The 114,109-nt window shown below is 53.3% G+C and carries 107 protein-coding genes, 2 tRNA genes and 1 pseudogene; 32 read left to right on the forward strand and 78 right to left on the reverse strand.

Translation table 11 applies throughout. The features are described 5' to 3' along the window. Positions 1-279 precede the first annotated feature (279 nt). Genes BMY01_RS12265 through BMY01_RS12285 form a run of 5 tightly spaced genes read right to left on the reverse strand, consistent with a single transcriptional unit; the run spans position 280 to position 4,461 of the window. Positions 280-1,131 carry a formate/nitrite transporter family protein gene (locus tag BMY01_RS12265; RefSeq protein ID WP_074747729.1) on the reverse strand — a complete coding sequence of 284 codons (852 nt, stop codon included), beginning with the start codon at positions 1,129-1,131 and terminating at the stop codon, positions 280-282. Between the two features lie 37 nt (positions 1,132-1,168). Continuing rightward, positions 1,169-1,792, reverse strand: a complete 624-nt coding sequence (locus BMY01_RS12270) for a hypothetical protein (RefSeq protein ID WP_074747732.1) — start codon at positions 1,790-1,792, stop codon at positions 1,169-1,171. Continuing rightward, positions 1,789-2,403, reverse strand: a complete 615-nt coding sequence (locus BMY01_RS12275) for an SCO family protein (protein WP_074747735.1) — start codon at positions 2,401-2,403, stop codon at positions 1,789-1,791. Before BMY01_RS12275 ends, BMY01_RS12270 begins: the two co-directional genes overlap by 4 nt. Before the next feature lie 30 nt (positions 2,404-2,433). Beyond that, positions 2,434-3,921 carry a cbb3-type cytochrome c oxidase subunit I gene (locus BMY01_RS12280; RefSeq protein WP_074747738.1) on the reverse strand — a complete coding sequence of 496 codons (1,488 nt, stop codon included), beginning with the start codon at positions 3,919-3,921 and terminating at the stop codon, positions 2,434-2,436. Positions 3,922-3,933: 12 nt separating this feature from the next. Further along, complete coding sequence (locus tag BMY01_RS12285; protein WP_081353914.1) at positions 3,934-4,461, reverse strand: cupredoxin domain-containing protein; 528 nt, start codon at positions 4,459-4,461, stop codon at positions 3,934-3,936. 49 nt (positions 4,462-4,510) lie between these two features. Here BMY01_RS12285 and BMY01_RS17490 point away from each other — a divergent pair, with 49 nt between their 5' ends. Further along, positions 4,511-4,900 (forward strand): hypothetical protein, encoded by a 390-nt coding sequence (locus tag BMY01_RS17490; protein ID WP_139176911.1) that lies wholly within the window; start codon positions 4,511-4,513, stop codon positions 4,898-4,900. A 206-nt stretch (positions 4,901-5,106) separates the two neighbouring features. Here the strand turns inward: BMY01_RS17490 and BMY01_RS12290 are convergent, their stop codons facing one another. After that, positions 5,107-5,418 carry a hypothetical protein gene (locus BMY01_RS12290; RefSeq protein WP_368086242.1) on the reverse strand — a complete coding sequence of 104 codons (312 nt, stop codon included), beginning with the start codon at positions 5,416-5,418 and terminating at the stop codon, positions 5,107-5,109. A gap of 10 nt (positions 5,419-5,428) precedes the next feature. On the opposite strand from BMY01_RS12290, the gene BMY01_RS12295 reads away from it, so the two are divergent. Continuing rightward, positions 5,429-5,635, forward strand: coding sequence for a hypothetical protein (locus tag BMY01_RS12295; RefSeq protein ID WP_074747747.1), 207 nt, complete (start codon positions 5,429-5,431; stop codon positions 5,633-5,635). A gap of 110 nt (positions 5,636-5,745) precedes the next feature. Here the strand turns inward: BMY01_RS12295 and BMY01_RS12300 are convergent, their stop codons facing one another. The 10 genes from BMY01_RS12300 to BMY01_RS12345 all read right to left on the reverse strand — a co-directional run bounded on the left by BMY01_RS12300 (position 5,746) and on the right by BMY01_RS12345 (position 18,542). Then, positions 5,746-7,635 carry an asparagine synthetase B family protein gene (locus BMY01_RS12300; protein ID WP_074747750.1) on the reverse strand — a complete coding sequence of 630 codons (1,890 nt, stop codon included), beginning with the start codon at positions 7,633-7,635 and terminating at the stop codon, positions 5,746-5,748. Between the two features lie 129 nt (positions 7,636-7,764). Beyond that, positions 7,765-8,997 carry a pyridoxal-dependent decarboxylase, exosortase A system-associated gene (locus tag BMY01_RS12305; protein ID WP_074747753.1) on the reverse strand — a complete coding sequence of 411 codons (1,233 nt, stop codon included), beginning with the start codon at positions 8,995-8,997 and terminating at the stop codon, positions 7,765-7,767. Further along, entirely contained in the window at positions 8,994-10,589 is a 1,596-nt protein-coding gene (locus BMY01_RS12310) for an acyl-CoA ligase (AMP-forming), exosortase A system-associated (protein WP_074747756.1), read from the reverse strand. The genes BMY01_RS12305 and BMY01_RS12310 overlap by 4 nt, the downstream gene beginning before the upstream one ends. Before the next feature lie 54 nt (positions 10,590-10,643). Beyond that, the gene (gene prsR / locus BMY01_RS12315; RefSeq protein ID WP_074747759.1) at positions 10,644-11,993 is read right to left on the reverse strand and encodes a PEP-CTERM-box response regulator transcription factor; all 1,350 of its coding nucleotides are present in this window, start codon (positions 11,991-11,993) and stop codon (positions 10,644-10,646) included. A gap of 45 nt (positions 11,994-12,038) precedes the next feature. After that, entirely contained in the window at positions 12,039-14,120 is a 2,082-nt protein-coding gene (gene prsK, locus BMY01_RS12320) for an XrtA/PEP-CTERM system histidine kinase PrsK (RefSeq protein WP_074747762.1), read from the reverse strand. Positions 14,121-14,142: 22 nt separating this feature from the next. After that, positions 14,143-15,552, reverse strand: coding sequence for a TIGR03013 family XrtA/PEP-CTERM system glycosyltransferase (locus tag BMY01_RS12325; RefSeq protein ID WP_074747765.1), 1,410 nt, complete (start codon positions 15,550-15,552; stop codon positions 14,143-14,145). A gap of 589 nt (positions 15,553-16,141) precedes the next feature. After that, the gene (locus tag BMY01_RS12330) at positions 16,142-16,807 is read right to left on the reverse strand and encodes a LuxR C-terminal-related transcriptional regulator (protein WP_254772733.1); all 666 of its coding nucleotides are present in this window, start codon (positions 16,805-16,807) and stop codon (positions 16,142-16,144) included. Between the two features lie 27 nt (positions 16,808-16,834). Next, positions 16,835-17,320 carry an ANTAR domain-containing protein gene (locus BMY01_RS12335; protein WP_074747768.1) on the reverse strand — a complete coding sequence of 162 codons (486 nt, stop codon included), beginning with the start codon at positions 17,318-17,320 and terminating at the stop codon, positions 16,835-16,837. Between the two features lie 78 nt (positions 17,321-17,398). Continuing rightward, positions 17,399-18,199, reverse strand: a complete 801-nt coding sequence (locus BMY01_RS12340) for a S1 family peptidase (protein ID WP_074747771.1) — start codon at positions 18,197-18,199, stop codon at positions 17,399-17,401. Positions 18,200-18,284: 85 nt separating this feature from the next. Next, on the reverse strand, positions 18,285-18,542 hold the full coding sequence (locus tag BMY01_RS12345) for a DUF2024 family protein (protein ID WP_074747774.1): 258 nt from the start codon (positions 18,540-18,542) through the stop codon (positions 18,285-18,287). A 331-nt stretch (positions 18,543-18,873) separates the two neighbouring features. Between BMY01_RS12345 and BMY01_RS12350 the strand changes: the two genes are divergently transcribed. Then, positions 18,874-20,553 carry an OprO/OprP family phosphate-selective porin gene (locus tag BMY01_RS12350; RefSeq protein WP_074747777.1) on the forward strand — a complete coding sequence of 560 codons (1,680 nt, stop codon included), beginning with the start codon at positions 18,874-18,876 and terminating at the stop codon, positions 20,551-20,553. A gap of 95 nt (positions 20,554-20,648) precedes the next feature. Here the strand turns inward: BMY01_RS12350 and BMY01_RS12355 are convergent, their stop codons facing one another. Further along, positions 20,649-23,846 carry a DUF748 domain-containing protein gene (locus BMY01_RS12355; RefSeq protein WP_074747780.1) on the reverse strand — a complete coding sequence of 1,066 codons (3,198 nt, stop codon included), beginning with the start codon at positions 23,844-23,846 and terminating at the stop codon, positions 20,649-20,651. Positions 23,847-23,987: 141 nt separating this feature from the next. Then, the gene (locus BMY01_RS12360; protein ID WP_074747783.1) at positions 23,988-24,359 is read right to left on the reverse strand and encodes a DUF2784 domain-containing protein; all 372 of its coding nucleotides are present in this window, start codon (positions 24,357-24,359) and stop codon (positions 23,988-23,990) included. A gap of 131 nt (positions 24,360-24,490) precedes the next feature. On the opposite strand from BMY01_RS12360, the gene BMY01_RS12365 reads away from it, so the two are divergent. After that, a complete protein-coding gene (locus BMY01_RS12365) occupies positions 24,491-25,468 on the forward strand; it encodes a sulfite exporter TauE/SafE family protein (RefSeq protein ID WP_074747786.1) in 978 nt (325 codons plus the stop codon). A 69-nt stretch (positions 25,469-25,537) separates the two neighbouring features. On the opposite strand, the gene BMY01_RS12370 is transcribed toward BMY01_RS12365, so the two are convergent. The 4 genes from BMY01_RS12370 to BMY01_RS12385 form a co-directional block, all read right to left on the reverse strand. Further along, positions 25,538-26,089, reverse strand: a complete 552-nt coding sequence (locus BMY01_RS12370) for a TlpA disulfide reductase family protein (RefSeq protein WP_074747789.1) — start codon at positions 26,087-26,089, stop codon at positions 25,538-25,540. Positions 26,090-26,199: 110 nt separating this feature from the next. Then, positions 26,200-28,164, reverse strand: a complete 1,965-nt coding sequence (gene dsbD, locus BMY01_RS12375; protein WP_074747793.1) for a protein-disulfide reductase DsbD — start codon at positions 28,162-28,164, stop codon at positions 26,200-26,202. A gap of 16 nt (positions 28,165-28,180) precedes the next feature. Further along, positions 28,181-28,546 carry a divalent-cation tolerance protein CutA gene (cutA, locus tag BMY01_RS12380; protein ID WP_074747797.1) on the reverse strand — a complete coding sequence of 122 codons (366 nt, stop codon included), beginning with the start codon at positions 28,544-28,546 and terminating at the stop codon, positions 28,181-28,183. Positions 28,547-28,593: 47 nt separating this feature from the next. Further along, positions 28,594-29,487, reverse strand: coding sequence for an SDR family oxidoreductase (locus tag BMY01_RS12385; protein ID WP_074747799.1), 894 nt, complete (start codon positions 29,485-29,487; stop codon positions 28,594-28,596). A gap of 56 nt (positions 29,488-29,543) precedes the next feature. Between BMY01_RS12385 and BMY01_RS12390 the strand changes: the two genes are divergently transcribed. Then, on the forward strand, positions 29,544-30,593 hold the full coding sequence (locus BMY01_RS12390) for a CDP-6-deoxy-delta-3,4-glucoseen reductase (protein WP_074747802.1): 1,050 nt from the start codon (positions 29,544-29,546) through the stop codon (positions 30,591-30,593). Between the two features lie 79 nt (positions 30,594-30,672). Here the strand turns inward: BMY01_RS12390 and BMY01_RS12395 are convergent, their stop codons facing one another. The 4 genes from BMY01_RS12395 to hemC all read right to left on the reverse strand — a co-directional run bounded on the left by BMY01_RS12395 (position 30,673) and on the right by hemC (position 34,764). Continuing rightward, positions 30,673-31,899, reverse strand: a complete 1,227-nt coding sequence (locus tag BMY01_RS12395) for a heme biosynthesis HemY N-terminal domain-containing protein (protein WP_074747805.1) — start codon at positions 31,897-31,899, stop codon at positions 30,673-30,675. Beyond that, positions 31,896-32,945: a uroporphyrinogen-III C-methyltransferase gene (locus BMY01_RS12400; RefSeq protein ID WP_074747808.1), complete on the reverse strand. Its 1,050-nt coding sequence runs from the start codon at positions 32,943-32,945 to the stop codon at positions 31,896-31,898. Before BMY01_RS12400 ends, BMY01_RS12395 begins: the two co-directional genes overlap by 4 nt. Before the next feature lie 74 nt (positions 32,946-33,019). After that, positions 33,020-33,802 carry a uroporphyrinogen-III synthase gene (locus BMY01_RS12405; RefSeq protein ID WP_074747811.1) on the reverse strand — a complete coding sequence of 261 codons (783 nt, stop codon included), beginning with the start codon at positions 33,800-33,802 and terminating at the stop codon, positions 33,020-33,022. Beyond that, positions 33,799-34,764, reverse strand: coding sequence for a hydroxymethylbilane synthase (gene hemC / locus BMY01_RS12410; RefSeq protein WP_074747998.1), 966 nt, complete (start codon positions 34,762-34,764; stop codon positions 33,799-33,801). The genes BMY01_RS12405 and hemC overlap by 4 nt, the downstream gene beginning before the upstream one ends. A 147-nt stretch (positions 34,765-34,911) precedes the next feature. Between hemC and ppc the strand changes: the two genes are divergently transcribed. Next, positions 34,912-37,725, forward strand: coding sequence for a phosphoenolpyruvate carboxylase (gene ppc / locus BMY01_RS12415; protein WP_074747814.1), 2,814 nt, complete (start codon positions 34,912-34,914; stop codon positions 37,723-37,725). Positions 37,726-37,813: 88 nt separating this feature from the next. Further along, complete coding sequence (gene miaB / locus BMY01_RS12420) at positions 37,814-39,166, forward strand: tRNA (N6-isopentenyl adenosine(37)-C2)-methylthiotransferase MiaB (RefSeq protein ID WP_074747817.1); 1,353 nt, start codon at positions 37,814-37,816, stop codon at positions 39,164-39,166. 272 nt (positions 39,167-39,438) lie between these two features. On the opposite strand, the gene BMY01_RS12425 is transcribed toward miaB, so the two are convergent. Both BMY01_RS12425 and BMY01_RS18810 read right to left on the reverse strand, forming a co-directional pair. Beyond that, positions 39,439-40,761, reverse strand: a complete 1,323-nt coding sequence (locus BMY01_RS12425; RefSeq protein ID WP_368086243.1) for a patatin-like phospholipase domain-containing protein — start codon at positions 40,759-40,761, stop codon at positions 39,439-39,441. Positions 40,762-41,061: 300 nt separating this feature from the next. Beyond that, a pseudogene (locus BMY01_RS18810) lies at positions 41,062-41,430 on the reverse strand (patatin-like phospholipase family protein); the annotation flags it as partial. Positions 41,431-41,820: 390 nt separating this feature from the next. On the opposite strand from BMY01_RS18810, the gene BMY01_RS12430 reads away from it, so the two are divergent. Then, positions 41,821-43,014: a PGAP1-like alpha/beta domain-containing protein gene (locus BMY01_RS12430; protein ID WP_217638666.1), complete on the forward strand. Its 1,194-nt coding sequence runs from the start codon at positions 41,821-41,823 to the stop codon at positions 43,012-43,014. Further along, positions 42,998-43,405: a hypothetical protein gene (locus BMY01_RS18120; protein ID WP_217638667.1), complete on the forward strand. Its 408-nt coding sequence runs from the start codon at positions 42,998-43,000 to the stop codon at positions 43,403-43,405. Before BMY01_RS12430 ends, BMY01_RS18120 begins: the two co-directional genes overlap by 17 nt. 93 nt (positions 43,406-43,498) lie before the next feature. On the opposite strand, the gene BMY01_RS12435 is transcribed toward BMY01_RS18120, so the two are convergent. Continuing rightward, positions 43,499-44,407 (reverse strand): GGDEF domain-containing response regulator, encoded by a 909-nt coding sequence (locus tag BMY01_RS12435; RefSeq protein WP_074747823.1) that lies wholly within the window; start codon positions 44,405-44,407, stop codon positions 43,499-43,501. After that, a complete protein-coding gene (locus BMY01_RS12440; protein ID WP_074747827.1) occupies positions 44,404-47,760 on the reverse strand; it encodes a response regulator in 3,357 nt (1,118 codons plus the stop codon). Before BMY01_RS12440 ends, BMY01_RS12435 begins: the two co-directional genes overlap by 4 nt. A gap of 889 nt (positions 47,761-48,649) precedes the next feature. Between BMY01_RS12440 and BMY01_RS12450 the strand changes: the two genes are divergently transcribed. The 7 genes from BMY01_RS12450 to BMY01_RS12480 all read left to right on the forward strand — a co-directional run bounded on the left by BMY01_RS12450 (position 48,650) and on the right by BMY01_RS12480 (position 54,455). Next, positions 48,650-49,621, forward strand: coding sequence for a PhoH family protein (locus tag BMY01_RS12450; RefSeq protein ID WP_074748001.1), 972 nt, complete (start codon positions 48,650-48,652; stop codon positions 49,619-49,621). Beyond that, positions 49,605-50,174, forward strand: a complete 570-nt coding sequence (ybeY, locus tag BMY01_RS12455; protein ID WP_074747833.1) for an rRNA maturation RNase YbeY — start codon at positions 49,605-49,607, stop codon at positions 50,172-50,174. The genes BMY01_RS12450 and ybeY overlap by 17 nt, the downstream gene beginning before the upstream one ends. 72 nt (positions 50,175-50,246) lie before the next feature. Beyond that, complete coding sequence (locus BMY01_RS12460; protein WP_074747836.1) at positions 50,247-51,083, forward strand: HlyC/CorC family transporter; 837 nt, start codon at positions 50,247-50,249, stop codon at positions 51,081-51,083. 22 nt (positions 51,084-51,105) lie between these two features. Next, positions 51,106-51,669, forward strand: a complete 564-nt coding sequence (locus tag BMY01_RS12465) for an inorganic diphosphatase (protein ID WP_081353921.1) — start codon at positions 51,106-51,108, stop codon at positions 51,667-51,669. 89 nt (positions 51,670-51,758) lie between these two features. After that, positions 51,759-53,681, forward strand: a complete 1,923-nt coding sequence (locus BMY01_RS12470; protein ID WP_074747839.1) for an ATP-binding cassette domain-containing protein — start codon at positions 51,759-51,761, stop codon at positions 53,679-53,681. 89 nt (positions 53,682-53,770) lie between these two features. Then, complete coding sequence (locus tag BMY01_RS12475) at positions 53,771-54,100, forward strand: c-type cytochrome (RefSeq protein ID WP_011381980.1); 330 nt, start codon at positions 53,771-53,773, stop codon at positions 54,098-54,100. Positions 54,101-54,128: 28 nt separating this feature from the next. Then, positions 54,129-54,455, forward strand: a complete 327-nt coding sequence (locus BMY01_RS12480; RefSeq protein ID WP_074747842.1) for a c-type cytochrome — start codon at positions 54,129-54,131, stop codon at positions 54,453-54,455. Positions 54,456-54,638: 183 nt separating this feature from the next. On the opposite strand, the gene BMY01_RS12490 is transcribed toward BMY01_RS12480, so the two are convergent. The 4 genes from BMY01_RS12490 to BMY01_RS12505 are packed head-to-tail and all read right to left on the reverse strand — an operon-like array spanning position 54,639 to position 57,531. Beyond that, on the reverse strand, positions 54,639-55,067 hold the full coding sequence (locus BMY01_RS12490) for a DUF1841 family protein (RefSeq protein WP_074748008.1): 429 nt from the start codon (positions 55,065-55,067) through the stop codon (positions 54,639-54,641). Between the two features lie 8 nt (positions 55,068-55,075). Continuing rightward, positions 55,076-55,723, reverse strand: coding sequence for an endonuclease III (gene nth / locus BMY01_RS12495; RefSeq protein WP_074747849.1), 648 nt, complete (start codon positions 55,721-55,723; stop codon positions 55,076-55,078). Positions 55,724-55,726: 3 nt separating this feature from the next. Then, entirely contained in the window at positions 55,727-56,488 is a 762-nt protein-coding gene (locus tag BMY01_RS12500) for an RnfABCDGE type electron transport complex subunit B (RefSeq protein WP_074747853.1), read from the reverse strand. Then, positions 56,485-57,531: a quinone-dependent dihydroorotate dehydrogenase gene (locus BMY01_RS12505; protein WP_074747856.1), complete on the reverse strand. Its 1,047-nt coding sequence runs from the start codon at positions 57,529-57,531 to the stop codon at positions 56,485-56,487. Before BMY01_RS12505 ends, BMY01_RS12500 begins: the two co-directional genes overlap by 4 nt. 168 nt (positions 57,532-57,699) lie before the next feature. Between BMY01_RS12505 and BMY01_RS12510 the strand changes: the two genes are divergently transcribed. Beyond that, positions 57,700-58,635 carry a tetratricopeptide repeat protein gene (locus BMY01_RS12510; protein ID WP_074747859.1) on the forward strand — a complete coding sequence of 312 codons (936 nt, stop codon included), beginning with the start codon at positions 57,700-57,702 and terminating at the stop codon, positions 58,633-58,635. A gap of 35 nt (positions 58,636-58,670) precedes the next feature. Here the strand turns inward: BMY01_RS12510 and BMY01_RS12515 are convergent, their stop codons facing one another. The 16 genes from BMY01_RS12515 to thiO all read right to left on the reverse strand — a co-directional run bounded on the left by BMY01_RS12515 (position 58,671) and on the right by thiO (position 71,733). Continuing rightward, a complete protein-coding gene (locus BMY01_RS12515; RefSeq protein WP_074747862.1) occupies positions 58,671-59,426 on the reverse strand; it encodes an arginyltransferase in 756 nt (251 codons plus the stop codon). Then, positions 59,410-60,108 (reverse strand): leucyl/phenylalanyl-tRNA--protein transferase, encoded by a 699-nt coding sequence (gene aat, locus BMY01_RS12520; protein WP_074747865.1) that lies wholly within the window; start codon positions 60,106-60,108, stop codon positions 59,410-59,412. The genes BMY01_RS12515 and aat overlap by 17 nt, the downstream gene beginning before the upstream one ends. A 35-nt stretch (positions 60,109-60,143) precedes the next feature. Beyond that, entirely contained in the window at positions 60,144-60,842 is a 699-nt protein-coding gene (queC, locus tag BMY01_RS12525) for a 7-cyano-7-deazaguanine synthase QueC (protein ID WP_074747868.1), read from the reverse strand. A gap of 53 nt (positions 60,843-60,895) precedes the next feature. After that, positions 60,896-61,600, reverse strand: a complete 705-nt coding sequence (gene queE / locus BMY01_RS12530; RefSeq protein ID WP_254772735.1) for a 7-carboxy-7-deazaguanine synthase QueE — start codon at positions 61,598-61,600, stop codon at positions 60,896-60,898. Between the two features lie 48 nt (positions 61,601-61,648). Beyond that, positions 61,649-62,563: a tol-pal system protein YbgF gene (gene ybgF, locus BMY01_RS12535; RefSeq protein WP_074747872.1), complete on the reverse strand. Its 915-nt coding sequence runs from the start codon at positions 62,561-62,563 to the stop codon at positions 61,649-61,651. A gap of 2 nt (positions 62,564-62,565) precedes the next feature. Next, a complete protein-coding gene (gene pal / locus BMY01_RS12540) occupies positions 62,566-63,093 on the reverse strand; it encodes a peptidoglycan-associated lipoprotein Pal (protein WP_074747874.1) in 528 nt (175 codons plus the stop codon). Between the two features lie 38 nt (positions 63,094-63,131). Further along, positions 63,132-64,457, reverse strand: a complete 1,326-nt coding sequence (gene tolB / locus BMY01_RS12545) for a Tol-Pal system beta propeller repeat protein TolB (protein WP_139176913.1) — start codon at positions 64,455-64,457, stop codon at positions 63,132-63,134. A 31-nt stretch (positions 64,458-64,488) separates the two neighbouring features. Next, entirely contained in the window at positions 64,489-65,568 is a 1,080-nt protein-coding gene (tolA, locus tag BMY01_RS12550; RefSeq protein ID WP_074747877.1) for a cell envelope integrity protein TolA, read from the reverse strand. Between the two features lie 199 nt (positions 65,569-65,767). Further along, positions 65,768-66,154 carry a protein TolR gene (gene tolR, locus BMY01_RS12555; RefSeq protein ID WP_074747880.1) on the reverse strand — a complete coding sequence of 129 codons (387 nt, stop codon included), beginning with the start codon at positions 66,152-66,154 and terminating at the stop codon, positions 65,768-65,770. A gap of 65 nt (positions 66,155-66,219) precedes the next feature. Beyond that, on the reverse strand, positions 66,220-66,906 hold the full coding sequence (gene tolQ / locus BMY01_RS12560) for a protein TolQ (protein WP_011381996.1): 687 nt from the start codon (positions 66,904-66,906) through the stop codon (positions 66,220-66,222). Further along, positions 66,903-67,325 (reverse strand): tol-pal system-associated acyl-CoA thioesterase, encoded by a 423-nt coding sequence (gene ybgC / locus BMY01_RS12565; protein WP_074747883.1) that lies wholly within the window; start codon positions 67,323-67,325, stop codon positions 66,903-66,905. The genes tolQ and ybgC overlap by 4 nt, the downstream gene beginning before the upstream one ends. An 80-nt stretch (positions 67,326-67,405) precedes the next feature. Next, complete coding sequence (gene ruvB, locus BMY01_RS12570) at positions 67,406-68,449, reverse strand: Holliday junction branch migration DNA helicase RuvB (RefSeq protein ID WP_074747886.1); 1,044 nt, start codon at positions 68,447-68,449, stop codon at positions 67,406-67,408. Between the two features lie 136 nt (positions 68,450-68,585). After that, positions 68,586-69,179: a Holliday junction branch migration protein RuvA gene (gene ruvA / locus BMY01_RS12575; protein WP_074747889.1), complete on the reverse strand. Its 594-nt coding sequence runs from the start codon at positions 69,177-69,179 to the stop codon at positions 68,586-68,588. Then, positions 69,176-69,694, reverse strand: a complete 519-nt coding sequence (ruvC, locus tag BMY01_RS12580) for a crossover junction endodeoxyribonuclease RuvC (protein ID WP_074747891.1) — start codon at positions 69,692-69,694, stop codon at positions 69,176-69,178. Before ruvC ends, ruvA begins: the two co-directional genes overlap by 4 nt. Before the next feature lie 39 nt (positions 69,695-69,733). Next, a complete protein-coding gene (locus BMY01_RS12585) occupies positions 69,734-70,456 on the reverse strand; it encodes a YebC/PmpR family DNA-binding transcriptional regulator (protein WP_074747894.1) in 723 nt (240 codons plus the stop codon). Positions 70,457-70,605: 149 nt separating this feature from the next. Further along, positions 70,606-71,733 (reverse strand): glycine oxidase ThiO, encoded by a 1,128-nt coding sequence (gene thiO, locus BMY01_RS12590; RefSeq protein WP_074747897.1) that lies wholly within the window; start codon positions 71,731-71,733, stop codon positions 70,606-70,608. Between the two features lie 161 nt (positions 71,734-71,894). Here thiO and BMY01_RS12595 point away from each other — a divergent pair. Next, a tRNA-Lys gene (locus tag BMY01_RS12595) sits at positions 71,895-71,970 on the forward strand. A 336-nt stretch (positions 71,971-72,306) separates the two neighbouring features. On the opposite strand, the gene BMY01_RS12600 is transcribed toward BMY01_RS12595, so the two are convergent. The 3 genes from BMY01_RS12600 to BMY01_RS12610 are packed head-to-tail and all read right to left on the reverse strand — an operon-like array spanning position 72,307 to position 74,072. Beyond that, on the reverse strand, positions 72,307-72,954 hold the full coding sequence (locus BMY01_RS12600) for a GNA1162 family protein (RefSeq protein WP_074747900.1): 648 nt from the start codon (positions 72,952-72,954) through the stop codon (positions 72,307-72,309). After that, positions 72,951-73,391: a DUF4810 domain-containing protein gene (locus BMY01_RS12605; RefSeq protein ID WP_074747903.1), complete on the reverse strand. Its 441-nt coding sequence runs from the start codon at positions 73,389-73,391 to the stop codon at positions 72,951-72,953. The genes BMY01_RS12600 and BMY01_RS12605 overlap by 4 nt, the downstream gene beginning before the upstream one ends. Before the next feature lie 6 nt (positions 73,392-73,397). After that, positions 73,398-74,072, reverse strand: a complete 675-nt coding sequence (locus BMY01_RS12610) for a CsgG/HfaB family protein (protein WP_074748017.1) — start codon at positions 74,070-74,072, stop codon at positions 73,398-73,400. Positions 74,073-75,001: 929 nt separating this feature from the next. Between BMY01_RS12610 and BMY01_RS12620 the strand changes: the two genes are divergently transcribed. Further along, positions 75,002-75,559: an SRPBCC family protein gene (locus tag BMY01_RS12620; RefSeq protein WP_074748020.1), complete on the forward strand. Its 558-nt coding sequence runs from the start codon at positions 75,002-75,004 to the stop codon at positions 75,557-75,559. A 606-nt stretch (positions 75,560-76,165) separates the two neighbouring features. Here BMY01_RS12620 and BMY01_RS12625 read toward each other — a convergent pair. After that, positions 76,166-76,495, reverse strand: a complete 330-nt coding sequence (locus tag BMY01_RS12625) for a hypothetical protein (protein ID WP_074747909.1) — start codon at positions 76,493-76,495, stop codon at positions 76,166-76,168. 421 nt (positions 76,496-76,916) lie between these two features. Between BMY01_RS12625 and BMY01_RS12630 the strand changes: the two genes are divergently transcribed. The 3 genes from BMY01_RS12630 (at position 76,917) to BMY01_RS12640 (ending at position 82,556) form a co-directional block, all read left to right on the forward strand. Then, on the forward strand, positions 76,917-77,915 hold the full coding sequence (locus BMY01_RS12630; RefSeq protein WP_175463262.1) for a YheT family hydrolase: 999 nt from the start codon (positions 76,917-76,919) through the stop codon (positions 77,913-77,915). A 231-nt stretch (positions 77,916-78,146) separates the two neighbouring features. Next, on the forward strand, positions 78,147-81,671 hold the full coding sequence (dnaE, locus tag BMY01_RS12635) for a DNA polymerase III subunit alpha (protein ID WP_074748026.1): 3,525 nt from the start codon (positions 78,147-78,149) through the stop codon (positions 81,669-81,671). 150 nt (positions 81,672-81,821) lie between these two features. Continuing rightward, a complete protein-coding gene (locus tag BMY01_RS12640) occupies positions 81,822-82,556 on the forward strand; it encodes a YggS family pyridoxal phosphate-dependent enzyme (protein WP_074747912.1) in 735 nt (244 codons plus the stop codon). A gap of 216 nt (positions 82,557-82,772) precedes the next feature. On the opposite strand, the gene BMY01_RS12645 is transcribed toward BMY01_RS12640, so the two are convergent. From BMY01_RS12645 to BMY01_RS12665, 5 genes are all read right to left on the reverse strand, one after another. Beyond that, the gene (locus tag BMY01_RS12645) at positions 82,773-83,033 is read right to left on the reverse strand and encodes a YfhL family 4Fe-4S dicluster ferredoxin (RefSeq protein ID WP_074708947.1); all 261 of its coding nucleotides are present in this window, start codon (positions 83,031-83,033) and stop codon (positions 82,773-82,775) included. Between the two features lie 2 nt (positions 83,034-83,035). Then, positions 83,036-83,533 carry a pantetheine-phosphate adenylyltransferase gene (coaD, locus tag BMY01_RS12650; protein ID WP_074747915.1) on the reverse strand — a complete coding sequence of 166 codons (498 nt, stop codon included), beginning with the start codon at positions 83,531-83,533 and terminating at the stop codon, positions 83,036-83,038. Then, positions 83,534-84,073 (reverse strand): 16S rRNA (guanine(966)-N(2))-methyltransferase RsmD, encoded by a 540-nt coding sequence (gene rsmD / locus BMY01_RS12655; protein WP_074747918.1) that lies wholly within the window; start codon positions 84,071-84,073, stop codon positions 83,534-83,536. 62 nt (positions 84,074-84,135) lie between these two features. After that, a complete protein-coding gene (locus BMY01_RS12660; protein ID WP_074747921.1) occupies positions 84,136-85,446 on the reverse strand; it encodes a M16 family metallopeptidase in 1,311 nt (436 codons plus the stop codon). A gap of 16 nt (positions 85,447-85,462) precedes the next feature. Continuing rightward, positions 85,463-86,860: a M16 family metallopeptidase gene (locus tag BMY01_RS12665; RefSeq protein ID WP_074747924.1), complete on the reverse strand. Its 1,398-nt coding sequence runs from the start codon at positions 86,858-86,860 to the stop codon at positions 85,463-85,465. A 103-nt stretch (positions 86,861-86,963) separates the two neighbouring features. Here BMY01_RS12665 and ftsY point away from each other — a divergent pair, with 103 nt between their 5' ends. The 4 genes from ftsY (at position 86,964) to rpoH (ending at position 90,531) form a co-directional block, all read left to right on the forward strand. Further along, a complete protein-coding gene (gene ftsY / locus BMY01_RS12670; RefSeq protein WP_074747927.1) occupies positions 86,964-87,950 on the forward strand; it encodes a signal recognition particle-docking protein FtsY in 987 nt (328 codons plus the stop codon). Positions 87,951-88,013: 63 nt separating this feature from the next. Next, positions 88,014-88,667 (forward strand): cell division ATP-binding protein FtsE, encoded by a 654-nt coding sequence (ftsE, locus tag BMY01_RS12675; protein WP_011382018.1) that lies wholly within the window; start codon positions 88,014-88,016, stop codon positions 88,665-88,667. Next, positions 88,664-89,572, forward strand: coding sequence for a permease-like cell division protein FtsX (gene ftsX, locus BMY01_RS12680; RefSeq protein WP_074747929.1), 909 nt, complete (start codon positions 88,664-88,666; stop codon positions 89,570-89,572). Before ftsE ends, ftsX begins: the two co-directional genes overlap by 4 nt. A gap of 113 nt (positions 89,573-89,685) precedes the next feature. After that, positions 89,686-90,531, forward strand: a complete 846-nt coding sequence (gene rpoH, locus BMY01_RS12685; protein WP_074747933.1) for an RNA polymerase sigma factor RpoH — start codon at positions 89,686-89,688, stop codon at positions 90,529-90,531. Between the two features lie 71 nt (positions 90,532-90,602). Here rpoH and BMY01_RS12690 read toward each other — a convergent pair whose 3' ends face one another. The 13 genes from BMY01_RS12690 to aroQ all read right to left on the reverse strand — a co-directional run bounded on the left by BMY01_RS12690 (position 90,603) and on the right by aroQ (position 100,626). Continuing rightward, entirely contained in the window at positions 90,603-90,854 is a 252-nt protein-coding gene (locus BMY01_RS12690; protein ID WP_074747935.1) for a BolA family protein, read from the reverse strand. Positions 90,855-90,949: 95 nt separating this feature from the next. Continuing rightward, positions 90,950-91,705, reverse strand: coding sequence for an ABC transporter permease (locus BMY01_RS12695; protein ID WP_074747938.1), 756 nt, complete (start codon positions 91,703-91,705; stop codon positions 90,950-90,952). Further along, complete coding sequence (locus BMY01_RS12700) at positions 91,702-92,631, reverse strand: ABC transporter ATP-binding protein (RefSeq protein WP_074748029.1); 930 nt, start codon at positions 92,629-92,631, stop codon at positions 91,702-91,704. The genes BMY01_RS12695 and BMY01_RS12700 overlap by 4 nt, the downstream gene beginning before the upstream one ends. Before the next feature lie 139 nt (positions 92,632-92,770). Next, the gene (locus BMY01_RS12705) at positions 92,771-93,064 is read right to left on the reverse strand and encodes an STAS domain-containing protein (protein ID WP_074747941.1); all 294 of its coding nucleotides are present in this window, start codon (positions 93,062-93,064) and stop codon (positions 92,771-92,773) included. Between the two features lie 3 nt (positions 93,065-93,067). Next, complete coding sequence (locus BMY01_RS12710) at positions 93,068-93,721, reverse strand: MlaC/ttg2D family ABC transporter substrate-binding protein (RefSeq protein ID WP_074747945.1); 654 nt, start codon at positions 93,719-93,721, stop codon at positions 93,068-93,070. Positions 93,722-93,868: 147 nt separating this feature from the next. Continuing rightward, positions 93,869-94,354, reverse strand: coding sequence for an outer membrane lipid asymmetry maintenance protein MlaD (gene mlaD / locus BMY01_RS12715; protein WP_074708961.1), 486 nt, complete (start codon positions 94,352-94,354; stop codon positions 93,869-93,871). Continuing rightward, positions 94,354-95,151: a lipid asymmetry maintenance ABC transporter permease subunit MlaE gene (gene mlaE / locus BMY01_RS12720; RefSeq protein WP_074747948.1), complete on the reverse strand. Its 798-nt coding sequence runs from the start codon at positions 95,149-95,151 to the stop codon at positions 94,354-94,356. Before mlaE ends, mlaD begins: the two co-directional genes overlap by 1 nt. After that, on the reverse strand, positions 95,144-95,962 hold the full coding sequence (locus BMY01_RS12725) for an ABC transporter ATP-binding protein (protein WP_254772736.1): 819 nt from the start codon (positions 95,960-95,962) through the stop codon (positions 95,144-95,146). Before BMY01_RS12725 ends, mlaE begins: the two co-directional genes overlap by 8 nt. Before the next feature lie 99 nt (positions 95,963-96,061). Then, entirely contained in the window at positions 96,062-96,943 is an 882-nt protein-coding gene (locus BMY01_RS12730; protein WP_074747950.1) for a DUF3426 domain-containing protein, read from the reverse strand. 27 nt (positions 96,944-96,970) lie between these two features. Beyond that, positions 96,971-97,885: a 50S ribosomal protein L11 methyltransferase gene (gene prmA / locus BMY01_RS12735; RefSeq protein ID WP_074747953.1), complete on the reverse strand. Its 915-nt coding sequence runs from the start codon at positions 97,883-97,885 to the stop codon at positions 96,971-96,973. Positions 97,886-98,028: 143 nt separating this feature from the next. Then, positions 98,029-99,387: an acetyl-CoA carboxylase biotin carboxylase subunit gene (gene accC / locus BMY01_RS12740; RefSeq protein WP_074747956.1), complete on the reverse strand. Its 1,359-nt coding sequence runs from the start codon at positions 99,385-99,387 to the stop codon at positions 98,029-98,031. 99 nt (positions 99,388-99,486) lie between these two features. Beyond that, a complete protein-coding gene (gene accB, locus BMY01_RS12745; protein ID WP_074747959.1) occupies positions 99,487-99,948 on the reverse strand; it encodes an acetyl-CoA carboxylase biotin carboxyl carrier protein in 462 nt (153 codons plus the stop codon). Between the two features lie 222 nt (positions 99,949-100,170). After that, positions 100,171-100,626 carry a type II 3-dehydroquinate dehydratase gene (gene aroQ / locus BMY01_RS12750; protein ID WP_074747962.1) on the reverse strand — a complete coding sequence of 152 codons (456 nt, stop codon included), beginning with the start codon at positions 100,624-100,626 and terminating at the stop codon, positions 100,171-100,173. A 380-nt stretch (positions 100,627-101,006) separates the two neighbouring features. Between aroQ and BMY01_RS12760 the strand changes: the two genes are divergently transcribed. From BMY01_RS12760 to BMY01_RS12770, 3 genes are all read left to right on the forward strand, one after another. After that, positions 101,007-101,082 (forward strand) — tRNA-Thr (locus BMY01_RS12760). A gap of 198 nt (positions 101,083-101,280) precedes the next feature. Continuing rightward, a complete protein-coding gene (locus BMY01_RS12765; RefSeq protein ID WP_074747968.1) occupies positions 101,281-105,069 on the forward strand; it encodes a tetratricopeptide repeat protein in 3,789 nt (1,262 codons plus the stop codon). Between the two features lie 107 nt (positions 105,070-105,176). After that, positions 105,177-105,491 carry a hypothetical protein gene (locus BMY01_RS12770; RefSeq protein WP_074747971.1) on the forward strand — a complete coding sequence of 105 codons (315 nt, stop codon included), beginning with the start codon at positions 105,177-105,179 and terminating at the stop codon, positions 105,489-105,491. Between the two features lie 87 nt (positions 105,492-105,578). Here BMY01_RS12770 and BMY01_RS12775 read toward each other — a convergent pair whose 3' ends face one another. Beyond that, positions 105,579-107,519: a replication endonuclease gene (locus tag BMY01_RS12775; protein ID WP_074747974.1), complete on the reverse strand. Its 1,941-nt coding sequence runs from the start codon at positions 107,517-107,519 to the stop codon at positions 105,579-105,581. After that, positions 107,516-107,719, reverse strand: a complete 204-nt coding sequence (locus BMY01_RS12780; protein WP_074747977.1) for a helix-turn-helix transcriptional regulator — start codon at positions 107,717-107,719, stop codon at positions 107,516-107,518. Before BMY01_RS12780 ends, BMY01_RS12775 begins: the two co-directional genes overlap by 4 nt. Positions 107,720-108,109: 390 nt before the next feature. On the opposite strand from BMY01_RS12780, the gene BMY01_RS18125 reads away from it, so the two are divergent. Beyond that, on the forward strand, positions 108,110-108,415 hold the full coding sequence (locus BMY01_RS18125) for a DUF8087 domain-containing protein (RefSeq protein WP_217638668.1): 306 nt from the start codon (positions 108,110-108,112) through the stop codon (positions 108,413-108,415). A gap of 131 nt (positions 108,416-108,546) precedes the next feature. On the opposite strand, the gene BMY01_RS12790 is transcribed toward BMY01_RS18125, so the two are convergent. The 3 genes from BMY01_RS12790 to BMY01_RS17840 all read right to left on the reverse strand — a co-directional run bounded on the left by BMY01_RS12790 (position 108,547) and on the right by BMY01_RS17840 (position 111,177). Then, positions 108,547-109,485 carry a hypothetical protein gene (locus tag BMY01_RS12790; protein WP_074747983.1) on the reverse strand — a complete coding sequence of 313 codons (939 nt, stop codon included), beginning with the start codon at positions 109,483-109,485 and terminating at the stop codon, positions 108,547-108,549. Between the two features lie 400 nt (positions 109,486-109,885). Continuing rightward, positions 109,886-110,548 (reverse strand): tyrosine-type recombinase/integrase, encoded by a 663-nt coding sequence (locus BMY01_RS12795; RefSeq protein WP_254772737.1) that lies wholly within the window; start codon positions 110,546-110,548, stop codon positions 109,886-109,888. Between the two features lie 344 nt (positions 110,549-110,892). Then, complete coding sequence (locus BMY01_RS17840) at positions 110,893-111,177, reverse strand: hypothetical protein (RefSeq protein ID WP_175463260.1); 285 nt, start codon at positions 111,175-111,177, stop codon at positions 110,893-110,895. Between the two features lie 169 nt (positions 111,178-111,346). On the opposite strand from BMY01_RS17840, the gene BMY01_RS12800 reads away from it, so the two are divergent. Beyond that, positions 111,347-111,625: a hypothetical protein gene (locus tag BMY01_RS12800; RefSeq protein ID WP_074747986.1), complete on the forward strand. Its 279-nt coding sequence runs from the start codon at positions 111,347-111,349 to the stop codon at positions 111,623-111,625. A 174-nt stretch (positions 111,626-111,799) separates the two neighbouring features. Continuing rightward, the gene (locus BMY01_RS12805; RefSeq protein WP_254772738.1) at positions 111,800-113,134 is read left to right on the forward strand and encodes an MFS transporter; all 1,335 of its coding nucleotides are present in this window, start codon (positions 111,800-111,802) and stop codon (positions 113,132-113,134) included. A gap of 157 nt (positions 113,135-113,291) precedes the next feature. On the opposite strand, the gene BMY01_RS12810 is transcribed toward BMY01_RS12805, so the two are convergent. Next, positions 113,292-113,846 carry a hypothetical protein gene (locus BMY01_RS12810; RefSeq protein WP_074747992.1) on the reverse strand — a complete coding sequence of 185 codons (555 nt, stop codon included), beginning with the start codon at positions 113,844-113,846 and terminating at the stop codon, positions 113,292-113,294. Between the last annotated feature and the right edge of the window lie 263 nt (positions 113,847-114,109).

Here is a 114,109-nt window from a genome sequence, read left to right on the forward strand (position 1 = left end):
ACAGCACCCCACACGCAAGCGTAACCAGCCTCAGCCAAGGCTTCATTAACATCTGCTTCTCTCCTTTACTCCGTAATGATGTTGTTGTGTCTGGATACCGCGTCACCGCATCCATTCCGATACGGCCTTCCCTCGCTACACATATCCATGTCTCAGTCAAAATCCCGCGCAATTCCCGGGCCAGACTAAAACAGCGCGTAGCCTAACTGGACAGATACCCTGTGTCAAGGAAATTGAGCATCGCGACGCCAGGCGCCGCGACGTTTCAGAGATATTTCTTTAAGGCGCCGTGCGCGTCGCGCCGCTCACCGGCTTTTCTTCTGTGGTGGCAGGATAAGGAGCAGACTTGTTGACATAATGCAACACCATGCCTGTCAATACTGCACCCCCCACGATATTACCGAGCGTTACCGGAATCTGGTTCCAGAACAGCCATTGCCCGACAGTGATGTCAGCGCCCAGGAGAATGGCCGTGGGCATGACAAACATGTTTACGATGGAGTGCTCGAAGGCCAAGGCAAAAAAGGTTGAAACCGGCAACCAGATAGCGACCACCTTGCCAGTAGCGGAGGTGGAAATCATGCCCAGGATGGTACCCATCGCCACCATCCAGTTGCACAATATGCCTTTGACGAAGGCGGTCACCCAGCCGTTCGCGCCCGCGTGCTCATATACCAATGTTTTGGATTTGGCTACGGCGATGATCTTTTCCCCAAGTGCACCATGCCCCTCGACAAACGCTTCGGTTAAGGCGATAGCGAGCAGAAACCCGACAAAGACGCAGCCGAAAAAATTCCCGATATATACCCAGGTCCAGTTACGGAACAGTTTATCGAGTGTGGTTTTACCCCGCAGCACGCCGACGGGCAGCACTGCAAAATTACCTGTGGCAAGCTCCATGCCGAGCAATATGATCATGGCAAAACCGACCGGGAAGACGGCGCCGGAAACGAGTGCACCAACGTTTTCAGGAAGACCGGCGGAAACCTTGAACGCAAGGGCAGTGCCATACGCCAGAAGCGCGCCCGACATGAAGCCTTTGACCAACATCGTGCCCACGTCCAGTCCCGCCTTTTTCTTGCTGGCAGCTTCCACCTCTTCCATGAGTTTCAATGGCGGATGATAGTCCATACTTTTCTCTCAATTCTCCTAACGGAAAGTTTACGATTTATGCGAATGTTCGGCCTGACCCGCTTTGATCGGGTTTATCCGGGCCCACACCGCCACCTACTAGCAAAGTCCCGAGCCACCAAAAGAAAAGCAGCACCGAAGCTATGACCATATACCACCCGGCATTCTCCTGATCATTCACCAGGTAACTGTTGCAGACACGCACAGGTGCAACAATATATAACCATCCGAGTACCGCCAGCATACTGAAAAAATTGGTCCAGACAAAGCCCCGGCCAATAAGGGTGAGGCGCCTCCAGGCCAAAACCAGAGGAAAGCCAACGAGAAATGGTAGGCTTAGAAATTTTGCCGCTTCGGCCCATGGATCTGTCAATGCCGCATCCAGTGCCCGAGGAAGCATCCAGTAACTTGAAGCAAACAAGGCCGCTATTACACAAGGCCAAGCGCCACCGAGCCGGATCAGGAGAGAGTCCTGCATACGCCCAGGTACCAGGCGGGCAGCAATGATTCCGATTACTACAAGCAAAGGCATCTGCACCAGCATATGCCTGCTCATGGAGGCTTCCAGCCAGTCTCGTGCAATAGGTGTGGCAAGGAGCAGGTAGAACACTCCAAGCGCAAGCGCGCTTCTGCCGGAATAATGAGATAGGGTTCCAATCATAGCAACGCTACGACTTGCTCGGCGAATGGGACCGCTTTATCGATATCGCTGATCAGCCTGAGTCTTCCATCCCGCCCAACGAGATGGAGAGCGGTGTTATGCTCGAATCCGCCAAACTGGTCTGGTATCACGATAATGCCAAACGCATCCAGCAGCGATTGAAGCTCCGCCTTATTCCGTACTCTTGCGATACGCCAGATCTCGCCGTCGGCCCCATAGGCTTCGCCATACTTCTTCAAATTGGCGGGAGCGTCGTGCTCAGGATCAAAGCTGATGCTAAGCAGGGCAAAATCGCGCCCCAACGACTCCTCTGGTATCAGGTCCCGAATCTGCTTGAAGATCATGCCCATGCTCCGACACAAGGTGGTGCAGCGCGTGAAGATGAAGTCTACCGCAAGCAACTTGCCCTGGTAATCTTTCAGGTGAAAGATTTTTCCGTTCTGATCTTCAAGTGTAACATCTGGCAGCGCACGCGGAGAGCGAAGTATTTCCACGCGCCTTGCCGTTTCGGCCGTAAATGCCGTGAACCCGTCAGTACCCCACCAAAAAACCCATGTGCCCAGCGAAGTCACCAGCGCTGAAATAAGTACGCTGCGTTTTGCCAGGCTCATGGGTTATGTCACGCCCTTACCATGTAGATGTCATGTAGCCATACTTCGCGCAAGAGAGGCACGTTGATAATCGCGACTTGCCAGCCCCAACCGCGTAAGAAAGCGGAAAATGAATACTAGCACAGAAGCGATCAGCAGCATTGCGAAATATGAAGCAATTTTGTCGTAAGGCACCCATTCCGGAAGATGCTCGGCGTAGCGGCGCGCCGCGCTGATTTTCCCGGAATAGAGGAAGCTCATCGTGAAACCCATCGTGCCGATAACGAATCCCCAGAAAGCAGCGACGTCAAGGGCGCTATCCGGCGCATTCTCGTTCGGCTTGCCAAGGTAATACATGAACCCGAAGACCATCGCAACCATGCCGAGCAACAGATAGGTATGGAAGTGTCCCGGCACCCACAACGTGTTGTGCATGACATAGTTGACCGTGATGGTGCCGTCGATGAACGCGGGCATGGCGCCGACTGCCCAACCGAAGAGCGACACGAACAGCAGTCGTGAGCACATATCCCAGCGAATACCCGAGCGGTACACGATCATCATGGCGCCATAACCCGTCACGATCAGGATCGGGAAGGTATTGAGATAGCCGATGATGTGACCCATGATCAGGAACCACTTGGGATAGGCATAATCCATCAACAGGTGGTGCGGGAAGATGAACATGACCATTATTGTGGAAGCGGTCCAGGAGGCAAGAAACACCTTGTTCGACTTCCAGGGACGTTGCGTATAGCGCGGCAGAATTTCATAGACCGCGATCACAGCCATGTAGATAACGGCATTGATGAATACGTGTCCGAAGAAGTAGATCATGCCCTTGGCCAGCAGCGCATCGATTTCGAAAGTCGGAACGTAAACATTGATCAGCATCATCACCAGGATGCTGGCGCCTACCACCAGGCCAATCAGATTAACGATAGTGACCATGGTGCTGGCAACCACAGCCGGCGGCGGCGCGTTACCGTCATCAGGACCGAAAAGCTGTGGCCAGCCAAGTCCGCGACCCAGACCACCGTAGCGGCTGATGATGGCGCGAGCGATATCCAGATGCAGCAGCACGAAACCAACGCCGATGACCAGCAATCCTCCCATGAACAGCGCAGCGGCTCCCGGACTCCACATGCCCATGGAAGTGGTTGGCAATGGGAAGAGGAAGGTCCAGGCGGCGTGGAAATCGCCAAGCAGGACACTCGCCAAGATCATGACGACACCTGTCAGAAACAGGATCAGGTTGGCCATGAATATACCTGTCGACAGATCGACATACTGGCGCAGAAAATGCCACATGATGGCCGCCCCGGCCAGCGCGACGATACCCACCATTCCGGCACCGTGCAACGTCATGATTTTATAAAACCAGAGTGCCCCGATGGAGATCATTTGCGCCTGCTCCATCCTCATAAGCAGGCCGAAAAGCATCATCAGTAGCAATACTACACAGGAGATGACCAGATAGGCCAGCACCCCCGCCTTGGCTCCCTGATCGGGAACCGGGGTATAAGTATAAGTTGCCATGCTTATTCCTTTTTAAGATTTGCCAACTTTGATTTCGGTCATCATATTGTGATGAGCAACACCGCAATACTCCATGCACAATACCCGGTAGGTACCCTCCTTGGGGAAGGTGATGTGGATTACGTTGGTGTAGCCGGGCATTGCCTGGGCTTGCGCAATCAGACGCAAGTCAGAATCATAAATGCCGAAGCCATGGTTCACGTCGGCGCTGGTGACACGTATGTCGACCGGCTGGTTGGGCTCGACCTGGTCGCGGTCCATTTCCCAGTACCACATATGACCGGTAACATTGATAACCTGGGCAGGACCGCTACTGGCCACGGCCTTGGGACTGTAAGGCAAGCCCATCAGGTTGTAGATCATCGCCGGGAAGAAGACCAGCGCGACCGCCCAGAACAATTTGGTGCGAAAACTGTATGCACGCTTCACCAGCGGCCCATATTCTTCTTCGCGCTTTCCAGAATTGATGGCGACGAACACGACACCAAACGTGATCATCAGCATCAATACAAGGGAAACCTGCCACGCGGTTTCTTGCATTATATTCTCCTTCTTTCTGTATATTTCATCTTTAATGCCCAGTTAAATCATGGAATATCGGCCGACAGGGAGCCCGGGTGCATACGATGATCTTGGCGCGATTGAAAATGTGCTCTTTTCAGATGATTTTCCAGATTGCATGAGAATCCGTTCAGGAACACAGACAATCCCGCTGAAACGTTCACACAGCCACGATGCATCCGAAACTATTCATACTCACTTTATTCCGATTAGGAATCGACGTATTTGGCATTCATCAGAATATTCTACCGGTCGATACCGTCAGAAAAAAGATAAAGAAAATTATCGAATAGCTGAGCCTGCAATCTCCACGCCTTTTACCTCTGACCCCGCACTTTTTACCTCTTGTCGTGGCCTATCATGCGGTTGTATGCAGGCGAAAAAAGCAGTATTTCCAAACTTCTTTCGCGACCATTGAACAGCTGACTTGAACCGTTCCACCCCTCTTGCCGGAAATAATCCTTTCCGATCCCACACCAACAATATCATACCTGCAATACCCATACTTGCTACGCTGGTATGCATATTGATTACTGCGTGAGGGCTGGAGTATGCTGGATGAAGAGTTCGATGTCAAGCGCGACATATAGACGGTCCAAATCCGTAACCATAGGAAATGTAGGGTTAAATTCTCTCGAAAGAGGCCATGGGCAATGCGATTTCAATCGCTGCAAGAGTCTTTTCCGGGCCTTGACGCGACCCCTTTCCATCTTTCAGCCGCCCCCAGGTATGGTACTTTTCCACTCGATACAGCAGATGGAAAGGCAAGTGAGGGCGTCTCCATTCACTTGCCGCATGTTTGCCGGCCTCCGGCCAGGTCGGATAAGTATGAATGGTGCCCAGTATCCTGTTAAACCCAGACCACTGTTTCATTGCCAGCACGAATTCCGCCAGCAGGTCGCCGGCGCGTCCGGATACGATCATTACGCCCAGGATATGATCTTACATGATAGCCATCATTTGCCTGCCGGGTACAGGGATTTTGGCTGGAAATCTGGTTGATGCGGGTGAAGGGATGTTCGAGGAGATAGAGATCGAAGCGAGGCACAATGCGATATCCCGCGGAGCAAGCCGTCAGGGCAGGGAGTATTCAGGAGTGCGTGCTCTCTTATTCCGCACTTCTTGTGCCTGCAATCCTCCTGTCTGCGAATAGTGCTGGTGAAAGTTCGCAATCTCAGGCATCCAGACTATGATCGGAAGACGTACAGGAGAAGCGTTTCGTGCCTGGAAACGCAGCTGATCGTCTGTTACTTATCCCGGTTCTTATGCCTGAGAATGTATTGCACTTCGAGAGCTCTGTCGCTGCCTGTACCATTGCTCCAGCATCATCAGCACCCATACCATGGTGCCGTGATATCCGGCATGCTCCTCCAGGTGCTGCTGCAGCAGCTTCTCGATAAAGTCACCGCGGATGATATTTCTCGATTTGAGATCGCTCAGGCTATCCCATGCCAAGTCCTGCAGGTTTTTGTGGGTTTGAAGCCACACTCCGAAAGGTAACCCGAAACCATGTTTTTGCTTGGCAATAATATCGTCCGGCAAAAATCCTCGTAGGGCTTCCTTGAAGAAGTAGCGCAACTTCGTCCCCTTGAGCTTCAGGTGAGGTTCGAGCCGCAGGGAAAAAGCAACGATCTCATCGCTGATAAGCGGAAACGCAACGTCCATTCCCGCCAACTCGCATGCCTTGGCGACCTTGGGCAAGTCATTATCGGCGAGCGTGAATTTGCGATCAAATGCAAGCATTTGATTAATCAAGCTTTTAGCATCATTCTCATGATAGGTCTCGTCCAGCAGACGGGCCGGATAACCCGGATTTACCGCCTCGAGAAATTCAGGGGTAAAGATAGCGCCACGTCCGTAACGTTCAAGAAGATTGTAGGTCTCGGTGCGCGCGGGCATGGGGATGGAGGCCTGCTCGACATAACTGCGCGCTTTCCGTATCAAGGGAAACGTCCCTACACCCGGAAGACCAAAAACAACCGGTTCGATGAGTCCCTTGCGCAATAACAAAGGAGTCTGCTCATACAGCGAGAAAATGTGTTGTTTGGCATAACGTACGTTACCGCCAAAAAGCTCATCACCCCCATCTCCGCCGAGCATTCTGCTGAGGCCGTCGGACTTTGCCATCTGCGCGCAGTAGTAGGCGGGTAACGCGGAAGAGTTGCCGAAGGGCTGATCGAATACCGCTGCAACCTGGGGAATGGCGGAGACGATATCCTCCGGTGTAACGTAGTACTCCTGATGACGGGTGCCAAAATGCCTGGCTGCGATCCGGGCATATCCCATTTCATCATAACCCATTGCATCGAAACCAATGGAATAGGTGCGTGCCGGTTGTCCGCTCACCTCACCCAATATCCCGGCAATCGTCGAACTGTCGGTTCCGCCACTGAGAAAAGCCCCTGTTTCGTCATCGCCAATAGCGGTCCGCACACTGGAATGCAATACTTCCAGAAACTCCTGCTTGAGTTCCTGGAAAGGGCGTCTTTCATCTTCCCGAAACCGCATCTCCCAGTATTTTTCAGTCTTGATGCCGCCCTTACTGTAGACGAGATATTCGCCCGGCAGAAGGCGTTTCTGCCCCTGATAAATGGTGTCAGGACTAGGCACCATATGAAAGTAGATGTAGTTATACAGACTCTGGGGGTCGATTTCCGACCTGATCGAAGGATGCAGGCGGATGGCATCTGATGAAGAGGCAAATACCAAGCCTCCAGCCAGAGCCTGATAGGAGAGTGGGTAAGTGCCCATGCGATCTGTCGCCAGAACGACCTCATTCGCATTTTCATCGACAATACAGCATGCAAACGCACCGTTCAGGCTCTCGAAAATCTTTGCGCCTCTTCCGTCTCCTCCACTCCTTCCCCGCCAATTTTCAGCCAGCGTTTTCGCTATGCCTTCGCGTTGCGCCTGTTCATCCAGGCGGGGTTCCAGAAAATTTCCCCGCCCCCACAACGCCGCAAGAAGCCCATCCCTCTGATAAATGTGAGCGCGTCCCTCCGGAGCGGCGGTTGCTAAAGCACTATTCCCGCTCGCACACGCGTGCAACTTACAACTGTCAAACCGTACGAGCGGGCCCGCCATTTGCCGAACCAGCACCAGGTTTTCAGTAACAGAATGGCCATATCCCAGCCAGCCGCCTAGTCCACTCACAGGAATTCTCCACGTTTTCTTGGCATTGTGCTTCTCGTTATCTGATGAATTCTTTGTGGATTATTTGCTTTTTGCCGTCCTCTTGGTCAAAAGGCATAACGATCCTCATGCATGGCAGTGCTGAATCTGCTAGACCAGCACTTCCATGGGTGGCGGATGACTAAGAAACGCGGTAGGACTGGCGGTCAAGCCGTATGCGCCGGATTGGAACACGACGATAAGATCGCCTGCTTCCGCCCTGCTCATCTCCATGCGATCGGCCAGAAGATCCAGCGGTGTGCAAAGCGGTCCCACCACCGAAACAACTTCTCTGTCGGTTCCCTGTACCCGATTTCCCACTACGACCGGGTAATTCTTGCGTATCACCTGACCGAAATTGCCGGAAGCCGCCAGATGATGATGCAATCCTCCATCCGTGATCAGGAATATCTGCCCTCTGGATTCCTTGCGTTCGAGCACCCGACAAACGTAGATACCCGCCTCTGCCACGAGGTATCGACCGAGCTCGATGACGATGCGCGCCTCCGGTAGCGCCTCTCTCACTCCGGGTATGAGGCGCCGCAGATTCTCGCCAACCGCCGCCAGATCCAACGCTTCATCCCCGGGAAAATAAGGCGTACCGAAACCGCCGCCTATGTTCAGCATGCGGACGGGAGCGGGAGCATGTTTCGCGAGCGCAATGCCCAACTGGAAGGTCTTTTCATGCGCTTCCTGCAGGGCGGTCACTCTCAGGTTCTGAGAGCCGCTGAAAATATGAAATCCTTCGAAATCGAGCCCCAGTCTTCCCAGTCGGGCCAGCATGGCAGGAACGCGTTCGGCATCCACTCCAAACTGCTTGGGACCACCGCCCATTTTCATGCTGGATGATTTAAGTTCAAAATCCGGATTGACGCGAACAGCCACTTTTGGGCGAACCCCAAGATAATCACCCAGGGTGGCGATTCGCTCCATTTCCTGTTCGGATTCCATGTTGAGAACGATGCCGGCGGCAATGGCGCAGGAAAGTTCGCTGTCGCTCTTGCCCGGGCCGGCGAAGCTGATTTCACCGGGTGGCATAGGGGTATCGAGCGCAACCTTCATTTCTCCCGCAGAAGCGACGTCCAATCCATCCACCAACCGAGCCATATGCTGCACGACAGCCGGCATAGGATTGGCTTTCATCGCATAGTGCAAGTGAATTTCCGCAGGCAGATGCTGGCGCAGGAACGCCACGCGATCCGTCAGCCTTTGCCGGTCATACGCGTAGAAAGGTGTCTTTCCCGCGCGCTGCACCAGGCGTGTGAGAGACAGCCCTCCGATCTCGAGGCAATCATCGTTTATGGAAAATTGAATGGGGGCGTGTCTTGGCCGAGAATCCGTCATGCGCCAGGTTCCATGAAAATATCGTGCAATTCCTGAGCGAGCCGCTTGCGATCGATCTTGCCATTGGGGTTGCGCGGCAAACTGCCCTCTCTGTACTCGATCCGGCTGGGCAGCATGAAGGCGGGGAGATGAGTCTTGCACGCAGCGAGCAACGCATCGTCGGCAGCCTTCAAACCCGCCCTGGGGGTCGCAATCAGGACAATAGCATGACCCAGCACAGGGTGGGGCACTCCCACCGCGGCGACTTCTCCCACCAGTTCCGTGCCATAAACGACTTCTTCGACCTCTGTCGGACTGACACGATAACCGGATGTCTTGATCATTTCATCGCGACGACCGATAAAATAAAGAAAGCCTGCTTCATCCATACGAACCGTATCTCCCGACCATACTGCCAGTTCGGGGATAGTCAGACCCGGCTCCCGGCAAGGAACGGGCTTGAAGCGCTCACCGGTTTTTTCCTTGTCATTCCAATACCCCATGGAAACAAGAGGACCTCTATGCACCAGTTCGCCCGGTTCGCCGGGAGCGCAAGGCGACCCGTCCTCCCGTACCACCAGCACCTCAGCGTTAGGGATGGCTTTGCCGATGGAGTCCGGACGGGTATCGACTTCTTCAGGCGGAAGAAAGGTGGAGCGGAAGGCTTCGGTAAGCCCATACATGAGAAACACGGCGGCATTGGGTAACACATTGCGCAGCAGATCAAGCGTCGCCCGCGGCATCGCCCCGCCAGAATTGGTGATATAACGTAACGGAATATCCTTCGGCCAGCTTAATTGCGCCAGTTGAATCCACAGAGGCGGAACCGCCGCCAGCCCGGTAATCTTTTCTTCCTTCAATGCATCGATGATATCGCGCGGGAGCAGATAGTTCATCAGAACACCAGTCGCTCCGACGCGAAACGCGGTAGTAAGCTGGCTCAGTCCGTAATCGAAACTGAGCGGCAACACGGACAGAATACGGTCGTCCGGACTGTTCTTCAGATATTGAGATACGCTTGCCGCGCCGGCTACGAGATTACGATGGGAAAGAACGACTCCTTTCGGCTTGCCCGTGCTTCCTGAGGTGTAGAGGATAGCAGCCATGTCAGCATCGGTGGCATGGTGCAGAACTGCCCGCCCATCGGGTTTGCCGGCGGTGACAACTTCATTCCAGGATACGACAGTCAGACCGGGAACAGACGTAGCGGCTTCTGCCCGATCGGTTACGATCACCGCATGGAGGTCATGACACTGAGGCAGCACTTCGACCAGCAACTTCAACCGCTCGGCTGAAGTCACGAGAATTCTTACGTTACAGTCGCGCAGGATGTAGACCACCTGTTCCGGTTTCAGAAGCGGATTGACTGGCACGAAGGCGCCTCCCGCAGCCGCTGCACCAAACAGACTCGTCACTGCCTCTATGCGTTTCTCCAGGTAGACGGCGACACGCTCGCCTCGATCCAACCCCAGTGCCAGCAGACACTCTCGCACCAAGCCGATTTCGCGCGCAAGATCAGCGTAGCTCAGTCTGTTTCGCTGGTAAACCAGCGCTTCCTTATCTGAAAAACGATTGGCAGATTCGAAAACGAGATCCTGGATAAGGTGCGTCATTGGAAGCAAGCCTGTTGACTGTAATTTTGATATGAAATACGCGTCTGCATGGTATTACTTCAAACCGTGGCGATTCATCAGATCATAAATGGTGGGACGGCTGACGCCCAGTAATTCAGCCGCCTTCACCACGTTCCCATCCACTCTCGCCAATGCTTTCATCAGCGCATTGCATTCTGCCTTGTCCCTTATCTGGCGAAGATTGATAGGCTCAGCTGCGCTTGTGCCGTATAGGCCGAGATCATCCGCGCCGATTACCGAGCCCTCTGCCATGATGACTGCGCGCCTGATACAGTTCTCCATTTCACGCACGTTGCCCGGCCACGAATGACTTTCAATGGCAGCCAGCGCTTCCTGGCTGAAATTCAGAGAGGAACGTTTCTCCTGCATGCAAAACTTGTTCTTGAAATGATGGGCAAGCAGCGCGGCATCCCCCACCCGCTGTCGCAAGGGAGGAATGGTTATCACGATTTCACTCAAGCGGTAATACAAATCTTCGCGAAAACGTCCATCCTCGATCAGTTTCTTGAGATTCTGATGAGTGGCGCATACCACGCGCACGTCCACGGGTATTTCCTTCCGACCCCCTATTCGCTCGATCACCCTTTCCTGCAAAAAACGGAGAAGCTTTGCCTGCAAGGGCATGGGCAGATCGCCCACTTCGTCAAGAAAAAAAGTGCCTTCGTGCGCGAGCTCGATTTTTCCGGGCGTCTGCTTGACGGCTCCCGTATAAGCACCCTTTTCATAGCCGAATAATTCACTTTCCAGCAACGACTCCGGGATGGCTGCACAATTAATGGCCATGAAGCGTTTCTCCCGCCTGGCGCTCAACTGATGCAGCGCCCGCGCCAGAATTTCCTTGCCGGTACCACTCTCACCCAGCAGTATAACTGTAGCATCCGAGGGTGCGACTTTTTCTACGTTGCGGCATACCTTGCTCAAAACGGGATCGCGGGTTATGAGGCCGCTGATGGGAGAGTTCATCTGGGCCTGCAACAGCTTGCGATTCTCCTGCTGCAGAGCATAGAGATAGTATGCCCGTTCTATCACCAAGCTCAGGATATTGGGATCAAAAGGCTTCTGATGAAAGTCGTAAGCCCCCGCAGCGATGGCCTTAAGCGCATTTCCATGGTCCTGATTCCCGGTGAGGACAATCACCTTCGTATCCGGCACGAGTTCAAGTATCTGTTCCAACGTAGCCAGGCCTTCCGAAGCACCATCCACATCGGGAGGAAGCCCCAGGTCCATGGTAACAACGGCGGGCTCATGCCGTCTGACCAGAGCAAGCGCGCTTTCGCGGTCGCTTGCCACCAACACCTCATAAGCATCGAAGCTCCAGCGCAATTGGCGTTGCAATCCGGGATCATCCTCGATTACCAACAGACTCTTCTTATCCTGACTCATTCAGTCCTCTTATTACCGGCATTACGGTCCCTCGAATTCATTAAATCAGCCGGCCTTCTGAATGCCCCCAGTCCGCACTCCATAAAGAGGCAGAATGATCCGGAAAATCGTACCATTCGAGGCGCTGCTGCTGACTTCCACCTCTCCGCCCAATTCGGAAACGTACTCCCTGCTTTCAAAAACACCTATTCCCATGCCTGCCGACTTGGTGGATTCAAAAGGTTTGAACAGCTTTTCACGAATGAATTTCTCGCTCATGCCATGTCCTGTGTCTTTTATTTCTATTACGGCAAAATCATTCTTTCGCATTAGCCGAACCCATACTTGTCCATTGCGTGCAGTGGCTTCAATTGCATTTTGAATGAGATGGCCAACTACGCGCTCCAGGCGTGCAGCGTTTGCATATACGGAAAGATCGGGATCCAGTATCTCGAGAACAGGTTTGAGCTCGGTAATGGATTTGCTTTTCACCACCTCCTGCAGCAACTCGGCAATAACGAGGGGAGCGGGCTTCTCCGGCGAATCACCACTGCTCAATTTTTCCAGGAGACGCCTCATCTTTTGCACTGAGAGATATACGGTTTCTATCATGTCCTGTTGAAATTCAGGATTTTTCCTGTGCTTTTCGGCATTCGAGAGCAAGAGGGACAACTGCGAAACGAGATTCTTCAGATCATGCACGACGAAAGTCGACATCCGGTTGAAAGACTCGAATTGGCGCGCAACCATCAGGGCATTCGCGGCCTCGTGCTGCGCCAGATAGCTTGCTGCCTGCTTCCCGGCGACCTTGAGCAGATCGCTTACTTCCCAGTTCAGCTTGACCTTGCTCCGCGGTTGGACCAGCACTACGAAGCCGAACAATTTTCGATGCTGAATCAGCGGCACGACCAGCCATGCCTTGGAAATTGCGTGCAGCCATTGGGGCAGAGGAATTGCGTACTTTTCGGGACCTGCTGCGTATTCTCCCAGATCGATTACCCACTCCTTGTTTTCCAGAAATTGACAGAAGGGGCTGCTTGAGGACTCCACCCCGCCTACCGGCGGTATATTCAAATGCGCCACGGGTTCAAAGCTCCCCGATTCCTTTCGGATCCACAAGCTTCCGCCCGGGCTTTCCACCAGTTGCGCCAGAGCCTGGATTACGCGCTCCTCCAGCCCCTGCTCGCCTTCAGCGAGAGTGCGGGTAAAATGCAGCCATTCTTCCCGATAGTCATAGTTGTAACTGAAAAAATGCTTACTGATGAAGACCCTGAGCCAGGAGCGCAGCGTTCCGGAGAATAGCACCGCCAGAAGAAGAACGATTGCGCCAAACAGGAAACTGACCTGCATGACCGTACCCCAGCTTCCTCCGAAAAATCGAAGGTAGTAGCCGGTGGCCGCCATTGCCAGCAAATAAGCGGCAGCGCCGAACAGCGCAGCTGAATAGAAGAGAATTCGGCGGGACACGGCGATCCCCAGCGACCAGTCGGGATTGCGCGCTGCAGAAACTGCGATAAGCGGAACGACCAGAGCATTGATTATTCCACGTGCTGCCCATATCTCGGGATTGATCTGCTTGAGAAGCAAAGCATCGCTGTAGAGATAAAAATCGTAAGCAAAGATACCGCCGATGCCGAGACACGCAAACTTTATGCCCCATCGTTGTCGCAGAGGGGTGTTACGATAAACCTGCTCGACGAGAATCATACCCAGTATGGCCATGGCAAGACTTCCGACCATATTGCTCGTGAAGTCAGCCGTTGCGTGGAACGCATGGTCATCCTTCCCGTGCGAATACGCCGTTACAAACAGACAACCGGTGTATAGCAACGCAATGGCCGTAAGAGCCGGGGAAGTTTTTGCACCGGAGGAATTTTTTTCCTGCTGATGAAGTCCCAGCAGCACGATCAGAAAACCTGTCCATCCAGCATTTCTCAGAATCTCCAGCACATCCAATGAAAGGGAAAGAGGAGCATTCTGGTTTGCCTGATAAGCAAAGAAGGCAGCCCACAGTACCGAAAGCAGGCACGCGACAAGGAGCATCATGCCATGCAGCCGCCCTCGCCAGCTTGTAAGCAGGAGCGCGGCCAAGACCAGATGCGCCATTCCAGCCATTGCATAGCTGGCGGTGGCTATCGTCGCCAGCATCTCGGACTAGAGTTCCTCAAAATCATCTTCCACCCTTGCCTAACAGGACAACCTCGATGGTTTCTATCAGGATAATGACATCAAGGAACAAACTGTGGTTCTTCACATAGTAGAGATCGTACTGAAGCTTTTCGATCGCGTCTTCCACTGAGGCCCCATATTGATAGCGAACTTGCGCCCATCCCGTTATTCCCGGTTTTACGCTGTGCCTGACGTTGTAATAGGGAATTTCCGCAATCAACTGGTTCACGAAATAAGGTCTCTCCGGACGTGGCCCGACGAAGCTCATATCCCCGTTAAGCACGTTGAATATCTGGGGAAGCTCATCAATCCTCAGTTTGCGGATAATTCTACCGACACGTGTCACTCGCGGATCATTTGTCAGCGCCCACTGCGGCTTTCCTCCCTTCTCGGCATCATTCCGCATGCTGCGAAATTTGGCGACCATAAAGGTCTTACCGCCCTTTCCTACCCTTTCCTGGCGGTAAAAAATCGGACTGCCATCCTCCAGAAGAATACAAAGCGCAGTGACGACCATGACGGGTAACGTAATAATCAACAGTATGCTGCTCGCAACCACATCGAAAACACGCTTGATGGCGGTTCGGAGAAGGCTCTGATCGAATCCTCCGCCAAAAATCAGCCAACTTGGGTAAAGGGAATTCACGCGGATCTTGCCTTGCTCACGCTCGAAAAAAGCGGCTGAATCGGTAACCTTGACACCGTTCAGCTTGCATTCCAGCAAATCCTGTATCGGGAAGCATCCCCCTCTCCGTTCCTGGATCGCGATGATGATCTCCCTCACCTTGAGACGATTCACCAGGGACATCAGGGAATCCACTCTGGGCAATACCGAGGAGGCCGGGACCTGCAGTTCTTCATCGGCCAGGGGAACGAAACCGACGATCTTCAGGCTCCTGTGTCTGGAACCATCTTTCGCCCGATCGACAAACTCTCTGGCCCTTCCGCCTATTCCCAGCACAACGGCCTGGGATTCGAGAAGCCGCAGGCTCGACCATTTAAGAAAAGCGGCGCGCGTCATGAGAATGCCGGAAAAGGCAAGGAGCATTACCAGTCCCAATATGCCTCGCCCGAGATAGAGATCGGGCAGCAGATAGAATATCAGGGTCATGATCCCGAATCCGGCCAGTAAGGATGGCATCAGGCGGAACAGGGTATCCTTCATATCCAGTCGCGAATCGAGCTGATACAGTCCCATCGCGGCCATACACAGGATCATGACAAAAGCAAAGGTGCCAGCTTCCGCAAAGATGCCAGCTTCCGGAAGCAGGGAAGAGAGAGAAAATGGCTCAACGTAGTTAAAAAAACGAAGGCCTGTTCCAAGATATACTACGAACATCAGTACGAATACTTCCGCACCGATGAGCAGGACTACTGTTCTTGATATGTAATGATTAGAAATACGAAACAATTTTTACCCCTCATCCTGTGCCGCAATGGGCAAGACAGCTCGCGCTGCCTCTTTCAGCCGTCTCTTTCCTTTTGTCGAACCGAAATCTGGCAGAGAGATTTCAGGTCCGACACGTGCGAAAAATTTTCTGCCGAATTAAACGCACTGCTTAAAGTACTGCTGGGCCGCCCATTCAATTCTCCAATGCCAGTAGCGGCGCATGGCGCCATTCCTGCCCTCACAAGTACCTAACTTCCTAGATTATATGAGACATTCTTCGAATGAGTATCCGTTTTCCGAACTGGATCGCTACATCATATCAATTTCTACAGCAGGGACAATTGGACTTTAGTACGTCGAGAGCCGGATAGGAACGTCGTAGGGCACTGCGCAGTCATTCCGCATCAAACACTGCGAAAACATGGAAAGGAGAAGTGGAAGAGAAACCAGCAGGAACCAGAGGTGAAAAAGGATATTGGGGTTGAAGTATTGGACGGATTATTGGCTATTGAACGAAATCGTATTTTGAATACGCTAGCGAACCTTCCAGGGTTTCATGCTGAAGAAGGTTGGGTAATGTCAGGGAAGCCCGGCCGCAGATGCGAAACACTCAATGGCTCATTTTCGAGGAATCCCCGGGGTAGATGGATCCTTTGACAATCAAAGCCAACTTGAGCCGGTCCGCAATATCCAGCTTGCGAAAGACTTCCGTCAGGTGAGCTTTTACCGTGCGCTCCGTAATATCCAACCGGCGGGCAATCTGCTTGTTCGATTCACCGTTTCCCACAAGCGTTGCAATTTCATATTCACGTTGAGTCAAATTGGCAAGCAGCTCTCCAACCGCCTGTTTGATTTTGGTCTTTTCCTGGGTGATCGTAACAAGCTCATTCAGCAGATGCCAGCTGAGTGTTCTTCGGATCCAGAGTTCGCCGCGCTGCACCGCTGTCACCACACTGTGTAGCTGCTCTCCATCGATATCGCGCCGGCAAACTCCCTTGACACCGGTTCTGAACAACGCCCACTCAGCCTCGTCCGGAAGGGAGTGACTCAAGACTATCACTTTAGCCTCCGGGTGCAATTTTATAAGCGCCGAAATTCCACTTGGGACATTCAATTGCGGCAAGTCATAATCCAGCAGCAGAACTGAAGGCTTTAAACGAGCCAGTTCAACCTTGAGAGATTCAAGATTGGTCGAGCAGAATATCGGAGACAGGGTGCGCACCCCCTGCTCCCAATGATACAGATCGTCCTGAGAAGCGCTAGCCAGCAGGATCAAGGAGTTCTCCCGGAAAAAAACGAGTCATCAGTGCAGCACTCTATCCATTATTTTGCCCAGCATCTGCCGTGTCACCCAGATTTCGCCACGATCCACGACACGAACAGCCTTCAAAAAATAAAAAGGATCAGCCTCGTGGCTCAGACAACCGCGCGCCCCATTCGCCAGGGCCTGGATGATCTGCTCCTCCTGAACTGATTTATCGGTCAGCAGCAACACGAGCGTTTCGGGGCATGTCCGGTGTAAAGTTTCCAGCAGCGCGCATTCCCTTTCAATGGATAAATCGAGATTGACAAAAAGAATACGCGGTTTGAGTTGGGTAATCCTGGCAACTACATCTTCAGTTGATACAGGGTTTTTATGAGGCTCAGGCTCATGGGCTGCAGGAATGCCATCCCGGTCGGACATCACATCTGTCAACACCTCGATACCCGACCCTTCCTGCAAAGACTGTTCCAATTTCGAACGCCTGCCGGCGTCAGTGTCCGCTATTGCCACGGTAACGGTTTGCATTGTTTCTCCTTCCAATTACTTCTCAATATCCAAAAATCAGTCGAGATTGCGGGTATGAGCAGGTTTTCAATCACGTCTTTACTCCGGTTCGATGCGACGCAGCAGTTCCTGGATATAGGTCGCAGGGATAGCATAAGTTATGCCGCTCGGATTGCTGAGCGCCGCCTCCTTCTTCCCCTTTACGAATACCATGTTGATTACCCCGTAGACTACCCCGGACTCGGGATCATAAAGCGGACTCCCGCTATTGCCCGGATAAGCAGTGCCGTCGAGCTGAAAAACCGCATAAATGGGCTTTTGTAACTGGTTGATCATCTTGGCGTCGAGTTGCCGCGAATTATGGGCGGGCAAAATAATCGGCGTGATGGATGAAACCATGGCACGATGGGTAACCGGGTAAAACCCAAGGACCATCCCGATCGGGAAACCGGTGAAAGCCAAGTTCTGCCCTTCACGCACCTTGCGCGCATCTCCCAGTTCCATGGCTGGCAGAGCCTCGCCGGAAATTCTGAGTACCGCCAGATCGTGCTCCTTGTCGATTGCAGCAATATTGGCAGACCTGAGTTCGCCCTGTCTTCCCTTGCCGGTAATGACGGTATATGACTCATGATTGGCAACATCCAGCCCCTCGGGAACAACATGAGCATTCGTAACCACATGGAGGCCATCATTCAATACAAAACCGGTTCCGAGGAAATTCAGAGCGGGCGAACGTGTTTTCTGGAAAGTACCCACCCCTACGATCGAGGGCTTGACACGTTCAATGGTTTTGACAAGATCGCTACCCCAGAGCGGGGTAACGAACATGAGCGCCAAAACGCTGAGGTATTGAACAGAGCCGATGTGGAGAACCAGCAAGGCTTTGCGGATGCGTATCATCCCTCGAATTCATTTACAACTTCAACCGATCCCCTGAGACCTCCTCCAATTTCTTCCTGGATTATTCGCGCAGCAGCCCGCAGGCTCACCTGCATCCTTCCATCTTGTAGATGAAGTAACCATCCTTGTTGATTGCTTCCTCAACATTGGCAGGAGCCTTTTCGCTGTGGCAGAACCTGCACTCCCTGCTGCTAACCGTTGCATCGCCTTCGCCAACAGAAGTCAGCCACTGCTTCGCATACTCGATCGCTTTCTTATCGTCTCTCGTGTTTGTGAACACGTCAAAGTGCATCGTGCGGCCATCCTTGGCTTTCACCCAAGTATCATATACATGCATTTCCATAAGCTTTCCTCTTCGATGGTTTCAAGTCTTACCTGAGTTGGTAATTCAATAACAGCACATAGACTATCACGGCAAAAGAAAAAGTGAAATGTAGCGCATGCCGAGCCATTGCTTTTCTATGTCAATTCATTATGTTGCCCCTGTCTGCGACCGCCCTCCGGTTCAAAGCAATGCACGATTGACATAACGTCAAACACTTTTCGGGCGCGTCGACCTAGGCCGAAATCATCAAGTTTGTCATAAAACTGTGACAAAACTGCAATGAAACGGACATCTGCCGGAATTATTCTCCCCTCGGTTTTTATCAAACATCCGAAAAGAGAATAGACCGATGAAATTACGCAAGCTTACACTGGCACTCGCTACCGCCCTGGGTTCAAGCTTATCGTCCGCAGCTTTCGCCCTTGATCTTTATGTCGATACCAAAACCGAGCAAATTTATGCGAAACCTGCACCCGGACGTGTGCATATCGGTTCTTTTGTGAGAGAAGGGGATTCTCCGTCTAAAACTGTGGACAAAGCTGATAAAACCGTTGAAGCATCAAAGGACCGATCAGATGGCCAGACAGCAGAAAGGGCAGCCGAAAAAACAGATCCGGCAGAACTGATGGCGGCCCGTAGAGACATCGAAATGAAGGCGAAGATGCGGGAAGCGCGTCTCGTCAGCGACATGGCATCACTGGAAGAGCGGGTCAAGCAAACTGAAAAAACCAAGATGAAGTATGGACCTGGATTGCATTTTGAAAGTGCTGATGGCAACTTTACTGCCGCGATCGATGGACGCCTGCAAGCCGACTCGCAATACAACATTACCAATGACGTCCTACCGCCCGCGCCCAATGATCGTCCCTATGAACTGAACAGTGGTGCCAATATCCGGCGTGCACGTCTCGGTGTTGAAGGTACTGTTTTCAAAAAGTGGGATTATAAATTCGAGTACGATTTCAGCCGCGGAAACGGAGCAGTGACGTCAGGCATAACCGATGCCTTTATCCGTTATAACTTCGATAATCCCCTGTCAATCAAAGTCGGTTCATTCAAGGAGCCATTCAGCCTGGAAGAAGCCACCAGTAACCGGTTTCTGACGTTCATCGAACGGAACATGGCCGTGAACACATTTGTCGACAATCCCAACGTCTACAAGACCGGGATAGGCGTCAACTATGCCGTCCCCCGTTGGCAAACCGGGATCTCCTTCCAGACCGAGCCGGTGGGCAGTTGGTCGAGCGCCTCCACGTCGATCAATCCCAATGGCAATAATAGCCGTAATAACGGTTCGGGCGACACCAGTTGGGAAGGGGTAGGCCGAATTTCCGGCAGGCCCTGGATGGAAAGCGAGACCAAGTTCTGGCATGTAGGAGCGTCAGCAGCATACACCAGGGTCAACACGCAGTACGAAGGAGACGGTGACTTCGCCAACGGGGGGATGAGCTTCGGGTCTTTCCCCGCTGCCAACGTTGACCGAACCAACGTGCTGAACACGAGCAACCTGAGCATCGGCAACAAGAACGACCCAGCCTCACGCCGGATAGAAAGCTTCAATCGGTGGGGTGCGGAAACTGCCTTGGTCTATGGCCCGTTCTCCGCGCAGGGAGAGTACCTGCGAACCGATATAAACGGTCATGGTTATAGCGGAGAATCCCTGTTCGGCTTCTACGGTTACTTAAGCTACTTCCTGACCGGCGAATCCCGTGTTTACCACGTCAAGAATGGAGCATGGAACAGAATAAAACCGCTCCAGACTTTTCAGCTCAATGGCCCGGGTTGGGGAGCCTGGGAAATTGCCGCAGGGTACGATTACATGAATATGAACGACGGAGTCATCAGGGGTGGAAAAGCCGATCTCATCAAGTTCGGTCTGAACTGGTATCCTCACTCACATGTTCGCGTCATGACCAATTATGTTCACGTCCTAGATGTAAATACGGCGGGAGTGACGGATCGCCGCAGTGCCGGCTTTAACAATGCCAATCTCGATATGTGGTTGACACGCTTTCAGGTAGATTTTTAACGCTACCGGGAGATACGGTGGCTTAAAAGCGCACGGCAGATTGCGAACATTTCCACTCCGATGGGGCGGAAATGTTCGCTGCTGCCGAGCAGTGGTTACCTCAGCGAGAACTCCACGCGGTTACCCGGCTTCTCACGGTTCGTGCCTGCTTCAACTTTCGGCGAAAGTACGAAAATTCGAGCGTCAGGGATTCCCCCATGCTCGATCAACCAGTCCCGTGCGCTCATCGCCCGGCTTTCGGCAAGCCCCTCTAGTTCTGCATCCCCCGCGTCGATGTTGGCAAGCATCAGCTTCTCCATCTCTTCCGTAGGCAGGCTTTTTGACAGACCGATGAAGTTTTTCGGCTTCTCGAACTTGGCATCCTTGTAAATCTGCTCCAGGTATTTTTCATATTCCTCCGGTGTCAGTGTTACATCTTCCAGAGAATCGTAAGATTTTCCTTTTTTGATATCCACTGACAATTTCTCCGCCTTGATTTTGCGTTCAAGTACACCCCGCTTCAAAGGCTCCGGATCACTTGAAGCATCGGCATGCCCGATGATCTCGAGATTGAGCGCTGGCCGATCTGTCAGTGCCTGGGCTAACTTCTGGAGTCTTTCTTCTGCTTCTGGCGGAATCTTTACCTCACCTGCGGGAAAATTGATCTCCGATAATTCTTCTCCCCCGAAAAGCGATCCGAGCACCGTGAAAGGCGCCGTGGCTGCTTTGGTCAGCAAGTTGAGGATTGCTTTGACAATTATGCCTCCCAGGCTGAATTTCGGATCGTTGATGGAACCGCTTATAGGGAGACGAATATCTATTTCTCCGCGTCGGTTTTTTAGCAGCGCCAATGCGAGGTTGACCGGAATCGATAGTGCATCCGGACTTTCAATTTTCTCACCGAAAGTCAATTGATCCAGGAAGATGCTGTTTTCCGCTGTTAACTCGCCGTGTTCAACATGATAGTGGACGTCGACCGATAGCTTGCCTTTCTCGATTTCGTATCCGATATATTTCCCCGAATAGGGGCTGAACGTAGGCATATCGATACCCTTGGCCGAGGCCGTAATATCAAGATAGAGTTCTCTGCCGAAGGCATCGACCGACCCGCTGATTTTCAATGGGGCCGTTTTATCTACCGCGCCGCGAATATCCACTTCCCCGGTTTTCCGGGGATTGAGCGGTCCTATGCGTCCCGCCAGGTCGGTCAAGTAGGCGCGATAGTTGGGCTGGATGAACTGGTCCTGAAAATTGACGTGTCCTCCCTGCATCACGATACGTCCTATGCGGACGGGTAGATTCTTGCGCGGAGGGGGCTGTGAAGGAACAGGCGCAGCTCGTGATATTTCAGAAGATGTGCTCGCCGGTTCCGGCTCGGGCGTCGTTGCCGGCGCGGCAGCAGCCTGTGAGGGAGAAACCGCTGTTTCCTCCTGCCGCACGATATATTTGAGATTCAACTCGCCTTGGGGAGTAACGACGACATGAGCAAAAAAGTCGGTAAGGGTGATCGAAGCGGCGTTGATGCTGAGAGGTTCATTGGCAAACTCGATACCCTTGATATCGACACTTCGCCAACGCATGAGGTTGGTGGCGTCCGCCTTGTCCAGCATGTTGAAATTAGTGAGCCTTCCATCTCCGCGCACCGCCACTTTTAACGGCGATGCCTTTTCTCCCCGCACCCGCTCAGCTCGCTCCTGCCCCTTGCCCCCATCCGCTTTGATCTTGCCGCGGAAGGATAACGCCCCGCGCGAGAACAGCACATTCAACCGGTCTCCAGCCCAGCCTTGCAATGCAACAAGATCAACATCCTTGGCATTGACGGCCAGATCCGCGGCGACCGGTGCCCAGGCAAGGGTACCTTTTGTTTCCAGGCTGCCTGTTTTGTTTACTTCCGCCTTGAGCTCGAGTTGGGATGGCGTTGTACCGCTGAAATCGATCTGATTGACTGCCAGGTCCAGGGTATTGACCACCATGGGGGCTACGTCCGGCAAAGTGGCATCTTCAAAGCGCAGCGCGGCATCCGCCAGCTTGAAGCTTCCAAGTTTTACCGTCCATGGCTTGCCTGTGTCCGCTTGGGGAGAAGGAGGGGTAGAGGATTGCGATGCCTTTTCCGCCCTGTTTATCGGGGTAAAAAGCCTGGCAAGATCGAGCCGACCGTCCTTATGGCGTCGCAATGAGGCATTGAAGCGATCCAGAGTTGCAGCGCCGAAGCTAACATTCTTCTGTCCGGTATCGACCACGATCTCATCGAGCATAAGCTTCGGCAGGTTGAGTGTGGGTTCAGCGCTGCCTTCTGGCGTCACCGCAATTTCCGTCAGGACTACGGCAGCTCGCGAAGGCTTCACCGCATTCAGGTTTATTTCAGTCAATTGGACGTTGAACTCGCCCAGCGTGGCAGCATAGGGCGCCTCCACCGAATGATTCTCGACTTTCAGCTTCTTTAAGGCAGCATTGCCTGTGAGAACCAAGGCAGGCGATTGGCCGTCGACTTGAGCAAACGTCAACAAGAGCTCACTGTCAAAATACCCGGAGAGAAGGTGAATACCGACGGGAATGGGGGAATACTCGTCTATACGCGTCAGATCCACATCACTCAACCTGATCTCAAGTGTCGCTTCACGATTTGTGGTGAAAGGCCGCAGCTTGCCGGTGAGATTGAACGGAGCACCGTTCACCCTGGCGCTGAAGCGCGGTTCCACCCATGTTTCCTCCGCGCTTTCGAAATTGGCGATGAAAGGTACACCGATTTGAATGTCGGATATCTCCTGCTGACTTTTTTTCACATGGTCGACGAATTCGAAGCGACCGTCTTTGATAACAATATTCTGCACCGAGAACATGCTCTTGCCGCGCTCTTCCTCCTCTTCTTTCGGCCGTTTCATGAAGTCTTCTATCAGATCGGTGATATTGAACTGCTGCTGAGCTTCGCGAACGAGGCGCACAGCGGGCCCTTTGAGCGAAACCGAACTAATCACGGGCGCACGATGAGCAATAGAGGCAATACTCAGGTCGAGGTAAAGTTCATCAAAGGAAAAAAGATTCTTGTCTGCGTCTACGCTTGTCTCTTTTTCGCCTATTCGAAAACCACGGACCGTCAACTCCAGCGTATAGGGTTGAATGTCGATCGACTGTACAGTAACGGGGCGGTGCAGAACGTCCGATAAAGCGGCTTCCAGCTTTGCCTTGGTATATCCGGGCAACCAGAAATAGCCGAGCAGACCAAACAGGATAATTATCCCGGCGAAAACGCTCAGACCGATCAGGAAACGGCGGTGGCGGATGAAGCGATGCAAGAACGTTGTGAGGGAAGACATGAATGAGAGTTTTCGGAAAGTAGCTGCCCGGTGCGCAAAAGGGTAAAAAGGGTATAGAGGCTTCAACCTCTCTTGTACATGAACTTCTTTCTATGCATGACTTTACGCTGCGCAGAAAAACGGGTCAATTACGACCGGAAATCATCGCGAGGAGCGACGTGGCTGCGGCGGAATGAGTCGGAAAGTAATGACCACCAGGAGCGCGAACAGTACATACGCTACCAGAAATGCCCATTCCGGAAGATCATAGAAGAGGATGAGGTGCAGCCAGCGCTCGATGAAACCTGTTTCGGTTACCCTTCCACGCAAGGCGTCTTCCAGCCATGTCAGCGGACATACCACGCCAAGCAGGGACTCGGCGGTAACGTACAAGATAGCGGCAAGATGGGCAAACCGGAACCTTCGATTTCGCACAAAGCTCACCCCTATCCAGTTACCCACCCAGATCAGTGGTAGGCCGCCGACAACAAACAGCACGAACAGAAAATGAATGACTAGGATGATATCGGCCATTTGTCGAACAGGTTTGGGGATTGATCCGCTCCCGAAAATAACAAAAGAATAAACATATTCTATTAGGTTATTTCTGGATATTCATGCCTGTCGGTATAGTGTTGCGCTTATAGAAGAGGCAGGAATAAGGTATGAAGATTCGCAACCTGGATCTGTCAGGCAACCCGATCAATATCGAACATCAGCAATTAGGGATTCCTCCCGTCGAGGAACCGGTCTCCCATCCCGGCACTCACCCGCTCCTTCACGCGGCGGCCTGGTTTGCCGTGGCAGTGTTGATCATATTGATCCTTTTTCTGGCCGGTCGTTTTTTTATTTCCAATAACTGGTTCGGGGGCTGGCAGATCATTGGCGAAACCCTGAGCAGCAGCATTTTCTGGAATGCTGCGATAGTCGGATTCTTCGCCCAGGTCGTGGATGGCGCTCTGGGAATGGCTTATGGGGTGACAGCCACCACTTTCCTGCTTGCTTCGGGCGCCACACCAGGGGTGGCCAGCGCCAGTGTCCATATCGCCGAGATTTTTACCACCGGCGTTTCCGGCATTTCGCATGTCAAGTTCGGCAACGTGAACAAGGATTTGTTCGTCCGGCTGCTCGTGCCCGGCATCCTTGGCGGTATCCTGGGGGCGGTGCTGGTGACGCAGGTCGATGGCACCCTGTTCAAGCCCTATGTTTCCGCGTATCTGTTGCTGCTGGGAATCTACATTCTGAGCAAAGCGTTCCGGTCTTTGCGCCCGCGCAAGAATCCGCCGAAGCACGTGGGAAAGCTCGCCCTGTTTGGCGGATTCGTCGATGCGGCAGGCGGCGGCGGATGGGGGCCGGTGGTAACATCCACGCTGGTCAGTACGGGAAACGATCCGCGCACGACCATCGGCTCCGTCAATTTCGCCGAATTCTTCCTGACGCTGACCGGCGCCGCCGTTTTCACCTTGCTGATGGAAACCAATACATGGCCCATCATTGCGGGATTGGTCTTCGGCGGTTTGTTCGCCGCACCGTTTGCGGCAGTTCTATGCAAAAAGCTGCACGCGAAGACCCTGCTCATACTCGTGGGTTCCCTGATCATTATAACCAGTCTTTATAACCTGTACAGGGCGCTCGGGAGCTAGCGCAGAAGCCGGAGGAATATAATCGAAATGCAATTTTCCGCGCCTACGAGGGATTTTTTCAGCGGTTCCCTAGAGTAAAGGTCCGATCATGGATTCAAGCTTGCTCTCACTCAGGCGACCGAGTTTGCTACCAATCATTTTACCGTTCCGGTCAATCACGACGGTAAAAGGCAGCGCACCCTGGATGTTTCCCGCAGCACCCGCGATCTGCATCGCTTTCATATCTCCCACGAGGACCGGATAATTGATGCCCATTTCCTTGCTGAATGCTGCCGCCCTTTCTTTCTGATCCACCGCAATGCCTACGAAGACCAATCCCTTATCACGAAATTTGTCCTGAAAGGAGATAAACTCGGGTATTTCCTCGCGGCATGGCGCGCACCAGCTCGCCCAGAAATTCACCACCATGACTTTTCCCCGCCACTGGGAAACAGGCTGGATATTTCCCTCGAGATCAGGAAAACTCGCCGCCAGTATCGACTCGGCGCCTTTAGTAGCCACGGCGGCGTCAGGAGGGGATGCCACATCATTGCTCGCCAACTGTCCGCGCAATAAGACTCCTGCTGCCACCGCAAGTATGGCAATACCCGTGTACAACAATACCTGTCGCAATTTTGTCATTGTTATTCCTGAGAAAATAAGCTTCAAATCCTGACCCGGCGACCGCGACTCACGAGTTCGGCTTGCCTGTGCGCACTCCGGATCAATTAAATTACGCTGCTAGGGGAAAGCTAGATCAGCACCGCGTTAAGTATTTTCAGAAAAGCCGGCGTGTCCTGATAGCCGATGATTTTGACGTTGGGAACTTGACGCCCCTCTTTGTCCATGAAGAGAATGGCCGGAGGCCCGAACAGCTTGAAGCGCTTGAGAAGCTCCATGTCCTCAGGCGTACCTGCTGTCACATCAACCTGCAGCAGCACAACGTCTTTCAATCGTGCCTGGACAGCTGGATCAGTGAAAGTAAAACGCTCCATTTCCTTGCAGGAGATGCACCAGTCTGCATAAAAATCCAGCATTACGTATTTGTTTCTCGACTGGAGGATCTGTTGATTCAGTTCCGCTACCGACTTTACTTTCTGGAACGGCAAATGCTCATTTGAGTTGATATCGTCCTTTTTTACCCCTTCCATGCCAGCCGCTGAAATATTCAGCTTTGAAAGAGGTTGCAGGATATCGCGACTGCCGGAAAACACGCCGATGAGCAAGGCGATGCCCGTCAGCAGGGCAATCATGCCCACCCCCTTGAGGAATTTCTGAAAACCGGGAGCACTCGGCTGCAGCGGGTCCACCGCATGCAGATAAATGGCCGACACGATCAGCAGGGCGGCCCATAGCAGCATGTGTACCACGGCAGGAATCACCGGCGATATCAGCCATATCGCCACCCCCAGCAGCAATACCCCGAACGACTGCTTGACTCCTTCCATCCATGCACCTGCTTTCGGCAGGAGGGCGCCGGCGGAGGCGCCCAGCAACAGCAAGGGCAGGCCCATGCCCAGCGCCATGGCAAAGAGCGCCGAGCCCCCGAGCACTACATCCCGAGTCTGACTGATATACAACAGCGCACCTGCAAGAGGCGCTGCCACACACGGTCCGACGATCAGTGCGGACAAGGCGCCCATGCCGAATACACTGGTCAGATGCCCCCCTTTAAGATGTCCAGCTTCTTCCGAAATCTTGCTCTGAAAAAAAGTGGGGAGCTGCAGCTCATAAAACCCGAACATGGAAAATGCGAGTGTTACAAAGATCAGTGCGAACGCGCCAAGTACCCAGGCGTTCTGAAAGGTTGCCGACAGCATTGCCCCGGAGAGTCCCGCTGCCACCCCGGCAATAGCATAGGTAATGGCCATTCCAAGCACGTAGGCCAGGGCCAGAATGAATCCACGCTGCTTGGTAACGTGCTGCCCCCCTTTGGCGATAATGCCGGATAGAATGGGGAACATGGGAAATACACAGGGAGTAAAGGAGAGAAGCAGGCCGATACCGAAGAAGCCGGTGAGAATCAGCCAGAAGTTACCGGTCTGGAACATTCTCTCGATTTCCACCGATTCCGTCTCGATAACGGCCGAACCATCCTTCGACTGGAACAACTCGTCAGTTGCGTCAACTCGTACTCCAGCGGTACCTGTTGCGGCGGATGCATCAGCGCTCATTGCATTGGCGACCGCTCCGGCCGCTGCCTTTGCAACCGGCAGCGTCAGATCGATTACCTTGCTTATGGGCGCATAGCAGACACCGATGGGCTCGTTGCAACCCTGATAAGTGGCAACAAGCGTCAGCTTGTCGTCAGAAGACGCATTCCGCTTCAGGGAAATCAGTGCTTCAAACGGCTCGTGAAAAACCTCGACCTCCCCAAAGGTCACATCGCTTTTCATCTTTCCCTGTGGCAGGGAGATGTTTTCAACGGTGGTTCCGGGGGTCTGCGGTTTGAACGCAACTTTATCCTTGTAAAGATAATAGTTCTTCGCCGGTTCGAACTGCGCCACAAGCGTATTTGCGTCCCGTACCTTAACCTTCAGCTTGAAAGCCTCGTCAGGGGGCAGCAATTCCTGCTCCTCCTGATCCTGGCCAAAAGTCGAGCGCAGTTGCTGCAAACCCGAAAGAAATCCGGAAGTTTTTCCTTCTTCCGCAAAGATGCTTGTGCTGAAAAAGCAGAGAAACAGCAGGAAATATCGGCTATATCGGTTCAGGGGCATGACAACCAGATTCTCTTCAATTTTTATCCGGATTCGACGTTTCGCCGGAAATCCAATGCAGATATGCGGGCAATCCGCTGCTTATTGGGACAGCAATGATTTCAGGGAGTTCGTAGGGGTGCATGGACTTTATCAGACGCTCTACTGAAGAATAATGCGGCGCAACCGTTTTAATAAAGACCGGTACCTCGATCCCGCTTTCCATTTTGCCTTGCCAGCGGTAGATGGAAGTGCACTCGCCCTGTATGTTGACGCAGGCGGCCAAGCGCTCTTCGATCAGCTTGTGCGCAAGCGAGACCGCCTGCGCCTTGTCGGGGAGACCGGTAATGACAAGTATGTATCCCGTTTCCGGATCGATGTGGGATTGGAGCGTTTGGGACATCTGTTTGCTTCCATCGAAAAATGGACTTATTTTACCTGTTTTACGGTCTATCCCGCCGCGCGCAGGCACTCCGCGACTGTGGGATAGCGCAGATGTACGCGCAACTCCTGCTTGATCCGCATATTGGTCAGCCGTCGCGACTCCTGCATGAATGAGAGCATGCCGGGTGCGATGCGACCTTCTGCTTCGGCACGAGGAACGCGCGAAGGGCGCGGCAAAGCAAATCGGTCCGCTACCAGATCGAAATATTCGCCCACTTTCAGGTTTGAATCATCGCACGCATGGTAAACCCTGCCTGGTCGCGCATATCGGAGCGCAGCAACGACGATGCGCGCAAGATCGTCCGCATGAATATGATTGGTATAACCATCGTCTTCCGACGCCAGCACTGGCGCTCCCTCACGCAAGCGTGCGAGCGGCAAGCGATCGCCGGCGTAAATCCCGGGTACACGAAGAATCGAAACATTCACACCGTTGCGCAGTCCCCAGTTGCGAATACGCCTTTCCGCATCCGCCCGGCGCACTGCGCGTTCCGTCAGAGGATTGATCGCCCGCGTCTCGTTTACCAGGGCCCCCTTGCAATCCCCATATACCCCGCTGGTGCTGATGTAGATAAAGCGTTGTGGTAACATTGAGCGCTTCATTTTTGGTCGCCTTGTCAGGGCCGCCAGAAGATGCGCGGTACGGGTGTCAGTGCGACCGCAGGCAGGAGGCGGAGCAAGATGTAAAACGGCATCTGCCGCACCTGCAAGTTTATCAAGGCTGTCGGGTATGTCGAGATCGCCGGATACAGGCGTAATCCCCAGCGAACGCAGCGAAGCACATTGCTCGGGCTTCCGGTACAGGCCCAGCAGTCGGTAATGTGTTAGCAGCAGGGGAGCCGCACGCAGGGCGATATCACCGCAACCCACGATCAAGAGTGTTCGCTTTATCGTTTTCATGTTAGTTACCGACATTCCATTTTTATTTTTGCTGGATCACCCGTAATCGTAATCAGATGTCTCATCAAATTACCATCCAGCCGAGCGGACACAGGTTTTTCGCCCAACCCGGCGAGACTGTTCTCCAGGCTGCGCTCCGGGAAGGTTTTCCGCTCCCCTATGGCTGCCGCAATGGCGCTTGCGGGACCTGCAAGGGCAAAATCATACAGGGAACAGTGGATTTCGGCAGCTATAACGAGAGCGCGCTGACGGAAACGGAAAAACAGGCGGGAATGGCATTGTTTTGCCGGGCGGTACCCCTCTCGGAACTTGTCATTGAATGCCGCGAAATCGGCGCCATAAAGGATATCAAGATCAAGACCCTTCCATGCCGGGTGCAGAAGCTCGAACGTGTCGCACCCGATGTGATGATCATATCGCTCAAGCTTCCCACCAACGAACGGCTGCAATTTCTGGCGGGGCAGTATATCGACATCCTGATGAAAAATGGCAAGCGCCGCAGTTTTTCATTGGCCAATGCGCCCCATGACGATGAACTGCTTCAGTTACATGTGCGTAATTATCCGGGCGGCGCGTTCGCCGAGCATGTGTTCATGCAGATGAAGGAGAGGGATATTCTCCGCTTTGAAGGACCGCTCGGCACGTTCTTTCTGCGTGAGGACTCGGATAAGCCGATCATCTTCGTCGCCAGCGGTACAGGGTTTGCACCGGTCAAGAGCATCCTCGAGCATGTATTTCACGGGCGCAGTCCCCGCGGCCATGAGCGGCAGATCGTGCTCTATTGGGGAAACCGTACCAGAGCTGACTTGTATGCACCCGAGTTGGCAGGAAGCTGGCAACAGGAACATGACAATTTTACTTTTATTCCTGTGCTGTCGGAGCCGCTACCCTCTGATAACTGGAACGGAAGGACCGGCCTGGTGCATCAGGCCGTGCTGCAGGATTTCGACAATCTCAGCGGCTATCAGGTGTATGCGTGCGGCACGCCGGCAATGGTCGAGGCCGCTCACAGGGATTTCACGCGCTTGCGCGGCCTTCCGGAAGAAGAATTCTTTTCGGACGCATTCACCACTTCAATCACTTCAGCAAGTCCGACAAAAGCGTGACGTTTTCTTCCTTGCGCCTCTCTTCCCAGTTCTCCAAAGTGACATCGGGAATGGAACCGAAGCTGAACGGCTTCTGGCACTATTCCATCGCATTATTCGGCCCTTGCGGCCGTTCCAGCTGCCTTACAGCCAGCTCCAATCCTTTGCCGTAGTGCTCCCTTGCCAGTTCGGGCTGCCCAAGCTTTTCATTCAGCTGTCCCAACGCGAGGTGCGCCGCATATCCCGGTTTGACCGATAGACTGGCTTCAAGATAGCTCTGAGCCTTGCCCCACAGTTCCGCATTGACGCAGAGCTTTCCCAGAGCAAGCAGCAGGGATGCATCACTGGGATGCTCTTCAAGCCATGCCTCGGCACGTTCTATCTGCCGCAAGGGATCGCTGCCGACGCATTCCGCGTAGAGCTTTGCCAATTCTGAATCCCATTGACTCTCCAGGCTCTGCTCGACCAGATGATGAACCATGGCGCAGTCTCCTGTTGCAGAAAACGCGCGCGCGGCAGCAGCAGCGACTTTGCCATCCTTTTTTTCCGACGGGGATAGGTTCTCCCAATACTCCTTCAGCGCCTGCGGATTCAACATTCTGCTTCTGAGATTCTCTATATGCGCTCTGCACCTCAGTGGTTTTATGAGGCCGGCCTCAGGACCATCGCGCTGTTCCAGCTGGCCGATCAGTTCAAGCACGACATCCCAGTTTCCAACATTCTGCTGGGCTTCCAGCTCCAGCTTCAGCGCACCCGGATGTCGGCGCAACTCGCCGGAGGGCAGCTGGTGCAGCAGCTCGAGCGCTTCTTCAGGTCGATGTTCGTCCAGAAGCAATTCAGCCTGCGTCATCAGCCGCAGTGCCACTTCTTGCGGCGCGCTGGTTTCGGCCTGGGCAATGAACTCGTCCCGACGGGAATAATTTCGCAATCCATGGGCCGAGCGCGCGGCAACAATGGCATTGATGGCGCTGAAAGCGGTGGAATCCTCCATTTTCAGGGCGGTGGCGGCGGATTTCTCCGCCTTCGCATAACGCCGCTCGAAAAACGCCTTGAGGCCGTCCAGCGTTCCTTCCAGAGCCTTTTCCCGACGCCTGCGAGTGCGAAATTCACTCAGCTCGGCAGGCAGCCGAGCGGTAAATGCAATAAGCCGCATCCCCAGGTAACCCATCAAAATGATGGCCAGCAGCAATAACACCAGCAGATTGAGCGACAGCTCTATACGATAAGGTTGGGCGACAATCAGCACATAGCCGCTGTTATAAGTGGCAGCGATGGTGACCGCCACGGCAATCATGAACAGGGCCAGAAGCCAGAGCGCCCCCTTCACCTGTTTCCTCGGTCACGCGTCAACCTGTAGTTACGAACCGCATCAAGACTTGCTGAGATGCTCGGCAACTCAGCGCCGATATCAGTTTCGCCCAATTGCTGCAATGCTTCCCGGAAATCGACGACGGGTTGGGCTTGAGTGTTGTAATAACGCCTGATCTGCTCCCTGGACGCGTCGAGGTCAGCCTTGAAGCTGCGTCCGTTATGCGCAAGCAGCGCATACCGTGCGGATAAGAGCCGCAACTTCAAATTCTCGCGTAGGAAATATGCTTGCGATGGCGACAGCAGGGCGACATCTGGGCTGTCCATATGCTGTATCCGCACCAGCCGTTTGAAATCCTCCCATACTTGACGCAGAAAGCGCAGCCATACATTTTCGGAGGCGGGAACGGGAAGCGGAGAAGAGGCACTCTCAGGGGGTCGAAACTCCATTGCCAGCGGCAGCGTATCGACGGAGGCAGCAAGATTATCCAGGCGCAGGCTGATTTCCGCAGTGTCAACATACGGCACCGATTTCAGCAGATCCATATCCTTTGCAATGGTTTTTCGCAAAGAAGCCAGTTGCGGACGATCCGTGCGCTGGAGCCGGCTATCCGCCTCCTGCATTGCAATCAGGGCGGATTTAACGTTGCTTGCCAGTTGCAGTTGCTGGTTGGCGATAAGCAGTAACTGCTCCACTTCTTCCAGCATTGCTTCATCGCGGCTTCGCGTAAGTTCCTGGTAAAGCGCTTCCAGGGCAACCTGCTGGCTCTGGGATTCAGCCAGTTTGTCTTCAAGGAGGTCGAGCTTCGTTTCCGCACGGCGTCCCGCTTCGACTGCATCAGCTGCAGTATTGCGCGCCTCCTTGCCTGAAGTATCTGCCTCGGCCAGCCGTCTTGCCAGCTCATGCCGCAGCCCTGCGATTTCACTGCGCGTATCGTACCATTGCCAGGCGAAAACCAGGATCAGAATCAAAGCAAAAACCAGCAGGGGATTGGCGTGCGCAAGCCATCTCACCCCTGCTTTCTGCGGTCGATCGATATCAGCAGACTGAGTTTCCACGCTCATGATTAGCGTAGGAGCAAAATTGTGTTGTCGCCCTTCGCCGCTGTTACCTTTGCCGTCACTTTTGCCGTCACCTTTCAGCCAATGTGGCCGGAAAAATAATCCTGCAAACCCGCCACCAGCCCATCATCCCCGGCAGCGGTAACAATCACGCGGTTAAATCCCAATTCCCGTGCCACCCCCGCGATGCGCTCATGGGAAACGAACAAGGGCGTGTTTTCAAGCCATGTTCTGCCTGAGTCGCCCATCATCTCCCATAAATTGCGCAACCCTTCACTGCTGGTAACGGTAACCGCATTCATCTCACCACGCGCCCAGGCTGCGAGAAGCGGTGCAATTTCCGCTTCCGGCCGTATCCGGCGGTAACACTCCGCGTATTCGACAAAAGCGCCACGTTTCCTCAGTGTTTCCCCCAGCAGTTCGCGTCCGTTGTCGCCCCGAAAAATGATGATGCGCTTGCCCGCTACATTGATGCGATTCAACTCTGCCATATCGAGCAAGGCTTCGCTGTCGAATCGCACCGCAGGCACGATTACTCCGCTCACCCCAAATCGTTGCAGTGTTCTGGCAGTACCCTGACCGACTGTCGCAATTTTGAGGTCGAACGGCAATGCGCGTTTCGCGCATATGACGCTCATCGCCTTATTGACGGCGTTGGGGCTGACAAAAATCGCCAGATAGAATTCGTCCAGGCGCTTGATCAATTCGAGCAATGGGCGTGGGTCGGAGATATCCTGAATCTCCAGGACCGGAAACAGGTAGGGTTCTCCGCCTGCTGCTCGTATTTTCCCAGCAAGCTCCCCCGCCTGGTGGGAGGGACGCGTGACCAGGATATGAATCCCGGTCAGCGGCTTGCTCACGGATGGCTCACGGGTTCAACCGCTTTCGATTCCAGCGCTACCAGAATCTCTTCCGCACCCTTTGCCTTCAGGTTCTTTGCCAGCTGCGCTCCCATTGAAGCGCAATCATCGGGACTTCCGTTCAGTTCATCGCTTATCATGCGTATTCCATCCTGGCTGGCGACAAATCCGCGCAGCCTAAGCACATGTCCGTTGATTTCGGCAAAGCCCCCCAAGGGCACTTCGCAACTGCCACCCAGGGCGCGACTCATGGCGCGCTCGGCTTCGACGCAGCGCGCAGTGGGAATATGATGCAGCGGTTCCATGAGCTTGATTAAATCGGAGCGATCTGCACAGCACTCAATACCCAAAGCGCCTTGCCCTACCGCGGGCAAACTGAGATCGGGGCTTAGCAGGGCGGTTATGCGATCGGCAAGTCCCAGTCGTTTCAATCCCGCTGCTGCCAGAATGATCGCTGCGAATTGGCCCTCATCCAGCTTGCGCAAACGCGTCTGGACGTTGCCCCGCAGCGGTTGCACCTGCAAATGAGGAAAGCGCGCGCGCAACTGGCTTTCACGCCGAAGACTGGAAGTGCCCACCACGCTCCCCGGCGGAAGCGCATCCAGCGTCGCATATTTGTTGGAGACAAACGCATCTCGCGGATCTTCACGCTCCGTGATCGCTGCCAGCGCGAATCCGGCCGGGATATCCATCGGCACATCCTTCATCGAATGCACGGCGATGTCGGCCCGCCCGTCCTCCAGCGCCTGTTCCAGTTCTTTGATGAACAAACCTTTTCCGCCGATTTTGGATAGCGTCACATCAAGAATCTGGTCCCCCCGGGTCGTCATTCCGGATATTTGAAATTCCGTTTGCGGGTATAATTCTGCCAGTCGATCCCGGATGAAATTGGCCTGCCACAGGGCAAGGGCGCTTTCCCGTGTCGCGATAACTATTTTAGTGGGAGTGAATGAATTAGGCATTCCTATTAAAATAAACAAAAGTTTGGAAAAACTGTCGGCGCTTATTTTACCATGGCGCATGCCAAAGCCGGACTGAAGTAGCAAACTGAAGTATCAAACCAAGTTACTCAGGGCATGAGCCCCCATCTTCCAGAGAAGAGGTTGTTTATGGCATCGCTCGCTTCCCCAAGCGAAAGTATTGATACTAATCCTAATCACATCCATGACAAGGAGCCGAAGGATGATCCTCTGCGGGAGGACATCCGCCTGCTCGGACGCATGCTGGGCGACACCCTGCGTGAACAGGAGGGCGAGCCTACTTTTGATCTGGTGGAAAACATTCGCCAGACAGCTATCCGGTTTCGCCGCGACCAGGATCCGAAGGCGCGACAGGAACTGGACAGGCTGCTTAATCAGTTGAGCAATAAGGCTACCGAAGCAGTGGTACGCGCATTCAGCCAGTTCTCGCAGCTATCGAACATAGCCGAGGATATGCATCACAACCGCCGGCGGCGGAGCTACCTTTTAGCACGGTCGCAACCGCAGGCGGGCAGTGTCGCGCGCGCGCTCGACCTGGTTTTCTCCAAGGAAACAAGCAGTGCGACCCTTGGCCGGTTCTTTGACAAAGCGCTCGTTTCGCCGGTGTTGACAGCCCATCCGACAGAAGTACAGCGGAGAAGCATACTTGATTGCCAGTTGGCAATTGCTCGCCTGTTGAACGAGCGCGACCGGGTGCAGCTCACCCCGGATGAGCTAAGCAAGAACGAAGAGGGATTGCGCACCAACATTCAAATATTATGGCAGACTCGCATGCTGCGCTCGGCGCGCCTGTCCGTATATGACGAAATCAAAAATGGCCTGGCCTATTATCACTATACTTTTCTTACAGAAGTGCTGCATCTGTATGCGGAAATCGAAGATCTGCTTGAACGCCGGATGGGCGATAAAGCTCCCCGTATTCCTCCGTTTCTTCGTATTGGCAGCTGGATAGGCGGCGATCGCGACGGCAATCCCTTCGTTACTCATGAGGTATTACTGCACGCCGCTGAGCGGCAATCCGCCCTGGCACTGGATTTTTACATGGGGGAAGTGCACCGGATCGGCCGCCGGTTAAGCCTGACTGATCGCCTGGTCGACGTGGACGATGCCTTGACGGCGCTGGCTGAGGCTTCGCCCGATCGGGCGCCGAGTCGCGCTGATGAGCCTTATCGACGCGCCCTGATCGGTATTTATGCGCGCCTCGCTGCCACCAGCATGGGGCTTGGCCATGCAATCAGGCAACGGCGTCCGGTCGGTCCGGCGGAGCCTTACACTGACAGCATGGAACTCGTTCGCGATCTCGATATCGTCATCCATTCGCTCGAACAGCATAAGTCGGAGTTACTGGCGCGGGGCGATCTGCGTCACGTGCGGCGGGCGGCCGAAGTATTCGGTTTTCATCTCGCGCCGTTGGATATGCGCCAGCACAGCCACATTCATGAGCAGGTCGTGGCCGAACTGTTCGAACGAGGCGCCAACCTGAAAGGCTACTCAGACCTGCCGGAAGCGGAACGTGTGCGCTGCCTCCTGACCGAGGTCAGCAGTCCGCGTCTCCTGCGCTCGCCTTACCTCGACTATTCCGAGCTTGCCCAGAGTGAATTGCATATCGTGGAGACGGCGGCCGAAATCCATCGCCGCTTCGGTCCGGCGGCATTGCCCAATTATGTCATTTCCAAGGCTGATGGCATATCCGACATCCTGGAAGTTGCGCTGCTGTTGAAAGAAGTAGGACTGCTGCGCGCAGGAGAAAAACCCTGCCTGCATGTCAATATTGTTCCGTTGTTCGAAACCATTGCCGACCTGCGTGGCTGTGCCCGCATCATGGATGAGTTATTCTCGATCCCTTATTACCGCAAGCTGGTGGATTCGCGCAATGACGTTCAGGAGGTGATGCTCGGCTACTCCGATAGCAACAAGGATGGTGGATTCCTCGCAGCCAACTGGGAACTTTACAAGGCCGAAACCGAACTCACAAAGGTCTTTGCCAAGCATAAAGTCGAGCTGCGGCTGTTCCATGGACGCGGCGGCACAGTCGGCCGCGGCGGCGGACCCAGCTATCAGGCAATATTGGCGCAGCCGCCTGGGAGCGTCAACGGGCAAATACGCATCACCGAGCAGGGCGAGGTCATCGGCAGCAAATATTCCGATCCGGAGATCGGACGGCGTAATCTGGAAACACTGGTCGCAGCAACCATCGAGGCGACGCTGCTGAGCCATGATACGCTGGGCCAATGCGCGGATGAATATTATGGAGTCATGGAAGTACTGGCAGGCGATGCCCTGCGGGCTTATCGCAGCCTGGTATATGAAACCCCTGGATTCAACCGGTATTTTCAGGAATCGACTCCGATAAAGGAAATTGCGGGACTCAATATCGGCAGTCGTCCTCCTTCCCGCAAAAAATCCGACCTGATAGAGGATCTGCGCGCCATTCCATGGACGTTCAGCTGGGGTGTCAACCGCGCGATGATTACCGGCTGGTATGGTTTCGGCACAGCCGTGGAAATGTTCGTGCAGCGCGAAGGCAGGGGCGACAACGGACTGGGACTCCTGCAGAAAATGTATCAGGCCTGGCCGTTCCTGCAGACATTGCTGTCGAATATGGACATGGTACTGGCCAAAACTGACATGGGTATTGCTTCGCGCTACGCTGAACTGGTTACGGATGTGGAACTGCGGCGCGAAGTTTTCGGGCGGATACAAAAAGAATGGGAACTTAGCGTGAAATGGCTTTTTGCCGTGACCGGTCGAACTGAACTATTGCAGGATAATCCCACGCTTGCGCGCAGCATTCGCAATCGTACCCCTTATATCGATCCACTCAATCATTTGCAAGTGGAGCTGTTGCGCCGGTACCGGTCCGGAGACGCTACAGATGCGGTAACACGCGCCATCCAGCTTACTATCAATGGAGTTGCCGCCGGACTGAGGAACAGCGGGTAACTCCGGGGAGGAACGATATCGCCCGGACGCTTCTAAATGCAAATTGGCTTGGCGCTCATCATGATTTACTGAAACAGCAAGTAAGGTCGTGGCAAAAAAACTTTACATCAAAACATTTGGCTGCCAGATGAACGAGTATGACTCGGAAAAGATGGCGGACGTGCTGCGTGATGCGGAGCACATGGAAAAAACGGATGATCCCACTGAAGCTGACGTAATTCTTTTCAACACTTGCTCGGTGCGGGAAAAAGCCCAAGAAAAGGTGTTTCATGACCTTGGGCGCGTGAGACATCTCAAGGCTGCCAATCCCGATCTGTTGATAGGCGTGGGCGGATGCGTGGCCAGCCAGGAAGGGGCGGAGATCGTCAAACGCGCGCCCTATGTAGACCTGGTGTTTGGTCCGCAGACGCTGCACCGGCTGCCGCAGATGATTTCGACGCGCCAGATTACGGGCCGACCCCAGGTGGATATCTCCTTTCCCGAGATCGAGAAATTCGATTATCTGCCGCCGGCACGCACAGAGGGCGTGACCGCCTTCGTATCCATCATGGAAGGGTGCAGCAAGTATTGCAGCTTTTGCGTGGTTCCTTATACACGCGGTGAGGAAATCTCACGTCCGCTCGACGATATCCTGACGGAAATCGCAAGTCTGGCAGATCTGGGTGTCAAGGAAGTAACCCTGCTGGGACAAAACGTCAACGCCTATCGCGGCAGGATGCAATATGCGGAAGAGGGCGAATTAGCCGACTTTGCGCTGCTGCTGGAATATCTCCATGAAATCCCGGGTATCGAACGCATCCGTTATACCACCTCTCATCCGAGGGAATTCACGCCTCGCCTCATCGAGGCTTACAAGACTTCTCCCAAGCTGGTAAGTCACGTGCATTTGCCGGTTCAGTCCGGTTCGGATCGCATCCTGGCGGCGATGAAGCGAGGCTACACTTCGCTGGAATACAAATCGATCATTCGCCGACTGCGTGCTGCCCGGCCAGACATTTCGATTACCTCTGATTTCATTGTTGGTTTTCCTGGGGAAACCGAAGCAGACTTTGAGGCAACGATGAAACTGATCGAGGCGGTCAACTTCGATGGTTCCTTCAGCTTTATTTACAGTTCCCGTCCGGGGACCCCGGCAGCCGGATTGGAAGATACTACGCCGCATCAGGTCAAACTGGAGCGGCTGCAGCGGTTGCAGGAAAAAGTGGAGCTACAGGCGCAAGCGATCAGCGTCAGGATGGTTGGGACGATACAACGCGTTCTGGTGGAAGGCTTGTCCAGAAAAGATCCCGGCGAATTGAGCGGGCGTACCGATAATAACCGCGTGGTCAATTTTCCCGGCCATCCCGAAATGATAGGAAAATTTGCAGATCTAAAAATTACCGCAGCCCTGTCCCACACTCTACGTGGCGAAAGCGTAGAAGCTGATATAACCCCTCAATAGAAGCGACAGGTGAATGGGTTTTCAGGAAAAAATCATCCTGGCAAGGTATAAAAAATAGAGAAGAACGGCCCGTCTTCGACGGATCCATGTGCTTCTCCAGCATGAAGACTAGCGGCTGGGTAAATACCAGGCGTAGCTTTTTAGCAAAGAGCAGCTGCCACTTCGCGCGAAATTACCCAGACGGCGCAAGATAGTCGTGAGACGCCAGATCAGAATCAAACCGACCCAACCCAATGAGACCCCAAGCAGGCCTCCAGCGGATTAGGGGCAAACTACAGAGGGGGTCTAACCCTAAGTTCTGGATTCGGCTTGGGAATGGGTTTGAATGGAATGTTATTATCTATCTTAAGCATTACCTCCGCCAGGGCATTTAAAGCAGCCACTAACGTTTTATATGCATCCTTTTCGTTCGGAGTCATTGGTTCTTCATAACCAGGTGGAGGAGTCAGCTTCCCACTTTCATCCGTGGCACAACTGAATTTTTCAAATAAATCCTCCATACTGGTTGCATACTTGCAGTTGTTACTGATTGCGTCCACTATACCGGGAGCCCTCGCTTTCATCATCACGAGAAGATTATTGAATCGAACAAAACGATGCTCATCCCAACCAAGTGCTTCCTCTCCCTCGGGAGAGGGGATTGCATAGCGCTGAATGAGCTCCTCGGCGGCAGCCTTGCCGCGTTCAGCAAGAGTGTCGATTATGCCAGGTTTCATGTCCAGGTTCATGCCACCTTCTCCCTCCTTAAGCCTGACGCGGGCGACGCGGTCCCTGAAGCCGGGCATAAGCCTGACAGTATTATCGTTCCAGTTCTGCATGGCATTGACGATCGCACTGATGAATCCTCCTAGTCTGCCAACCGGCTCAGGCTTCTCCGCAAACAGGCTCCAGGATTCCGCATAGCCTTCATCATATATAGGTGGTAAATAAAATAATTTCTTCTGGCCATCTATTGCGGGTTCTAAATGGATCCCAAATGTAGGCCAGATTGGAGCCAAGCCATCAAAAAGATGGATAGGAAAATTTGAACTGATTCCTCCATCTGAAAACCAGCACCGGTGAAACTTCCGTTTTCCTTGTGAGAGATCGGGATCCAGAGCATACAGGGGAATGGCCGAGATCAAGAATGGGAAAGCAAGACTCATTCGCGTAGCCAGCAGCACGGGAAAATGCTCTGGTTCTGGCAGCTCGAGCATATCCGTTCCGTCTTCTACTGACAGTGTCTTTTCCTCTGCCTCTTCCCCTCGAGCTAAACTTTCCTTTCTTTTTTTTCTCTCTATCGTCGTAGGAGAATGATCCACCATCCACTTCACGACTTCAGGAGGAAAATACTGCCCCATTTCCGCTTCAGTAAAATAAAATCGCTCGTGGCCTTTGAAGCGACTCTCTCCAGTTTCTGGTTCGGCTAATGGAAAAACGTATGGTCGTCCGTGAGCAAGATTGGTTGAAAACATCTGAAGATCAATAGCGCGCTTTTTTACCCCTTTTGGTATTGTTAGCCAATATGGGGGAAACTTCTCACCACCTGCATTCCACAAGTGACCAAACGTTAAAGGGTCATCCTCCTTGCCTAGTCCCGCTGCCTTCTGAATCATGTCGTGCAACCAGGGTGTAAGAGCGTCAACATCTTTTTCCTCGGGCATCCCGTTGCACAATCCGAATCCATTGGCAACCATTTTCTCCGTAATGTCCAGGTAAACCCAGATGCCTATGCTCAGCGGCAGTGCAATGACCAGTAGTAAAAATGCAGCAAACCATGCTCCGCTTTGAGCAATTGCCCACGCTACTATTATCGAAAGTACGGTCGCAGGCCAATACGCTATCAGCAATCCCTTGAATAAACTGAACCACCGGCTTTTTGTGCTGCCCTTGTTTAGCGTTCTGACTAATACTGCAAATAACCGACGTGTACTTGGCTGCGGCTGAAACAGACTGAGAAGCTTGCGTTTCCCCTTTTTTGCCTCGCTTCCCAGTCGCCCAGGAAGATTCTCAAGAAGATCGAAACCTTTGCGAGAGCCATTTTTTTCTCGGCGTTGATATTCAGCAGCCGCGGTAATTGCAGCTGCTATTGCACCGGCTGAGGTGCCCCCGATACCCCGGAAGCGATAATGATGGGATAACAAACTGATCGCACGCGGATATACCACTCCACTCGTGATTCCTCCCTTCATTACCAAATCGCAGAAACGATCATCTGGCGGCTCGGAACTCCCGGGCGTTGACACTTTCTCTCTAGTGGCGCCAACAATATTCTCTGCGCTCATTATGCACCTCTGATTTTTAGGACTTTATTGGATGGGGCGGCTATTAGCATTAATTAAACAGGAACTCGATTCAATGCTATTCATATTTCATTTATAGATTAGAAAATGGAGAAAACAATATATCTTCTTCTGGTCTCATTGCACCAATTGCCTGGCAAACTGAAAACCTTCAAGCTCGATTCAGTCTATAAATAACTGTGGCCCATTCAAAAAAGTTAGGTTTGAGAAATGGCAATATCCCGATACACATCTCTAGAAGAAAATCTAGCATTAAAAGAGCCATTCTTCTCTCTGCACTACCTTAATGCACGATGCTCCTTTCGCTGGCCATTTGTGAAGGATCATCAATCATGTTGAAGTCGGTAAATAAAAGGACAGATAAGGGGAAATATGGCTCTACCTACACGGGATCGCCTTCCTTTAATTCTCATTCGGGGATTTGGAGGGCTCGATGTTGAAGACGAAAAGCGGATTGCCTACCAAGGCTTCAACGACGGCACCGTCTATCCGGGAAAACGCGGTGAGAACTACATCTACGAGGGCTTTATTCTCCGGTTCCTCAAGTCCTCTTGGCGCTACCACGATGCCACAAACGTTGTTGGATATTACAGAAGCAAGGTAACTGAGGGGCAATTCCCTCTCCCCGACGAGTTGTCGTTTCTTCCGACGGAGTACTTCGTGGATGACAAGGTCGTCATCGATCCAGCAATGGCGCTCAACCTGATCCGGACGAAGGAGGACCCGCTTCGGACTCTGTGGGTTTTTCGTTATTACGATCTTGACGATCGGAAGTTTAAAATTTATGGAGAAGCGCTCGTTCGGCTTATCGATTTCATACGGAGTCTTACCGCCCACAAGCGTAAGGATGGGAGCGAGCCTCTGGTAAATATCATAGCTCACTCAATGGGTGGTCTCCTTGTCCGGGAGGTTATACAGCGCACTTATCCCGATTCAGACCGCAAGGCGGACGATTACATCAACAAGATCGTCACCCTGGGTACACCGCATCAAGGGATATCATTTCAGTTTCTGAAGAACTGGATTGGAATTGAAGCAGAAAAAGAACTCGAACACTTCAATCCGGTATTCCAAAAGGACGATACTAAACGGGAATCTTTCACTCAGCTCAAAGAGTACTTTCCGTTGGATCGTATACTCACCGTAGTCGGCACGAACTATCGAACCTACAAAGTGAGTGCTTCCTCTCTCGCCAACCGCCTGTTCTCAATCTCAGGAGAGTTTGGTCCGACCTACAACCGTAGCGATGGGCTTGTAAAACAACAGTACGCGCAGATTCCCGAAGCGCCCCGCACTTTTATTCACAAATGCCATGGAGGATTTGACTCACTTGTAACCGCTCGTGAGTCTTTTGAAGTGGCGACACGCTTCTTCTTCGGCAATGTCCGAGCCAGGCTCCGCCTTGTAAAGGCAAAAATCCTCCGCGGTCAGGATTTTTTCGGCAAGAGTGAATTCTTCTTCGGGGTTTCGATCAAACCACGCCGTGTCGACTTCGAACTATTTCACCAAAGTCCCGAAGCTGAGAATTGCTACGGCCCGTTCCACAAAGATGATCCTGAGCGATGACAAGGTCGCTTTTTCGTGGGCCGGGCCTGATCGCCTGATCTGGGAGGGGTATCTCGATACCAGTTCAATCCTGGAAGACAAGAGCATTACGGTAAAAGATATGGTTATGCGGTTGGACGTCTATCTGGGCGAACGAGATATCTACGGGGTGGGATTTTCAGACAACGTGATTTTCCGAAAACAATACTACTTGCGCGCCCTCTTGAACAATCCCTTCACTATGTACATCCATGCTGACGAGCAGTTCGCCCAACCTGATTTCCAGGCTTCGCCATCGGACGAGATGAGAAAAGTACGTGGCGGGTGGGAATTCAAAGTTAAGGGAACCGGATTTGAGGCTACGCTGAGGGTGGAGTTCGACCAAATACCTATAGAAGGACTTCCGGTGTGAGTTTCGGGAGAAAACTACAGGGAATTGATAAGCTCTGCTGCAGTTTTATTAAAAACCAGAGAGACAAGAGCCGGAGGCGGCAACTTTTCGGCGCTATGTCCCGGGTCTTGATTCGGTCGTCAGCCGTGACAATTCAACGCGATTACGCCCAGCGTTTTTTGCTTGATAGAGAGCTTGATCTGCGGCTGCGATAAGCTCACCTATATCATTAACCTCCCCGCAACTCGTTGCGATACCTATGCTCACAGTCATGTCAATTTGTCCTGCACGGCTGTTGGCAGGCTCGCTCCTGATGGAGCTACAGATTCTTTCGCCCAGGGCCGTGGCCTCGCTCCAGTCACAACCCGATGCGGTAATGAGAAATTCCTCGCCTCCATAGCGTCCGATCCGGTCATAACCCCGCAATACACTTGACATACGGCGGGCTGCCTCTTGCAGTATTTCGTCACCGGTTGGATGCCCATAGGTATCGTTGATTCGCTTGAAGTGATCGAGATCCGCTATCATCACGCTCGTGCAGATATCCTGACGCGCTCCTCGTTTCAACTCCTTCTGCAGATAATCCATGATAGAGGCTCGGTTCCACACGCCCGTCAGATAATCACGCGTGGCCTGGATATGTAGCTTTTGATGCAGCCCAAGTATTCGTTCAGCGACCCGTAGCCGGGCTGCGAGTTGTTCTTCATCGAACGGTTTGGTAATGAAATCATCCGCCCCTGCGTCCATGCCTTCGAGATAGCTGCCCTTGCTGTCCAGCGCCGTAAGAAGGATGATGTAGGTATATTGCAGGCCCGGTTCGCTGCGGATCATTCTGCATAATTGCAGACCATCGATATCAGGCATCATCCAGTCAGAGATGAGCAGCGGATATTCATCCTTTTGCCAGGCTTCCCATGCCTTACGCCCATCCTCTACTGCCGTTACGGCATGGCCCAATTTCCTGAGGGTGGCGGCAAACAACAGGCGCGAGGTCGTGTCGTCTTCGGCAATAAGTATTTTCATGATCGAGTTGCATCCGGCAGCGATACGCAATGGGGATCTGACTGCGTAATTTCATGCTGCATGCGTCCAAATTCCATTTCAATTTGCTCAATCAAAGTGACTGCTCCAGTCATGTCGCCGGCTTTGCCTGCAAGCTCCAGCTTTTGAGCCGTATCCGCCATGGAGTGCGCCCCGATATTGGCGCTGGCGCCTTTGATAGCATGAGCAGTCTTGTACAGAAGTTCCATGTTTCTTCCTGCGAGGGCCTCCTTCAGCGTATCGATGCGCTCCGCCCCATCGCTCAGGAACGATGTGAATATCTGGGTAATCAAGGATGGGTCCGTCGCTTCCGCAAGCGATCGAAGTCTCGCAACGACTTCCGCATCCAATACAGAGGATGCGGAAGACATCGAAAGGGATAAAGAAACGGGTGGGGAAGAAGAGACTGTCGGTGGGGAATGATTCGGGGTGCTGGCTGCCATTGACTTTTCATGCCTTGCCGTGGGAGGTGTTTCACTCTTCTGCCCCTGTTCCCTGCCCGGCATCCAGCGCTTCAACGCTGCCGCAAAATCCTCCAGCTTTACCGGTTTGCTGATGTAATCGTCCATGCCCGCGCGCAGGCAACGTTCTCGATCACCCTGCATAGCCTGTGCCGTTACCGCAATGACGGGAAGCCGCGATTTGCTGTCGAGCCGGCGGCGAAGTGCGGCAGTGGCTTCAAAACCATCCATCTCTGGCATCTCGCAATCCATAAACACCATATCATAGAGGAATACATCCACCATCTCCATGACTTCCCGGCCATTAGCGGCAACATCCACCACACAGCCCAGATTGCGCAATATCATCGCTCCGACGATCTGATTGGTAGCATTATCCTCAGCAAGCAGTACGCGTGTACCGGCAAACAGACAATTCGAGCCATCGGTGGCCTGCATCTCGGGATTCGCGGGGAAGAAAGGCTGACTGATGAGATTTATAGTTCGCTGATGGCGTTGGGCGTCCCAGATATTTACCAGAGTCGACAGCAATTCCGATTGCCGCACCGGCTTGAGCAGATAGGCCGCGAAGCCGATCTTCTGAAGCCGCTCTCTGAGATCGCCTTCTTGTCCCAGGGAACTCAACATCACCAGATGAATACTGCGGAGCAATGGATCCGCCTTGATGGTCCGGCCCAGCATTTCTCCGTCCATATCCGGCATCTGATGATCGAGGATCGCAATCCTGTAGGGATCGCCGGAGGCATGAGATGTATGCAGAGCCCGCAAGGCTTCTGCCCCGGACGCGCAGCTGCCGATGCGCATCCTCCAGCCGCGGAGCTGCTCTTGCAGGACCAGGCGATTAGCTGAGTTATCGTCCACGATCAGCACCCGAACATGTGTCAGGTCCGCGTCCAGACCGGCGTCCGTCGGCCAATCTTTCTGCAAGGCCAAAGGTAGCGTAAACCAGAACGTCGATCCAGCGCCCACCCGGCTCTTCGCAGCAATGGTACCGCCCATTAGCTGGACCAGCTGTTTGCTGATAGCCAGCCCCAGGCCTGTCCCCCCATAACGCCGCGTGGTAGAGGCATCAGCCTGCGTGAATTTGTCGAAGATGCTTTGCAGCTTATCTGGCGCGATTCCCAGTCCGCTATCTTCGATGCTGATGCGGAGTGATACTTCATCTTCACTGAGAGCATCGGCTTCTACATCGATGAGTACGTGGCCCTTGTCTGTAAACTTGATCGCATTGTTGGTCAAGTTTATCAATACCTGGCGAATGCGTCCCAGGTCGCCGAATACATAACGCGGCACATTCGGCAGGTAACGTACGATTACATTCACATTTGCCTTTCTTGCCGGCTGCATGGCAACCATGCCGGCTACTTCTTCAACGGCCTGAAGCAGATCAAAAGGAACCGGTGAAATAACGAGCTTACCGGCTTCGATTTTGGAGAAATCGAGAATGTCATTGATTATGGAAAGCAGTGTCTCGCCACTCGCGCGCGCCAGTCCCGCCAGCTCGCGCTGTGATGGGGTTAGCGTAGTGTTTAAAAGCAGCCCGACTGCGCCAAGCACGCCATTCATCGGTGTGCGGATCTCATGACTCATATTTGCCAGAAACTCGCTTTTGGCCCGGTTGGCAGCCTCTGCCGCTTTTCGGGCATTATGGAGCTCTCTCTCGATATTCTTCCTTGCGGTGATATCCTGGCCCGAAAAGTAGAATTCACGGACATCCTGCGCAGCAGCTATATTCCACAAGACCCAGCGGAAGGAGCCATCCTTGCAGCGCATCTGGCTTTCAAAGGAAACATTGCTACCCATGACGAGCTTGTCCAGCTCTGCCGTCGTATCTGCGCGTGAACCGGAGAAGACAAGATCCATAAAAGGTTTGGACAGCAGTTCTTCCTCCGAATAGCCAAAAACTTTGGTCCAGGCTGTATTTACCCGCTTGAAACGATTATCGAACCCGGAAATCGCAAGAAAGTTGAGAGACTGATTGAAGTAGCGATCACGTTCAGCCTGAGATACGATGAAGGCGCGGGAAAGGCTGCCTATCTCGTCGTTCGAGTCGATGTAGAAACCGGGCGAGCTGCTCGCCTCTCCGATATTCCTGGCTTTATCTTCGAGCCATGCAAGATTTTGCACCTTCCGACGCACGACACGATATGAAAAGGCGAACCAGGCCATGAGAAAGGCAAGCATGAGAAACACGCCGGATATGTAAAGATTGGCGCGGTTTTGGGCGAGGGCCGTGGTATTGCGGGTACGCTTGTCGAGCAATTCATGAAACTCGTTCAACAAACGCATGATTTCAGCCTTGGCCGTGTGATAGCTCTCATCATGCAGCAGGCTGCTGGCCAAGGCGGCGTCGGGAGCGCCCTTCACGTTGAATTCTCCGGCTGAATCCTGAAATAGCCCTTTCATTGCATTGAATGCCTGGTACTCTCGCTCCGTCAACTGGTTTGAGCGACTCTCGGCTTTCGTAAGTTTTGCAAGCTCAGTCGCCGCAAATCCGAGTTTCTTTATTTGCGATCTCAAGGAAATCCTGCGCCCCGGCGCGGAGCCCGGGTTCAAATGTCCGAGGATCAGATCCCAGTGGCCGCGCTCGTAATGCAGCGGACGTTCCTTGTCGCCGTTGCGGATAGCCAATATATCGAAGTAGATTTGCTCAAACTTCGGGTTGCCTGTGGCGACATAGGCACGGGCCGTGCGCGTCAAGTCGTCGGAAGATTGGCGCAGCTCATCCACTGCAAGGAAGGCGGCATAGCGCACGTTTTCGGCATCATTCAGTTTCCGGAGCTCGAAGAAACGAAGCGCAACAAACAGGGTAAGCAGGGAAATAAGTACTCCGGTTACGAGGTAAAAAATATAACTCATTTTCCGAATTGTCATCGATCTCTTTCCTTGGGAACCGCCGAATAAATCCCTCGCAGGCGCAACGGAGGGCTTTGCGGGATGAGATGCACGAAAGGCGACGACCTCGGAGAGAGGAGCAGTGTCTTCCAAAGGAAGATGCAACCTCGCAGCGGGATACTGGCGCTCCAGATTCGGTCTTGCGCGGTCGTTACACTCCGACACTGCCCCATCCGCTTCGCGGAATCCTCGGGCTCGCTTTGGGGTGCCACTTTTTCGCGCTCCTTGGCATCGCTATAACACGTAAATGCGCAAGCTACGACCTTCGTCACGCGCCTCGTGATCATCGCGATTTTAACAGCAACGCGCACTGCGGAGGATTTGTTCAGTGATTCCTTAGTTTCGTCCCGGCTGGAATTGCCCCTTTCGATCCCCAATGGAGCTGGCTTGTGCATCAAAGGGAACTGAACTTTTTAGCGGAGTCGAACTCGAATCCCAAAAAATTCACGGACCCCTGTTCAATCAACACCTGAGGCAATGATCCTCTTTCCGCGCGCTTGGTCTGTACCTGGCTTTTCAAGCTGCCTCTTAATACCGCTATCAGATAACAAAGGCAAGTTCCAAGCAACTGGAGTATCTTACAGGTGCATAGTGATGGTGAGGCGGGGGGGCATAGTGCCAGATGAACGATCCATTAGGCATACAAGATTTGTCCGCCCTTCCCAACCGTGCCTCTACTGACTATCATCGCCTCTACTGACTATCATCTCACCCCCGATGCCTTCTCTTCCCCCATTTCCTTGCCGAGCGGAGGATCAACCAATAGGCAAAGCGATTTCAACCTTTCCTGAATAGGATCAGTTGCAAAGAAGGTCGGTCGCTGCCAGAATTAAGACCTCACCTCCATATTGTGTCGCTTTACGCGCCATTGAAGCCCAAACCCGTAGAAATTTCTTTTTCCCCCGCTGACAACCAGCGTCTGGCGAACCTGTGTGGTGTGCTGGATGAAAACCTCAGGCAGATCGAGACGGTTCTTGATGTGGCGATTGCGAGGCGGGGAGAACATTTCAGTATCCGCGGGAAACCAGCTCAGACTTCACTCGCCGCGGAAGCTCTGCAGAACTTCTACGATCAGGCACACCATCATCTCGGTATCGAACAGATTCAATTGGGCCTGATCGAGGCGATGAATCCCCATCATCAGAAAAAACAGGGGCCAGATGACAAGGAAATAGTGGAGCCCACCCTGTATACGCGGCGTAGCGATTTGCGCGGGCGCACGCCCCATCAGGTGGAGTATCTGCACCAGATCCAGACACATGACATCACTTTTTCCATCGGCCCCGCAGGCACCGGGAAAACGTATCTTGCGGTTGCAAGCGCGGTGGATGCACTCGAGCGGGATATCGTGGCGCGTATCATACTGGTGCGGCCAGCGGTGGAAGCAGGCGAACGCCTGGGATTTTTACCGGGTGATATGGTGCAGAAAGTGGACCCTTATTTGCGTCCCCTTTACGATGCGCTCTACGATCTGATGGGGGTCGATAAAACCAGCAAACAGTTTGAACGAAACGCAATCGAAGTGGCTCCGCTTGCATTCATGCGCGGGCGAACGCTGAACCAGTCTTTCATCATTCTGGATGAGGCGCAAAATACCACGCCGGAACAGATGAAAATGTTCCTGACCCGCATCGGCTTTGGCTCCAAGGCCGTCGTGACGGGAGATATCACGCAGATTGACCTTGCAAAACATCAGAAAAGCGGTTTGGTGGAAGCCCAGCAGGTTCTTGAAAAAGTGCGGGGCATTGCGTTTACGCGGTTCGATGCAGAGGATGTAGTGCGCCATCCGCTGGTGCAAAGAATTGTCAATGCCTATGAGAAATATGAAAGAAAGGAGTAGTTCCTCCGGCACTCCTGATAGCGGGGGGTATGCCAGACCGAAACCGGCGAAATTGAAAATGACTATCCAATATGCGACTTCCACACGAGAGCCGCTTCCTCCCAGAACCTTGCTTCGTAAATGGGTCAAAGCGGCTTTGGCGCATGATGCGGAAATCGCATTACGCATCGTGGACGAAGAGGAAGGCCGCCGCCTCAACCGGGACTTTCGCAACAAGGATTATGCAACCAATGTCCTGACCTTCGTTTACAGGGATGGGCAAATCGATCCTGATGCTCCGCTCGGGGAAAAGCAAGATGCTTACTCTCTGGCTGGCGACATCGTACTCTGTGCGCCGGTAGTGGAAAATGAAGCAGGTCAGCAGCAAAAGGATCTGATAGCGCATTATGCGCATCTGACAGTGCATGGAGTCCTGCATCTGCAGGGCTATGATCATCAGGAGGATGAGGATGCCAAAAACATGGAGGAAACGGAAACCCGGATTCTCGCGTGGTTGGGATATGAGGATCCTTATGCAGGATATCAGCCGGCGGAAGCGGTTGATTGTGGATAATGCGAGCACTGTTGATGGTTGACCGCGAGCTTTCAATGGATTGGATTTTTATGGCTATGTTAACTTTTACAAATGGATGATCCTCCCCAACCTGGCTGGCTGGAACGCATAAGTGGCATGCTCCTGCGCGAACCGGGAAACCGGGTCCAATTGATGGCCCTGCTGCATGCCGCGTACGAACGCAATTTATTCGATTCCGATGCGTTGAGCATGATAGAAGGTGTAATACAGGTATCTGAGATCCAGGCACGCGACATCATGGTTCCCCGCTCGCAGATGGATGTCATAGACATCAGCGATCCACCCGAGAAATTCATCCCCGATGTGATCGAGAAAGCGCATTCGCGTTTTCCGGTTACCGAAAATGACAAAAACAATGTTATCGGTATATTGCTGGCAAAGGATCTGCTGCGGTATTACGCGGCAGAGGAAGAGTTTGACGTGCGCGACATGTTGCGACCGGTGGTATTCATTCCTGAATCCAAACGCCTCAATGTCCTGCTTCGCGACTTTCGTACCAATCGCAATCACATCGCCATCGTCGTGGACGAGTATGGAGGCGTTGCAGGATTGCTGACGATCGAAGACGTGCTGGAGCAGATTGTCGGCGATATCGAGGATGAACATGATTTCGACGAGGTGGAAGACAACATTGTGCAGACGCCAAGCGGTCATTACCGGGTCAAGGCGATTACCGAGATCGCGGATTTCAATGAAAGACTTGAAACGGAATTAAACGAATCCGACTATGATACGATCGGAGGTCTAGTATTGCACGAATTTGGACGCCTGCCGAAACGAGGTGAATCAGTCATTGTCGGAGGTTTCAAGTTCACGGTGCTTCGCGCGGACAGCCGCAGATTGCATACCCTGCTGGTGGAAAGAAGCAACGGCCAGATCGAGCAATAGGATGCGGCAGGGTTTCAAAAAAATGATTGAGATCAGACCGGGCAGGAACAAGTCCGGGATGCAGGACAACCTTGAAGCAAGCAGTACAAACCCGGACCGATGCGTGGTCAGCGAGATGCAGCAAGAGCCGCCGCTGGTGGAAGTGGTCATCGAGGTTCCGCGCGGGAGTTTTATCAAACGCGGCTCCACCGGAAAAGTGGATTTTATCTCACCCCTGCCTTGCCCGTTCAACTACGGCTCACTCCCGGACTATCTCGGCCTCGATGGCGATCTCCTGGATGCACTGGTGCTCGGTCCCCGTTTGCCTGCTGGCACCCGCGTACGGGCAAAGGCTTGGGGTGCCATTCGCATGGTGGATCACGGCATGCTGGATGACAAGCTTATCTGTAGCGACTTGCCGCTGGACATATTGCAGCGCCAGAAAGTGCTGCGATTTTTTCGATTCTATGCAAAATGCAAAGGACTGCTCAATGTGGCGCGTGGCCGGTTAGGGCGAAACGCGTGTGAAGGCTGGCGTGACGCGACTCAGGCGATTGCAAGGGCACGGCCGTGCGGTAGCTCCCCGCGCCTTCCGCTACCCCGCTGACTGCTCCCCTTTGTCGATTTTGCCAAGTTGCGGGGAACATGGCAGAATTGCGCCCCTTATAAATTTCCCCTGTTCAGCCTGCTCCCGTCATGCCTCTGCTCACGCTTGAAAAAACGAGTCTGGCCTTCGGCCACCATGCCTTGCTCGACCGAGTGGATCTGCAGCTCGATCCCGGTGAGCGCCTGGCGCTCATCGGCAGGAACGGCGGGGGCAAGTCGAGTCTGCTACGCGTTCTCGCGGGCGAGATGCAACCGGATGACGGCAAGGTTTGGTATACCCCGGGACTGAAGCTCGCCTATGTCCCACAGGAACCGGAACTGGATCCTGATCTCACAGTATTTCAGGAAGTAGCGAAGGGATTGGGGTCAGTCAGCAAGATGCTGATCCAGTATCATGAGGCGTCTCATTTACTGAGCGACGGTGCAGGTAATACCGACGCTCTTCTAGCGCGACTGGCGAAACTCCAGGCCGAGCTGGAAGCACAGGATGGCTGGCGTATCCAGGCAAGAGTGGAAACCGCCATCGGCAAGCTTGATCTTCCTGCCGATGCCTTGATCAGGCAACTTTCCGGGGGACAGAAAAAGCGGGTGGCACTGGCACGCGCCCTGGTGATATCGCCCGAGGTGCTGTTGCTGGATGAGCCGACCAACCATCTGGATTTTCTGGCAATCGAATGGCTGGAAGGATTGCTCAAGGATTTTTCGGGGAGTGTCGTATTCGTCACTCATGACCGCCGCTTCCTCACCCATGTGGCTACTCGCATCGTCGAACTCGATCGGGGAAAGCTGACGAGCTTTCCAGGCGATTTTTCCGCATACCAGCGAAAGAAGATGGAGATGCTCGAAGTCGAGGCGATCCATAATCAGAAATTCGATAAGGTGCTGGCGCAGGAAGAGATCTGGATACGTAAAGGGGTGCAGGCGCGTTGCACGCGTAACGAGGGGCGGGTGCGACGGCTCGAAGCCCTGCGGCAGGAGCGCGCTGCCCGGCGCGAGCAGGCGGGAAAGGTTAGCTTAAGCCTGGAAGAAGGCATTAAATCCGGGCGAATGGTGGCGGAACTAGAGCATGTCAGCAAAAGCTACGGAAGCAAAGCGGTTATCAAGGATTTTTCGTGCCGGATCATGCGTGGAGACCGCGTCGGACTGCTCGGACCCAACGGTGCTGGAAAATCCACGCTGCTCAAACTGATCCTGGGCGAGTTGCAGCCGGACAGCGGTAGCGTCCGGCTAGGCACGAAAGTAGCCGTTGCCTACTTCGACCAGATGCGGGAGCAGCTCAATGAGGATGCAAGCCTGGTCGATACCATCAGTCAAGGCTCGGATTTCATCGATATCGGGGGTACCAGAAAGCATGTCATCAGCTATCTGGAAGATTTCCTGTTCGCTCCGCAGCGGGCACGCTCGCCCGTAAAATCGCTTTCCGGCGGCGAACGCAACCGGTTGCTGCTGGCAAGGCTGTTCACTCGTCCCGCCAATGTGCTGGTTCTCGATGAACCGACCAACGACCTTGATATCGAAACGCTGGAACTGCTTGAAGCATTGCTGCAGAATTACTCGGGAACGCTCTTCCTGGTAAGCCACGACCGCGAATTTCTCGACAATGTGGTAACCCAGGTAATTGCCTTCGAGGGAGAGGGCATATTACGGGAATATATTGGCGGTTACGAGGATTGGATGCGCGCCAGAAGTTTTCAGAAGACAGCAGGCAGACAGCCGGTTCCCAAGCCATCTCAACCGGCACCTCTTAAAGCATGCGCGACCCCACCTTCCGTTAAACTGGGATACAAGGAAACCCGCGAACTTGAGGAATTGCCTGGAAGGATCGAACTCCTGGAGAAGGAGCAGGCGGAGGTCTCCCGTCAGTTATGTTTGCCGAATATCTACCGTGATTCTCCGGAAAAAGCTGCTGTGTTGCAGCGGCGCTTTACCGCGATTGAGGAGGAGCTGACGAATTGTCTTACCCGGTGGGAGGAACTCGAAGTGAAAAACTCTGCCGCAGGACAGAAAAAATAACGGTAAGTTCCCGTTATTCTAGCGTTTTATTCATTGACCAGAAATGGCACATCGTTTAGAGTCGCTCTTTTTGTAAAGAGGGACTGATAATGAAAAGACCTGCAATAGTCAGTTTACTTGCATGCGGATTGCTTCTCGCGCTGGCGGGCACTGCTCAGGCAGTAGGTAATCCGGAGGCAGGAAAGCAGAAGAATGCCATGTGCATCGGCTGCCATGGAATAGAAGGATACCGGACATCCTATCCTACTGTATATCACGTGCCGAGACTCGGCGGTCAGCATGCTGAATATCTGGTAAAAGCCCTGCAAGCATACAAGACCGGGGCACGTAATCACCCCAGCATGAAGGGAATAGCGGCCTCATTGTCTCAACAGGATATGGAAGATCTGGCCGCGTACTATGCCGGCGCTGGCAAATAACAACCACTGACCAAGCAAGGAAAGCCTCATGAAACATCTTATTATTGGCGCTGCAAGCGCAGCCTTAATGCTGATTTCCAGCCAGGGAATGGCAACGGATATAGAAGCGGGAAAGAAAAAAGCGGCGGAGGTATGTGCCGCCTGTCACGGTCCGGATGGCAATAGTCCTGCGCCGGCGTTTCCGATACTGGCCGGGCAACAGGCGAGTTACCTCGCAAAGACCTTGAATGAGTATAAATCCGGGGTTCGACAAGACCCTGTGATGGCAGGTATGGCGGCAGCTCTGAGCAAGGAAGATATCGAAAACGTGGCTGCTTACTTTGCCAGCCAAAAAGGCCTCAAAACGAAGTATTGATTGGAATCTCTGAATAAAGTCCCGCGGGTGCTTCAATGCGCTCCGCGGAGAACTTGTTCGGAGGCTTGCCCAAAGGCCTTCGGGACGGAAGGGCACGGGTGAGAAAATAGCAGGTAACTTTCTTGCCCGCTTGTCTGACACTCGCATAACCCGCCGAAGCATCCGCCCGCATCGCTTCGAATATCAAATTCCCTGTCTATCCAGGCATTCGAAATAAACCATAACGTCATACGTGGTCTGGTTTCGTTGTGCCTGCCAGATCATTTCCGCCAGGCATTCCATGGTTTGGTGCATGGCTGCATGTTCATTGCCGGTTTTCTTCAGCAGACGCTCGAACCGCGCACGGATTCCTGCCGGTTGATCTATTGAAAGCTGCTCCTTGATGGCAATATGCATCCCCATGTGCAGAAACGGGTTGGTTTCGCCCATTTCCGGCAGATAATCCTTATCCTGATGATGTTCCACATCATCAAGCAGCGCATGGTATTCCGGGTGCTGCAAAATCACCTCAAGCGCCATGTCCTCCATCGCGCTGAGCATTTCCCGTTGCTTGTATTTGCGCCAGGTCTCGAAAAAAAATTGACGCGCCTGGTCTCTGGAAGGATTGAATATCAAATTTTTTAACGAGGAGTATCCTCAAAGTTTTTTGACTCGTATTCACACAGGTCGTTTATCAGGCAGATCGCGCATTTTGGTTTTCTTGCCACGCAGATGTAGCGCCCATGCAAAATCAACCAATGGTGGGCATCCTGGCGGAATTCTTTGGGGACGCACTTGAGGAGCTTTGACTCCACCTCCAGCACGTTCTTTCCCCTTGCAATTCCCGTACGATTGGCCACGCGGAAAATATGTGTATCCACCGCAATAGTGGGCTGACCAAAGGCAGTATTCAATAACACATTTGCGGTCTTGCGCCCCACGCCGGGCAGTTTTTCCAGCTGCTCCCGCGTTTCGGGCACTTTTCCGCCATACTGCTCAATGAGTATGCGGCATGTTGCAAGGATGTTCCTTGCCTTTGTTTTGTACAAGCCGATGCTCTTGATGTATTCCCTCAACGCTTCTTCCCCCATTGCAAGTATTGCCTCGGGTGTATTGGCCTTGGGAAAGAGCTTCCGGGTGGCAAGATTCACGCTTTTGTCGGTCGCCTGAGCGGAGAGCGCCACTGCTACCAGCAGTTCAAATGGGGAGTTGTACTCCAGCTCAGTGGTAGGATGAGGATTAGCGGCCCTGAAGCGGGTAAAAATCTCACGGCGTATGCTTGAATTCATGAATCAGCGGGAAGAAATGTCTGACGTTCTGTCACTCCAGCCCTCCTTTTCTGATATTCCGGGCGACGCTTGTGCCTTGGCAGCCCTTGCGCGCTCAAGCGCCGCCTGAATGGTGACTTTTTTAAGACTGGCCGCGGATGATAAACTCGCCACGGTGGCTATTGCTTCGGTTCTTTTTGCCAGCCTTTCCTCCCTTCCCTGTTTCTCGCGTTCCAGCCGCTGCAACCGCAACTGGTAGCGCGCGCGTGCACGGTCGGCTGCTTTCTTTTTTTCCACCTTTTCCATTGCATAGTCTTGATGGTCCGGCTCAGTCCACGCAACGTGACCGCCGATCTCTGCGCCCGAAGAACGCTCCTTCGGGAGAACCATCTGGATGCAGTCTACCGGGCAGGGTTCCAGGCATAACGAGCAGGCGGTGCACTCCGCGGAAATAACCGTATGCATTTGTCTCGGCGCCCCCACAATCGCATCCACCGGGCAGACCTGTATGCATAAGGTACAACCTATGCAGATTTGCTCATCAATGAATGCCACCTCTTTCGGTTTGAACACGCCGTGAGCTGTATTCAAAGGAAGGGGCTCTAACCTCAGCAGTCGAGCCAGTTGATGGATGCCGTCTTCTCCACCCGGGGGACATTGGTTGATCTGTGCCCGCCCCTCTGCAATTGCTTCGGCGTAAGGCCTGCAACCCGAAAACCCGCACTGGCGGCACTGGGTTTGCGGAAGGATGGCGTCAATTTCCTCTGCCAGAGAAATGTCTTTCATGTCGAACTGGCGACATCGAGACGTCCCTCATCTGCATTGCACAGTCCCTGTGCAATCTCACGTACGAGATGAGGACCGCGATAAACGAGGCCGCTGTATACCTGTATCAGACTGGCGCCCGCCTCGATTTTTTCGGTAGCGCCGGCCGCATCCATGATGCCGCCCACCCCGATAATGGGCAGAGCCCCTTGCAGGGCATGGTGGAGGCGCGCGACGACTGAAGTCGCGCGTTTTGCAAGCGGCGCGCCGCTCAATCCGCCAGCTTCCCGCGCATGGGGAAGTGTTTCCACACCTGCCCGGGAGAGGGTGGTATTGGTGGCAATAACACCGTCAATCCGATGCTTCATCAACAGCGCGGCGATGGAATCGATTTCCGGCAACTCCAGGTCAGGAGCGATTTTCACCAGAAGTGGCGTGTATTTTCCATGTTCGTCAGCCAGACGCTGCTGATTCAGTTTCAGCGTGGCGAGCAGGGAATCCAGTTCTGTGGCCTGTTGCAGCTGCCGAAGATTAGGGGTATTTGGAGAAGAAATGTTGACGGTGATATAACTGGCGTAGCGATACGCCTTGCGCACGCATATCAGATAGTCATCCACGGCTTTTTCTACCGGGGTGTCGAAGTTTTTCCCGATGTTGATCCCCAGGATGCCTTTGTAGTCCATCGTCTTCACGTTTGCGACAAGACGCTCGATACCGTTATTATTGAAGCCCATGCGGTTGATAATGGAATTTGCCCGCGGCAGGCGAAACAATCGGGGCCTCGGATTTCCCGGCTGTGGCCGGGGCGTGACCGTGCCAATTTCGATAAATCCGAATCCAAGGGCCGCCAGCGCGTCTATATGTTCGCCATTCTTGTCCAATCCCGCTGCCAGGCCGACAGGGTTGGGAAAAGTCAGCCCCATTATGCTGCGAGAACGGCAGGGCACGGGATGCGCATGGTAGAGCCCAAGCCGATGGGCCGTCTCCATCGCATTGAAGGCAATACGATGCGCGGTTTCGGGTTCGAGGGCAAATACCAGCGGACGGAGCAATGAGTAAAGCATCGTTCATTTTACCATTGCCGCCGGGGTGAACGCTTGTTACCTGATCCGGTCTATACGGGGTCTGTGATCCATGATAACAGGCGGCAGGCGGAGCTCAGACGCCATGCCTGTCATATTGAAGACCCTACCGGGTGATATCGGTTGCATCAGTCTTGAACAGGAGCATTCATGAAGTTGCAGCACCTTTCTCTGATCCTGGTTCTCATTTTATTTTCGGGAACTGCTCGCGCCGCCACATTATGGGACAAGTTCAATGATGAGTTGGAAACACTTTATCAGCAGGGAGACTATAAAGGGGCAGCGGTAGCGGCGAAGAAGGCGCTGCAAGCAGCAGAACAGGGGTTGGAGCCAGATCATCCGGATATCGCTACCAGTCTCAACAGCCTTGCCATGATCCATAGTGCTCAGGGGCACTATAAGGAGGCGGAGCCGCTTCTCAAGCGTGCGCAGGCAATTTTTGAAAAATCATTGGGCGCAGAAAGCCCGGAAGTAGCCGCAACGCTGAATAACCTGGCCATGCTGTACCGGAACAAAGGGGATTATGCGGAAGCCGAGTCGCTTTACAAGCGCGCGCTGGCGATCGATGAGAAAGCTTTCGGAGGGGAGCATCCTAACGTCGCTGCAAGCCTGAACAATCTGGCGCAGCTATATCAGGCGGAGGGACAATATCCTCAGGCCGAACCCCTCCTTAAACGGGCAGTGACAATATTGGAAAAAACGGGAGGCCCGCACCATCCCAACCTGGCCATGAGTCTCAACAATCTCGCCTTGCTTTACAATGCTCAGAAGCAGTATGCGAAAGCTGAACCTTTATACAAGCGTGTATTTGCAATCACGAAAAGAGCTTTCGGGCCGAATCATCCCAACGTCGCCTTGAGTTTGAATAATCTCGGCGGACTGTATAAGGACCAGGGTAAATATCCTCACGCTGAACCGCTGTTTCGCCGTGCGCTGCTCATCTCGGAAGAAACGCTCGGCCCGGATCACCCGAATGTGGCGACGAGCCTGGAAAATCTGGCGCAGCTGTATAGGGAAATTGGTTATCCCCACAAGGCTGAGCCGCTGGCTAAACGGGCAGCGGCTATCCGGGCGGCAACGCGGTAAATAAGCGATAAATTAAGCGGTGAATAAAGTGTGTTTCAGGGGGAGGTGCAGGCAGGGTAATCGGAGATATTTTCCAGAGGTTCCCATTGGCCATTGATTAACGCTTGCAACGGCCTGAATGCCGCTTTGTACGCCATTTTTCGACTATCCTTGATCCAGTAGCCGAGGTAAAGATAAGGGAGCTTCAATTCACGGCACTGGTGCGCCTGCCACAAAATATTATAGGTACCAAAACTCGCGCCCGGTACATCCGGGTCGAAAAATGTATAGACCGACGATATTCCGTCAGGCAGCTCATCGATGATGCTGACCATTCGTAAAACCCCGTTTTCCCGGAATTCCACCAGTTTCGAATCGACGTTGCTGGGCAGCAGAAAATGCCGGTACTGCTCGCGGCTATCCCGATCCATGCCGCCACCCGAGTGGCGCTGAGCCTGATAACGGAGATACAACGCGTAGTGATCGGGGTGATAATATAAATCGTGCTGAGTCGCAACCAGATGCCGATGTCGATCCCAGGAACGGCGCTGGCTTCGGCGTGGCGCCAAGCTGTCAACTACCACCCGCACCGGAAGGCAGGCGCGGCAATTGTCGCAGAAAGGACGATAAGTAAAAGCCCCGCTGCGACGAAAACCAGCTTGTACGAGCCCGCCATAAACAATGGTGTCAATCAGATGACTGGGAGTAGCTACCTGCGAGCGCGCCAGCTGCTCAGGGAGATAGCTGCATGGATAAGACGCGGTAGTGTAGAACTGCAGCGTGGATGCAGGAAGATCATTTAACTTGCTCATGATCGAAACACCATTTTTCGCCTCGTTCCATATAGTTTACCAATTCTTTCAATCTTTGACTAAATTCCTTGCGAGGGATTTCACGCGCGCCGAGGGAGGCAAGATGGGCGGTTTTCATCTGGCAATCGATCATTTCAAATCCCCGTCGCTCCAGTTGCCGCACCAGATGCACAAATGCGATTTTGGAAGCATCGGATACGCGCGAGAACATGGATTCACCGAAGAAGACTCGTCCCAGCGCAACTCCATATAGTCCTCCTACCAATTTGCCGTCCATCCAGGTTTCTACGGAATGGGCGAAGCCCATTTCATGCAACACGCTATAAGCGAAAATCATTTCATCCTGTATCCAGGTTCCACAACCGTCTCTCCGCGGTGCAGCGCAGGCCTGCATGACCTGGGTGAAATTCCAGTCGGTACGGATTTCATAATTACCCTTTCGCAGCGATTTTTGCAGCGAACGAGATACTTTAAGCTCCCTCGGAAACAGCACCATGCGCGGATCCGGACTCCACCAGAGAATGGGGTCTCCATCGTTGAACCATGGAAAAATTCCTTGGCTGTAAGCCTCGATAAGCCGACGCGGCGAGAGATCACCCCCTACTGCCAGCAGGCCATTGGGCTGAATGAGCGCGGTGTGCAGCGGAGGGAAAGGTGAATCAGACGAGAGCCAGGGAATCATGAAACAAGCAAGGCGTTATACCTTCTGTTTGAGTATCAGGGAGCAGTCGCCTGCCTGAAACCTGCGTGATAACGCGTTACGTCGGGAACATTCGCCGATTCAAAGCCCGCCCGTCGTAACCGGCAGGAATCACATACGCCACAGGCCAATCCAGCATCGTCCGCCTGATAGCAGGAAACGGTCATGCTGTAGTCAACGCCCAGCACGCATCCCCTCTTTATGATCTCCGCCTTCGACAAGTTCATGAGAGGCGCGTGAATAGTGAGGCGTGCCCCTTCAGTCCCGGCTTTTGTCGCGATGTTCGCCATGGTTTCAAAGGCTTCGATATATTCAGGACGGCAATCGGGATAGCCGGAATAGTCAATTGCGTTAACCCCGATGAAAATATCTCCGCTCCCGAGCACTTCGGCCCAGGCCAGGGCAAGGGAAAGCATGATGGTATTACGCGCGGGTACGTAAGTGCTCGGGATGCCGGGCGTAATCCCGTCCGTCGGAATTTCACGCTCTTTGTCGATAAGCGCGGAACCCCCGAATGTGGAAAGATCCACTTGAATGACTTTATGGGCCGCGGCACCCAAGGAGTGGGCAAGATTTTTTGCCGCCGCGAGCTCCGCGCTGTGGCGCTGGCCGTAGCTCACACTCAAGGCATAGCACTCATATCCTTGCTGGCGAGCGATAGCAAGGACGGTGGCCGAGTCCAGACCTCCTGACAACAGGACGACTGCCTTAACCATAAAGTTGTAAAAAACGAGTCACGACGCGGTCTATTTTACCCCGTTAGTACCCGTTATCGTCCCGGGCCCTCCCCCCACAGCAATTTGTGCAACTGAACCTGCATGCGCACGGGCAACCGATCCCGTAAGATCCATTCCGCAAGGACAGTCGCGTCCAGTTTGCCATGTACGGGAGAAAACAATACAGGACAAGTACGGTCCAACCGATGCTTACCCATCATCTCGATCGCCCACCGGTAATCGCCTTCGTCACAGAGCACAAACTTTACCTCGTCATGGCTTGTAAGGTACTGAATGTTGCTCCAGAGATTTTTTTCCACCTCTCCGGAACCGGGCGTTTTGAGGTCCAGGATTCTGGACACGCGCTCATCCACTTTGGATATATCCAGGACACCGCTGGTTTCCAGTGATACCGAATAACCCGTATCACACAGCAATCGAAGCAAAGTCATGCACTCTTTTTGAGCCAGAGGCTCGCCCCCTGTCACGGTAACATGACGCGTCCCATGCCTTGCCACCTCCAACAGAATAGCGGCAAGGGAGAGGCGCTCGCCCTCATGGAACGCATAAGCAGTATCACAGTAGCCGCAGCGCAGGGGACAACCGGTGAGCCGCACGAAAACAGTCGGTAATCCTACACGACTGGTTTCTCCCTGCAGGGATAGAAAAATCTCGTTGACCCGCAAGCTTGCCGCTTCCGCGGAAGATGGAATCTTTCTGGACAGATGTGGGGAATCCGGGGACAGGGTCTGAACCATATATACAGGACGGAAGCCGGCAGGAAAATGTCCTGCCGGCACATACCGCTATTTGATACTGGTTAACCGCCGTTTGGCTTTGTCTGCTGCGTCGCTGCCGGGATATTTGACGATGACGCTTTCCAGAGTTGTCCGGGCGGCATCTTTTTTATTCAGCTCCAACTGGCTGCTGGCTATGTTGAGCATCGCATCCGGTACTTTGGGGCTGTCCGGATAGATTTTGATCAGCGTTTCCTGTGCGGCAACGGCATTCTTGAACTCGCGCAATGCATAAAAGGAATTTCCGATCCAGTAGTGGGCGCTGGCAGCAAAACTCGATTCGGGATAAGACCTGAGAAAACTGTTGAAACTGGATATGGCTTCCTTGTACTTACCTGTCTTGAACAGATCGTATCCGCTCTCATAGGCGCGGCCATCGGAGCCATCGGCGACAGGATTCCTGTTGGCAGGCGTACCGTATTCGGACGAAGCGGCAGAAGCCGAGGCAGGAGCAGCAGCGGACGCAGTTCCTTTCACTCCCTGACTGGAATTCGGACCTGCGTTGGAATCAATGGCGGAGCTGGATGCAGCGGGGGAGGACATCCCCGATCTGGGCGCGGTCGTCCCATCGGCTCCTTCCGCCTGCTCCAGCCGCCTGAGCCGGTTATCGAGATCAACGTAGAAATCCCGCTGCCGTTTCTGCGCCAGTTCATTTTCATTGACCAGCACTTCTATCTGGCCCTGTAACCTGTTCAGATCGAGCCGCAGGCTTTCTATCTGGTTGTGAAGTTCCAGCAATGGCCGGCTACCGAGATCTTCTTCGAGCCTGCTAACACGAGATTCCAACGTTTGTCCCTGATTCCTCAGTTCGCCCATCGCCTGCTGCGCGACCATGCGGCGCGGCGCCCTGTCATCATCGAAGGTTCTCGCATGAACCGAACTACAGACAATCAGAACCGACAGCAGGAAAGCGCGCTGGAGCATGATTATTCACCCTGATAACGGATATCCACGCGGCGGTTTTCAGCCCATGCAGCTTCGTCATGGCCCATTGCATGGGGTTTTTCCTCGCCGAGGCTCACGGCTTCAATCTGCCCCTCCTGGGCACCTGAGAGGGTCATTGCATACTTGACCGCGTCCGCACGGCGCTGGCCCAACGCCAGGTTATACTCGCGACTGCCACGCTCGTCCGTATTTCCCTGCAGCAACACCCTGGCATTGGAATGCTCACGCAGATACTTCGCATGTGCCGCGACCAGAGATCTGAATTCATCCTTTACTACATAGCTGTCGAAATCGAAATAAATGCTGCGCTTGGAAAGAATGCTGTTCGGATCGGTAAGCGGATTGAGGGTTGGAGATGTGTAATCCTCAGCCTGCATGCCCTCTCTTTGCGCGGCGGCAGCATCCCTGGATCGATCTCTATCTTCCATATCCGCGTCGCCGGGCTGCTTTGTCTGGCTGGCGCATGCCGTCAACAGGCTGATCAATAACACGCCCAAAACTTTTTTCATTTCTATTCCCTTTTAGGTTAGCCAAAAATACACTGGAATTACTGCAGACGCCGTAGCGGACCCCACGCCGGTTCTCTTATATCACCCGTCTGCGTTGAAAGCTGCTGCCGAGTTCTCCCGTCACTCGAAACCGCGGATAATATACCACGACCCCGTATTTCAGTTGCATAAAGAACCATTCTGCCGTTAGGGGCAAAGCTTGGCGATTCGTCGAATTTCGAATCCGTGAGCAACCGCACCTGCCCGCTCGCAAAGTCCTGAATCGCCACGTTGAATCTATCGCCGCTGCGGTGGATAAAAGTAAAACCTTTTCCATCAGGACTGTAACGCGGACTCACGTTGTAGCTTCCTTCGAAAGTAAGACGTTCCGCAACTTTGGATACACCTCCTGTGACAGGCATCCGATAAATTTGAGGGCTGCCGCCACGGTCAGAAGTGAAAATGATATAACGGCCGTCCGGCGAAAAACTTGGCTCGGTATCGATGCCGGAACTCTGAGTAAGGCGCTGGAGTCCGCCGCCATCGGAGTTGATCAGAAAGATTTGCGACCCACCCATTACAGATAGCACAACCGCAAGCTTCTTGCCATCGGGGGACCATGCCGGCGCACTATTGCTCCCCCTGAAATTTGCGACCGCCTTGCGCGTCCGGGTCGCAAGGGTCTGAACGTAAACCACCGGCTTCTTGTTCTCGAAAGATACATATGCAAGTCGGGTGCCGTCCGGGGACCAGGCCGGCGATATGATCGGCTCCGTATATTCTATGACTGGCTGGGCATTGAACCCGTCTGCATCTGCCACCTGGAGCGAGTATTTCTTCCCCTGCTTGATCACATAGGCAATACGAGTGCTGAACACGCCGACGTCACCGGTCAGCTTTTCGTAGATCATGTCGGCAATGCGGTGGGCGGCAGCACGTAGCTGCTCCGGTGGCACTGTCTCGACATAACTTCCCAGTTCTGCCTGCCTTGCCACATCCAGCAACCGCACGCGGATCGATATCTGCCCTCCGGAGACGGGTATCGCGGTACCAATGGCGAGCGCGCTCGCACCCCGATTGATCCAATCCGGGAACGAAACCTCGACCGGCTCATGCGGTCGCAGTCCTCCGGTATCGACCAGCTTAAATAGTCCTGTACGTTGCAGATCCGCCGAAATGACGGGTGTAAGGCTTTGCGCACCGAGTCTCTCCTCTCCCGAAAAGGGAACTATCGCGACAGGAATCTGGTTGGCGCCTCCACCGAAAATTTCGATGTTGAGAGCGGCCTGCACTGGCGAGCAGACCAGCCACAAAAAGAACAAAACGGCAGCATAGCCGGAAAGTTTATGCGAGCGGGACGGCATGGGCAGCATAGCAATGGCCATAAGTTAATTTTGAAACAACAGATTATACCAGTCATTCAAGGTAATGCACCTTGACACTCAAGTTGCGGAACTTCGGAAAAAGCGCAGGATCGGGCGGCAGCGGCAGCGGCTTGGACAAGGCAATAGCCCGCTCTACCGCACTGTCGAAAGCGGCGAATCCACTGCTCTTGCGCAGCCTGACATCAAGGATATCGCCCCCCGGAAGCACAGTAACATCGAACTCGACAACCGGATTTCCAGGCAGATCCTGCGGCATCACGATATTCCTTCTTATCTTGGCCAGGATTCTCGCCTTATATTCGTCAATCTCCTTCGCCAGCCGCGCTTGCGCTGCCGCCTCGGCCTGAAGCCTGTCGCGTTCTTCCTGTTCGCGCCGAAGTTGCTCCACTTCTGCTGCAACCCGCGCCTGCTGTTCTTTCTCCCTCCGTTCCTTCTCGGCTTTTTCCTTTCGTTCTTTCTCCTTCTGCTCCTTCTCTTTCCGTTCCTTTTCCCTTTGTTCTTCTTCCTTGCGCTCCTTCTCTTTCCGTTCCTTCTCGGCTTTTTCCTTTCGTTCTTTCTCCTTCTGCTCCTTCTCTTTCCGCTCCTTTTCTCTTTGTTCTTCTTCCTTGCGCTCCTTCTCTTTCCGCTCCTTCTCGGCTTTTTCTTTCCGTTCTTTTTCCCTCTGCTCCTGTTCTTTTTTCTCCTGCAGTTCTTTTTCCTTACGCTCTTTTTCCTTACGCTCTTTCTCCTTACGCTCTTTCTCCAGTTGCAGCTTGTTTTCTACCGGTTTTTTTTCCGGCTTGGGTTTCTCGGTTTTTTCCTTTATGGCGATATCAGGTTTAGAGGGAGGCGGCGTTTCCGGCTTGAGCGGTTCCGGCTTGGGCAGCGGTTTTGTTTCAGGTGGCTTTACCTCCGGAGCCGGCTCAACCGGCTTGGGCGGCGGGGGAGGCGCTGTCTTTGCCGGTGCAGGTGGAAGGCTGCTCCATAAATCCACCATCATCCCTTCCGGTGACTCGGTTTTCCAATTGAGACCGAAAATCAGGAAAGCGAAAAAAACGAGGTGAACCAGCACTGCCAGCACTGCCGCCGGCACTCGCCCTGGTTCAGGTCGAACGAATTTTCTCAACGCCATGGCATTCGTATTCGTTGTGGGCGTCTAACTCAAACTTACAAGCACGCTCATTCAGCAGTCTGGGGGGAAACACAAGTTCCAGCGTCGAAATACGCTGAATGAGCAGAAGCACGTCCAGAAACACGTCTTTTGCGAGCAACGAAAGCTTGCAACGGACGACTGCAAAGATAACTGCAAATTCGAATTTTCAGAAGTGTGCTCATTTCGATCTGGCTAGCAGTCCCACCTTCTTCACCTGCTGCTGCTGCAGAATATCCATTACGTTCATCACTTCCTCGTAGCGCACATTTTTGTCGCCGGCAATCACCACCGGCTGTTCGGCATTTTCCGCCTGTTTCTGTTTGATCACCTCAACAAGCTCCTTACGACTGACCTGCTTCTCGCCCTCTCTGGCAGAGCGATCATTCAGTGCCAGAACACCGTTGGCCTTGACAATCACCTCGAGCGGAGCAACCGGCGGGGATAGCGACTTGCCAACCTGCGGCAGCTCAATCTCGCCCGGAGTGATAAGCGGCGCCGTGATCATGAAAATGACGAGCAGCACCAGCATCACGTCAATGTAGGGTACTACGTTTATCTCGTTCATCAGGCGCCTTCTGGCGCGCCGCTCAGTCACAGTCTCCGCTCTCCAAAATTATCCTATTTACGTTCCTAACCGCCGGCCTGCCGCTGCAGAACATTCGACATTTCTTCCATGAAGCTCTCGAACCGCGTGGCCAGCCTGTCCATGCTGCTGGCATAGCGGTTATAAGCGATAACCGCGGGGATCGCGGCAAACAGGCCCATGGCGGTGGCAATCAGCGCCTCGGCAATCCCTGGCGCAACATGGGCGATGGTGGCTTGGGCGACATTGGACAAACCGCGAAATGAATTCATGATGCCCCAGACGGTACCGAACAATCCCACATATGGGCTTACGGAGCCGACCGTCGCAAGGAACGAGAGATGCGATTCAAGACGATCCATTTCGCGTTGATAGGTCGCCCGCATGGCACGACGAGTACTGTCCATGGCCGTGCCGGTATCCATTCCCGGCTGACGCCTGTGCTTCATGAATTCCCGGAAACCTGCCTCGAAGATCCGCTCCATGCTGCCCGCGGTATGACGGGAAGCAGCAGCGCTCTGGAAAAGCGCGTTGAGATCGGTTCCTTTCCAGAAAACATTCTCGAATTCATCGCACTGTCTCTCCGCCTCGCGGATGACAAACAGTTTGCGAAAAATGTACCACCATGACATCAGTGAAGCGATCACCAGCAACAGCATCACCAGCTGCACCGGCAAGCTCGCGCTGCCGACGAGCTGAAAAAGGGACATATCCTGGCTAACAGTCGGACTCATGATAATTTTCCAAGCTTGAGGCGCAAGGCAGCAGGGACGCTCACCGGTTTCAGACTATCCACTCCCACGCACACCGCCTGCACGGTAGCGGCAGCGAGCGTAACATCGCCCCGCAAGACCCGTTGCGCGATCGTGATGCGGCTTCTGCCCAGTTCCACTGCCTGCGCCGTAATGTGCAGCAAGTCATCCAGCAGGGCCGGCTTAAAGTATTCAATGCCAAGCGAACGTACCATGAAAATCACCTTATGAATCTGACTTAATGAATGAATATCGAACCCCAATTCGCGTAACCACTCGTAGCGGGCACGCTCCATGAAATCGAGATAAGTTGAATGATAAACCACGCCGCCTGCATCGGTATCCTGATAATAGACGCGGACGGGTAAAGAAAAGGGAATCTCGGAACCTGAGTAAGACATCTCTATCTGATCAATTGAGAAATCGATGCCGACATCGCGACCAGTTCGCCGGCTGCTACGATTGCATCACGGGAAATTTACTACTGATTCTCATCCCACAAATCCCCGCTGAGTCCATTCCTCGGCAGGGCCAGGCCAAAATGCTGATACGCGATGGACGTCGCCATCCGTCCGCGCGGCGTGCGCTTCATATACCCTTGCTGGATCAGGTAGGGCTCGAGTACGTCTTCTATGGTTCCGCGCTCTTCGCTGATGGCGGCGGCAAGGTTATCGACACCAACCGGACCGCCGCCGAATTTTTCCATTACGGTGAGAAGCAGCTTTCTATCCATCACATCGAGTCCGATTGCATCTACGTCCAGCATGAGCAGGGCAGCGTCGGCCACCTGCCGGTTGATACGGCCCTCCGCCTTGACTTCTGCGAAGTCACGCACACGTCGTAAAAGACGATTGACAACGCGAGGCGTTCCACGCGAACGACGCGCAATTTCAGTGGCACCATCGGGAGAGATGTCTGCTCCTAACAAGGCGGCGGAGCGCATAACGATCTGGGTGAGTTCTTCGACGGAGTAAAATTCCAGGCGCGAGATGATGCCAAAACGATCACGTAGCGGATTGGTCAACATGCCGGCGCGGGTCGTCGCGCCGACCAGGGTAAAAGGCGGCAAATCAAGCTTGACCGAACGGGCCGCAGGGCCTTCTCCGATCATGATGTCTAGCTGGTAATCCTCCAGTGCCGGATAGAGAATTTCCTCCACGACCGGGGAGAGACGATGGATTTCATCTATGAACAAAACATCGTTTGGTTCGAGATTGGTCAGCAGGGCCGCAAGATCGCCTGGACGTTCCAGCACCGGGCCGGAGGTCTGGCGCAGCCCCACGCCCATCTCCTTGGCAATGATGTGGGCAAGGGTGGTTTTACCAAGGCCGGGTGGACCAAACAGCAGTACATGATCGAGCGCTTCCCTGCGCCGCCTGGCCGCCTCGATGAATATCTGCAACTGCCCACGAATTTTTTCCTGGCCTATGTATTCGGCCAGATGCTTCGGCCGCAGCGCCCGCTCCAGATCCTCTTCTTTTAAAGAGATGGGTGCAGGGGTAATCAAGCGGTCTGTTTCTATCATTCCCAATTCAAAAAGCGGCTATCTCCGCCAGGTTTTCTGCTGATCGAATTGAATTGCACGGGCAAATTCATATCAGGAAATCGGCGACCGGAGCGGTAATCCGAAGGACGGGATTTCTCCACTGCCTACAAAGACGTTATTTCTCTTTTGACAAGAGCTTCAATGCCTGTCTTATGCCGTCCGAAACGGAAAGGTCCACGGATAGCTGACTGACCGCCCAATTGGCCTCGCGATCATTATACCCTAGAGACAACAGGGCATTCAGCACATCGCTTCCCATCGTTGAAGGCCGTCGGGCTCCCGCTGCGCCCGGAATCGCGGACACGGCCAGGTCAAGTTTGTCGCGCAATTCCAGCAGCAAGCGCTCGGCTGTCTTCTTGCCGATGCCGGGAATCCTGATCAGACGGGCAGGATCCTGCTCGGACACGGCCTGATGCAAGTCAGTCACGCTCAAACCGGATAGCAAAGCAAGCGCGGTTCTCGCCCCAACACCGGAAATTTTTACGAGTTGGCGAAAAACCTGCCGCTCGCCTTCCGTAGCGAAACCGAAAAGCAAATGCACGTCTTCGCGCACGACGAAATGAGTGTGGAGCGTGATTTGCGTCCCGACGGCCGGCAGGTTGTAGAACGTGCTCATGGGTACGTCGATCTCATAACCCACACCCTGGACGTCAACCAGCACTAGCGGGGGAAATTTTTCCAGCAGGAGCCCGCTTATTCTGCCGATCATATGAGGCGCCCCCGTTTTACCCGGTAACCGGCGGTCGACAGGGCACCGAGCCCCAAGCCTCCATGGGCATGGCAAATAGCACAGGCAAGGGCGTCAGCGGCATCCGTTGCAGGCTGGCCGGTGAGGCGCAATAGCCGTCTTACCATTTCCTGTACCTGTTCTTTCCGGGCATGGCCTTCGCCGACCACCGCCTGCTTGATCTGTAGCGCCGTATACTCTGCAACGGACAGATTATTCAGCACTGCCGTGCATATCGCCGCTCCGCGCGCCTGCCCGAGCATCAAGGTGGATTTGGGATTGACATTGACAAACACCTGCTCGATCGCGACATGATCAGGCTTGTGCTCCGCGATGACTTCGTTGAGGTGATCCATGATGGATTTGAGACGCAACGGCAATTCACCCTCAACTGTCCTGATGCGGCCACTGCTGACGTAGACCAGTTTGCCACCGGTCTTGTCGATGATTCCAAAACCGGTTAGCCGCAGCCCTGGGTCTATGCCTAGTATACGGATTTTATTGCCTTTTTATTTTCCTGTCGGAAAAAAACCTGCTCAGTCGATCACCGCGGTTGTATAGACTTCCTGTACATCGTCGATGCTTTCCAAAGCATCGAGCAGCTTTTGCATTTTTACCGAATCGTCCCCGATCAATTCGGTTTCATTGACGGGCTTCATGGTCACTTCGGACAACTCTGCCTTGAACCCTGCTTTTTCCAACGCTTCCTTCACCGCGACAAATTCATACGGCGCGGTGATGACTTCGATGCTGCCATCATCATTGCTGATAATGTCCTCGGCGCCGGCTTCCAGGGCTACTTCCATCAGTTTGTCTTCATCCGTGCCCGGGGCAAACAGCAACTGGCCACAGTGCTTGAAAAGAAAAACTACCGAACCATCCGTGCCGAGATTACCGCCGTATTTGGTAAAAGCGTGACGCACGTCCGCCACGGTACGCACGCGATTGTCGGTCATGCAATCGACCAGCACAGCCGCACCGGCAATGCCGTAACCTTCGTAGCGTATTTCTTCGTAATTCACACCCTCCAGATCGCCACTCCCACGCTTGATCGCGCGCTCGATATTTTCCTTGGGCATGTTCTGTTCATAAGCCTTATCGACGGCCAGACGCAATCGCGGATTGCTGTTCGGATCTCCGCCGCCGAGTCTCGCGGCAACGGTAATTTCCTTGATGAGACGGGTGAAAATCTTGCCACGCTTCGCATCCTGCGCGGCTTTCTTGTGCTTGATATTAGCCCACTTGCTGTGACCAGCCATAATTCTATGCCCTGAGTTCTTTATTGAGTCCTTTACTGAAGTGGTGCAATGTTATCACCCCCCGTCCCCAGCATAAAGCCGACAAGAATGAGTTCCGCAAGCTGCCTCCCTGGTCGATAACCGGACTTATTGGATTCAAGCTTACCGGTTCAAATCGGCCACTGATAGGAGGTCACATCGAGCGACTGGAGTTTGCCCAGAATCATGTTCGCGATAAGCTGCGCGCTGCCGGGTGCCATGGTGACACCGTAGCGATAATGACCGCTGTTGAGATACAGGTTGGAGATCGCTGGATGCATGGAAATCACAGGTATGTTATGAGGGGAAGCCGGCCGGAGGCCTGCCCAATGCGCGACGATCATCTCTTCAGCAAGAACAGGAACCAGGGCTTGCGCCCTGGCAAGCAATGTTTCCCGCGCTTCGGGCGTCGTACTTTTGTCGAAACCGGCTTCCTCCAGGGTGCTGCCTGCAAGTATGTGCCCGTCCCGGCGGGGGATGAGATAAAAATTGTCCCGCTCGTCGAACACCATCGGCTCGAGCAATCCTGGCTGAGCCTTGAACAACAGAATCTGGCCGCGGACCGGCCAGGCTTCCAGCGCTGCCGCATGCTCGGCAAGAAGCCGCCTGCTCCATGCCCCTGCGGCAACAACATACTGCCCTGCGGAACGACGCTCGCCCGCCACGGTACTGATGGATTGGACATGTCCCCGCTCGATCTTCCACCCGGCAACCTCGGCATGCTCCACAACTTTACCGCCAAGCGCCTTCACCGCCTTTATCAACGCCTGCAGCAAACGCGGATTTCTTACCTGGCATACTTCGGGCAGCCAGAGCGCAGCCGTGTCGCGCATGAGCGAAGGGGCTATTTGCCTGGATTGAACTTCCTGCACGGGTATGGCATGACGAGCGCACCAGCGCTTGGCCAGAAGCATCCGGCTGCACTTATCAAACGTCCCCGGCTCGACATAGGCCTGGGAGGATGAATCGGGCAGCACCAGCATGCCGCTGGCCTGATATTCCGGATCGACGCCCGTTTCCGCCTGCAACGCGTCAACAAATCGGGGAAACAGATGAGTACTAAACTGTGTAAGCCGTGTAACCGCTTGCGGATAATCCCATGGCAACAACGGCGAGAGTATGCCGGCACCCGCCCAGGATGCTTCCTGACCGCAAAGATTGCGCTCAAGTACGGTAACTGTCGCGCCCGAACGCAATAATTCCCACGCGGTGGCAAGCCCGGCAATTCCGCCACCCATCACGATCACATCGCTGCTCAAAAATTATTTCCTTAACAAGCCTCCGCACAGAATAACAAAAGCGGTTCCGTGATGAAACGCAATTCGAGCAGCTGTTTACAAGACCGATTGCTCTACAAGGTGGTCAAAAAACTTTATATCGGGAGAGTGAGTCGGTATAATGCACGTCCCCTCGCACCTATGGGCCGTTAGCTCAGCCGGTAGAGCAGCGGACTTTTAATCCGTTGGTCGGCAGTTCGAATCTGCCACGGCCTACCAGAAAAACAATTAGTTACGGAATATCTTATGTAACTCGTTTTTCTTTTCCCCAAAATGTAACCGTTTTGTAACCCGAATTTACAAAAATTGTATAGATTTATGAACGGGAGACTAGGCGAGCGGTTTCCATATATAACGTTAAATACTTAACTTGTGGTAATAAAAAACCCGCCGAAGCGGGTTTTTTATTACGCTGCCGCTGCTCGATGCAAGGGACTTAATGAGAATCACAGCGGCGGATTGTGCCTTAACACGTAAACGTGCTTCCTTCTAATACCTCATGACCTTTTCGCTGTAACTCGTGCAATATCGAGGCTCTGAATATCGCGTTTTTGTTTAAAACTTATCCCGATCCTTGCCGTATTCCAGGTTGTAAGGGCCAGCCGGCAAGCCCTTCGGAGCTATAAAAGCCTGATCGTTTGCCCGCCGCGCGAGTGGCAGGTAATCTGTTGCCATTGCGTTTACCGCCGCTGCCACCGCCATCCCTATCAATCCACCCCCTGCCCCGCCTGAGCTATGGACAACCTTTTGTGTTGATTGCCATAAAAGAGTGCCTGTCCTTGTATCCTTCAGCTCATAGTCCATTTCGACCGTTACGGTGGAGGCAAGAACAATGTATTTGCTGCTCCAGTCTTTAATGGTAATGAAGAGGGCCGCATCCGCACCAAACAGCTCATACAGGCGTTGGGTAGGAAGCAGGTGAATGTGTCCTGCCTCCGCAAGGCCGAAGTCTCGCAGGACAAGATCACTCAGGTAGACGGGGAAAACATAATAGCCCCGTTCGGCCAAAGGCCTGGTTATTGTTGAAACAAAAACGGGTGAAGCGCTGATTTCCGTTGTGTTGTTAACGACCGGGACAACCAGGATCGAGCGCGGCTGATGGGCATAGAACGCTGCGAGATCATTTTTTTCCGGTTGTATCGCACAACTTGAAAGCAGGCTCACCATGTATATGGTAGTAATTGTGATGAAAATCCCTTTCATGGCTTGGCACCAATATTCACAGTAGCGTTGGTTTGCGTTTTTTCCCCCGCCTCTTTTTCCTTTTGTTGGACGCGCTCAATCAATTTAGTCATAAAGGCACTCGACTCGGGAAACATCCGCTTTTCTTTTTCAAAGTATGAGATCGCTCCCTCACGATCACCTCGTTTGAAAAGCACAAAGCCGTAGTCGGCGTAGGCACCCGGAGGAACCTTTAAATTCTGTTGCTCAGCAGCGCTAATGGTCTCGAACAGATAAACATCTGCCTCTGCATGGTTCTGACCTACGTAACGTTCATGGAGTCCGTCTTCAAATTTTCCCCAATGGTAGATTGAAGGTCCTGCACAGCCCGCTAGCGAGCTTGCGAGGATGCCGGAAAGGCATAACTTGAAAAAAATTCTAGCCGCATGGGGACGAGTGAAGCCTTTTACTGTTCGCATGATCGACTATTGCATCTGGTTACGGCGTGCTTCAAGCGTTGCCATAACATTGTTCATCATGTTGACGATGGCAGCATCAATGGCCTTGCCTTCCAGAGTCGAATCGAATCCGGTAGCTCCTCCAAAGCCCAGGGTGCTGCTGGAGGACAAATCCGCCTCGCCTGCACCTTCCTGAGTGTAAAAAACTTGCCCGGTTTTGGGATCAACCAGCCTCAATACCACACGCGCACGTGCACGCTGGGTCTTGCTTTTGCCAATCAGCCACGTATTACCGGTGGTGTCTCTGCCCAATTCAGCGACTGAGCCCATGATGAGGGCGTCTACTCCCATCAGGTTCTGTTTGAACTGTTCTTTGCTTAACCCCATCAGATCGGCTTCCGCGGCCAGTTTCCCGATATCCTGCCGCTCGACGACGTTGAAGCGCTGTGTTGCTACAAGATGACGCGCAAGCAGGTCAGATGCTTGCTTGCCGATTCTGTCACCCGAGGCATCTGTGAAAAGCCCACTTCCGTAAACAGATTCATTAGTAAAACGGGCAATCCCTACTGTCATACGCTGATTTGCAGGCAATGGGCTTGCGACAACTCGGGGGCCGGGATCCTTGACGCCTTCCTGAACAGTGCGGGTGGGTGCACAGGCAGCGACCATCAGAATGGTGGCAATTAGCAATATTCTTTTCATTTGTCCTTCTTTAAGGTTGGCACTTGAATTGGGATAGATATGCATACAGCACTAACTCATACTCATCCGTAAAAATTCGGCATTCTACTCTTTTTGCAATAACAACAACGCGCTCTATTTTATGTCTCAGTGCAGAGTCAGCAATTGGACGTAAGTACAGTATGGTCAAGGGAGGCGCTGGTAAAATCGTAGCGGGCTGGCTACAAACTGGCCGATATACTGCTTGCCGAGACTACGGCAGAGCAGATTGCCGAATGTGCAAGAGTGCGCGCGTTAAATCTTGCTCATTATCAGGTGAGGCATGGAGAACTGACCTGAAGGAGATCCTGCCAATCGTTGATCTGACAGAACCAACAAGACCCGGGGAAAACCGTAGACTGACGGGATGGAAATACGGGACGGGTACCCGGAACTGTCGGAGCAGTCCTGGGAGAGATAAACATTGGTGCTTGCACAGATGCGTAACCTTCACTGGGAAGCACTGTCTTGGGGATTGACAAAAACGGCAAAGGCCGCGATTGGCTTGCGAACTCAGCCGCGACCAATACGCAGCAGCCTCAAGCCAAGGCGACCCTTGGACGAGGATTGTACACCACGCTCTCAGCCCAGGCTCAGCTATTCAGTCATGATGGTGTTAGCAACTCTTTCGTGTTGTTGTCTGGAGCTGGACGATTGAGCGGCCCTATTGATCACCTTAGCCAACTCCCTTGGATGCTCTGGAATGAGTTTCTATTGCCAGTATTTTTACGAATTTTAAGGATGCCAGACAATAAGCGCGGTACGGCAACATTTACCTACCCGCCTAGAATAAACTTGTCAAACCACTTTCCAATCCAAGCGAACACATCCAAAAACGGTAACGGCCTCTTCTCTTGTAAGACCCAATGAGAAATGCTTCCTTCTTGCTATTTCTGTGGTCAATGCCATTCATGGCAGGATCGTCAGCAGCCTCGCCTCAGGGTAGAGACATTGAAGTTCAGGTCAGCATGGTCGGGGAAAACATTATTATTGATCTTAATTTTACCGTGTCAGCAAGCCAGCAGGAGGTCTGGGACGTGCTCACCGACTTCGACAGTATGGCTGATTTTGTCTCCAACTTGAAGGAGAGCAAGGTTGTCAGTGTTTCTGAAGACAAGTTTACTATTTTCCAGAGCGGCACTGCCACTTACGGCCCCATCCGCTATCCGTTCGAGTCAACACGGGAAGTAAGATTGATCCCTTACCATAAGATATTGACGCATTTGATTAGTGGCAACATGCACAAATTGGAAGGTACTACTTACCTGACTGATGAGGCCGGAGGGACTCGCGTGGTTCATCGTACTGAGGCTATCCCGAAAGTCTGGATTCCTGCGGTAGTGGGAAAGGTGTTTATCGAGCATGAAGTGCGGGAACAGTTCAATGAAATGAGAAATGAAATAATCAGGAGGAAGAGGGCAGTCCTTAAAGAAAGGGCAGAGAGAAACACGACGAACGATGTTCAATGAACGCAGCTGGTGAATGTGATTGCGTGCAGGGGGCGAAGTAAGTCTGCACTGGGGGCGGCGAAACCGGAAGAATTGCGGTAATGAGGATAATAGCGAGCGGCGGATCAAGTAAGGCAGTAACCTGGGCCATCGCTAAATGAAGAAGCCGGGGCACCTGACCCACACGCAGAGGGCGGGTTACAAGCACACCGGCCGTTGAGTCACTCGCTCCGAGTTCCATGCAGTTGGAAAAACATCCTTCCCCAGAGCTCTACTCAGATTCCAAGAAAACCGGTTTTTATTCTTTCCGTCCGTCTTTGGTGAGAAAGAACCAAAGAGCGACCGCACCTATACCAGCTACAAGAATTGCCATTTCCATGATTACCTCCTGTACGGATTAGATGTCAAGAATATAACCTGCTTGCTGACCCTGTACTGCTTTATCAAGGAGAGCAAACGCGCGCGAAAAAACTTCGCTCGCACAGTCTTAGACGCGAATCATTGGAAAAATTCCCTGCGAAAACAAAAATCTTGGGCTGAGCTTGAATTTATGACGGGAATGTCTGCGCCAGTCCTACTTATGTCCGGATTGCAGAAATGCGGAAATGGAAACTGGACCGGACGCCACTAAAATTTTATGCGGGAACTGATGGTCTCGTATATCTTTGAACTGAATGCGGTCGCCTGCTGGATAATCTCCCGCTCGGATGGGTCCTTGATCTTTCCTGTCTTCGTCAGCTTTTCGCCGACCCTGTAGCCGTTCGCCCACGCTGCGTCGCAAATGGGGTCACCAAAAACATGCTTCTTTTCGGCAATGTGTGCGGCTAATCCGCTCAGGAATTTGTCGTTTGTGCCTGAAAAATAACCCCCTATCGTACACAGCTTGTAATCCTCTTCGTTAGCGGTAACGGTGCTGGAAAAAACCGCCAAAAAAAATAACAAAAACAGGTTTTTCATGCTGCTCCTTAAAGATTCAGATTCATGATTTGTCGTTCAGCGGGGCTTGAGGGATGAAGATCAACCGAGATGGACGAAATATTGTTTCTCTTCCCGGCGTCCCGGCAACTTCAAAATAGGCAACTGCAAAATGGAAGTGCGGAGGTACATCTATTATAGTACTGCTGTCCCGCTGTGCGATACAGATCGTCCTGCCTTCAGTCGATTCATGGAGCTGGACTCTTGTCTGTAATGGATGCCAGCAACAATCAGGAGCACAAGGAAATCTTCAGCTGGACCATCGGCTTTTTTTATTGCTATATTTAAAACGTGTCGAGCGTGAAAGTTCCGTCATTCAGAGATGGCAAGAATTATAAGACCTGATGTGAAAACATTCCTTTCCTCCCTATCCATTCAACCAGCAAGACCTTATGTCGCCCCGATGTGGCTGCGGGGCGGCCATGCCCAAACCATCTATCCCTATTTTCTTGCCCGCCCTTCGATTCCCTACCGGCGCGAGCGCTGGGAACTGGACGATGGGGATTTCATCGATATCGACTGGCTGGAGGGCGCGATGGACGCACCTCTGATAGTGCTGTTTCATGGCCTCGAAGGAAGCTCGAACAGCCATTATGTCGTAAGCACCATGGCCCTGTTTCGCGAGATAGGCTGGCGCGCGGCGGTGGTACATTTTCGGGGCTGCTCCGGTTCACCGAATCGGCTGCCACGCGCCTATCATGCGGGCGATTCGGCAGAGATCCACTGGATATTGGAGCGCATCAATATCAGAGAAAGGCAGTCCGGCAGGCAACACTCTTCGATTTATGCGGTCGGGGTATCGCTGGGAGGCAACGCACTGCTGAAATGGCTGGGTGAGCAGGGCAGGCAGGCGTGCCGGTTGATCGATGGAGTTGTGGCCGTTTCCGTGCCCCTCGATCTTGCTGCTGCGGGGAATGCTCTCGCTTCCGGCTTCAATCTGCTCTACACACGTCATTTTCTTGATACGCTCAAGCGCAAGGCGGTCGGAAAACTTGATCTCTTTCCGGATTTGTTCGATCCGGCCGCAGTCGGCGCCTGTACTACGCTGTATGAGTTCGATAATCTCGTAACCGCGCCGCTCCATGGTTTTCGTAATGCGGAGGACTATTGGAATCAATCGAGCAGCAAACCCTGGCTCAAGTACATTGAGGTGCCTACACTCATTGTAAATGCGATCAATGACCCGTTCATGCCGCCGCATGCCTTGCCCACGAGTGGAGATGTTTCTTCCATGGTCGTCCTGGAATATCCGAACGAGGGGGGGCATGTAGGCTTCCTCGATTCTCCGTTTCCCGGCAGGCTGACCTGGTTGCCGGAAAGAATCGTCAGCTTTTTTGGCGAGCAAGGGAGTCGGATCGTGCTGCAAACCGGCGAAGCAATGCCGGCCACCCAGATTTCCTGACCACGATTTTCGTCGCAGTTTTTCGTCGCACCTTCCGGACTTCCCCCTTCAGAAATACTGCCGTGCCGATACCGAACTCGGACTTCGGAATAGCATTCGATCAGAAACTGTTGTCCTCGGCGAGACCTTAATGCGGGTTAACTGGTGTAAAATACTCCATGAAATTTAGCCGGCTTCCCGCAAGTCGGCTTGCTGCCACAGTCCCTAACCTTTCGCCGCACCAGTCCTCCAGTGTCTGCTCCAACAACGTTTATTCATCTACGGTTGCACAGTGAATATTCCGTAGTAGACGGCATCGTCCGCATAGACGAGGCAGTGGCCAAAGCCGTTGCCGAGGGAATGCCAGCCCTGGCGCTGACCGATCTCTCGAACCTGTTCGGCCTCATCAAGTTTTACCAGGAGGCGCGCAATAAAGGACTCAAGCCGATTGTCGGCTGCGATGTGTGGATCAGTAACGACATTGATCGGGACAAATCCTCTCGAATACTGCTGCTGTGTCAATCCTATCCCGGCTATCTCGCGCTGTGCCGCCTGTTATCGCGCGCCTACCGGGAAAATCAGTATCGGGGGCGGGCGGAAATCAGGAAATCCTGGTTAAGCGACAGCGACCTCGGAACGGAAGGCCTGATTGCTCTTTCAGGCGCCAATCTGGGCGACATAGGCCTGGCGCTTATACACAACGACTTGGATCAGGCCCGTACCCTTGCCCAAGAGTGGGCGGAACTCTTCCCCGATCGCTTCTATATCGAAGTGCAACGGGCAGGGCACGCCAACACAGAAGCGCTGGTGCAACGTTCCCTTGCTTTGGCGGCGGCCTTACGCATCCCGGTGGTGGCAACGCACCCGGTGCAATACCTGAATCCGGAAGACTACCGCGCCCACGAAGCCCGGGTCTGCATTTCACAAGGCTACGTACTGGGCGATCGCCGCCGGGTAAAGCATTGCACCGAGGAGCAATATTTCAAAACCCAGGCGGAAATGAGCGTCTTATTTGCCGACATACCTTCGGCACTTGCCAATACCGTGGAAGTTGCCAAGCGATGCAATCTTGCCTTGGAATTGGGAACCAATCGCCTTCCCCAGTTTCCGACCCCGAATAACGAAAGCCTGGATTTGTACCTGCGCCACCAGGCCAGCGCAGGTCTGGAAAAACGCATGCGAGCACTTTTTCCTAATCCCGATCGACGCGCTGCGGAGATGCCAAAGTATCGCGCTCGGCTGGATTTCGAAGCCGATACTATCGTGCAAATGGGTTTTGCCGGATATTTTCTGATCGTGGCTGATTTTATCAACTGGGCCAAGCAGAATGACGTGCCAGTCGGGCCGGGACGGGGTTCCGGAGCGGGTTCGCTGGTTGCTTATTCCCTCGGCATTACCGATCTGGACCCACTCCGCTATGATCTGTTGTTCGAGCGCTTTCTCAATCCCGAACGCGTCTCCATGCCCGACTTCGATATCGACTTCTGCCAGGACGGGCGCGAACATGTCATCGAATATGTGAAACAGAAATACGGGGCCGAGAGCGTTTCGCAGATCGCCACTTTCGGCACCATGGCGGCCAAGGCGGTGGTAAGGGATGTGGGCCGGGTGCTGGACCTGCCTTATAACTTTGTCGATCAGCTGGCAAAGCTGGTTCCTTTCGAACTGGGCATGACGCTGAAAAAAGCGCGGGAGGAAGAGCCGCAATTGAATCAACGGGCAGAAGTGGAGGAGGAGGTTCGCAATCTGCTCGAGTTGGCCGAACGACTGGAGGGACTGACGCGCAATGTGGGCATGCACGCGGGAGGTGTGCTGATTGCCGCGGGAAAGATTACCGATTTCTGCCCTGTATATTGCGCCGACGGGGGGGAATCGGTCGTAAGCCAGCTTGATAAAGATGATGTGGAGAAAATTGGCCTGGTGAAGTTCGATTTTCTGGGATTGAGGACTTTAACCATACTCGACTGGAGCGTACGGTATATCCGGCAGCGCAAGTCGGGCAAGACAGAGAACAGTTCCGAAACTCAATCGTTTTCGCTCGAGAACCTCCCGCTGGATGACCCCGATACCTACGCACTGATGCGACAAGGCAACGCTGTGGGAATCTTCCAGTTCGAATCACGCGGCATGAAGGACCTTTTGCAGAAAGCCAGGCCGGACCGGTTCGAAGACATCATCGCCCTGGTAGCCCTGTACCGTCCCGGACCGATGTCGCTGATCCCGGAGTTTATCGAACGCAAGCATGGCAAGCGAGTAGTGGAATATCTCGACCCTCGCCTGAAACCGATACTCGAGCCCACCTATGGAATCATGGTCTATCAGGAACAGGTGATGCAGATCGCACAGGTGATAGGCGGATACAGTCTCGGCAGCGCCGACCTGCTGCGTCGGGCAATGGGCAAGAAAAAGCCCGAGGAAATGGCTTTGCAGCGCGATATCTTCGTGTCAGGAGCAGTGAAGAATGGGCTGACAGAGGGCGAGGCGGCTGAATTGTTCGACCTGATGGAAAAATTCGCCGGCTATGGATTCAACAAATCCCATGCAGCCGCTTATGCGCTGATAGCCTTCCAGACCGCCTACCTGAAAGCGCATTATCCGTCTGAATTCATGGCGGCCACCTTGTCCGCCGACATGGATGATACGGACAAGGTACACATATTTTTTGAGGACAGCATTGCCAATGGGCTGGTTATCCTGCCTCCCGATATCAACCTGTCCGGTTATCGCTTTGTCCCGGTAGACGAGAAGACCATACGGTATGGACTGGGGGCAATAAAAGGAACAGGAGAATCGGCAATAGCCGCTATCATTCAGGCCCGTGAGCAGGGAGGGCCGTTCAGCGACTTGTTCGATTTCTGTCATCGGGTAGACAAACGTATTGTTAATCGACGCGTGGTGGAATCGCTTATACGCGCGGGTGCATTCGATGCTATCAATAACCATCGCGCAGCCTTGCTGGCATCGGTTGGAATCGCCCTCGAATCGGCGGAGCAGGCGGAACGCTCGGTTAACCAGGTAAGCTTGTTTGGGGAGGAAATGGGCATCATCGAGCGTCCGGCCCTAGTCAAGGTGCCCGTATGGCCGGAAAAGGAAACGCTGAAAAATGAAAAACTGGCTCTCGGGCTCTATTTGAGCGGTCATCCCTTCAATGCCTACAGGGAGGAATTGAGTCATTTTGTGCGCACCCGGTTGAATCGACTGGTTCCTCAGCGGGAACCGCAGCTCCTCGCAGGCATCGTATATGCAATACGCACGCAGGTAACCCGGAGGGGCAGAATGGGCGTGATCGTGCTGGATGACGGAAGTCATCAGGTGGAACTGGTTGCATACAACGAGCTGTTCGAGTCTGCCCGCAACTGGTTGAAGGAAGATCAGCTTGTGATCGCGGAAGCAAGAGTCAGTCACAGGATGGGCGATGATGAGTATGGAAACGGACTGCGGATAACTGCCGATGTGCTGTATGATCTGGATAGCGCCCGCTCCCATTTCGCCAGACGAGTGGAAGTACATTGCAATGGATCCTCCAGCGCTACAAGATTAAAAGAACTGCTTGCACCCTACCGGCTCGACGCCGGCGGTGCCGGCACAAAAAAAGGATCTAGCGGTCATTCGAGCGGCGTCAATGCCGAGGTTTGTCCTGTGCGCATCGTCTACCGAAACCAGGATGCCGCCTGCGAGCTCGAACTGGGCGATGCATGGCGTATCCGCCTGCATGAGCCGGCGCTGCAATCTCTGACCGCGCATTTCAAGATGGAAAATGTCAGAATCGTATACTGATGAGCTGCCAGACTATTCCTGGAGAAGATTCGAATGGGAAGCATTCTTGACCCCAGGGATGAGTAGTTCTACTATGCTCACGCACACCCTCAACTATCGTTCCACCCGCACGGACCAAGTTGTCCGGAGCGGCTGGTAAAAGGCAGAAAATTGGAACCGAATACATCATCCGTCGCGGCTGGATTGAAAAAAGTAAGAGCCCATATCACAGAGATCGCAGGGAAGGCAGGCCGGCAAGCCGGGGAAATCACCCTTTTGGCCGCGAGCAAAACCAATCCCGCAGAGCGGTTACGGGAAGCGTTTGTCGCAGGACAAACCATTTTCGGCGAAAACTATTTGCAGGAAGCGCTGGTTAAAATCGACGCACTTAAGGATTTACCGATCGAGTGGCATTTCATCGGCCCTATACAGAGCAACAAGACCCGGCGCATCGCAGAAAACTTTGCGTGGGTACACAGTGTAGACCGCAAAAAAATTGCCGAGCGTTTGTCGAAGGACAGGCCCGAGGCGCTTCCCCCGCTTCAGATATGCTTGCAAGTCAATGTAAGCGGGGAAGACAGTAAAAGCGGTGTGGCACCGGAAGAGGTAGCCGATCTGGCAGCGCATGTTGCCGAATTGCCGCGATTAAGGTTGCGGGGGGTAATGGCAATCCCGGAGCTCACCAAATTCACCGCTTTGCAGCGCAGCCAGTTTCGAATGCTGAAAGAAGCCTACGACCGGCTCAAGCAGAGCGGGTATGATGTGGATACCATCTCGATGGGAATGTCGGAAGACCTCGAACTCGCCATTCAGGAAGGAGCAACGATGGTGCGAGTCGGTACAGCCATTTTTGGACCGAGGCGCTACCCTATTCCGGAGGAGCTTGTCCGGCAAGCACAGCCCTGAACAAACCTTTCTCGTCCGTCATTCCCTCGAAAGAGGGAATCCAGCAGTTTTGGGACAGGGATTTCCATCATGGAAATAGCAAACCAGTTGCTGGCTATTTTTCCCGCCGCCCCCCTACCGCACTCCGTCCATTCAACCCTTTGACAAGTCCAGCGCGAAGGGAGAACCAAGGATAAGGGAGAACGGTACGTCCTCTTACTTCTCGCTCGCTATCGGCTACCCCTGAATTGCTTGCCCGGTAAGATCAAGGTATTTTTTGTACAGCTGCTCTCGGGTTTCAGCGATGTCCGGGTTGAGAACGATGCAGTCTACAGGACATACTTCCACGCATTGCGATTCTTCATGGTGTCCTACGCATTCCGTGCATAGATCAGGGTTTATTTCATAATACTCCTCGCCGGGCGAAATGGCGCTGTTCGGGCACTCCGGCTGGCACACGTCGCAATTGATGCATTCATCGGTGATCATTAAAGCCATGGTTACCTCGATGGTTTATCCTTCGACGCGATCTTCATTCCGAGTTGCGTCGAAATAAGGGGATGCACGAACTTTTCTATATTGCCGCCGAATAAAGCGATTTCGCGCACGATAGTGGCGGATATAAACATGTATTGCTCGGAGGGCGTAAGAAACAAAGTCTCGACGTCCGGATAAAGCGTACGATTCATTCCTGCCATCTGGAATTCATATTCGAAATCCGAGACAGCACGCAAACCGCGCACGATTACCCTGGCATGCTGTTGTTGCGCGAACTCCATCAGCAAGCCTGAAAACGGCATGACTTTAACGTTGGGATAATCCGTCAGCACCTGGCGCACCATCGCCACCCGCTCATCCTGCGTAAAGAACGGTTTTTTTCCGCTGCTTGCAGCGACCGCTACCACCACCTCCCTGAACAAACCGGAGGCACGTCGCACCAGATCTTCGTGGCCCCGGGTAATGGGATCGAAAGTACCGGGATATATCGCTTTATCCATTTAATTTATCGTGGAGCTTAACAAGTGATAGCACACCTTTCCCGCATGTCCCGTGCGCCACACTGCCCATCCCTCAAACTCCGCGGGGCGATCGTCTTCCAGATAGACCAGTCCTCCGTCGGCAAGATGGGCGTGCAATTTGGGCAGTAGCTTGGGCAACAAATCGAGACGATAGGGTGGATCGAGAAATATCACATCGAAGCGGCGTCGATCAGAATCAATAAAATTCATGGCATCGACTCCCGCCAGTTCAATGCGCGTTGCTCCCAGTTTCTGGGCTGTGGCTCGAAGCGCTTTCAGTACCACAGGGCTGGATTCCACCATCACGACTTCCGCGGCTCCGCGCGAAGCTGCTTCGAAGCCCATTGCCCCGCTGCCTGCGAACAGGTCGAGGCAGTGCTTGTGGCTCATATCCTGCCCAAGCCAATTGAAGACCGTCTCGCGCACCCGGTCAGGGGTGGGGCGCAGGTCCATATCATTCGGGAAAGTCAGGATGCGGCTGCGCCACTCACCTCCTATGATTCGAACTCTATTTCTCATCGTGCGCCCGATGAAAAAAGAGAAAAACTTCTGTCAGGAGGTAGCGGCTTGCAAAAAGTTTTTTACTTTCCACTCGTGTCCGGAAGACCCACCACCACCGTTACCATGCCGGATGGGTTGATGCGTCGCTGGAAAGCCTGGGTTACCTGGGGGATGGTTACCTTCGATACCGCCTTTACGTAATCATTCAGATAGGTCAGGGGCAGATCGTAAAAGCCGATCATGGCGAGGTATCCGAGTATCTTCTTGTTACTGTCGATACGCAGCGGGAAGCTGCCGATGATATTTTTTTTGGCTTCGATCAGTTCTTTTTCCGTTGGCCCTCCGGCAATAAAATCAGCCAGGACTTTCCGGGTTATGGAAAGCGCTTCTTCAGACTGTTCTTTCTGGGTTTGCAACGCGATCTCGAAGGGTCCTTCTTCTTTCAGGGGAGTAAACGAACTGTGAACACTGTAGGCCAGCCCGTGTTTCTGGCGGATTTCCTCCATCAGGCGTGAGGTGAATCCGCCTCCGCCAAGGATGTGATTCCCCACAATGAGAGGAAAATAATCAGGATCATCCCGTCTGATCCCGGGATAGGCGAGCTGGATATGACTCTGGGTAGCCGGATGGGCGATCCGCTGGGTGCCCACGGCGGGTGGCGTCACTTCCGGGATGCTTTGTCCTCGTCTCTCGCGTGGCAGATCCCTGGTCAGGGATTCGGCAATCGCTGCGGCTTCGTCACGGCTTACATCTCCCATGATGGACACAACCGCATCTCCCGCTGTATAGCGAAACCGGTGAAAATCGATCATATCCTGACGCGTCAGTTTACTCACGCTCTCGATCTCACCCGAACCTCTCAATCCATAAGGATGGGTACCGTAGAGCATTTTCATCAGCGATCGGTCGGCAATATTGCCGGGTTTGGTATCTGCTTCCTTGAGCCCGGCGATGACACGCGCTTTTTCCCGCCCCAGGACGTATTCAGGAAAATCCGGGTGCTGGATGACCTTGCCGAACAATTCCAGTGCGCGGCCACGCTCACGCGCGCTGCTCAATGTTCTGAGCGTAATCCCCGCTCGATCCTGATCGAAATGGGCACCCAGCTGCGCGCCGACATCAGCGAATCCCTTGGTGAGCTGGTCTTCGGTCAATCCTCCTGCCCCCAGGTTCACGAGATGCAAGGCCATCGCCGCGCGGCCTGATTTATCGGGTGTGTCGGTGCTGCTACCCGCGCTGAAATCCACACTCACATCTAGAATAGGCAAGTCGCGGCTTTCGATGAAGTAAACGCGGGCACCCGAGTCTGCCTGCCAGTGCTGGATTGGCAGAGTGGCGTACGCCCATTGGGAATAAAAGCCCAGCAAAAGGAAAAACAGGTGACGGAGCATCTCTCAACCTCGCCGCTTAATGTCGCAACCCCGCCGGTACTGCCGCGGGTGCTTTCTGTTCCAGGGGCTGCGGATCGAGTACTGCAACCGTCAGATTATCGTCCTTCAAGTATTTTTTTGCCACCTCTCGCACCTGTTCGGCGGTAACAGCCTGCAATTTGCGCAATATGGTGTCTACATCCCGATAGGACAAACCTATACTTTCGAGCTGGCCGATCTGCATTGCCTGGAAAAACATGGAATCGAGCTGAAAAACGTGTCCCGCCACCACTTGTGCCTTGACGCGCGCAAGCTCCTCCTCTGTCACACCGTCACGTACGAGCTTTTCAATCTCGGCACGCAACGCCGCTTCTACATCAACCACTGTTTTGCCTTCGCTCGGTGTGCCATCGAGATAAAACACTGCGGGCCCCCGCGCGGTGGAATCATAGCTGGCCCCTGCCGTGCTGGCGATGCGCTGCTCGCGCACCAGGACTTTATTGAGCCGCGCCGATTCGTTCCCATCCAGCACGCCCGCCAGCATTTCGAGTGCGTACGGCTCCCAGTCTGTTTCCGGCTTGCTCAGCGATAGAGCATGATAAGCCATTGCAACGTAGGGCAGCTGCGCAGGCGCCTTCACTGTCAGCCGCTTGACGCCGAGCTGCTTCGGCTCGATCTGTGGCTTGCGTTGGTCCAGGGACAGCACGGGCTTCGCCTTTATCTGTCCGTAGTATTTTCGCGCCAGATTGAAGGTCTGCCGAGGGTCTACATCCCCGACCACCACAAGCACAGCATTGTTGGGCGCATACCAGCGTTCATACCATTGCCGAGCGTCCTCCACAGTCATGTTCTGCAGATCGTTCATCCAGCCTATCACCGGATGCCGGTAAGGGTGCGACTGATAGGAGGTCGCCATAAGTGTCTCATGTACCAGGGCGCGCGCCTGATCATCCGTACGTAACCGCCGTTCTTCCATCACGACTTTGATTTCCTTGGAAAACTCCTCTTCTGTCAGCACCAGATTGCGCATCCTGTCCGATTCCAGTTCCATCGCCAGCGGCAGCCGGGATTTATGCAATTGCTGAAAATAGGCCGTATAATCCTGTCCAGTGAAAGCGTTTTCACGCCCCCCCGCCGCTGCGATAAGGCGGGAAAACTCGCCGCCCGGTACTTTCTTCGTGCCCTTGAACATCATGTGTTCAAGCACGTGGGCGACCCCCGTCCTGCCGTTTACCTCGTCGATGCTCCCGGCCTTGTACCAGATTTGCGAGATGACGACTGGGGAACGATGATCTTCCTTGACGATGAGCCTCAAGCCGTTACCGAGAGTAAATTCATGCGTGCTGGCAAGAGCGGCGGAGGAGAACAGCGAGATGGGGATTACGAGAGCTGCCCATAGGCAAGTCGGCAAAAAGCGAAAACACGGATAAGTCATCTTCTTTTTTAATTAATACCTGAATCCGGATAAACAGAATAAAATCCAGAATAAGATTTGCGTGAGAGTACTTCGAGGTCTCAAATACTGACAGCCTACCAGAATGGCAAGTTTCTTCAAATCCAAAAATGATTCCACGACGAGCGAACCCCCGAATTCGAATTGGGGAGTAAGGGTCAGGCAAGGCCTGTCCCGCACGCGCGACAATCTCGGCAAGCGCCTTTCGGGTCTCTTCGGTGGGGGAGCGATCGATGAAGACCTCTACGAGGAGATGGAAACCATATTGCTCACGGCGGATGCGGGTGTCAGTGCCACCACCTGGCTGCTGGAGGAGTTGCGCAGAAAAGTTAAACGTAACGGCCTGACGGATGCGTCGCAGCTCAAAGATGCGTTGCAGGACGCGCTGGTCGATCTGCTGGAACCGCTTGCGCAACCCCTCGATACCAGCGCTCACCAGCCTTTCATCATCATGCTGGCCGGGGTGAACGGTGCTGGAAAAACCACTTCCATTGGAAAACTCGCGCATTATTATCAACTGCAGGGCAAGTCTGTGCTGCTCGCCGCGGGCGATACCTTCCGTGCCGCAGCGCGCGAGCAACTGATGGCGTGGGGGGAACGCAACCGCGTCGCGGTGATCGCGCAGGAAAGCAGCGGTCAGCAAAGAGGTGATCCGGCGGCGGTCATATTCGATGCCGTCAACGCGGCGAAAGCACGTGGCATCGATATCGTACTGGCGGACACTGCCGGAAGACTAGCCACGCAACTGCACCTCATGGAGGAAATAAAAAAGGTGAAGCGCGTCATTGCCAAAACCGAGCCCGGCGCCCCTCATGAAACGTTACTGGTTCTGGATGCGAATACCGGGCAGAATGCAGTCAATCAGGTACAGGCATTCGACGATGCCCTTGGCCTGACAGGTCTCATTGTCACCAAGCTGGATGGAACTGCAAAAGGAGGCGTGCTTGCCGCCATCGCCCGCCAACGCCAGCAAAAAGTCCCGTTGCCGGTCCGGTTTATCGGTGTAGGTGAGGGTCTGGACGATTTGAGGCCTTTCGTCGCACGCGAATTTGTCGGGGCGTTGTTTGATTGAGGGAATATACGAAAAGGATGGAGTTGAGATGGAGTTGACTCGCCCAGCTCGCCGTACCAATAGATGATCAGCTTCAGTGAGGTTTCCAAGCGCTACCCCAACGGTTTCGAGGCACTCCGGAATGTCAGTTTCACAGTAGAAACAGGCGAGATGGCCTTGATCAACGGCCATTCGGGAGCGGGGAAGACAACGTTGCTGCGGCTCATTGCCGCGATCGAACGTTCCACCACCGGCAGCGTTATCGTCAATGGCCAGGATGTCGGCAGACTCAATGATGCCGCTGTTCCTTTCCTGCGCCGCAACTTCGGACTGGTGTTTCAGGATCAGAAGCTGCTGTTCGACCGCAGCGTTTTTGAGAATGTTCTGCTTCCCCTGCAGATCAGCGGTTTCGAGTCGAAAGCGGCTGTCAGGCGGGTGCGCGCCGCGCTCGATAAAGTGGGACTGCTGAATAAGGAGAAAGCGCGTCCCATCACGCTTTCGGGTGGAGAACAGCAGCGACTGTGCATTGCGCGCGCCATTGTCAGCAGGCCTTCGATACTCATCGCCGATGAGCCGACGAGCAATCTGGATATGGAGTATGCAAAGGATATCATGGCTATTTTCAAATCTTTTCATCAGGTAGGCGTTACCGTACTTATATCCACCCACGACGTTGAACTGCTCGGTGGCACCCCGCAACGTATTCTCACTCTCAGTCACGGCGAGTTGACTGGATGAACATCTGGCTTTCGTATCACTGGCATGCTTTGGCGCTCGCCTTCAAGCGGTTGGCCTTGATCCCGTTCAGCACGCTGCTGACCCTGGGAGTGATCGGTATTGCCTTCAGTCTGCCAGCAGGAATTTATGTGTTTCTCGAGAATGTCGAGGCACTTTCCGGCCATTTTTCGAGCGGTCCCCAGTTGAGTCTTTTTTTAAAACTGAATGCGACCGAGAGTGACGTAGGCAAAATTGAATCTTTTCTGAAAGAAAATCCGCACGTAGCGAGTTTCAAGTTCATTCCCAAGGCCAGCGCCCTCAAGCAGTTCAAGGAGAGCCCCGGACTGGCCGGAGTGATGGATGGCCTCGAGGGAAACCCGCTGCCTGATGCGTTCGTGATTACTGCCAAGGACGTCTCAACAGAGACACTCGAAACATTGAGCAGGGCTTTGTCGGAACTGCGGCAGGTCGAACATGTGCAGCTGGACTCTGCCTGGACGCAGCGCCTGGATGCACTGCTCAAACTGGGGCGGCTTGCGGCCTGGATGCTCAGCGTGCTGCTCAGCCTTCTGGTCATCGCGGTGGTATTCAACACCATACGCCTCCAGATCCTGACCATGCGGGACGAAATAGAAGTGGCAAAGCTGATTGGCGCAACCAACGGCTTTATCTGTCGCCCTTTTTTATATTTCGGGACAATACAGGGACTGGTAGGCGGCATTGTGGCATGGCTCATCATCTCTCTGGGGATCCACCTCACTGACGAGCCAGTAAAGCATCTCATGCAATTGTATGAAACGGATTTCCGCCTTTATCATCTTTCCATGGGGGATAGCCTGATCATGTTTCTGTTTTCGGCTGGCCTTGGCTGGCTCGGCGCCTGGTTGTCTGTCGTTAGTCATCTTCTGAAAATAGAACCCCAATAATTCATAAGGTTAAGGCATTTCACAATGGATAGCGGGGGGAACTTTCAAAAATGTTGACGCTCTTAACGGTTAACGGAAAAAGGTTAACGTTCACAGGAAACCAAGGAGGATAAATGACTTTCGCTTTAACTGTACCTTCAGCAGGCAGCCTCGAAAGCTACATTCAGTCCGTCAACCAGTTCCGCATCCTTACTCAGGAAGAGGAACTGCAACTGGCCCGATCGCTGCGTGATGAGGGCAGCATAGATGCTGCGCGCCAGCTCGTGCTGTCGCACCTGCGCCTGGTCGTCGCTATCGCGCGGGGTTACAAAGGCTACGGCTTGCCTCAGGCTGACCTGATACAGGAAGGAAATATCGGATTGATGAAAGCCGTCAAGCGCTTTGACCCCGAGCGCGGCGTCCGGCTGGTTTCATTTGCAGTACACTGGATCAAGGCTGAAATCCACGAATTCATACTGCGCAACTGGCGGCTGGTTAAAATTGCCACGACAAAGGCGCAGCGCAAGTTATTTTTCAATTTGCGCAGCATGAAACAGACTCTCGATACCATGAGCCAGGAGGAAGTTGCGGAGGTTGCAGAACAACTAGGGGTGAAGCCCGAGGAAGTGGTGGAAATGGAAACCCGCTTCAGCGGCCGCGATATTTCACTCGAACCCCTGTCGGAAGACGACGATGAGGAAACCTTCAGCCCCATTGCTTACCTGACCGATGGTTCCGAACCCTCGCACGTGCTGGAGGACCAGCAAACCATGCGTCTGCGGGGTGAAGGACTGGAGCAGGCGCTCGAGAGCCTGGATGCCCGCAGCCGCCACATCATCGAGGCGCGTTGGCTGCGGGAAAAAGACACGGCAACGCTGCATGAGCTCGCCGATGAGTTAGGGGTATCCGCCGAGCGTGTCCGCCAGATCGAAGCCAAGGCCATGCAGAAGCTGCGTGCGGTCATGGCTCCTGCCGCCTGATACCCGATGGGAGTCTCTGTTCTCGAATCCAGATTGCCCAGCCCAGAGCCCAGGGAAGCTCGGTTGGGAGCTCAGTTCTGATTGTTGCTTTCCGCCCACTGCTCCGGCGTCATGGTTTTCATGGACAGTGCGTGAATCTCCTGTTTCATTCTGTCGCCCAGTGCCCGGTAAACCAGCTGGTGTTGCTGCACCATATTTTTTCCACGGAATTCCGGGCTGACGATGAGGGCGCTGAAATGGTAGCCGTCATCCCCTTCCACATGCACCAGTTCACAAGACATGGAAGTCTCGATATGGGCTTTTATGCTGTCCGCTGTAACCATCTGTAGTTTCCCTTACTTTCATACGTTGCTGGCAATTGCCGTAAAAAACGAGAATGGGTACGGAATGTATCCCGCTCCACCCCTAAAAACCGCAGTCAGTGCCTTATCTTATAGCCTCTTTTGAGCATTTGCAGCGTCACCCATGATACCGCCACAAAGCACGCGGCTACAATGCCAAGACTGAAATAGGGTGAGATATCGGATGCGTGGAAAAACCCGTAGCGGAAACCATCGATCATGTAGAAAAACGGATTCAGGTGAGACAGGCCTTGCCAGAAGGGTGGCAATGAGGGAATTGTGTAGAACACCCCGGATAAAAACGTCAGCGGCAGAATGACAAAATTCTGAAACGCGGCGAGCTGATCGAATTTTTCCGCCCAGATACCGGCAATGACGCCGATAGCTCCCAGCAATGCACTGCCCATCAACGCAAACATCAGCACCCAGGAGAACGAGGACAGGGGCACATCGAAGAACACCAGGGTAACCAGGTAGACGCCCAGGCCCACTGCCAGACCCCGCACGACCGAGGCAGTGACGTAGGCGAAAAATATTTCGCGATACGAAAGCGGCGACAGCAGGATAAAAACCAGATTACCGGTGATCTTGGACTGAATCAGACTTGATGAGGAGTTGGCGAAAGCGTTTTGCAGCATCGCCATCATCACTAGGCCAGGCACGAGAAAAACAGTATACGCAACACCGGGGTACGCCTGTACATGCTCTTCCAGCACATGCGAAAAAATCAGGAGATATAGCAGGGTGGATACCATGGGTGCGAATACCGTCTGGAATCCGACTTTCCAGAATCGCAGCAGCTCCTTGTAGAGTAGTGTAAGAAATCCGGTCATACGGATAGCGTCCCCGGCTTCCTGATTTTGTGAGTGCCCATGATCCGTATGAATACCTCTTCCAGATCAGGCTGCAACACCTGCATCTCGAGCACTTGCAGTGCTGCTGTGCGCAACGCGGCCATGACCTGCTCGAGCTGGGAATACTCTGCCAGGGTCAGAATGTAGCAACCCTCTTCGCGGCTGCTCATTAGCGGCTGTAGCGCCGGAGGCAGCGTGTCGGGCGACAGGCGCAGCCGCACAGAACATCCCGATACGCTGCTGATCAGGTTTCTGACGCTGTCCAGGGCAACGACATTGCCTTGCTTCATCATTGCCACACGGCTGCACAGCGCCTCCGCTTCCTCGAGATAATGCGTGGTCAATACGATGGTATGGCCTTCCCGATTCAGCTGCTTGATGAAGCGCCAGAGTCCCTGGCGCAACTCGACATCCACACCGGCGGTCGGCTCATCCAGCACGATGACCGGTGGCTTGTGCACCAGTGCCTGAGCCACCAGTACGCGCCGCTTCATTCCCCCGGAGAGCGCTCGCATGTTGGTGTCGGCCTTGTCCGCGAGATCGAGGTGATGGATGATTTCCTCTATCCACACGCCATTGTTCTTCAAGCCGTAATATCCCGATTGAATGACCAGTGTTTCGTGGACAGTAAAAAACGGATCGAAAACCAGCTCCTGAGGAACCACGCCCAGCATGCGTCGCGCTTCGCGGTAATGGGAGACCACATCGTGTCCCATCACCCGCGCCCGGCCGCTGGTTGCTCGCGTGAGCCCTGCGATGATGTTGATAAGCGTGGTCTTGCCCGCGCCGTTGGGGCCCAGCAAGGCAAAAAACTCGCCTGGCTCTACCTTGAGATCGATGCCCGCCAAAACTCGCAGCGCACCATAACGTTTGTGCATCTGCTCGACTTCTATGGCGGGTGTCATGTGGAGATAAAGGAGGAAGGAACCAAAACGAAACCGTAGTGCATCCACCAGAAGCCGGGGTGCAGGTGAGCAGGGAACATGCCGTTACGCGATTCCTGGACGACAGCTGATCTGCAAGCGGCAGCCTGATTTCCGCGAATTATGCCCCGCCCATCAATTCGGATACCCCGTACAGTTGCACGAGACTCTGCAGATTCCGGGACATATTGAGAAAGCGTATCTTGCGATGGTGGCGTGCTGCCTCGCGCCGCCATTCCAGCATTAAGCTGACGGCAGCGGAATCGGCTTCGATAACCCGTCCCAGATCGATTATCACCTCTTCCCCGTCAAACAAAGCAACGCCGTTCGCAACCACCGAAACGACGTTATCGATCGTAATCGATCCTTCGACGCTGAATTCCCCGCCTTCACGCCGGATGACAGTGGCGGTCATCGGCTACTGCGTGGCTACCGTCTTTAATTCGCCAGCTGCTTTTTTATCGTTAGCGGCCAGGGCGCGATTCTTGTCGCCGAGGGTTTTCAGTAATCTTTCCACACCCCCTTCGCGCACCTGGCTGTTGAACGTGCTGCGGTAATTCGTGACCAGGCTTACGCCAGCTACCGTCACATCGTAGACTTTCCACCCGTCCCCTGTTTTTTCCATGCTGTAGTCGATATCCACGGGTTGCCCGCTATCCTGCATGACTTTCGTTTTGACGGTGGTATCCGTGTCCCCTGCCTTGCTCCTCACCGGCTCAACCTTGATCTTGTAGTCACTGTAGGTACTGAGGGCGTTAGAGTAAGTCCTCACCAACAAGGTGCGGAACTCTTTCACCAATTCCTCCTGTTGCTGTGGGGTTGCCTTATTCCAGTTCTTGCCCATGGCAAGCCGGGTCATACGGGTGAAGTTGAAATGCGGCAGAACCTTGGCTTCGACCAGATCAAGAATCTTGGCCATATTGCCCGCTCGCAATTCCTTATCCTGCCGAACGATCGACAATACTTCCTGGGCAGTGTTATCCACCAGCGTATCAGGACTGATTTCTGCGGCGGCAGGGAATGCAACCAACCAGGCTGCCAGCAGACCTGAGATACCAAGATATTTTTTCATGATTTCCTCGCTTGATTAGACTGCTCAACACACGAAATGCTTAGGCTGTTGACGCTTCCGGCGCCCGCATCAACTGCTTCCTGCCTGCAGGCCCTTATCCGTGAAATTCGTACGCTGCCGCAGGCGTTGGACTTATTACTGCCCTTTCTAGTTCTTGCCGGAATTTTCATTGCTGCCTCCTTCTGAAGCTTTATTGAACAAAAATTTCCCGATCATTTCTTCCAGAACAAGGGCAGAATTGGTTTTCATGATGGTGTCGCCATCCTTGAGCGTCGCTTCATCACCCCCAGCCGCCAAGCCGATATATTGCTCCCCGATCAAACCGGAGGTAAGGATGCTGGCAAAAGTATCCTTGGGAAATTTATAACGGGTGTCAATATTCATGATCACCAGAGCGTCATATGTCTCTGTGCTGAACTGAATGTCCGTCACCCGGCCAACGACGACACCGGCACTCTTTACCGGCGCCCGCACTTTCAACCCCCCGATGTTTTCGAAGTTGCCTGTCACCTGATAGCTGTCATTCGCGCTATAAGTGCCAAGATTGCCGACTTTCAACGCCAGCACGAGCAACGCGCCGATACCTGCCATGACGAACAATCCTACCCACAAATCCATTGTTGCGCGCTGCATCAGCCCATTCCCCTGAACATGAACGAGGTCAAGATAAAATCGAGTCCAAGAATTGCGAGTGAAGAAGTCACCACGGTGCGAGTTGTCGCACCGGATACGCCTTCGGCCGTGGGCGCGGCATCATACCCCTCAAACACCGCGATTGCCGTCACCGCGACGCCGAAAACACAGGTTTTTATGATGCCGTTGACCACGTCGTAGCGGAAATCGACAGCACTTTGCATTTGCGACCAGAACGAACCTTCATCCACTCCGATAAGTACGACAGCCACCAGATAGCCGCCATAGATGCCTATGGCTGAAAACAGCCCCGCCAGCAACGGCATTGAAATCACGCCCGCCCAGAATCGGGGGGCGACTACACGCGCAATCGGATCTACAGCCATCATTTCCATTGCCGCCAGTTGCTCGGTCGCTTTCATCAGGCCGATTTCCGCTGTGATTGCCGAACCGGCGCGGCTGGCGAACAACAACGCCGACACCACTGGCCCCAATTCGCGTAACAATGACAAGGCCACCATGGTGCCTACCGCAGATTCTGCTCCATATCGCTGCAAAGTTTCGAAGCCTTGCAAGCCGAGCACCATGCCGACAAAAAGTCCCGACACGAGGATGATGATGAGCGACTGTACCCCGGTAAAATAAAGCTCCCGTATCACCAGGGTGAAGCGGCGCAGGCTGGTGCCGGACTTGATCAGGGTCAGCAGGAAGAAACGGCTGGCGTAGCCCAGGCGCCAGATACTGTCTATGACGCGATGACCGACACTCTGAATACCAGTTACGATACGCCTAGGCAAAACTGCCCTCCAGTTTCAGATCCTGCGCATAGGGCCTGGCGGGATAGTGAAACGAGACGGGACCATCCTCTTCCCCATGAACGAACTGATGTACAAACGGTGCAACCGATCGGCGCACCTCGTCCGGCGTACCATGGGCTGCAATCACTCCGTTCGCGATGAAATAAACGTAGTCGACAATTTTCAAGGATTCCTGCACGTCGTGAGTTACGACGATGGAGGTCATGCCCAAGGCATCGGTCAGGCGTCGAATCAGGTTCCCGATCACTGTGAGTGAAATGGGATCGAGTCCGGTGAAAGGCTCGTCGTACATGATAAGCAGAGGATCAAGCGCAATCGAGCGCGCCAGTGCGACTCGGCGCGCCATGCCGCCGGAGAGCTGGTTGGGCATCAACTCGTGTGCGCCGCGCAAACCCACAGCCTGGAGTTTCATTAACACAAGGTCCCGTATCATGGACTCCGGCAGGTCCGTATGTTCCCGCATCTGGAAAGCCACGTTGTCGAATACCGAGAGATCGGTAAACAATGCGCCGAACTGGAACAGCATGCTCATTTTTCGACGCATGCGAAAAAGCTCATCCCGCTTCAGTTTGTGCACTACCTGGCCTGCAACTTTCACATAGCCGGAAGTCGGGCGCACGGCGCCTCCGATGAGGCGCAACAAGGTTGTTTTCCCGCTGCCGCTGCCACCCATGATGGCAATGACTTTCCCTCGTCCCATCGTCATGTCGATTCCCTTGAGAATCGGACGCTGCCCATAAGAGAAATTCAGGCCTTGGATTTCGATCAGGCTTTCAGACGCATCTTCCAAAAGAGGAATACCTAATTTAACGGGACATCGATTTTACCCCAAATCGGGTAGCCAGAGGGCGGGCAGGAGCCTGAGACAGGTAGTGAGGAATTGGCGAAGTCAGACAACTCGCCCTGTCGGGCAAGGTGAATGGACCCAACGATAATGACCGAAAACAGATGACTGCTTGTCAGCGGAGACAGCAAGGCCAATAGACGGACTCGCGCTCATTCCAGATGATGCCGTATTTTCCGAACCGGTGGATGGCGACAGAGAAACAGTACATTGCAAAACTTTGCAATATTGCTCCAGAAAGGGTCTGGTGCTCGGCATGTTAACCGCCAGATCACTGCGAAATGCATAGATGATCTGCGCCACGAGCACGATGAGCATAAAAAGATTGGCAACGGCCCACGCAGCCGTGATCTCCGGCAGTTGCCCTCTCCTGGAAACGTAGTGCTCCGGCAAATAATTATCCAGCATGTCGTCTTCCAATCCGGCATACATCCCGTTACCCGTTTGCGGAATTTGTTCTCTCGCAACCCGCCTGTCCCGTGCTTTGTCTGCTTTTTTCGCGGCCCTGGCGTCAGGTTTCTCCCTCGCAGGCGTTTCAGGAGCGCGAGCCTCTGCTGCCTCTGGCTTGACAGGGGCTGAACCGGTCGGCTCTGCTGGGAGCGGTCCCGGCGGATTCTGCGCCGATGGCGGTTCAGAGATGTGAGGTTCCGACATCACTGGCTCCGGCACGCCTCCATCCTGTAGCGCTCCCGGGTGGGAAATCCCCACATCAGGAGAAAGCTGTGAAGTGTTTTCCGGTGCTTTCGCCGCTTCCGCGGTCTTCACCGGTTTTATGATTTCCGGCTCCTCCATGGTCAGCAACGCAGCGAAACCATTAAATATATGGTTGCACTGCCCGCAACGCACCTCGCCCCCATGCGCCTGCAAGTGCAGAGGCGTGACGCGAAAGACCGTTAAGCAGTTAGGACATCGAGCTACAAGTGCCATACCGGTTCTGGTTTTTGTTTAATCTGTTCATTTTCTCGTACCTGCCAGCAAGACCCATCCCTCACGATTTCGTGCAATATGCATATCATGTGATTGCCGATAAGCCTGCATCACCTCTTCTGCCTGCTCCGCGAGTATACCGGATAGGGCAATGCGTCCCCCCGGTCGGGCAGCATGCGTCAGTATGGGAGCCAGCATGATCAGCGGATTGGCAAGGATATTGGCAATAACGACATCCGCCCAGCCCCCACGTTCTGTATCCGTCTGCTCCGCCATCTGCATATGAAACTCTATTTCGGTTTCCGCGCACTGGTTAAGCCTTGCGTTCTGGCGGCTTGCCTCCACCGCTTGCGGATCTATGTCGATTCCGACAACATGGTGAGCGCCCATCTTGAGCGCGGCAATTGCCAATATGCCTGAACCACAACCGTAATCAAGAACATCTTCGCCTCCTCCGAGATTTTCGTCAAGCCATTCAAGGCATAGCTGCGTAGAAGGATGAGTTCCCGTTCCAAAGGCGAGTCCGGGATCGAGGATCAGGTTGATGGCATTCGGATCGGGGATTTCATGCCAGCTTGGCACGACCCACAAGCGCGAGGAAATGCGGATCGGATTGAACTGCGACTGGGTTACCCGTACCCAATCCTGCTCTTCCACATACTCGATCCGATAGATCGGAGGGGCAGGCAGGCCGACCGCTTCGGCCGCAGCGCGCATTACGGTGGAAATTTCGGTATCCCCCTTGAATAGCGCGGTAAGTTCCGGTGCAAGCCAGATGTCTGCGATGGGCTCTCCTGGTTCGCCAAACAGGGGTTGCTCATGCTCGGTCCCGGCTGCGGAATCATGGATGTCAGTTGATAGCGCGCCCAAGGCCAGCATCGCATCGCTTAACGCCTCGGCATACACGCTGTCCGTTTTTATGATGACCGAAATCCAGGGCATGATGGTACGTACCTCGCATTTGGCTGCCTGAGCAGACGGCAGACGGCAGACGGGCAGAACGTTCCAGGCCCGTTTCCCGAAAAACTCCTACCTCAAAAACTCTCCGTCCATTACTGGAGTTTCAGTAGCGAAGCGATGGAGCCTCAGCCGGAATTGTTATTATGATTGGCGAGCTTTTGTTCGAGATAATGGATGCTCGTGCCGCCATTCAGGAATGCGGCATCGGACAACAGGTCAAGGTGGAGCGGCGTATTGGTTTTGATGCCGCCGATAACCATTTCCGACAGTGCGATACGCATGCGTGCTATCGCCTGGTCGCGGTTGTCTCCGTACGCGATTATTTTGCCTATCATGGAATCGTAATAGGGCGGCACGAAATAGTTATGATATATATGGGAATCCACGCGAATGCCAGGGCCTCCGGGAGCATGATACTGGGTGATGCGCCCCGCCGACGGGGTGAGCTTGTACGGGTCTTCGGCGTTGATGCGGCATTCGATGGCATGACCCTTCAACACGACGTCGCGCTGCCGCAGAGTGAGCTTTTCGCCGGCTGCCACGCGGATCTGCGCTTGCACCAGGTCGATCCCGGTGATGGCCTCGGTAATGGTATGCTCGACCTGCAGGCGTGTATTCATTTCAATGAAATAGAATTCGTTTTTTTCGAACAGAAACTCGAACGTTCCCACACCGCGGTAGCCGATGCGCTTGCATGCGTCGACGCAGCGGGTTCCCATTTTGTCACGCAATCTCGGGGGAATCCCCAGGGCAGGCGCTTCCTCGATAATTTTCTGATGGCGGCGCTGCGTGGAGCAATCCCGTTCCCCCAGATAGATGGCGTTGCGATGTTCATCCACCAATACCTGAAACTCGATGTGGCGCGGGTTTTCCAGATATTTTTCCGCGTAGACCGTCGGGTTGCCGAAGGCGGCCTGAGCTTCGTTGCGCGTAATGATAATCGCGTTCGATAACGCTGCTTCAGTGTGCACCACGCGCATGCCGCGACCGCCTCCACCTGCCGCGGCCTTGATAATGATAGGGTAGCCGATGGCACGAGCGATGGCTTTGATTTCGTCCACGGATTCGGGGAGGCCACCGTCCGAGCCGGGGACACAAGGTACGCCAGCCTTTTTCATGGCGTTCTTGGCACTGACCTTGTCGCCCATCAGCCGAATCGTCTCGGGCCGGGGGCCGATAAAGACGAAGCCGCTTTTTTCTACACGTTCGGCAAAATCGGCATTTTCCGACAAAAACCCGTAACCCGGATGAATGGCTTCCGCGTCGGTGACCTCGGCGGCACTGATGATGGCGGGGATATTAAGATAGCTTTGTGCCGAAGGAGCAGGTCCGATGCATACGGACTCATCAGCGAGTTTTACATATTTTGCCTCGGCGTCGGCCTGGGAGTGCACCGCTACTGTCTTGATACCCATCTCACGGCATGCACGTTGTATCCGCAAGGCAATCTCGCCGCGGTTTGCTATCAGTATTTTTTCAAACATGTCTGCCGCTCGTATCTCGTTTCATGATGGAGGTGATTTCTCCTCTTCTATTGATGCGGATATTCCACTAGATTGCACGGAACGTGAAAAATGCCGGAATCATTCAATCACGAATAACGGTTCGCCATACTCGACAGGTTGACCGTTCTCCACCAGCACCGCCTTGATCACACCGCTCTTGTCCGACTCGATTTCATTGAGCAGCTTCATTGCCTCTATGATGCAGAGCGTGTCACCCTCCTTGATTGTCTGACCCACCTCGACGAACGGATTGCTGCCGGGAGCGGAACTACGATAGAAGGTGCCCACCATAGGCGATTTGACCATATGACCTTGCGGCAGTATCTCGGCGGCGGCTGTTGCGGGAGTGACTGGCGCAGCTTGCGGAATGATGGCTGGTGCTGGGGCGGGTTGCGGAGGAGGCATTGCGATTGCGGGCATCTGCATCGAAGGCGTGGATCTGCTGATGCGAACCTTTTCTTCGCCTTCCGTTATCTCTAACTCGGCAATGCCGGATTCCTCCACCAGGTCAATCAGTTTTTTAAGCTTTCTCAGGTCCATATAGGGTCTCCCGATCGGTTCCTCTTGCGTTATGTTCTGTCAAAACCTCTAACCATCTGTCAGCGCTCGAAGACGCGGACTTTGTGTTTTTGTCTTTTTTAAAAATACCCCTGTTTCAAAACACGCAAGGGGTGAGATGAGCCAATACTGCATTGGCTTATCAAAAGGAATTCTCAGCTCCTTGATGGTACCCGATCACTTCGTTGCTATCCTTGACGCTCATCAGTTGCGGCCCAGCACATAATTGAAGGCGAGTTCGTATCCCTTTGCTCCCAGACCGCTTATGACTCCCACCGCCATATCGGAAAAAAAAGATTTCTGGCGGAAAGATTCGCGAGCAAAAATATTGGAAAGGTGAATTTCAATGAAAGGGATCCGGGTGGCCGCAAGTGCATCACGCAAGGCAATACTGGTATGCGTATAAGCGGCAGGATTGATGATAATGAAGTCTATTTTTTCCGCGCCCGCCTGCTGGATTCGGTCTATTAGCTCCCCCTCAGCGTTACTTTGGAAGCAATCAAGACTAATACCCTCTTTTTCGGCTAACTTCGCCAAATTTCCGTTAATTTCTTCTAATGTGACAGTTCCGTAAACCGAAGGTTCCCTGATTCCTAGCAAATTCAGGTTCGGCCCATGGATAACCAGGATATTTTGGCAGCGGTTTGAGCCATTTTTCATGGCGGCAAGTTTGACCCAATCCCGGGAAATTGTCTAGTGATTCCCGGCCATTCGAAGAATATGTTGGAATTTACGTTTTTTATTTCGAGGAGGAATTCAAGTGCTCCAGATGAGTCCTTTCTGGAGAAAAACGGAATCACATCCGGGATGGGTCGCAGGTTTTGTGGAAGCAGAATTTTGCTGGAGCAGAAGGTTGAGTTGAAAAATTTATGGGGGTTGGTTATGTGAGCTCGCGCTTATTGCACTGGGACGGCGACTTCTCCGATTTCTCTGTTTTCTTTTATTTCTTTCATCCTGTGGCGGTGCTCCCAGATGGGAACGTTTGCCCACCGTTTTCCAAAAGACTATAATTGGCGTGGTTTATTCTGATCCCTTCCCAAGCTGTTGTAGCTCAGTTGGTAGAGCAACTGATTCGTAATCAGTAGGTCGGAGGTTCGACTCCTCTCAACAGCACCATTAAAATCAATAAATTAAAGAGATGTCGTCGAAGCAAATGTGAACGATGTAGACTTTATGTAGACAATGGCTACGGATTGCACCAATTGTGCTAATCTTAACTTAGCTTGAGGCTGAAGTATTTTGAGCCTTACGCTCTAAGCTCTTGCAAGATTTAAGGCTTCACCTTCTTAATAAACTAATAAACGGGAAGGTCAAGTGAGCTATAAATATGATGCCTTTATCTCCCACAACGGTGCCGACAAACCTGCTGTAGAGCGCGTCAGCAAGGCTTTGGAAACCCAAGGCCTACATTGTTTCTTCGATAAGTGGGATATCCTCTCAGGTGAGGAATGGCTGAGGAATCTGGAAACCGGATTAGGGGAAAGCCACTTTATCCTCATCTTCATTGGCACTCAGGGCATAGGTCCATGGCAGCAAGCCGAAGCTGACGCTGCCTTACGGCGTCAGGTACAGCAACGCCAGAATTGCATTATTCCGGTACTCCTGCCGGACGCATCACCTGAAGACATTGCCAAGCTCTCCATATTTCTCCAGGGCATCAATGCCCTGCGCTTTCATGATCTGAATGAAAGCCTGCCGCATAGTATTTTGGCAGGGCTGGTACGAGGGGACGACCCTGCCCATTTGCGCCAGCTAATCCGTGAGCACGCGCACGCCCCCGATGATCTACTGCAAACGCTCAATTACTGGCTCACCGGCTTGCATGTAGAGTGGCGGGAGAAAGAGGAAGAATACCGGATTAGCGAGGGGCAAGGGAAATCATGTCTGCGAATTCCCGATCTCAGTACTAGCTCCAACCCTGACAGTATCGAATACCTGCTGAATTGGAAAAGTCGTCTTACCCCGATGCTTGGCAGGGAGGCGGAACTGAAAGTCTTGCACGACTGGGCGGACGCCCGGAGCAAAATCAGTATCTGCCTGATTGTTGGGGAAGGCGGGGTCGGCAAGACTCGCCTTGCTTTCGAGTTCGCCACCCAGTTAAAAGAAAAGGGGTGGGAAGCTGGTGAGGCTCAAGGACTGGAGGGTTCCTGGTATACGGGCAGTAAAGGAACTCTTCTGGTCATTGATTATCCGGAACAACGCCCTGAAAAAGTAACGGCACTGCTGGAAGCCTTTACCGTTATGCCAGCACCTGAACGCAAGCTGCGCGTCTTGTTGCTGGGGCGTAATGGTGATTTCCTGCAAAAACTTTCCCAAGCTGCGAAGAGCCTCCTTGCTTCCTCCATCAAGTTACGAGGTTTGGCAGGGGGTGATTCAGCCTCATGGGATTTATTCCAGCAGGCGTGGCAACAGTTGCACGAACTTAAAGAAACGTCCCTCCCGCCACTTCCCATGCAGCCAGAAGCTTTCCAGGAATGGCGGCAGCGGGCGAAACTGCGTAATCGTCCCCTGTTTATAATGGCACTGGCTATTCGCCTGATGCTCGATTCCAAAGCGAAAGAACTGAGCGGCAAGGAAATCATTCGTGTACTGACTAAACAGTACGAAGTAACCCGACTCGAAAAAGAAGCGAAGAAACGGAATATCGATAAGTACAGCCTGGTTATGCTGCAAGCGCTGGCAGCAATGTCAGGCGAACTTGAGAGCGAAGCATTGCGCCAGCTAATCGACACCGGACAGGAGTTGAAGCTGGATATTCAACTCCCTGCATTGCGCCAACTCAAAGACACCAGCCTCTGGTCTCAGCACGGCATTCATGCACTTCAACCCGACCTTCTTGCCGCCGATCTATTGCACTACGCTTTAACGGAACTTGCGGGGGATCAGTCCGGTGCGTGGCAATATCTGGGACTAGAAGCAGCGACTGACGTTGCTAACGCGAGTTCGATATTTGGGCGGCTAATCCATGATTCGCAAAGCGCGTTGGATCGTCCTTGGCCCTTGCAGAATCTGATCGATTGGGTTCGTAGAGAACCGAGACGTTGCGAAAAACTGAATCTGGCTCTAGGCCGAAACAACCTGGAACATACCCTGTTGCCCTTGGCAATAGCAGTTAATAAGGTGTTGCTGACACACGCCGATTCACCACAAGGCCAAGCTAAGCATCTGACGAATCTGGCGAGGTCCTTGGGCGAGAGCGGGGAGCGGGCGGCAGCCTTGCAGGCGATTCGGCGGGCGGTGGAGATTCATGAGCAGTTGGCGAAGGACAATTTCACCGCCTACGGCCCCGACCTGGCAAGGAGCTTGAATAATCTGTCGGTTCAACTTTCTGCTAGCGGAGAGCGAGCTCCGGGCTTGCAGGTGAGCCGGCGCGCAGTCGAGATTTATGAGCAGCTGGCAGCAGACAATTTCGCCGCCTATGGGCCCGGCTTGGCGTTGGGCCTGAGCAACCTGTCGGTCTACCTGGGCGAGAGCGGGGAGCGGGCCGCGGCCTTGCAGGCGGGCCGGCGGGCGGTGGAGATTCTTGAGCAGTTGGCGAAGGACAATTTCACCGCCTACGGCTCCGACTTGGCAAGGAGCTTGAATAATCTATCGGCCTATCTGCACAAGAGCGGGGAGCGGGCGGCAGCCTTGCAGGAGGGCCGGCGGGCGGGGGAGATTTATGAGCAGCTGGCAGCAGACAATTTCGCCGCCTATGGACCCGGCTTGGCAAGGAGTTTGGTCAACCTGTCGGTCTACCTGCGCGAGAGCGGGGAGCGGGCCCCGGCCTTGCAGGCGGGCCGGCGGGTAGTGGAGATTTATGAGCGGCTGGCAGCGGACAATTTCGCCGCCTATGGGCCCGACTTGGCAAGGAGTTTGGCCAACCTGTCGGTCTACCTGGGCGAGAGCGGGGAGCGGGCCCCGGCCTTGCAGGCGGGCCGGCGGGCGGTCGAGATTCATGAGCGGCTGGCAGCGGACAATTTCGCCGCCTATGGGCCCGACTTGGCAAGGAGTTTGGTCAACCTGTCGGAGCGCTTGGGCGAGAGCGGGGAGCGGGCGGCGGCCTTGCAGGCGGGCCGGCGGGGGGAGGAGATTTATGAGCAGCTGGCAGCGGACAATTTCGCCACCTATGGCCCCGACTTGGCAAAGAGTTTGGTCAACCTGTCGGCGCGCCTGGGCGAGAGCGGGGAGCGGGCGGCGGCCTTGCAGGCGGTCCGGCGGGGGGAGGAGATTTATGAGCAGCTGGCAGCGGACAATTTTGCCGCCTATGGGCCCGACTTGGCAAAGAGTTTGGTCCACCTGTCAATTCGCCTGGGCGAGAGCGGGAAGCGGGCGGCAGGCTTTCAGGCGATCCGGCGGGCGGTGGAGATTCTTGAGCAGTTGGCGAAGGACAATTTCGCCGCTTATGGACCCGACTTGGCAGGGAGCTTGGTCAACCTGTCGGTTGACTTGGTGAATAGCGGGGAGCGGGCGGCAGGCTTGCAGGCGACCCGGCGGGCGGTGGAGATTTATGAGCAGCTGGCAGCGGATAACTTCGCTGCCTATGGAGCCGTCTTGGCGTTGGGCCTGAACAACCTGTCGGTCTACCTGGGCGAGAGCGGAGAGCAAACGGCAGGCTTGCAGGCGATCCGGCGGGCGGTGGAGATTTATGAGCAGCTGGCGAAGGACAATTTCGCCGCCTATGGGCCCGACTTGGCAAGGAGCTTAGCCAACCTATCACTTTGCCTGCGCGAGAGCGGGGAGTGGGCGGCAGGCTTGCAGGCGATCCGGCGGGCGGTGGAGATTTATGAGCAACTGGCGAAGGACAATTTCGCCGCTTATGGACCCGACTTGGCAGGGAGCTTGGTCAACCTGTCGGTTGACTTGGTGAATAGCGGGGAGTGGGCGGCAGGCTTGCAGGCGACCCGGCGGGCGGTGGAGATTTATGAGCAGCTGGCAAAGGACAACTTTACCGGTATTGGGCCGGACTTAGCGAGGAGTCTTCACATCCTGTTGACTCACTTGGAAGAATCAGACAAAAACGAGGAAGCAGCGGAAATTAAGGCCAAGTTGGAAACCATAAAGCAGAGGATTCTAGATGAGCAAATTGAGGTTCCTGCCGATATCGCTTGGTTGTTTGAATAGAGACATGAGTTGCGAGACAGGCCCATGAAATAGAAGAATGGAAGAAGTGGCTGGACGCTGGAGTGGCAACCCAGCGACCCGGATAAGGCGGCGGCTTGGAGATGTAGATGTATATCGAACTGCTAACCCGTATCACCACGCAACCCTTGGCGGAACGCGAGATCATCCGGCGTCACGGGCGGGATTGCGGGGAGTTCACGAAATTGGCGGTAGTAGTGCTGAATCAAATCGTGCGTCCTTTTACGGCCCGAGGGCACAGACTTGCACTGGCAGGCGCCTTGCAGGATGAGCAACAGCGCCAGCAGTTTCGCGCGGAGTTGGGGGTCCTGCAAGAGCAACTCAAAAAATATACCGGCATGTTGGCAAACATAGCGGGTGTTGAGGATCTGAGCGAGCTGGAAAAGACAGCCAAAGACTACTAATGTCCTCATGTAGGACATCATATTTTAGGTTAATTCAGAATCGTACTGCGATCCTTTTGTTCCCTTCCCTGAATGCCTGCCGTACAGTTATTGACAGGACTCCAAGGGTTCAGGGCCTACCTGATGCAGCGAGATTATTTCCCCGCCTTCATTTGAAGGCTCGTTAAGCTCAACCAGTCCTCTTTGCTTTTCGGGCTCGGATTTATTCCTGACAGTCCACGTATGAATCCGAGTAGGAAATACAGTCTTTTCCCACGCTATTCCAATGACTTCTTCCCCTTTCGGCTCCTTATAACGGTTAGGCTGGTCATTCCATTGCTTGGCGAGTGTTATTGGGAAACCCTTACGCTTCGCTTCCGGTCCGCCCATCAGCATCACGAAACGGTCCCATTCGCCCTTATCCGCCGCGTCTCTCAATTCTTTCAACTCTCCCGTGACATCCATTTCACCCATACGGCGCAACTCACGCCACAACGTTACAGACGGTCCGCCAATTGGCTGAAACTGTCTGATGCCCCAGGTGCTGGCCCAAACCCTTACCCGTTCAGCCGCACTTGTAGGCTCTCCACCATCGATATCGCAATTCAAGCCGAAGCCATCGATGTTCTTGGAAATGTATTTCGCGATATAACTGGCAGCCGTTCCCTTTGATCTATCTATGCGTTCTTCCTTGTATCGATGCTTGGCAGCACCTGCTTCATCCCCATCTTCGCGCATGGCATAGTCTCGGACGATGCTACCGACTTGCTTAACGTGCTCTTTTGGCATGAACAGCAACAGGTGCCAATGTGGAGTGCCGTCATGCTGAGGCTCGGCAACACGCATGCCGTAGTACGTTAAGTCCCTATCGTCAAGCCTCGACCGTATCCGTGCCCATATCTTTCTTAAATAAGCTTGCGCTTCCCTTGGTGTAGTTCGGTCGTATTTCGGGTTTTCTTGCCCTGATACAGATAACCTTGCATGCATGCGCGAAGGGCAGGTGATGGTATAGAACATGGCGGCATGTCCCAGCGATTGGGCAACGGCATCAAATCCGGCAATGCGAGTCATTAATTCGGCACGGCGAATCTTGGGATTCGATACCGAGAGATCGGCTAGTTGCTGTAGGGTGTATTCCTGTCCTAGTTCATTGCTTGCGATGCAGTGTTCGAGAATGGCACGGTTACGGCGGTTTTGTTTGCGACGCCTCTCCAAAGTCTCATCACTGACATACTTACCCTTACGGCTATGTACGAGCCCTAAGCGGATTGCGCCTTGCTCGAATTTGCGTACATGAACCTTGCGCAATGCTCGCCGCCACCAATACTCGTCACTTAGTCGAGCTAGAATTCCTGTATCGGTAATTGCTGTATTGGTAGCGGTTACAGGATTTGCAGGCTTTGATTTTCCTGTTACAGCAATTGGGAACTCACGCTTTTCTGTTACCGTTACAGGAGTCTGTTTCTCTGTAACGGATACTGGTACAGGGATTAGAAAAGCTCGTCTATTTCCTGTATCGATTACTGTTAGCGGATTCTGCTTATCCCTTATTTCTGTTACCGCTACTGACGGTAGAGACTTTCCCATCGCTTCCGTTACAACCAGGGATAGAGGTTTCTCTCCTAGAGGAATCCCCTTCTCCGTTTTGCTTGTTTTGCTCCACGGCGCGGTAATGCCGTATTTACTTTCCGCAAGATGCGTGAGGAAACGGGCTGCGATAACGGGATTCTTGAACTTATTTTGCAGTCGGAAAAATTGATCGGCGAGCCTCCGGGCAAAAAGCCGGATTTCCTCATCTGTTGCCAGAAGGCTCAAAGGCGCACTGGCAAGTTCAGCGGAAATCGCGTTTAGATAGGCTTCAGCTTTCTCTTCCCCCTGTTCCACATACAAGCGGGCGTATTCCAACGCCATCGGTTCAGCAAGACATTCCGGGTGGCGGCTGAGAATATCGGAAGTAAAAGGTTCTTCTTCCTCTTCGCGATAGAAAGTGATTCCATCTTCCCGAACGTACGCACTTTCGGGAAGGGGAATAGGCCACACAGCGTTCATTTGCGCCCCGTATCGCTGGTGGATTTGCGAATGCAGGACTCGATGTAGTGCTCCAAGTCTTGCAGCCGATAACGCACTGCGCGGGACCCTATCTTGATGAAAGGGACTTTAGCCCCGGCCCAGCGGTCACGTTCGAGGAACGCTTCACTGACACCTAGACATATGGCAGCTTCTTTAGTTGTAAGTAAATTTTGTTGCATGTTTCTGTCTCCATAAGTTTAAGTTGTTAATTGGCGGAAACAGAATGCGGTAAATGGAAGAAACAAGGAATGTTCTGTTACAGGATATTGACAAATGAGAAACTTTTAGGATTGCAAAAGACTCCCGGGATAATGATTAAGGAATTGAATATTCGTATCTTTCTATTTTTTGCTTCAAGTAGAGGCAAGCAGCGAACGTCTAGAAAGGCGATTTTATACGCCTAAAAGATAAGGAATATATTATGGATGCAAACAGGAGGATAAAAATGACTCATGGATTTGATAAAAAAAGTTTGTACGAAACTTGGAAAAGAAGGGTAAAAGCATCTGTATTCTCGTCAAGCTTAGTTCTCAGCTTGTGCTGCAAAAATTCCTATGAAGGTGATTCAAATGAAAAAAGCAAAATTGCGCGACAGTAATGAAGAAAAAATTGCACAAGGCAAAGATAGAAAACAGCCGCCTGAGACAGGCGTGTATGTCTCCACGAAAGAGCCCTTAGGGATGCGCTTCGTAGTTGAAGATGTGATATTTGCTGAGGATGAAGAGGGCTTTTTTCTGGTTCAGATGATAGATGAAGCTAGTGCTGGTGATATGACAGCAATGGGTGATGAGCTTGATCCAGACGAATGGTTTACGTTAGTTGATCAATATGGATTGGTCAAACCTGACGGTTTAAGATGTAGCGGCAAGATTTGATCTTGCATTGATGTCAGACTCAAGTTACTGCTTTCGAAATATTTCAGCAGTTGTATCCGAAACGAGGAAACTCAACGCTGGCATCCATAGGTACCGCGCGGCTTTATCGGTGGGGCTCGATGAATGAGGGATTACGTGTCGGTGGGTCTCACGGCGGCCTTGATCGATGCTTCGAAATACTGTGTGCCTGTATATCCGAAAATTGCCCCAACTACAAACGCCCCATAAAAGTCCTCAAGGGTTACAAAACCTTTTGATGACTCTTGCCGTGACAGGACAATGGCAAGGATCATCGCCATTACGATGACGCCCAATACACTAACGACGGAAGCCGCGACTGAAAAGTCGTCCGTAAGAACACCTTTATTCAACTGTCTTGCTAGCCATCCGAGAATACCTCCAGAAACTGCGCCGAACACGATGGACTTTACAGGAGGTTGAATGGACAACGTTACTGGAACGACTTGGCTGTGCGGTTCGTTTCCAACCCTGAATTTAATGAGTGCATACAGGTCGAGAACTTTAGGTTTCACCAACAGCCAATGAGCAGTCTTCAATTCGAACGAAGCTAAATCCTCCTGCTGAGAAAAAATTATTCTCTCCTTGCTGGGGGTAGATTTGGAATCCGCTTTTGCGTCAGGGATATCAAACACGAGTTCCGCACCTTCCTCAACATTGAAGTTGATTATGTCATACGGCCCTAAGGGGCTTTTAACAATAGCCTTCGAGTGCGGTTCCATATTTATATTGATTTTTTTTCCTTCCGACCCAGGAAACTCGGCCGTAAGGGAGCCAAAGCTAATTTCTTTTACTCTAATCCCGGAGAAGATCGAAGCAAAGCGAGCGAGATAGCTCGAATTCTTACCATCCATGGGGGACGGCTTTTCCTCTGCTTCAGCTGGCATTGGTAACAATGGGGCGGAAGACGGGGCTTGGATTGATTCAATAACAACCTCTTGAGAGAAAGGATTACGGATGACCAGACTTACAGTAGCTTGAGTGCCGGCCACTATCGGAGGCGCTTTCACCTCAATAGACAACAGTCCTTTGGCTACGGAGTTTTCCATCATAGACCTTCCGGCACTGATCAGCCCAGGCTAAGGCCTCACAGTTATTCAGCAGATCAACCGGTCTTTATTATTGAAAATAGAGGAGCACGAAGATCACTAAAACGCTTGATGATTGCGGCTCCACAATTATCTGTCATTAAGCACATGATAGTACAGGCATCTACAGTTTACTTATCTAATCTTGCCTCATCCAAACAGTCTTTTACCTCCAATGGCAGTTCCTAGCCATTCAAGGCGATTCGAATCTTAGAATGTCAGATTTAACAAAAAAAGATTCGTCAATCCAGAACTTTCTGGTCGTCCTTGGGGAACAATAGCGGAATATATATTTGTAATAACATGAAAATTAATAATTCTGTGTTTTAGATCGTTGGCCAATTAGCTCGACGATTAGAGTAAGCTATTCCGAGAGAATGCTGCTAAGTATGTGATCGGTGATCCGCTGCATAGGCCCTCTTAGCCGTTCCACATCGTTGACAATATACCCTGCGGTGACATCACTGCTCATTTTATGATTCACCAGGCGCTTTAATGCATAGGCGGAGATATCGATACTTTCGGCAATTGTTATATAGCTGCGGCGCAGATCATGCAGCGTAAAGGGCACTCCAGAGACCTCAATCACTTTCTTCACTTGGCTGCGAGGCTCGATCAAATACCCTGCCTTTCCACTTCCGGCAAAAACGTAATCGGAATTCGTCCTAGCTTTCCTGTTTTCCAAGAGGTTGTACAAAAAATCAGTAAGGGGCAATGTCAATGGTTGCCGGTTCTTGGTATCACTGATTGTAAACGACCTACCTAATAAATCGATATCGGACCATTTTAAGGTTGCCGCTTCCTGGCGGCGCAGTCCGGTAAATAGAAGGAAGAGCAGATAATCGGCAACAAGCGCGGATTGTTGAGAGATGTTGTCATTCTTGAGCGACATTACGCCTTGATACCACAGAGCGAGCTGGTGAAACCAAGAGGGAGTTGTCTGGTTGACTAAGAGGTAAAGCGGGTGGTTGTTGAGCGAGAAAAACCCCAAGATGCCCCAGGAATCAATTACAGCCCCTACACTCAATTATCCCTCTTTCCTATATCTTTGCCCAGGCAGACCAATTAACGTTCGTCCTGGGTCTTCCTGGAGAGGCATCTTTGAGAAAGCGACTCCCCTAGCTAAGGATGACCGGGTGGACGTACTCCGCATGGCTGCCCAATATTGGGTAGACCAGATGGACAGGGACGTTAGGAAGCCCGAGGAGGAGCACAAGCAAGCCCTCCTTGAACAAGACTAGCCAAGTTCCACCAGCATGTGTTCGGAGGTAATTCTTATAAGATAGCTGCCGGACTAGCTCGATGCTTTGAGAGAGCTATTCGGCACTGATGCTTCTAAGAATATGGCTGGTAATTCTCGCGTAGGCTCTCTTAGTCGTTCCACATCGTTAACAATATAACTTCTGTCACGTCATTGCTCATTTTATTGCTCACCAAACGCTTTAACGCATAAGCCGAGATATCGATACTTTCTGCAATTGTGATATAGCTACCGCCCAGCTCATGCGGAGTAAATGGAACTTCACATGCGTTAATCACCTCCTGAATCTCATTACAACAGTGAATAGATGCCTCGCTTCGCCAGGAAGTAGTGCTCTTTCTACTTTCTTTTGCTGCCGTTTCAGCAATCTGTCGAAAGGCCGTACCAAGGTCCAATAGTAAAACGCTCCGATGCGATTATCATAGAGCACTGGAAACTCTTGCTGGCATGAGGAATTAGGCTGTATCAGCCAAGAGGGAAGAGTTTTACCTGGACCTGCTCCTATCACTGACAGACTCTGGCCCAGGAGACTTTGCTTGATAAACCAATAATAGACAGCTGAAGATGAATGACCCAATAACTTACGATCAAGCGTACGATCTCGCGAATATTCTGATCAAGAAGGCGACCAAAGACGAGCTGGCGGAGTGCGCGCGACTGCTTGCATTAAATCTGGCTCACCATCAGGTGAAACACGGAGAGATAGCAGTAATAGACACCTTAACCCTGCTGCGCTCATTTGAGTGTACCGAGGAACACCTGAATGTGTTGATGGAAGGCATGCTGAATCTGATAGGTGTCCTGGTAAACGTCTGCGGTGGGGTAGGGCAGGCAAAACATTGAGGTTTGGTCTTAGTAAGCGCTTACTTCGCATGAATAGCCGCTGCTGAACCTTGCTATGGCTGAGTATTTCCTGAATACTCGGGTATCATGTGAGCCACATCTATCCCCAGGTAATCATGGGGGCTGAACGAGAGCGAATCAGGCCCACAAGGGTATCACACCATATTGGATCTCATGCAGGTACAAGATAAGTCCCGATACCTCGCTCCTGGGGTAAGCCGACGTGAAGTCTGGTCATGGGCAATGTTCGACTTCGCGAATTCAGGCTACACCACCGTTGTGATTACCGCCATTTTTAACGCCTATTTTGTGGCGGTGGTGGCGAATAATGAAGCGTGGGGGACGTTTGCGTGGACAGCAGCGTTGGCGGTGTCGTATGCGCTTATTATGGTGACTGCGCCAGTGATAGGCGCTTATGCTGATGCATATGCAATGAAGAAGCCTTTGCTGCTGGTGAGCACAATCGGTTGCGTGCTTTTTACCGCATTGCTTTACTTTGTCGGTCCGGGCGATCTGATGTTGGCCGTGGTATTGATCGTGCTAAGTAACTTTTTCTTCAGCAGCGGCACGAATTTGATTTCAGCTTTTCTGCCGGAACTCGCCCACGGCGAGGCATTGGGAAAAGTTTCCGGGTGGGGCTGGAGTTTCGGCTATGTTGGCGGGCTGATCAGCCTGGGATTGTCGTTGGCTTACGTGACTTGGGCACAAGGCCAGGGCTGGCTTGCAGAGCAGTTCGTTCCGGGCGCAATGCTTATAACTGCCGGCCTTTTCGCGATTTCGAGCATACCGACTTTTCTCTTTCTCAAGGAACGTGCGCTGCCGCAGTCGCATCCAGCGGAACGCCATGTCGTGCGCGAAGCATTTGCCCGCTTGCTTGTCACGTTCCATCATGTGCGCGATTTTCGCGACCTCGTACGCTTTCTCGCATGTATCGTGTTTTACCAGGCGGGCATTCAAACCGTGATTACTTTAGCCGCCATATATGCGCAGCAGGTAATGGGCTTTGATACCGGCGATACCATGTTTCTGGTTCTGGTTGTCAACATCACGGCATCGATCGGTGCGTTCGCCTTTGGCAATATCCAGGACAGAATCGGCCATATTCCCACCATCGCGCTGACCCTCGGAGGCTGGATTGTAATGGTGTTGCTGGCATGGATGGCTGCGACGCGCCCCATGTTCTGGCTTGCTGCCAATGTCGCCGGCCTTTGCCTGGGAGCGTCGCAATCGGCAGGGCGCGCACTAATAGGCTATCTCAGTCCGGATGCGAGACGCGCCGAATTTTTCGGACTGTGGGGACTTGCAGTCAATTTATCCTCGATACTCGGTCCGATCACGTATGGGATCGTGAGCTGGATTTCCGGGGGCGACCACCGGCTGGCCATGTTGATTACCGGCAGCTATTTTATTATTGGCTTGATGATATTGATGAGCATCAATATACAACGGGGACGGCAAGCCGCACTGAGCATCAGCACCCCAGGGGAGAGCCTTACAGGGAATCGCTGATAAGCAATCATCCTGTAGGTTCATGCCACCAGACTTTCCATTTCAGCTGCCTGTTATCTCCTTTTTGAGTCTGGCGCCATTGCCGGTTTATCTGCGCTTATTCTAGATAAACGCAGATACCCGCCGTTCCATCCTGGCTGGCCTCGCGGCTTGATAATCAGTGATGCATGTGGTGATTATGATCGCCGCCTTGGTTCCCGCTTTGGCCGTGCGACCCATGGCCACTATGATTTCCGTGACCGGCGTGGTCGCCATGACCCTCTTCTGATTTTTTATCGCTCTTTTTCTGCGAATCCTTCGCCGCAGCCTTCTTCAATGGAGTGAACCGGGCGGATTGCGCCTCTTGTTCCGGCAATTTGACAAATACGACGACTACCGTTTCCGGGGTCAGGACGAAATCTCCCGTTCCTTTCATTATGTTATTTCCCGCCGGTTCGAGCTTTATGGAAGTTTTCGGCTTGGCTTTACCGACTTGCAATGCCGCCTTGCCCACGCCTCCTTCTGTGTTGATCTGCGCATCTGCATGATCTGTTACATAAACCGTCAATTCTTTATCTTTGGTTACAAGCTCCAGATGATAGGGCCCCGCCATACGCATTTGCCCGGCGTGGGGCGCAGCATGAGTCTCGAAATATTCGTCGGTATGCGCCGAAGCGGGCAATGACACGGCCAGAACAGCACTCGTCAAGACCATGACCATCGATTTAATCATTTGCTCTACTCCTTGTAGGTACGAATTGAAGAATTTTAATGCGTGCCCCATCTCGGGAACCGTATTGCTGCTTGCTTCTCTTGCTTGGATTGCTCTTACTTCTCTTCCTCAAAATTTTCCGGAATCCCCCGCGACATATTTTTGCTTTTCCGGCTGTATTGCCCCAGGTTTCCATGCGCCCTGAACCTAGAGGGGCACGGTCCATGCCTGTCGAAGGGGAGTGGCGCCGGGATCGCCCTATAAAAGAACGCACGCTTTCAAGG

Source organism: Nitrosospira multiformis (assembly GCF_900110185.1).
Classification (GTDB): domain Bacteria; phylum Pseudomonadota; class Gammaproteobacteria; order Burkholderiales; family Nitrosomonadaceae; genus Nitrosospira; species Nitrosospira multiformis_A.

Bases quoted from the DNA above. Each gene is read 5' to 3' on its own strand.
- BMY01_RS12585 (WP_074747894.1), bottom strand. From the start codon at position 70,456: ATGGCTGGTCACAGCAAGTGGGCTAATATCAAGCACAAGAAAGCCGCG.
- BMY01_RS12780 (WP_074747977.1), bottom strand. From the start codon at position 107,719: ATGCAACAAAATTTACTTACAACTAAAGAAGCTGCCATATGTCTAGGT.
- BMY01_RS12305 (WP_074747753.1), bottom strand. From the start codon at position 8,997: ATGACGGATTCTCGGCCAAGACACGCCCCCATTCAATTTTCCATAAAC.
- BMY01_RS12340 (WP_074747771.1), bottom strand. From the start codon at position 18,199: ATGATACGCATCCGCAAAGCCTTGCTGGTTCTCCACATCGGCTCTGTT.
- BMY01_RS12280 (WP_074747738.1), bottom strand. From the start codon at position 3,921: ATGGCAACTTATACTTATACCCCGGTTCCCGATCAGGGAGCCAAGGCG.
- BMY01_RS12730 (WP_074747950.1), bottom strand. From the start codon at position 96,943: ATGGCACTTGTAGCTCGATGTCCTAACTGCTTAACGGTCTTTCGCGTC.
- prmA (WP_074747953.1), bottom strand. From the start codon at position 97,885: ATGCCCTGGATTTCGGTCATCATAAAAACGGACAGCGTGTATGCCGAG.
- nth (WP_074747849.1), bottom strand. From the start codon at position 55,723: ATGAATTCAAGCATACGCCGTGAGATTTTTACCCGCTTCAGGGCCGCT.
- BMY01_RS12425 (WP_368086243.1), bottom strand. From the start codon at position 40,761: ATGATTCAGAAGGCAGCGGGACTAGGCAAGGAGGATGACCCTTTAACG.
- BMY01_RS12805 (WP_254772738.1), top strand. From the start codon at position 111,800: ATGCAGGTACAAGATAAGTCCCGATACCTCGCTCCTGGGGTAAGCCGA.
- BMY01_RS12510 (WP_074747859.1), top strand. From the start codon at position 57,700: ATGAAGTTGCAGCACCTTTCTCTGATCCTGGTTCTCATTTTATTTTCG.
- BMY01_RS17490 (WP_139176911.1), top strand. From the start codon at position 4,511: ATGGAATATCGGCCGACAGGGAGCCCGGGTGCATACGATGATCTTGGC.
- BMY01_RS12265 (WP_074747729.1), bottom strand. From the start codon at position 1,131: ATGGACTATCATCCGCCATTGAAACTCATGGAAGAGGTGGAAGCTGCC.
- prsK (WP_074747762.1), bottom strand. From the start codon at position 14,120: ATGCTGGCGACGATAGCCACCGCCAGCTATGCAATGGCTGGAATGGCG.
- dsbD (WP_074747793.1), bottom strand. From the start codon at position 28,164: ATGCCCCTGAACCGATATAGCCGATATTTCCTGCTGTTTCTCTGCTTT.
- rpoH (WP_074747933.1), top strand. From the start codon at position 89,686: ATGACTTTCGCTTTAACTGTACCTTCAGCAGGCAGCCTCGAAAGCTAC.
- ftsX (WP_074747929.1), top strand. From the start codon at position 88,664: ATGAACATCTGGCTTTCGTATCACTGGCATGCTTTGGCGCTCGCCTTC.
- ruvB (WP_074747886.1), bottom strand. From the start codon at position 68,449: ATGATAGAAACAGACCGCTTGATTACCCCTGCACCCATCTCTTTAAAA.
- BMY01_RS12310 (WP_074747756.1), bottom strand. From the start codon at position 10,589: ATGACGCACCTTATCCAGGATCTCGTTTTCGAATCTGCCAATCGTTTT.
- BMY01_RS12355 (WP_074747780.1), bottom strand. From the start codon at position 23,846: ATGTCTTCCCTCACAACGTTCTTGCATCGCTTCATCCGCCACCGCCGT.
- ftsY (WP_074747927.1), top strand. From the start codon at position 86,964: ATGGCAAGTTTCTTCAAATCCAAAAATGATTCCACGACGAGCGAACCC.
- BMY01_RS12335 (WP_074747768.1), bottom strand. From the start codon at position 17,320: ATGCAAACCGTTACCGTGGCAATAGCGGACACTGACGCCGGCAGGCGT.
- BMY01_RS12810 (WP_074747992.1), bottom strand. From the start codon at position 113,846: ATGATTAAATCGATGGTCATGGTCTTGACGAGTGCTGTTCTGGCCGTG.
- prsR (WP_074747759.1), bottom strand. From the start codon at position 11,993: ATGAGTCAGGATAAGAAGAGTCTGTTGGTAATCGAGGATGATCCCGGA.
- BMY01_RS12270 (WP_074747732.1), bottom strand. From the start codon at position 1,792: ATGATTGGAACCCTATCTCATTATTCCGGCAGAAGCGCGCTTGCGCTT.
- BMY01_RS12600 (WP_074747900.1), bottom strand. From the start codon at position 72,954: ATGAAAGGGATTTTCATCACAATTACTACCATATACATGGTGAGCCTG.
- BMY01_RS12665 (WP_074747924.1), bottom strand. From the start codon at position 86,860: ATGACTTATCCGTGTTTTCGCTTTTTGCCGACTTGCCTATGGGCAGCT.
- BMY01_RS12370 (WP_074747789.1), bottom strand. From the start codon at position 26,089: ATGACAAAATTGCGACAGGTATTGTTGTACACGGGTATTGCCATACTT.
- BMY01_RS12660 (WP_074747921.1), bottom strand. From the start codon at position 85,446: ATGCTCCGTCACCTGTTTTTCCTTTTGCTGGGCTTTTATTCCCAATGG.
- BMY01_RS12790 (WP_074747983.1), bottom strand. From the start codon at position 109,485: ATGATGGAAAACTCCGTAGCCAAAGGACTGTTGTCTATTGAGGTGAAA.
- BMY01_RS12465 (WP_081353921.1), top strand. From the start codon at position 51,106: ATGATTGAGATCAGACCGGGCAGGAACAAGTCCGGGATGCAGGACAAC.
- tolB (WP_139176913.1), bottom strand. From the start codon at position 64,457: ATGGCCATTGCTATGCTGCCCATGCCGTCCCGCTCGCATAAACTTTCC.
- BMY01_RS12620 (WP_074748020.1), top strand. From the start codon at position 75,002: ATGGCAGGATCGTCAGCAGCCTCGCCTCAGGGTAGAGACATTGAAGTT.
- BMY01_RS12710 (WP_074747945.1), bottom strand. From the start codon at position 93,721: ATGAAAAAATATCTTGGTATCTCAGGTCTGCTGGCAGCCTGGTTGGTT.
- BMY01_RS12705 (WP_074747941.1), bottom strand. From the start codon at position 93,064: ATGACCGCCACTGTCATCCGGCGTGAAGGCGGGGAATTCAGCGTCGAA.
- mlaD (WP_074708961.1), bottom strand. From the start codon at position 94,354: ATGCAGCGCGCAACAATGGATTTGTGGGTAGGATTGTTCGTCATGGCA.
- BMY01_RS12345 (WP_074747774.1), bottom strand. From the start codon at position 18,542: ATGGAAATGCATGTATATGATACTTGGGTGAAAGCCAAGGATGGCCGC.
- BMY01_RS12505 (WP_074747856.1), bottom strand. From the start codon at position 57,531: ATGCTTTACTCATTGCTCCGTCCGCTGGTATTTGCCCTCGAACCCGAA.
- BMY01_RS12285 (WP_081353914.1), bottom strand. From the start codon at position 4,461: ATGCAAGAAACCGCGTGGCAGGTTTCCCTTGTATTGATGCTGATGATC.
- accB (WP_074747959.1), bottom strand. From the start codon at position 99,948: ATGGACCTGAGAAAGCTTAAAAAACTGATTGACCTGGTGGAGGAATCC.
- BMY01_RS12460 (WP_074747836.1), top strand. From the start codon at position 50,247: ATGGATGATCCTCCCCAACCTGGCTGGCTGGAACGCATAAGTGGCATG.
- BMY01_RS12645 (WP_074708947.1), bottom strand. From the start codon at position 83,033: ATGGCTTTAATGATCACCGATGAATGCATCAATTGCGACGTGTGCCAG.
- BMY01_RS12605 (WP_074747903.1), bottom strand. From the start codon at position 73,391: ATGCGAACAGTAAAAGGCTTCACTCGTCCCCATGCGGCTAGAATTTTT.
- coaD (WP_074747915.1), bottom strand. From the start codon at position 83,533: ATGGATAAAGCGATATATCCCGGTACTTTCGATCCCATTACCCGGGGC.
- aroQ (WP_074747962.1), bottom strand. From the start codon at position 100,626: ATGAAAAATGGCTCAAACCGCTGCCAAAATATCCTGGTTATCCATGGG.
- queE (WP_254772735.1), bottom strand. From the start codon at position 61,600: ATGGTTCAGACCCTGTCCCCGGATTCCCCACATCTGTCCAGAAAGATT.
- BMY01_RS12690 (WP_074747935.1), bottom strand. From the start codon at position 90,854: ATGGTTACAGCGGACAGCATAAAAGCCCATATCGAGACTTCCATGTCT.
- BMY01_RS18125 (WP_217638668.1), top strand. From the start codon at position 108,110: ATGAAAAAAGCAAAATTGCGCGACAGTAATGAAGAAAAAATTGCACAA.
- accC (WP_074747956.1), bottom strand. From the start codon at position 99,387: ATGTTTGAAAAAATACTGATAGCAAACCGCGGCGAGATTGCCTTGCGG.
- cutA (WP_074747797.1), bottom strand. From the start codon at position 28,546: ATGTCCCAAACGCTCCAATCCCACATCGATCCGGAAACGGGATACATA.
- BMY01_RS12475 (WP_011381980.1), top strand. From the start codon at position 53,771: ATGAAAAGACCTGCAATAGTCAGTTTACTTGCATGCGGATTGCTTCTC.
- pal (WP_074747874.1), bottom strand. From the start codon at position 63,093: ATGAAAAAAGTTTTGGGCGTGTTATTGATCAGCCTGTTGACGGCATGC.
- BMY01_RS12360 (WP_074747783.1), bottom strand. From the start codon at position 24,359: ATGGCCGATATCATCCTAGTCATTCATTTTCTGTTCGTGCTGTTTGTT.
- hemC (WP_074747998.1), bottom strand. From the start codon at position 34,764: ATGCCTAATTCATTCACTCCCACTAAAATAGTTATCGCGACACGGGAA.
- BMY01_RS12700 (WP_074748029.1), bottom strand. From the start codon at position 92,631: ATGACACCCGCCATAGAAGTCGAGCAGATGCACAAACGTTATGGTGCG.
- BMY01_RS12500 (WP_074747853.1), bottom strand. From the start codon at position 56,488: ATGAAAGACATTTCTCTGGCAGAGGAAATTGACGCCATCCTTCCGCAA.
- BMY01_RS12770 (WP_074747971.1), top strand. From the start codon at position 105,177: ATGTATATCGAACTGCTAACCCGTATCACCACGCAACCCTTGGCGGAA.
- BMY01_RS12435 (WP_074747823.1), bottom strand. From the start codon at position 44,407: ATGAAAATACTTATTGCCGAAGACGACACGACCTCGCGCCTGTTGTTT.
- BMY01_RS12275 (WP_074747735.1), bottom strand. From the start codon at position 2,403: ATGAGCCTGGCAAAACGCAGCGTACTTATTTCAGCGCTGGTGACTTCG.
- BMY01_RS12440 (WP_074747827.1), bottom strand. From the start codon at position 47,760: ATGACAATTCGGAAAATGAGTTATATTTTTTACCTCGTAACCGGAGTA.
- BMY01_RS12470 (WP_074747839.1), top strand. From the start codon at position 51,759: ATGCCTCTGCTCACGCTTGAAAAAACGAGTCTGGCCTTCGGCCACCAT.
- BMY01_RS12295 (WP_074747747.1), top strand. From the start codon at position 5,429: ATGATAGCCATCATTTGCCTGCCGGGTACAGGGATTTTGGCTGGAAAT.
- ybeY (WP_074747833.1), top strand. From the start codon at position 49,605: ATGAAAGAAAGGAGTAGTTCCTCCGGCACTCCTGATAGCGGGGGGTAT.
- BMY01_RS12515 (WP_074747862.1), bottom strand. From the start codon at position 59,426: ATGAGCAAGTTAAATGATCTTCCTGCATCCACGCTGCAGTTCTACACT.
- BMY01_RS12630 (WP_175463262.1), top strand. From the start codon at position 76,917: ATGTGGCTGCGGGGCGGCCATGCCCAAACCATCTATCCCTATTTTCTT.
- tolR (WP_074747880.1), bottom strand. From the start codon at position 66,154: ATGAACGAGATAAACGTAGTACCCTACATTGACGTGATGCTGGTGCTG.
- BMY01_RS12430 (WP_217638666.1), top strand. From the start codon at position 41,821: ATGGCTCTACCTACACGGGATCGCCTTCCTTTAATTCTCATTCGGGGA.
- BMY01_RS12365 (WP_074747786.1), top strand. From the start codon at position 24,491: ATGAAGATTCGCAACCTGGATCTGTCAGGCAACCCGATCAATATCGAA.
- ruvA (WP_074747889.1), bottom strand. From the start codon at position 69,179: ATGATCGGCAGAATAAGCGGGCTCCTGCTGGAAAAATTTCCCCCGCTA.
- BMY01_RS12610 (WP_074748017.1), bottom strand. From the start codon at position 74,072: ATGAAAAGAATATTGCTAATTGCCACCATTCTGATGGTCGCTGCCTGT.
- ftsE (WP_011382018.1), top strand. From the start codon at position 88,014: ATGATCAGCTTCAGTGAGGTTTCCAAGCGCTACCCCAACGGTTTCGAG.
- BMY01_RS12695 (WP_074747938.1), bottom strand. From the start codon at position 91,705: ATGACCGGATTTCTTACACTACTCTACAAGGAGCTGCTGCGATTCTGG.
- tolQ (WP_011381996.1), bottom strand. From the start codon at position 66,906: ATGAGTCCGACTGTTAGCCAGGATATGTCCCTTTTTCAGCTCGTCGGC.
- BMY01_RS12400 (WP_074747808.1), bottom strand. From the start codon at position 32,945: ATGAGCGTGGAAACTCAGTCTGCTGATATCGATCGACCGCAGAAAGCA.
- BMY01_RS12625 (WP_074747909.1), bottom strand. From the start codon at position 76,495: ATGAAAAACCTGTTTTTGTTATTTTTTTTGGCGGTTTTTTCCAGCACC.
- BMY01_RS12800 (WP_074747986.1), top strand. From the start codon at position 111,347: ATGAATGACCCAATAACTTACGATCAAGCGTACGATCTCGCGAATATT.
- aat (WP_074747865.1), bottom strand. From the start codon at position 60,108: ATGATTCCCTGGCTCTCGTCTGATTCACCTTTCCCTCCGCTGCACACC.
- ybgF (WP_074747872.1), bottom strand. From the start codon at position 62,563: ATGCTCCAGCGCGCTTTCCTGCTGTCGGTTCTGATTGTCTGTAGTTCG.
- queC (WP_074747868.1), bottom strand. From the start codon at position 60,842: ATGGTTAAGGCAGTCGTCCTGTTGTCAGGAGGTCTGGACTCGGCCACC.
- BMY01_RS12350 (WP_074747777.1), top strand. From the start codon at position 18,874: ATGAAATTACGCAAGCTTACACTGGCACTCGCTACCGCCCTGGGTTCA.
- ppc (WP_074747814.1), top strand. From the start codon at position 34,912: ATGGCATCGCTCGCTTCCCCAAGCGAAAGTATTGATACTAATCCTAAT.
- BMY01_RS12385 (WP_074747799.1), bottom strand. From the start codon at position 29,487: ATGAAAACGATAAAGCGAACACTCTTGATCGTGGGTTGCGGTGATATC.
- BMY01_RS12480 (WP_074747842.1), top strand. From the start codon at position 54,129: ATGAAACATCTTATTATTGGCGCTGCAAGCGCAGCCTTAATGCTGATT.
- tolA (WP_074747877.1), bottom strand. From the start codon at position 65,568: ATGGCGTTGAGAAAATTCGTTCGACCTGAACCAGGGCGAGTGCCGGCG.
- BMY01_RS12390 (WP_074747802.1), top strand. From the start codon at position 29,544: ATGTCTCATCAAATTACCATCCAGCCGAGCGGACACAGGTTTTTCGCC.
- BMY01_RS12775 (WP_074747974.1), bottom strand. From the start codon at position 107,519: ATGAACGCTGTGTGGCCTATTCCCCTTCCCGAAAGTGCGTACGTTCGG.
- rsmD (WP_074747918.1), bottom strand. From the start codon at position 84,073: ATGAGAAATAGAGTTCGAATCATAGGAGGTGAGTGGCGCAGCCGCATC.
- ybgC (WP_074747883.1), bottom strand. From the start codon at position 67,325: ATGTCTTACTCAGGTTCCGAGATTCCCTTTTCTTTACCCGTCCGCGTC.
- BMY01_RS18120 (WP_217638667.1), top strand. From the start codon at position 42,998: ATGATCCTGAGCGATGACAAGGTCGCTTTTTCGTGGGCCGGGCCTGAT.